Consider the following 82,642-nt stretch of genomic DNA (forward strand, 5'->3'; position numbering starts at 1 on the left):
TGGCGGGCGGGCGCGGATCGTGCGGATCAACGGGCTGGACACGCCCTGGGGTGCCGACGATGCCCGTGCCTTTGCCACCGGAGCCGATGCGGTGCTGATCCCCAAGGTGAACAGCCCCGCCGATCTGGACCAGGTCGCCGCGCTGGTGCCCGATGCGCCGTTGTGGGCAATGATGGAAACCGCGGCAGGCATGCTGAACGCGGCCGCCATCGCCGCCCATCCGCGGTTGGAAGGGATGGTCATGGGCACCAATGATCTGGCCAAGGAAATCAACGCCCGTTTCCGCGCCGACCGTCTGCCGATGCAGGCCGGTCTGGGCCTGTGTCTGCTGGCGGCCAAGGCCAATGGCAAGGTGATCGTGGACGGGGTGTTCAACGCCTTCAAGGACGATGACGGTTTGCGCGCGGAATGCGATCAGGGCCGCGACATGGGCTTTGACGGCAAGACCTTGATCCACCCCGCGCAACTGGCCATCGCCAACGCCGCCTTCGCCCCGACCGAGGCCGAGATCGACCTGGCCCGCCGCCAGATCGACGCCTTCGAGGCCGCCACCGCCGAGGGCAAGGGTGTGGCCGTGGTCGATGGCAAGATCGTCGAGAACCTGCACGTGGAAACCGCTCGCAAGATGCTGGATCAGGCGCGGGCGATTGCCGAACTGACCGGGGCGTGACAGGGTAGCGGCGATTCACGTCCAGCGAAGGAGTGCCAGATGCTGATCCTGATCCTTGGTGTCGCCCTGTGGTGGCTGCCCCATCTGTGGAAACGTGCCGCCCCCGATCATCGCGCGGGCTTTGGCGAAAAGGGCAAGGGCATTGTCACCGGCGTTCTGGTCCTGTCGATCATCCTGATGATCTGGGGTTATCGCACGGCTGACGGCCCGGTCTGGTGGGGGCCAACGGCTGCGCTGAAGGGGATCAACAACCTGCTGATGCTGTTGTCGATCTATCTGTTTGCGGCCTCGGGGATGAAGACCCGGATCACGCGCAGCATTCGCCATCCGCAGTTGCTGGGCTTTGCCATCTGGGCCTTTTCGCATCTTCTGGTGAATGGGGACCTGCCGTCCTTCGTGCTGTTTGGCGGTTTGCTGGCCTGGGCGCTGGCCACGATCATGCTGATCAACCGCGCTCAGCCCGCCTGGACCCCGCCCGCCGGGCCGTTCCCGCCGCGCAAGGAAATCATGGCCGCTGCCGGTGCGGTGATCGTGCTGCTGGTGCTGGGTGGCATCCATGCCCTGCTGGGCTATAACCCGTTCGGAGCCTGAGAATGACGACACTTTACCGCTGCATCACCGAGGATGACACCGCGCAGTTCTGCCACCGCGTCAGCGAGGCGCTGTCAAAGGGCTGGTCGCTGCATGGCAGCCCGACCATGGGCTTTGATCCGGTCAAGGGCGTCATGCGCCTTGGCCAGGCCGTGACCAAGGATGTCGATGTCGTCTATTCCCCTGATCTGAAACTGGGACAGCAATGAGCAAGACCAATCCGGGCCGTTTCTTCGAGGATTATCATATCGGGCAGGTGATCCGGCACGCCGTGCCGCGCACCGTGGCCGAGGGGGAAAGGGCGCTGTATCACGCGCTGTATCCCGCCCGGCATGCGCTGTATTCCAGCGATGAATTTGCCGCCGGCTGCGGGCTGGAAAGCAGCCCGATGGACGACCTGATCGCGTTTCATGTGGTCTTTGGCAAGACCGTGCCCGATGTCAGCCTGAACGCCATCGCCAATCTGGGTTATGCCGAGGGGCGCTGGCTGGCTCCGGTCTGGCCCGGCGACACGCTGCGTTCGGAATCCGAGGTGATCGGACTGAAGCAGAACAGCAATGGCAAGTCCGGTGTGGTCTACGTGCGCACGCGCGGTTTGAACCAGATGGACCAGCCGGTGCTGGAATATGTGCGTTGGGTCATGGTCCGCAAACGGGACGAGGCCGCCCCCGCGCCCGAAACCGTGGTGCCAGAACTGGCTAGTGCGGTGGATGCCGGCGATCTGGTGGTTCCAGAGGGCTTGAATTTTTCCGATTATGATTTTGAATTGGCAGGGGAAAAGCACCGTATTGGCGATTACGAGATTGGCGAGAAGATCGACCATGTCGATGGCGTCACCGTCGAAGAGGCCGAGCATATGCTGGCCACACGCCTGTGGCAGAACACCGCCAAGGTGCATTTCGACGCCACCAATCGCGAGGATGGCAAGCGGCTGATCTATGGCGGTCATGTCATCAGCATGGCCCGCGCGCTGTCGTTCAACGGGCTGGCCAATGCACAGATGATCGTTGCGTTGAATGCGGGCGCCCATGCCAATCCCTGCTTTGCCGGTGACACCATCCGGGCCTGGTCCGAAGTGCTGGACAAGGCCAAGACGGATGCGCCCGGCGTCGGTGCCATCCGGTTGCGGCTGGTTGCGACCAAGGGCGATAGCGGGGCGTTTCCGTTGAAGGGTGCGGATGGGAAATACCTGCCCGAGGTGTTGCTGGATCTGGACTATTGGGCGCTCATGCCCGTTTGAACCGAAGCGGCGGGGGCTTTCCGCCTCGTGTCGATCGGTCCTCGGATCAACGGCGGACCGACCGATACCCCGAAGGATATTTGGGCACGGATGATGGCGCGATGGGTTCTGTGATCACATGCGCGGCGGCTGTGATCACGATCTGCGAAAATCGAATAAATTCATCTGCGGGTGTGGCATAAGACCGTGACACTTGGCAGAAAGACCGACAGAAGCAAGGCAAATCGCCAGCCCGCGCGGCCAGCCTGCATTGTGCTGACCGCTCGCGGGCCTGCGTCAGACGCGAGACAGGAGGGCCGCACGCATGGCTGATGTGAACCGGGGCAATCGCCCGCTTTCCCCTCATTTGCAGGTCTACCGGCTGCCTGTCGCGGCCGTGACCTCTATCCTGTCACGCGCGACCAGCGTGGCCTTGGTGGCGGGGCTGTTGATGCTGGTCTGGTGGCTGGTTGCTGCTGTCAGCGGGCCGGGTGCCTTTGATCTGGCCGATGGCGTTCTGCGCAGCTGGTTCGGTTTTCTGGTGATGACCGGGGCCACCTGGGCGCTGATCTATCACGCTTTGGCCGGGATCCGGCATTTGTTCTATGACGCAGGCATCGGGATCGAGATCGAAGCCGCGCGCAAGTCAAGCTGGGTGATCATCGCGGCCTCGGTCGTGCTGACCCTGGTGGCGCTGATCCTGTTCTTTATCTGAAGGGGGCTGACGATGCGTTACATTTCTGCGCGCAAGCAAGCCGAGGGGCTGGGTGCCAGCCATACGGGCACCGTCGATCACTGGCGCATGACCATCAGCGCCGTCGCGCTGGCGGTGCTGACGCCGGCCTTCCTGATGGTGATCGGCGGCGCGATCGGCCTGCCGCGCGAGGGCGTTCTTGCCTATTTCGGGCGGCCCTATCCGGCTGTTGTCACCGCCCTGTTCATCGTGGTGGGCATGCTGCATTTCATCAAGGGAATGCAGATGATCATCGACGACTATCTGCAACATACCGAACGCAAGGTCGGTATCATCTTTGCCGTGATCTTCGGCTATGGCGTCATCGCCGCCACGGTCTTCGCACTGGCGAAAATGGCATTCACGAGCTGAGGACACCATGGCTGACTACAAGATCGAAACCCATGACTATGATGTGGTCGTCGTCGGTGCCGGTGGCGCGGGCCTGCGGGCAACGCTTGGCATGGCTGAACAGGGGCTGCGCACGGCCTGTGTGACCAAGGTGTTCCCGACCCGCAGCCATACCGTTGCGGCGCAAGGCGGCATTGCCGCCAGCCTTGGCAATATGGGGCCCGACAACTGGCAATGGCACATGTATGACACGGTGAAGGGCAGCGATTGGCTGGGCGACACCGATGCCATGGAATATCTGGCGCGCGAGGCCCCGAAGGCCGTTTACGAGCTGGAACATTACGGCGTGCCCTTCAGCCGCACCGAAGAGGGCAAGATCTATCAGCGCCCCTTTGGCGGCCACACGACCGAGTTTGGCGAAGGCCCCCCGGTTCAACGCACCTGCGCCGCCGCCGACCGCACCGGCCACGCCATCCTGCACACGCTTTATGGCCAGTCGCTGAAGGAAAACGCCGAATTCTTCATCGAATATTTCGCGCTGGACCTGATCATCACTGACGGCAAATGCACCGGCGTGGTGGCATGGAAGCTGGATGACGGCACCATGCATGTCTTCAACGCCAAGATGGTCGTGCTGGCCACGGGTGGCTACGGCCGCGCCTATTTCAGCGCCACCAGCGCCCATACCTGCACCGGCGATGGCGGTGGCATGGTTGCCCGCGCCGGCCTGCCCTTGCAGGATATGGAGTTCGTTCAGTTCCACCCGACCGGGATCTATGGTTCGGGCTGCCTGATCACCGAGGGCGCGCGTGGCGAGGGTGGCTATCTGACCAATAGCGAAGGCGAACGCTTCATGGAGCGTTATGCCCCGACCTATAAGGATCTGGCATCCCGCGACGTGGTCAGCCGCTGTATCACCATCGAGATCCGCGAAGGTCGCGGCGTGGGCGAGAAGAAGGACCATATGTTCCTGAACCTCATGCACCTGCCGCCGGAAAGCCTGCATGAGCGTCTGCCGGGGATCAGCGAAAGCGCCAAGATTTTCGCCGGCGTCGATGTCACGCGCGAGCCGATCCCGATCCTGCCGACCGTGCATTATAATATGGGCGGCATTCCCACGAATTACTGGGGCGAGGTGCTGAACCCGACCGAGGCCCATCCAGACCACGTTTTCCCCGGCCTGATGGCTGTGGGCGAGGCAGGTTGTGCATCGGTTCACGGGGCAAACCGCCTTGGCTCTAACAGTCTGATCGACCTGGTTGTCTTTGGCCGCGCCGCGGCGATCAAGGCGGGCGAGATCATCGACCGCGAGGCGCCGGTCCCGGCCACGAACCAGCCGGCGGTGGATGCGATCCTGGCGCGGTTCGATCGCTTGCGGAATGCCGATGGCAACACCCCGACCGCAGAACTGCGCGACGAGATGCAGCGCACGATGCAGGCCGATGCAGCGGTGTTCCGCACCGACAAGACCCTGGCCGAGGGCGCCGAGAAGATGGAAAAGATCGCCTCGAAGCTGAGCGATCTGAAGGTCACCGACCGCAGCCTGATCTGGAACAGCGACCTGATGGAAACGCTGGAGCTGGAAAACCTGATGGCCAATGCCATGGCCACCATCGTTGCCGCCGAGGCGCGCAAGGAAAGCCGCGGCGCCCATGCGCACGAGGATTGGCCTGAGCGGGATGACGCCAACTGGCGCAAGCATTCGCTTGCATGGGTTGACGGAAACAAGGTTAAACTCGCCTATCGTCCGGTTCATCTTGACCCCCTCACAAAGGCCGAGGATGGCGGGATCGAACTGAAAAAGATCGCGCCGAAGAAAAGGGTTTACTGATGCGTCAATTCCGTTTTCCGATCATTCTGACCGTCGCTGCGCTTGCGGTGACGGCCTGTGTGCCTATCACCCCGATGCCGGGCCAGGCGCCGACCGGGCCCGTCGCCACCACGCCGACCGCGCCGACGGTGCTGGATGCGGCCTCGCGCGCGGTGGCCCGCACCGCCATCAATGCCGAGATGGCCAAGCGCCTGCCCGGTGCCAATACCGCGCCTTACACCGATTGCGTGGTCAACAATGCCACCACGGCCGAGCTGATCGACATCGCCCAGATGACCAATGCCGGTGTCTCGGGTGCGGCGGACAGCGTGGCTGCGATCGTCTCGCGTCCGGGCACGACCCAGTGCATCGCCGGTGCCGCCGCCTCGGCGCGAAGCACCACCTGAGACGGGTGACTGCCATGACCCGCACCGGAACCCGCCTTGCCTTTGCCTCGTCGTTGCTGATGGCGGCGATGCTGGCGGCCTGCGGTCCGGTGCCGGTCGATCAGGCCGAGCGCAGCTGTCTGCGTGATGCGCAGATGGCCAGTGCGCCGCGCACCGAACTTGGCATCGGTGTCGCCTCGACCCGAGGCGGGGATGTGAGGCCCTATGGCAGCCTGTCTTTTGAGGTCAGCGGCGACTATCTGATGGGCCGTGATCCGGCGGATGTCTTTGCCAATTGCGTGATGCGCCGCTCGGGGCAGCCGCCCTCGGTTCCGCTGCACGACCAGCCGGCCTGGCGGGGCTGATCATGGCCGATGTCGCAGCAGCAGACAGCGCCGGCAGCCCGCGGCTGATCATCCATCTGGGTGTGCAAAAGACCGGCAGCACCTCGTTGCATCATTTCCTGACGCGCAATGCGGATCAGCTGGCGGATCGGCTGGTCATCCGCACCCCGCAGGCCGGAACGCCGATGCGTCCGCTTGGCCGTGCGGCGATCAATTTCAGCCTGGATCCCGACCGCGACAGCGAGGCGCGTCTGGACGAGGCCATCGCCACCATCCGCGAGGAATTGCCGCAGGATGGCCGGACGGTTCTGATCAGCCATGAAAACCTGGCCGGTGCGATGCCCGGCAATGGCGGCGAAACACGGCTGTTCCCGATGCTGCCCCGGATCATCGCGGCGCTGGACCGGGCCTTTGCGCCGGTTCCGCCGGTCTATGCGGTCTATACCCGGCCGATGCAGGCCTGGCGGGCCAGTGTCTGGGCGCAGGCGGTGCGCACCGATGGCTATGGCCGGACCTATGCCGAGTTTCTGGACGAGATGCGGGATCTGCCCGATTGGGACGATCTGGCCGCGCGGCTGCTGGCGGCGGCGCCGGGGCGGATGCATCTGTTCGACCTGACCGAGGAACGTGATTTCGCGCGACCCGGCACCCAGCTTTTGCGGCTGGCGGGGCTGGATGATGCCGCGATTTCCGGGCTGCGCCCCTTGGCCAGCCCCTCGATGCAGCGCCTGAATGCGGGCGCGACGGAATTCATGCGGCGCCTGAACAATCTGGCTCTGAACCCGCAGGCGCGCGCCAAGGTGGCCGATCTGGTCGCGCGCGCCCAACCTCTTTTCAACGCCGATCACGGGGCGGATCTTCGTCCCGGCCAACGGCCCGAAGGCACCCAGTAAGACGAGGCAACCCATGGTCCAGTTCACCCTTCCCAAGAACAGCAAGATCACGGTCGGCAAGACCTGGCCCGCACCGCAGGGCGCGACCCGCACCAAGGTGTTCAAGATCTATCGGTGGGATCCCGATACCGGCGAAAACCCGCGGCTGGACACCTATACGCTGGATCTGGACAAGACCGGGCCGATGGTTCTGGACGCGCTGATCAAGATCAAGAACGAGATCGACCCGACGCTGACCTTCCGCCGGTCCTGCCGCGAGGGGATCTGCGGATCCTGCGCGATGAATATCGGCGGCGGCAATCATCTGGCCTGCATCTATGGCATCGACGAGGTCGCGGGCGATGTCGCCATCTATCCGCTGCCGCATATGCCGGTGGTCAAGGATCTGGTGCCGGATCTGACGCATTTCTACGCCCAGCATGCCAGCATCAACCCCTATCTGATCACCAAGACCCCCGAACCGGGTGTCGAGTGGAAGCAATCCATCGAGGATCGCAAGAAGCTGGACGGGCTTTATGAATGCATCCTGTGTGCATCCTGCTCGACCTCTTGCCCCAGCTATTGGTGGAATGGCGACCGTTATCTGGGACCGGCCGCGTTGCTGGCGGCCTATCGCTGGATCATCGACAGCCGCGACGAGGCGACGGGCGAGCGGCTGGATGCACTGGAAGATCCGTTCAAGCTGTATCGCTGCCACACGATCATGAACTGCACCAATACCTGTCCCAAGGGGTTGAACCCCGCCAAGGCGATCGCCGAGATCAAGCATATGATGGTTGACCGCATCGTCTGATTTGCGTCCCGCGATGGCCGGGGGGCTTTGCGCCCCCCGGACCCCCCGCAGGATATTTCAGGACCAAAGCAGGCCCGGAATCGCGCAAGGCGGTTTCGGGCCTGTCTTATGACAAGGCCACCAGCTGCGTCATGGTGTTGAATTATGGTTGACGTGGCAGGGCGATCTGATGTGTGTTTCCGCTAACACATTTCGGTTTTCCACGTAAGGGAAGGGCCCGCGCCATGATCCCCGCAAGGTCCAGCTTTCCGCCCGGTTTTCTGTTCGGGGCGGCGACATCAGCCTATCAGATCGAGGGGGCAGGTTTCGGCGGGGCCGGGGTGTCGCATTGGGACAGTTTTGCGGCGACGCCGGGCAATACGGCGGGCGCCCAGGATGGATCGCGGGCCTGCGAGCACGTCCTGAGGTGGGAAGAGGATCTGGATCTGCTGGCGGGGGCCGGGCTGGATGCCTATCGGTTCTCGACATCATGGGCGCGGGTGATGCCGGATGGGGTGACGGTCAATCCCGAGGGGCTGGATTTCTATGACCGGCTGGTCGATGGAATGTTGAGCCGCGGGTTGAAGCCGTTTCTGACGTTTTATCACTGGGATATGCCGTCGGCGCTGGCGATGCGAGGTGGGTGGCAAAACCGCGAGATCGTCGATCATTTCGCGGGTTTCTGCCGGGTTGTTCATGGCCGGATCGGCGACCGGATCGAGGCAGCGGCGACGCTGAACGAACCATGGTGTATCTCCTGGCTGTCGCATTTTCTTGGCATCCATGCGCCGGGCCTTTGCGATATCCGGGCCACGGGCCATGCGATGCATCACGTGATGCTGGCGCATGGGACCGCTGTTGCCGCGTTGCGGGCGGATGGGATGCGCGACAATCTGGGGCTGGTCCTGAATTTCGAGACCGCCCATCCCGCCGATGACAGGCCCGAATCCGTGGCTGCCGCGGCACGGCAGGATGCGATCTATAACCGCTGGTTCGTTCAGGCGGCGATGGGCCAGGGCTATCCGGCCCTCGCGATGGAAGGGTTGGAGCCGCATCTGCCGCCGCGCTGGCAGGACGATCTGGCGATGATCGCGCAGCCGCTGGACTGGCTGGGGGTGAATTACTATACGCGCAAGCTTCATACCTTTGATCCCGGCCCCTGGCCGCAGACGGCCGAGGTGCCGGGACCGTTGCCCAAAACCCAGATCGGGTGGGAGATCCGGCCCGAAGGTCTGGCCGAGTTCCTGTTGCGTTTGAAGCGGGAACACACTGGTGATCTGCCGCTATATGTGACGGAAAACGGGTTGGCGCTGGCTGACGAGGCCGAGGATCAGGGCCGGATCGACTATCTTGCGGGGCATTTGCAGGCGGCGCGGCAGGCCATCGCCGAAGGGGTCGACCTGCGGGGTTTCTTCTATTGGTCGCTTCTGGACAATTACGAATGGTCCTTGGGCTATGGGCCGCGTTTCGGGCTGATCCATGTCGATTACCAGACCATGCGGCGGATGCCCAAGGCCAGCTGGCACGCCCTGCGCGCGGCACTGCGCGGCTAGGATGCGCAAGGCCCTATAGCGGCAGGATTGCCGGCCCGTATGGCGTGTCGATGCGATGGGCGGCGATGCCGAAGACCCGCGACAGGTTTTCGTCGGTCAGCACGGTCTCGGGCGGGCCGTCCGCCAGGATCTCGCCCTTGGCCAGCAGGATCAGGCGGGTGCAGAACCGGGCGGCCAGTCCAAGATCGTGCAACGAGGCGAGGATGCTGCTTCCCTCATCCGCCAGGGTGGCGAACAGGCGCAGGCAGGCAAGCTGCTGGGCGGGGTCGAGCCCGGCGATTGGTTCATCGGCCAGCAACAGCGGGGTGTTCTGCGCCAGGGCGCGGGCGATCAGCGCGCGGGCCTGTTCGCCGCCCGACAGTCGCGTCGCGGTGCGATGGCGGAAGGCGTCAAGCCCGATGCGGCTGATGGCGGCGTCGATTGCGGCGCGATCCTGCGCGCCCGATGCGCCGGGCCAGGGGATGCGGCCAAGCGCCACCAGGTTCTCGACGCTGACGGGCCAGGCGATTTCGCGCGATTGCGGCAGATAGGCGGCGTGCTGGGCGCGGGCATGGGCGGGCAGGGTGGCCAGATCGGACGCACCCTGAAAGGGGATCAGCCCAAGCGCGGCCTCTAGCAGCGTTGATTTGCCCGCGCCGTTCGGGCCCAGCAGGCCCACAAACTCGCCCGCCTCGACCCGCAGCGAGATGCCACGCAGAACCGGCCGGTTGCGGCGGGTGACGGTCAGGCCTTGCAGTGACATCAGGCTCATCCCAGCCCTCCGCGCGCGCGTGTTTTCCAGATCAGGTGCAGAAACAGCGGCGCCCCCACCAGTGCCGTCAGAACCCCCAGCTTCAGGTCGCGTTCCGGCATGATCAGTCGCACTGCGATATCGGCCGCCAGCACCATCGCCGCCCCGCCAAGCGCCGAGGCCGGCAACAGGCGCGAGGGCTGTGCCCCGACCAGCGGGCGCAGGATATGCGGGACCACCAATCCGACAAAGCCGATGGCCCCCGCCACGGCTGTGGCCGGCCCGATCAGCAATGCCACACCCGCGACCAACATCCAGCGCAGACGCCCCGGTGCCACGCCCATGGCGGCGGCGGCGCTTTCGCCAAGGGTCAGCGCGTCCAGCCCACGCGCGGTCCGCGCCAGCACCAGCGCGCCAACCACCATGGGCGGCACCGCCAGCCACAGATGCAACATCGAGCGATCCGCCAGCGACCCCATCAGCCAGAACACGATTTCGTTGGCCGCATAGGGATTGGGTGACAGGTTCAGCACCAGCTGCGTGCCAGCCCCGGCCAGCGCGGAAATGGCGATGCCCGCAAGGATCAGCGTCACCGACCCGCCGCGCGGGCCAGCCAGCAGCATCAGCGTGGCAACCCCAAGCGCGGCCCCGGTCAGGGCGGCCAGCGGCAGCCCAAGCGCCGCTGCCGCAGACAGCCCGGTCTGGATCGCGATGACGGCGCCAAGGGCGGCCATGCCGCTGACACCGATCAACCCCGGCTCGGCCAGGGGGTTGCGCAGATAGCCTTGCAGTGCAGCGCCCGACAGGCCAAGTGCCGCGCCGACCACAAGCCCCAGAACCGCGCGCGGCAGGCGGATTTCGCGCATCACTATGGGCAGCGGTCCCTCGTCCCCAACCAGCAATGCGCGCAACCCCTCGGTCACGCCGATGCCGGCCGGACCGGTCGTCAGCGAGATAAGGAACAACACCGCAACCAGCGCGGACAAGGCCAGCATCAGGCGGATCATTGCAGCGCCTCGATCGCGTTCAACACGAAGGGCGTGCCACAAACCCAATCGCGATCGGTCACCTGGGCCGTGCCGGGGGCGGTCCTGGCCAGCGCGGGATGATCCAGGATCGCCTCGGATCGGGATTGGCCGGGCCATTTGGCCCCGGTGATCAGGCGATCGGGCCCGGCCATGACCAGCAGTTCCATGGGCAGCGCCGTGGTATTGGCGATGCCGTAATCCTCGGCGATATTGTCATAGCCGGCGGCCTCGACGATGGCGCCGGCCAGTGTGTCGGGGCCAGAGGTGAAGCCATTGGCGTAATACAGCGCCGCCCGCCCGCGCGGGACTTCCGCCGCCAGTGCGGCCAGCCCCTGATCGAAGCGTGCGATCAGATCGGCGGCCTGTGGCGCGCGGCCCAACCAATCACCGACCCGCGTGATCTCGTCCCTGATCGCCTGAAAATCATCGGCGGGCGGCAGCACTTCGACCCGGATGCCCAGGCGTCGCAGCATGGCGACAGTGGGGCCGGATGTGAACTGGCCCGCGATCACCAGATCGGGGCGCATCAGATAGATTTCCTCGGCTCGGCCGTAATTCAATGCATAGTCCGCTGCCTGATCGGCCATGGGCGACATGCGCGGATCGGCGGCCAGATCGCTGACCGAGATCAGCTGCCCCGGCGCGGCCAGCAGCATTGCGATCTGGTCGGTGCACAGGTTCATCGACACGACCCGCCCCGGCGGTTCGGCAAAGGCGGGCAGGGTCGCGGCAACCGCCACGGCCAGCCCCCGTATCAGATCAGAAATCGGCACGGATGCCCACATAGATGGCGCGGTCCGATGTGCCATAGCCCCGGACCAGCTGATATTCGCGGTCCAGCAGGTTCTCGATCCGCAGATAGCCGGTCGTCTCGGCTGTCAGCGGGTGGCTGAGATCCAGATCGACGGTGGTAAAGCTGGGCAGGTCAAGGCGGCGGTCCGCCTCGTAATGCAGGCTGATGCCGGCTGTGGTGCCGGTCGCAAGGCGGGTTTCCGCGCCAAGTGACAGCACATGTTCGGATACGTCCGACCAGTCGGTTGAATCAATGTTGTCGGTATAGGTATAGGCGCCCGACAGCGTCAGACCGTTCGACAGGGCAAAGCGGCCATCCAGCTCGACCCCGCCGCGGCGCGACCGGCCTTCGACCTGATTATAGCAACCGAAGGGCTGACCGCAGGAGGTCGAGCTGGTGTCGAAACCGATCAGGTTCTCGGCGTCCAGCCAGAAGGCAGTGACGCGCAGATAGCTGTCCTCGCCCCATTGCTTTTCTATGCCCAGTTCGGCGGTCATGCTTTTCTCGCGCGTGATCGAGGCATCGCCATAGGGGCCGTAAAGTTCATACAGCGAGGGGGCGCGGAAACCGTTGCCGATGGCAGCGCGGATCAGCAGATCGGGCTGAACCCGCCAGACGGCCGAGACCCGGCCCGAGGTAAAACCTCCCGCGCGGGAATGGTCATCGCGGCGGATCGAGGCGCTGATGTCGACATCGGGTCCAAGCGGCGTTGTGATCTCGGCGAAGGCCCCGGACAGGCGGGCATCGCCCAGCCCCTGAGCCGTTTCCTTTTCGGTATCGGCGCCGAAGATCAGCCTTGAACCATTGCCGCCAAGATCGGTGGCGCCTTGCCAGGCCAGTTTCGTGCGGGTGCCAACAAAGGGATCATCGACCACGACATTGGGCAGATAGAGGGGGGCCGCGAAATCCTGACTGCTGAGCCGATCGGTGCGATAGCGGGTCAGCGCGATCCTGTGATCCACCGGTCCAGTGGTAAAGTCAGCAAAGGCCCGCAGGCCAAAGGCTTCGCGGCTGGTCTTGTCATTGCCCGGCGTGCCGGCGACATCACCGCTGAAATCGTCGAAATTGCTGGTGCTGTCTTCCCAGAACCCGTTCAGGCCGATGGTGGTCTGGGCATCCAGCCGGTGCGCGGCATAGAAGCTGAGGCGGGTCGCGTCATGGCCGTCGGCCTCGAAATTGCCGTCATTCTCGTCGCGGGCGGAAAAGCCGTCGGTTTTGATGCGGCTGGCGGAAAAGGCCAGATCGGTCGCATCGTCGCGATAGGTGACACCATAGCTGGCCGCCAGGGTGTCATAGCTGCCGGCCTCCAGCGCAAAGCTGTGATGCAGGCCGTCCCGCGTCGGGCGCAGGCTTTGAATGTCGATGACGCCGCCGATCGCGCGCGATCCGTACAGCGCCGATTGCGTGCCGCGCAGCACCTCGATCCGCCCGATGCCGCCGCCGGTCAAGCCGCCGAAGTCAAAGGCCGGCTGGCCCGCCGCCGGGTCACCGATGTCGATACCGTCGAAGATCACCGGCACATATTCCTCGGGCGTGCCCCTGACCGAGATCGCCGCCGTGGTGCCAAGCGGGCCGGACCGGCGCAGGCTGACGCCGGGCAGATCCTGCAAGGCGGCGGAAACCGGGCGCGCGGGCGCGGCCAGCGTCGCAGCTTCGATCACCGAGACCGAGCTGCCGCTGCGCGACAGTTCGGTTTCCTCGGCATTTGCGGTCAGCGTGATGGCCGGCAGGGCATAGGGCTGATCAGGGGTGGCGCTTTCCTGCGCCTGGATGGCGCCGGCCGCCAGGCAGGTGGCCAGAGCGGTGCCGGTAGCAAGACGATGCCGATGCTTCATTGGGTCGGTCCTTCCGGTTGCCCGGTTCGCGGGCTGGATCTGTCATGACCGGCAGGGTTGCCCGCCGGACGGTTCGAACCACCACGACGGAAGATCCGTTTCACGCACGCGCCCCGCATGCGGTCAGGGTGATGGCCAAGGCAGGTCTCCTGACTTCGCGGGTCGCTGCTTGGCCGGGCCTTCCCGTCCGCCGGGGCGGATAGTGGCGTGATCCGGCCTCGCTCGCCGCTTACAGTTGCGGGGGCAGTCGCGGGGTTGCACCGCGTTCCCTTTTCACCGGGCTGTGGCCCGGAACCGAGGCAGAGGCCCGGTTAGCCGATCACGGGCCGTGGCGCAAGAAATATCGCTGTGGACGCCCGATGGCTGCCGTGCAGTGGATATTTATGCACGGATGATGGGGCGAGTTCAGGTCGCGGTCAGGCTGGCGACCCATTGCGGCACGGTTTGGCTGGCGGGGCCGGTGATGCGGTGGGTGAAGTCGCGGGAATTGGCGCTGTCGGCAAGGTTCAGTTCCGGACAGTCGATACCACGGCGGGCGGCGTGCTGGGCAAAGCCGGCGGCCGGGTAGACATTGCCCGAAGTGCCGATGGCCGCGAACAGATCCGCATGGTCCAGCGCGTCCCAGATCCGGTCCATGTGATAGGGGATTTCGCCGAACCAGACGATATCGGGCCGGGTGGTCGGCTTGCCGCAGGCGGGGCAGGGATCGTCGGGCCGCATCACGGCGGGCGCGGGCCAGCGATGGTCACAGGCCGCGCACAGCGCGCGGGTCAGTTCACCATGCATGTGGATCACCTCGGCGCTGCCGCCGCGTTCATGCAGGTCATCGACATTCTGCGTCACCAGCGTCAGATCGTGCATCCTAGCAAGCCGCGCCAGCGCGTGATGGGCAGGGTTTGGTGCGACCTCGGCCAGCCTTGCGCGCCGCTGGTTGTAGAAGTGGTGGACCAGTTCGGGCGCGCGGGCAAAGCCTTCGGGCGTGGCCACGTCTTCGATCCGGTGATTTTCCCACAACCCGTCCGAGGCGCGAAATGTGGCAAGCCCGCTTTCGGCCGAGATACCGGCCCCCGTCAGAACGGTGATGCGCAAGGCGAAATCAGCGGCAATAGGCCTCGGCCGCGCCGGCAAATCGCTTGTAGCGCGCCCAGAAGGCGTTGTCGGCGTCACGCTTGGATGTCCGCGCCTCTTGCGCCTTGTGCGGGTCGCTGAAGAAATCGGCGGCACGGCGCTGGTCCGAACGCGACAGCGTCTGGTTGGCGACCTGCTGGATGCAGCCGCAAAGCGCACCGTTGCCGCGGGCGCGGTCTGATCGGACGCAGGCATTGTCGATGGGGCCGGCCAAAGCCAGCGGAGTGGTCAGCACAACGGCTGCCGCCGCGATGATGATGCGGTTGAGCATGGGACTGTCTCCTCGGTTCCTCGGGCTGGCCATGCGGGTTTCGTCACCCGTCTGTTCACGGCCTTATACCCCAAGGATATAGCAAAAGAGTTACCGCTGCTCAATAAACTCGGCGGGGCAGATACGCGCAAAGGTGGTGCTGCGGACGCAATATCTGGGGATCAGGCGGGTTCGGGTGAAAAACCCGCCTCGCGAATCGCGGCCTCGGCCCTGGCTGGGTCCAGCCCGTCGATGCTGACCCGGCGATTTTCCAGATCGACCTTTGCGGTGCCGCCGGCGGTCGAGATCGCTTCCTCGATGCTGGCCTTGCAATGGCCGCAGCTCATGTCGGGGACCTTGTATTCCATTTGCATTCCTTCGCTTGACCGCGCCGTCCCGTGCCGTCACACGGGGCGGCATGGAGTGGATCGGTTTCGATGCGGACGATACGCTGTGGGAAAACGAGACGTTTTTCCGCACGACCCAGGCTGGCTTTGCCGAATTGCTAGCCGGCCATGCCACGCCAGACCGGATCGCCGCACATCTGTTCGACACCGAACGGCGTAATCTTGACCGCTATGGCTATGGGATCAAGGGGTTCATGCTGTCCATGGTTCAGACAGCGCTGGAACTGACCGATCGCCGCCTGCCGGGCGAGGCGGTGGCCCGCATTCTAGAGATGGGGCAGGACATGCTGGCCCATCCTGTGCACCTGCTGGATGGCGCAGCCGGGGCGGTCGAGGCCCTGTCGGACCGGCGGCGCATCCTGATCACCAAGGGCGACGTGCTGGATCAGGAACGCAAGATCGCGCTGTCCGGGCTGGCCGAGCGATTCGACGCCATCGAGATCGTCCAGCACAAGACGCCGCAGGCCTATGGGGCGATCTTTGCCCGCCACGGCATCGACCCGGACGGGTTCGTGATGGCCGGAAACTCGATGAACTCCGATATTCTGCCGGTGCTGGCGGCTGGCGGCCATGCGGTGCTGATCGACCATCCGCTGACCTGGGCGCATGAACAGGCGCCCGATCCCGACCATCCGCGCTTTCACCGGCTGGACCGGATCGCCGATTTGCCGGCTCTGATCGAAAGGCTGTCCCGATGAACGCGAATATGCGGGCCGCGATGCTGATGGTGTTGGGCATGGCGCTGTTCGCGATCGAGGATCTGTTTCTCAAGCTGCTATCGGGGCATCTGCCCGTGCCGCAACTGCTGGCCATGTTCGGATTGCTGGGCTGGCTGTTGTTCAGCCTGCTGCTGCGACGGCGCGGGCGGCGGTTCTGGACCCGCGACCTGTTGCTGCTCCCCGTCATCTTGCGAACTTTGGGCGAGCTGATCGGCGGTTTCGGTTTTGTAGCGGCATTGGCGCTGACGGACCTGTCCTCGACCTCGGCGATTTTGCAGGCGCTGCCGCTGGCGCTGGTGCTGGGCGGCGCGCTGTTTCTGGGCGAGCAGGTGGGCTGGCGTCGCTGGCTGTCAGTGCTGCTGGGGTTTGCGGGGGTGCTGATGATCCTGCGGCCGGGAAGCGATGCGTTCCAGCCGGCCTCGCTGCTGGCGCTGATCGGTGTGGCGGGGCTGACATTGCGCGATCTGGTGACGCGGCTGGTGCCGGCACATGTGCCCTCGGATCAGCTGTCGGCGGCGGCCTATGCGATGTTCGTGCCCGGCGGTGTGGTGCTGACACTGATGGGCGGGCAGCCGGTTCTGATCCCCGAAGGCGGGCAATTGGCGCAACTGGTTTGCGCGGCGCTGATCGGCGGGGCCGGCTATGCGGCCATGGTGGCGGCGACGCGCGCGGGGCAGGCCTCGGTCATTGCGCCGTTTCGCTATGCGCGGCTGGTCTTTGCGCTGCTGATCGCGGCGGTGGTGCTGGGCGAGCGTCCCGATGGCTGGACGCTGGCCGGGGCAGGGTTGATCGCGGTGGCGGGCGCCTATGCCATGTGGCGCGAGGCGCGTCTGGGGCGCAGAAACGCCCGGACCTCGGGCATTGGGTTGCAGCGGGGACCCCAGCCCTAGGCTGGCCCTCAGGGTGGGGTCGGGTCCGTCGCGATGCACCGGCTCAGCACCACCTGCCTCGCGCCCTCGCGACGATAAAGTCCGGTCAGCACCACGCCATCACCGGGCTTTCGGTCGCCGATCGCTGTTGCGATGCAGGTGACTTGCACATCGCCCGGCTCGCACAGGACCAGTTGGGCCGGGGCGCTGCCGCTTTCGATCACGCTGATCCGGCCGCGTATGGTCAGGCTGACAGGCTCGCTGCCCTTGGGCGCGAAGGCGACCCAGTCGGGCAAGGTGGCACATGTTGCGGCCCGGCTGGCCTGCGCCACGCCCGGCCGAAACGGTGCCAGCGGCCCGAACGGATCCTGTGCTGCGGCCGGTGCCGCCGCGACAATGCCCACGCATAGCGCCGGCAGCATCATTCCCGATCCGATGACCCGATCCATCCCCTTATCCTGCGCCCAAGCGCGCGACCTGTCCAGCGCCGCCGATACCCCCTTCCGCAGCCCCCGCAGCCCGGATATATGCGGCCCCATGACCGATCTTGATCTCATCCGCAATTTCTCCATCGTGGCGCATATCGACCACGGCAAATCCACGCTGGCCGACCGGCTGATCCAGATGACGGGGACGGTCGCTGAACGCGACATGAAGGCCCAGCTTCTGGACAGCATGGATATCGAGCGGGAACGCGGCATCACCATCAAGGCCAACACCGTGCGGATCGAGTATCCCGCCAAGGATGGCCGCAAATATGTACTGAACCTGATCGACACGCCGGGCCATGTCGACTTCGCCTATGAGGTCAGCCGGTCCATGCGCGCCGTCGAAGGCAGCCTGCTGGTGGTGGATGCCAGCCAGGGGGTCGAGGCGCAGACATTGGCCAATGTCTATCAGGCCATTGACGCCAACCACGAGATCGTGCCGGTCCTGAACAAGATCGACCTGCCGGCCGCCGAGCCTGAGCGCGTCAAGGAAAACATTGAAGACGTGATCGGCATAGACGCCAGCGATGCGATCCCGATTTCGGCAAAGACAGGCCTTGGTATCCCCGACGTGCTGGAGGCCATTGTCACCCGTCTGCCCGCCCCCAAGGGCGACCGCGACGCGCCGTTAAAGGCGATGCTGGTCGACAGCTGGTATGACGCCTATCTGGGCGTTGTCGTGATGATCCGGGTGATGGACGGCGTCATCCGCAAGGGCGACCGCATCAAGATGATGCAGACCGGGGCGATCTATGGCATCGACAAGCTGGCCGTGCTGCGCCCGCAGATGCAGGACATCGCCGAGTTGGGGCCGGGCGAGATCGGCGTCTTGACCGCATCCATCAAGCAGGTCCGCGACACTCGCGTGGGCGATACCATCACCCATGAGAGAAAGGGCGCCGACAAACCGCTGCCCGGTTTCAAACCTGCGCAACCGGTCGTTTTCTGCGGCCTGTTCCCGGTCGACGCCAATGACTTCGAGGCCCTGCGCGACGCCATAGAGAAACTGGCCCTGAACGATGCCAGCTTTTCCTACGAGATGGAGACCTCGGCCGCGCTTGGCTTTGGTTTCCGCTGCGGTTTTCTGGGCCTGCTGCACCTTGAGGTCGTCCGCGACCGGCTGGAACGCGAATACGATCTGGACCTGATCACGACGGCGCCGTCTGTGGTTTTCAAGCTGCATATGCGCGATGGCGAGGTCCGCGACCTGCACAACCCCGCCGATATGCCCGACCTGACCCATGTGGACCATATCGAAGAGCCGCGCATCAAGGCCACGATCATGGTCCCCGACGAATATCTGGGCGACGTGCTGAAACTGTGCCAGGACCGCCGCGGCATCCAGCTGGACCTGACCTATGCCGGCTCGCGCGCCATGGTCGTCTATGACCTGCCGCTGGCCGAGGTGGTGTTCGATTTCTACGACCGGCTGAAATCGGTGACCAAGGGCTATGCGTCCTTCGACTATCAACTGTCGGAATATCGCGAGGATCATCTGGTCAAGATGTCGATCCTTGTGAATGACGAGCCGGTGGATGCGCTGTCGATCATGGTCCACCGCGACCGGGCTGAATCGCGCGGCCGGGTGATGGTGGAAAAGCTGAAGGAACTGATCCCCCGGCACATGTTCAAGATCCCGATCCAGGCGGCGATTGGGTCCCGTGTCATAGCGCGGGAAACGCTGTCGGCGATGCGCAAGGACGTGACGGCCAAGTGCTATGGCGGGGATGCGACGCGGAAGAAGAAGCTGTTGGAGAAACAGAAGGCCGGCAAGAAGAAGATGCGCCAGTTCGGGAAGGTGGAGATCCCGCAGACCGCGTTTATTCAGGCGTTGAAGATGGACAGTTGAGGCGGCGTTTTCGCCTGACGAATCCGGCCCCGGTCAGCCGTAGGGTGCGTGCTTGCACGCACCATTCAACAACGCCACCCGCCAAGCGGTGCGTGTAAACACGCACCCTACGCCACCCACCCGGCGGCCTTGTCGCGATGAAACGACGAATACGGCCAATCCTCGGGCCGTGTGACGAACCCGTGCTTCACCGGGTTCCACCAACAGTAGCGCAGGTGTGCCGCAAGATCCGCCTCGTCGCGGATGTGATGCTCCCAAAACCGCCGCTGCCAGATGCCGCGCTCTTGCCGCAAGACGTGGCTGTCGCGCAAACGCCCCACCGGCAAGCCTCTTGAAAAGCGGGATTTGATCAACCGCCACCGGACCGAATAATCCGTATCGCCCTCGGGCAGCCGCCAGATGCAATGCAGATGATCCGGCAGCACCACCCAGGCCTCTGTCGCAAAGGCCCTTTTGGCCCGCGTCACCTGCACCGCTTGGCGCAGCCGGTCGATCTCGTCAACCAGCAGCCTGTCACCCCGTCGTGCCGATGCGACGGTGAAGAAGATCGGGACGCCGGGTAGGCGCGGGCGAAAATAGCGCGACATGGGCCATTATCCCGCAAGGCGGTTAAGAAATCATTGGCACCGCCGGCTGGTAAATTCGCCACCTGTTTACCGCCCGTTAACCCGGCTGCGCTATCACCGGGTCATGCGATATCTGATTCCCCTTCTTCTGTTTCTGGCCGCCTGCGAATCCCCGCATTACTCGATGATGGGTGCCACCAAGGGCGAGGTGACGCTGGATGGCATCCGTTTCGTCGTGTTCCACAAGGATGACCAGGCAGAGGTCTTGCGCATGGGCTATCTGACGCGGGCGCAGCGCGGGCCTGTTCCGGCCTTGATGGAACGGGCTGCCGCGCAGGTGACGGGATGCCGGGTGATCCCCAATTCGATGCGCACCCGTATTCCCGGCGATACCGGCGAGGCCACATTTGATCTGGATTGTTAACGCGCCAGGAAGGCCGCAACGGCCTCGGCCGTGGCCTCTGGTTTGTCGGCATGCAGCCAGTGACCTGCGCCCTCGACCCGCTGAAGCTGTGCCTGCGGGAACAGGCGCCGGATTTCGGCCTCGCCCGCCGCATCGACATAATCCGAATCGGCACCTGCAAGGAACAGGGCCGGCCCGGCAAATGTGCCGGGGGTGGCCAGTTCTGCCGGCCAGCCGACCAGCCGATCCATCTGGTCGCGCAGCACGCGCAGGTTCAGGGTCCAGCGGGGAGGCTGCGATTTAAGATCCAGCGATTGCAGGAAAAATGCCCGCAGGCTGGGGGCGTGCAGGATCTCGGACAGGCGTTTGTCAGCCTCGGACCGGCGATCCAGCCCGTCCAGATCCAGCGCCTCCATCGTGTCGATATAGCCTGACTGGCTGTGGCTATAGGACACCGGGGCGATGTCCATGATCACCAACCGTTCGACCAGTTCGGGACGGGACAGCGCCAGCAGCATCGAGGCCTTGCCGCCCATCGAATGCCCGACCACGTCCATTCGGCCTCCATGGGCCATTATCACCTCGGCCAGATCGGTGACCAGCGCGGGATAGCTGTGATCGTCGTCGTGAAAGCTTTCGCCATGATTGCGCATGTCGACGCTGATGACGGCGCGGCCCTGGGCCAGCCTGCGGGCAATGCCACCCAGATTGCGACCTTGTCCGAAAAGGCCATGAACCAGCAGGACTGGCGTGCCCGGACCCTCGCCGGTGGTGATCGTGTTCAGCATCTGATGCCTTTCATCCGTTCATGTCGTCAACAGGAATGCCGCGATCGCGGCCAGGGTGCCGGCGGGATCGCTGCGATGGGGGAAATGACCCTCACCTGGCAAAAGCCGCAATGTCACGGGGCCATTGGCAAGGGCGACGATGCGTTCGGGATGCGCGGGGCTGCCATAGCCATCGGCATCGCCATGGATGACCAGAACCGGACAGCGCAGCCGCGTCAGCGTTTCATCCAGCGACCAGGTGGCGAATTCTGGCGCCAGCCAGGTTTCGGTCCATGCCGACAGCACCCAATCCGCCTTTACGCCGTGATAGCGCGCCAACCCGTCAAGCCCACCGGGCCGCATGAAATCGCGGCGTGCGTCGCGGATACCCGACAGCGTCAGCGGCTCGGCAAAGGTCTGCGCCGCGATCGTCACCAGCGCCCGGCAGCGATCGGGCAGTGCGGCGGCGATGCCAAGCCCCATCCCGCCACCGACACTGTGGCCCAGCACCGCGAAGTCGCCGATCCCCAGCCCGTCCAGCAGATGCATGAAATCGCCCCTGGCCTCGCTGGTGATAAAGCTTAATGGGTCCAGCCGCCCCGGATGGGGATCCGAGCGGCCAAAACCCAACCGGTCATAGGCGATGACCCGACGCCCTGTTGCCTTCGCCAGGGCCACGGGAAAATCGCGCCACAGATCGACCGACCCAAGCGAATCGTGCATCAGGATCAGCGGCATGTCAGGCATATCGGGATCACCGGCCCATTCGCGCAGGAACAGGTTGCCGCGCGGGGTCTTGATCCAGCCTTCTGTCATGGTCATCGGCACCTCATTGCCCTGGCCAGCGGATCATGTTTTTCATCGGGCTTCAAGCTGGCGCAGCGCCGTGGCAGCCTTTATGCTGGCGGCCATGACACAGGCACAGACACCCGATGACATTCGCGACATGGCCGACGAAGTGGCACGGCTGATGGCGGAACGCTTTGGCGGCGCGCGGCGGGGCGAATTTCCCAGCCTGACCGACATGATACGCCGCCGGGGCGGCGCCTTGCCGCGGCGGCTGCGGGGGCAGGCGCGGGTGCTGGCCGAGGCGGATCAGCGCCTGTCGCAGCCCCGCGTGGCGCGTCAGATGGACATGTCGGCGCCGTCCTATGCCCATCGCGCGCTGACAGCCCATCTGCGCCCGCTTGGCGGGGTCAGCCGCTGGCAGAACCGGGCGGTGAACTTTGCGGCCTCGGTTGCATTCGGGCTGCTGGTTCTGGCGGCTGTGGTGATCTGGGTGATGGTGCGCCGCGGTCATCTATGACGGCCCGCGCAGCCAGCGTCACCGTGACAAAGCTGACGTAAAGCAGCAGATACCACGAGCCCACCTTGGCAAAGCTGACCATCTGCAACTCGTGCTGGCCGGCATAAAGCCAGGTGCCGGTGCGGGTGCCGACATTCTCGGCGATCCACAGAAACAGGCTGGACAGAAAGGCAGCCAGGACCAGCGGCATCCGATACCAGCGGCTGATACGGAACCAGACCCAGGTGCGCCCATAGATCGCCAGCGTCCCGGCAAACAGCAGCCAGCGAATATCGGGCAGATAGTGATGCGCGAAAAAGTTGACATAGATCGCCACCGCCAGCAGCACCGTCATCCAGAATGGCGGATAGGGGGTGAAACGCATGTCGAAGATGCGGATCGCGCGGGCCATGAACGAGCCAACGCTGGCATACATGAAGCCCGAGAACAGAGGCACGCCCATCAGCCGGAACAGCGCCGGCTCGGGATAGGTCCAGCTGCCGGCATAGGTCTTGAACAGCTCCATCGCGGTGCCGGTCAGGTGAAACAGCAGGATCACCCGCGCTTCGGCCCAGCTTTCCAGCCGAAAGATCAGGAACAGTGCCTGAATGGTGACGGCCAGCAGAAACAGCGCGTCATAGCGTTGCAGCGCCCAATCCGGCTGCCAGATCGCCTTGGTTCCAAGAATCGCGATCAGCAACAGCCCGCCGAACAGCGCCGCCCAGCCCATCTTCAGCGTGAACATGGCCAGATCGACAAGGCCGGCCGGCAACCGGGCACGCGCCCAATCGCCAAGCCGTCGTTCAAGCCGGCGGGTTGCGCCCCCGCCGGGTTGCTGATCGGTCGGTGTCGTCACATGCCCTCATACAGAGGAAAGCGCGCACAAAGGGCCGCGACCTCGGCCTTTACCTTTTCCTCGACCTCGGCATTGCCGCCATCGCCATTGGCGGCCAGCCCGTCGACGACCTCGACGATCCAGCGGGCGATCTGGCGGAATTCTTCCTCGCGGAAGCCGCGGGTCGTGCCGGCGGGCGTGCCAAGGCGGATGCCCGAGGTGACGAAGGGTTTTTCGGGGTCAAAGGGCACGCCGTTCTTGTTGCAGGTGATATGCGCACGGCCCAGTGCGGCCTCGGTCGCCTTGCCGGTGACGCCTTTCGGGCGCAGGTCGGCCAGCATCAGGTGGTTGTCGGTGCCGCCCGAGACGATGTCGATGCCGCCCTTCATCAGCTCATCCGCCATGGCGCGGGCGTTCTTGACGACCTGCGCGGCGTAATCCTTGAAATCGGGGCGCAGCGCCTCGCCAAAGGCCACGGCCTTGGCGGCGATCACATGCATCAGCGGGCCGCCCTGAAGGCCGGGGAACACGGCGCTGTTGATCTTCTTGGCGATATCGGCATCGTTGGTCAGCACCATGCCGCCGCGCGGGCCGCGCAGCGATTTATGCGTGGTGGTGGTCACGACATGGGCGTGGGGCAGGGGCGAGGGGTGCTGGCCACCCGCGACCAGACCGGCGATATGGGCCATGTCGACCATCAGATAGGCGCCGACCTCGTCTGCGATGGCCCGGAAGGCTGCCCAGTCCCAGACCCGGCTGTACGCGGTGCCGCCGGCAACAATCAGCTTGGGCTTGTTGGCGCGCGCCGACTCCGCGATCGCCTCCATATCCAGCAGCTGGTCCTGCTGGCGCACGCCATAGCTGACGACGTTGAACCACTTGCCCGACATGTTGACCGGCGAGCCATGGGTCAGGTGACCGCCCGAGTTCAGGTCGAGCCCCATGAAGGTATCGCCCGGTTGCAGCAGCGCCAGGAACACCGCCTGGTTCATCTGGCTGCCGCTGTTTGGCTGGACGTTTGCAAATTCACAGCCGAACAACTGCTTGGCGCGGTCAATGGCCAGGTCCTCGACGATGTCAACGAACTGGCAGCCGCCGTAATAGCGCTTGCCGGGATAGCCTTCGGCATATTTGTTCGTCAGCACGCTGCCCTGCGCTTCCAGAACGGCGCGGCTGACGATGTTTTCAGAGGCGATCAGCTCGATCTCGTCGCGCTGGCGACCCAGCTCTTGTCCGATGGCCTTGGCGACGGCGGGATCGCTGTTGGCAAGGGCGGCGGTGAAGAAGTCATGGGTCGGGTTTGTCATGGGCTGTCTCCGCAAGGGGCTGGTGCAGTCGGCGTCTCTTTAACCGACGAGCGGGGCGGCATAAACAGCGAATCCGACATTCACGGGCGGCAAGCGGCGCGCAAGGCGGCGCGCAAAGGGTCGCCACGTCAATGAACACGCTCTGACGGCAGGGTCTGGGCTATCAGCCAGCCGGCCATGACCCCCACAAGGATGGGCATCAGCGCCGTCCCCGAGGCCATGAAGATCAGGACAAGCAGCACCACCGCAGGCCGGTTCATCCCGACGGTGCAGCAGGCGGCCATTCCGGCGGCGGCGGCCACGCCCACATCCACGCCCGGCACGACGGCTGCCAGCGCGATTCCCGCGGCCGAGCCCGCCAGCGCCAGCGGCATGATCGGCCCGCCCAGCCAATGCGCCGACAGGCACAGCGCCAGCGCCAGCGCCTTCAGCACCGCCAGCCCGGCCAGATAGGCAACCCCAAGCGTCACGCCGGCCTCGGCCAGATTCGCCATCTCGTGCTGACCGTTGAAGCGCAGATCAGGGAAAATCGCGGCCAGCAGGGCAAAGATCGCACTGCCCACCAGCACCTGCACCCGGACATCGCGCGACAAGGCGGCCATCAAGCGCGCAAATCCGGCCGCGCCCAACACAAAGACGGTCCCCGCCAGCGACCCCGCCAGCCCGGCCAGAATGGCGGGGATCATGTGCATCGCCTCGAACCGTGGTGCGGGCGGCAAGGCCACCCGCAGCCCCGGCCCCTCGGGCAGCACCAGCCCGGCCAGCATCATGCCCCCCAGACCCGCAAGCGCAGCCAGCACCAGCAGCGGCCAGGGCGCATCAGGTTTGTCATTGGCATAGCTGGCCCCGCCGGGCGGCGAGCCATACAGCCCCCCCAGGGCCCCGGCCGCGCCGATCTGCCCGATCAGCCGCGCCTCTTGGACATCGCGGGCAATCCGGGCCGAGATCAGCGCCGACAACTCGGCCACGACGGCCAGAATGCCGGCCTCGGGACCGATTGCGCCGCCGAATCCGACCGATACGATCCCAAGCGCGGCCAGCATGCCGGCCTTGGCCATTCCGGTCTTTCTGCCGTCACGGCTGTCATCCAGCTGCGATTCCAGCGTCTCATGCGGCAACCGGATGCGCATGGCGGCGATCAGCACGGCCCCTGCCATGATTGTGACAGCGACCCGCAGCGCCGATGCCTCGCCCTGCCACAACAGCTGTTCCAGCAGATGCATCAGCCACAGCGTGACGGCGGTAACCATACCGGCTGCCAGCCCGAACAGAAGTGAGGTCAGAATCGGTCTTGGCATCGGGACACTCGTTGCAATGGGTTATGCGGCAACTATGGCAAAGATCTCGGGCAGTTGACATCCCCGCAGGGGCATCAGGGCTTGCCTTCCGGTGCGGCAGGCGAAAAGCTGGCATCGTTCGGCAAGGGGCGTGAAACAATGCGCAAACTCAGGTTCGTGGCAAGCGATACGCCGGTCGCGCAGCAGGCGCAGGCGGGGCTGATCGCACGCTATGGCCAGTCGCCGGTGGCCGAGGCAGATGTGATCGTGGCGCTTGGCGGCGACGGCCTGATGCTGACGACGCTGCACCAGAATACCGGCCTGCCGGTCTATGGCATGAACCGGGGCACCATCGGCTTTCTGATGAATGACTATGCCGAAGATGACCTGCCCGACCGCATCGCCGAGGCCGAACTGACCGTAACCAACCCGCTGGCCATGGTTGCGGGCGCGGCCGATGGCCACGAACATCGCGCCCTTGCCATAAACGAGGTCAGTCTGCTGCGCGCCGGCCCCCAGGCCGCCAAGCTGCGCATCAGCGTGAATGGCCGCGTGCGGATGGAGGAACTGGTCTGCGATGGCGCGCTGCTGTGCACGCCCGCCGGATCCACCGCCTATAACTACTCGGCCCACGGCCCGATCCTGCCGATGGGCTCGGACGTGCTGGCGCTGACGGCGATCGCGGCCTTCCGACCGCGCCGCTGGCGGGGCGCCATCCTGCCGAAATCGGGCACTGTCCGGTTTGATGTGCTGGAACCAGACAAACGCCCGGTCATGGCCGATGCCGACAGCCGCGGCGTCGATTCCGTTCACTGGGTCGAGATCAGATCAGAACCCGCCATCGAACACCGCATCCTGTTCGACCCCGGACATGGGCTGGAAGAACGCCTGACACGCGAACAATTCGTCTGACCGCCGGCCCTCGCTTTGATCCAAATATCCTCAGGGGGTGCGGGGGGCGAAGCGCCCCCGCCGCAACGCTGCCTCATTGCAGAAAGCACGCGCGCAGGCTACATGGCGCGGCATGGAAAACCGCCCCGACCTCCCGCCCGAAATCGCCCGCCGCCGGACCTTTGCGATCATCGCGCATCCCGACGCCGGCAAGACGACGCTGACCGAAAAGTTCCTGCTGTTCGGCGGCGCGATCCAGATGGCCGGTCAGGTCCGCGCCAAGGGCGAGGCGCGGCGCACGCGTTCGGACTTCATGAAGATGGAACAGGACCGGGGCATTTCGGTTTCCGCCTCGGCCATGTCCTTCGAATATGACGGGCACCGATTCAACCTGGTCGACACGCCGGGCCACAGCGATTTTTCCGAAGATACCTATCGCACGCTGACGGCGGTGGACGCGGCGATCATGGTGATCGACGGGGCGAAGGGCGTCGAATCCCAGACCCGCAAGCTGTTCGAGGTCTGCCGGTTGCGCGACCTGCCGATCCTGACCTTCTGCAACAAGATGGACCGCGAAAGCCGCGACACGTTCGAGATCATCGACGAGATTCAGGAAAATCTGGCCATCGACGTGTCACCCGCCAGCTGGCCCATCGGCATGGGTCGCGACTTTATCGGCGCCTATGATCTGTTGAATGACCGGCTGGAGATCATGGACCGCGCCGACCGCAACAAGGTGGCGGAAACGGTCCAGATCACCGGGCTGGACGATCCCAAGCTGGCCGACCACATCCCGGCGGAACAATTGGCCAAGCTGCGCGAGGAAATCGAAATGGCGCGCGAATTGCTGCCCGCCTTTGATCGGCAGGCCTTTTTGGAAGGCCATCTGACGCCAATCTGGTTCGGCAGCGCCATCAACAGTTTCGGCGTCAGGGAATTGATGAACGGCATCCGCAATTACGGCCCGACCCCGCAGCCGCAAAAGGCCGCCGAGCGTCAGATCAGCGCCGATGAAACCCCTGTCACCGGCTTTGTCTTCAAGGTGCAGGCGAACATGGACCCCAAGCACCGCGACCGCGTGGCTTTCGTGCGGCTGGCCAGCGGCCATTTCGAACGCGGCATGAAGCTGACCCATGTGCGTTCGAAGAAACCGATGGCCGTGACCAACCCGGTCCTGTTCCTCGCCGCCGACCGCGAACTGGCGGATGAGGCCTGGGCCGGCGACATCATCGGCATCCCCAACCACGGCCAGCTGCGCATCGGCGACGCGCTGACCGAGGGCGAGGGGCTGCGCTTCACCGGCATTCCCAGCTTCGCGCCGGAACTGCTGCAAACGGTCCGCTCGGGCGATCCGATGAAGGCCAAGCATCTGGAAAAGGCGCTGATGCAATTCGCCGAGGAAGGCGCGGCCAAGGTGTTCAAGCCGATGATCGGCTCGGGCTTTATCGTCGGCGTCGTCGGCGCCCTGCAATTCGAGGTTCTGGCCAGCCGGATCGAGATCGAATACGGCATCCCGGTGCGGTTCGAATCCTCGCAATTCACCAGCGCCCGTTGGGTCAGCGGGCCGCAGGACAAGCTGGATGCCTTTGCCAATCTGAACAAGCAGCATATGGCGACCGATCATGACGGCGATCCGGTCTATCTGACGCGGCTGCAATGGGATATCGACCGGGTGATCCGAGACTATCCCGACCTGAAGCTGACGGCGACGAAGGAAATGATGGTGTGAGCAAGCCGCGCACGGCGTCGGTCCTGATGGTAAGTTTGGCCCCTTGCGCGGCCGGGGTATGCTGATGGGAAATCGCGGCATCCTGCATGACGAAACCGGTCAGTTGACCGGCCGGAAATGGGCGCATCACCATTGGGTCAGCTGCGCGCTCAGCTTTAACGGACGTTCGCGGTCGGGGGTCGCTGATCGCGCCGGGCTGCTATACCGAACTGTTCTTTTATGACGAGGCGGTCTCTTTCGCGGCAGGGCATCGTCCCTGCCACACCTGCCGGCTCGAAAGATACCGGCAGTTCATGGACCTGTATCACCATCTGCACGGCACGACGAACCCAGAGCAGGTTGATCGCCACCTGAACGGCGAACGCTGTCGCAGGGGCCGACAGCCTGCCTGACGGTTGCTTCATACAGCATGACGGCGCGGCGATGCTGATTCTTGGGGACAGGGTCCTGCCTTGCGGGCCCGATGGATATGGTCCGCAACAGCCGCGCCCGACAGGGCCGGTCACCGTGCCGACCCCGGCTGCGCTGGTCAGGATGTTCGCCAATGGGCTGACGCCGGTGATCCATCCTTCCGTCAGCGGCCAGGCCTGATCAGCTGTTCAGGCAAAAGCCATCCCGTCGATCTTGTTCCCGGCCTCGTCCACGGCGTCGCACCAGACCAGGAATTCTTGCAGCCGGTGCTGGCCAAAGCTGTTGATCAGCGGCACATCGGTTGCGTCAAGGCCACGCGCCACCACCACCCGGCCGATGCGGGGCGCATTGTTGCGGGGGTCGAACGTATACCATTTGCCGCCCAGAAACACCTCGATCCAGGCCGAGAAATCCATCGGATGACCCGGATCGGGCACGCCGATATCGCCCAGATAGCCATTGACGTAGCGGGCGGGGATGTTCAGCGCGCGCAGGAAGGCCAGCGCCAGATGGGCGAAATCGCGGCAGACGCCGACACGTTCGACATTGGCCTCGGTCGCGGTGCGGGTGGCGCAGGCCTGCTGATAATCAAAGGTCAGCCGGGCATGGGCATAGTCCACGATATGCTGCACCCGACCCCAGCCAGAGGGAACCGCGCCGAACAGATCCCAGGCCTCCTGGCTGATCAGGTCGGTCTCGACATAGCGCGAGCCGCGCAGAAATGTCAGCACATCATCGGGCAGGGCCTCGACCGGCCATTCCGCCGCATCCTCGGCAACCTCGTCCTTCTGTCCGCTGTCGCGCAGGATCACGTCGCCGCGCAGGGTAAAGCGACCTGCCGGCGCGATCAGCCGGCGGCAGATATTGCCGTAAAGGTCGAAATAGCTGTGGATGGGCACCTGCGGATCGGTCTCGACCAGTTCGGGCCCGGTGAAATCGCCCTGCCGCGACACATGGGGCGCGACAAGGCAGATCAGGGGCGTGTCCCGCGCGGCCTCGATGGTGATCTGATGGCCGACGCGGATCAGCATCACACCACCGTCGCGTCCAGCGTGATCTCGGCGTTCATCAGCTTGGAAATCGGGCAACCCTTTTCCGCCTCCGAGGCCAGCGCCAGCATCTGATCGCGATCGCCATCGCCTGAAATCTGCGTGGTCAGATGCGCCTTGCTGACCTTGAAGCCGTCGCCCTCGCGGTCCAGCGTGATTTCAGATGTGGTCTGCACCGATGTATTGGTGATGCCCGCCTTCTCAAGCATGGCTGACAGCGCCATCGAAAAACAGGCGGCGTGGGCCGCGCCGACCAGTTCCTCGGGATTGGTTCCGGCGCCACCCTCGAACCGGGTGTTGAAGCCATAGGGCTGATCCTTCAGCACGCCTGACTGCGTCGACACCAGGCCCTTGCCCTGTTTCAGATTGCCGTCCCATTTGGCCGAGCCGCTTTTGGTGATCATTGCTGTCCTCCTTCGGATGAGTTGTGCATGATCAACGCGGCGCAGCGCCTATGGTTTCAGCCCGCAGAGACAGCATTTTCAGGAAACTGCCCCGCCGGGCGGCAGGATTGGCCCGCCCTGCCTTAACCGGGGCAGACCGCGGATGCCGAGATCAGCCCGTTGCCGAAAACCGGGTCGCGGCCGGGTGCCCCCAGATCGCGTGCGTCTCGTGACAGAATCCGCAGTGCCCCTTCGGTGGTCAGATCGGGCTGCTGTCCCCGCAGCATGGCGATGGTGGCGGTCACGAAGGGCACCGCGAATGAGGTGCCGGTCTTGGGCCGGATGCCGCTGATCGAGGCGGCGGTCCAGACATTGACGCCGGGTGCTGCCAGATCGACATGCCGGCCGGTGACGGCGCGGCGATAGACGTTCAGATCACTGTCCACCGCCGTCACCGCGATGACCGAGCCATAGGCGGCCGGAAACATCGGCCGCGCCTTGGATCCGGCATTGCCGACAGCGGCGACGACAATGACGTTCTGCTGGGCCGTCAACTGGTCGATCACCTCTTTCAGCGCGCTGTTCTGTGGCCCGGCCAGGCTGAGATTGATGATGTCGGCCCCGCGTTCGCCCAGTTGCGTCAGTCCCTTGATCAGGGTGAACACATCCGCACGTTCGTCCGTGCCGGCGCGGTAAAAGGCATCGACGGCAATCACCCGTGCCCCTGGCACCAGTCCGGGCGAGCGGCTGGCCGGATCGCCGACCAGAAGCGCCGTGACCGCCGTGCCATGGATCGCCTTCGAGGGCGGCAGCGCCTCGGGGGCGAGGCGGATCACATCCAGCCGCGCGGCCTCAAAGGTTTCATGCGCTTCGTTCAGCCCGGTGTCGATCACCCCGATGGTGACATCGCCAAGGCAGGCCATCGCACGTTGCGGATCTTGGGGCCAGCCGATCAGTTGCTGCTGGGCGCAATGATCGCCCGTGCAGGCAGGGTGGATCGGGGCGGCGGCCTCGATGATGGTGCCGGCCTGTTCACTGCGGTAATAATGGTTGAAATCGGCCTGCTGCCCGGTGGACAGGGCGCGCACGGCCTCGCGCGCTGCCTGCAAGGTGGTGTCGCGCGGAATGCGCAGCCGACGCGCGGTGCTGTCATCGGGACGTTGGTATTCCTCGATCAGCGTATAGCCCTGCGATAGCAATGACTGGTAGTCGTCATCCTCCAGCCGCGGGGCAACGATCTCGTCAGGCGCGCGATTGGGGCGCGGGGTGCGGCGGACGCGGGGTGCCTGACGGACCGGCGCGCGACGAAGCACGGGGCGGTCATCGTCGTCATCATCATCGTCGTCGTCATCGTCGTCGTCATCATCGGCCAGCGCAGCGGTGATCAGCAATCCGTTGCCGCCATCGGTCAATGGCGTCAGCCCGCCGATCAGCAAGCCCAGAATCAACCATAACTTGCAAAGTCTTTTCAGCATCTTACTATACCCATCCGTCGCGCATCACCTGTGTGCGCCACCCAGTCAACGATGCGGCGCGAGTATTATTCCGCCATTTTACAGCATGATGCGGCCTGACACCAATGAGCGACACGTTCAGCGACGACCTGATCGACTTTCTGCCGAACCTCAAACGCTATGCGATGTCGCTGTGCCGCCGGCCCGATCTGGCCGATGATCTGGTGCAAACCACGGTCGAGCGCGCCTTTCGCAACCGCGACAGTTTCGATCCGGCGACCAAAATGCAGGCCTGGTTGCTGCGGATCCTGCGCAATGCCTGGATCGACATGACCCGGCGCGACAAGACGCGGGGCACGCAGCTGCCGATAGATGATGCCCCCGCCCTTGCCGGCGATGACGGGCCGCGCGTGGTCGAGGGGCGGTTGATGCTGGATCAGACGCGGCAGGCCATTGACCGGCTGAGCGGTGATCAGCGCGATGTGCTTATCCTGGTCTGCATGCAAGAGGTGACCTATCAGGAAGCCGCCGATATTCTTGAGATACCGATCGGCACCGTCATGAGTCGACTGGCACGCGCCAGAAAGGCGCTGGCGGCTGATCTGAATCTGGATGGCTGGGAATAAGGTGCCCCGTCATGCGTTGTCGCAGCGCCGGAACAAGGAACTGACTGCAAATGACCGACAGCCCGCCAAGCGACGAAATCCTGATGGCCTATGCCGATGGCATGCTTGACCCTGCCGAGGCCGCAAGGGTCGAGGCCGCGCTGGCCCGCGATCCCGATCTGCTGCGGCGGGTCGAGGCGTTTCGCGAAACCGGCCGCCGCCTGAAGGCGCTGGCGCAGGCTCAGGATGACAGCGTGCCCGATACATTGATCGCGCGGGTGCGCGAACTGGCGGCGCAGGCGGGCGATGCCGCGCCGGCCGAGGCCGCACCCATCATCGACCTTGCCGCGCACAGGCAGGCGCAGGATCGCTTGTCTCGGGATGACGCCGGGCCTGCGGCGGCGCGGCGGGTGCCGATCTGGCAATTGCCGCTGGCGGCCAGCATCTTTCTGGCGCTTGGTCTGTGGGCCGGGGTCAGCTTTGGCCCGCAACAGGCCGTCGAGGGACCGGGCGCGTCGCAACTGGCGGTTCTAGATAGTGCTGAATTGGATCAGGCGCTGCAAGACCTGCCATCGGGCGAGCGTCAGGCGATGGCAGGCGGAGGCGAGCTGGCGGCCATCGCCAGCTTTACCGATCAGGACGGGCGGCTGTGCCGTGAATTTGAACTGAATCACCCCGACCGGCAAACCATTGTTTCGGTCACCTGCTATCAGGCCGGGGGCGAAACCCCGGCATGGTCGACGCAACTGGCGATCCTTGCCGCACCCGGCAGCGATACCGGCTATGCCCCGGCCTCGTCACTGGACACGCTGGACGCCTATCTGAATGCGGTCGGCGCGGGCGCCCCGCTGTCGGACGAGGATGAGGCCGCCGCGCTTGCGGCGCTGCACTGATGCGCCCCTAGCAGCACAGCCTGCGCCATTCGGCAATGGCAAAGCGATCGGTCATGCCGGCGACATAGTCCAGCACCAGCCGCGCGCGCTCGGTTTCGTCGGTAACCGTGCGGGCAGCCTCGCCCCAGCTTTCCGGCATCTGGGCGGGGTCGTTCAGAAACAGCGGGAACAGGTCGTTCAGGATAGAGGTCACCTGCGCGCGTTCCTCGACCACGGCCGGCGCGCGATACATGCGGGTGAACAGAAACGACTTGATCGCCTTGATGTTCTGATAAAGCGGCTTGGAAAAGCGGATGATCGGCCCATCCATGTCGCGGATCTCCTGCGCTGAACGCGGCTGCAATCCCGTCAGCCGGTTCTGGGCGACGGCGATTACATCCTCGACCATGACGCCAAAGACCCGGCGCAGGGCCTCGTGCCGGCGGCGCATCGGGGGCAGGCCTGGATGCAGCTGGTCGACCTCGTCAAAGGCCGGGCCGATCACCGGCAATTCGCGCAGCTCATCCTCGGTGAACAGGTCGGCGCGCAGCCCGTCATGCAGATCGTGATGGTTATAGGCCACGTCATCGGCCACGGCGGCGACCTGCGCTTCGGCGCTGGCATTGGTGTGCAGTTCCAGATCCCACTGGGCGTTGACCTCGGCCAGGGCATAGGGCAGGGGCGCGGCCACCGGGCCGTTATGCTTGGCGATGCCTTCCAGCGTTTCCCAGGTCAGGTTCAGCCCGTCGAAATCGGCATAATGGCGTTCAAGGCGAGTGACGATCCGCAGGGCCTGGGCATTGTGATCGAACCCGCCATAGGGCGCCATCAGGGCGGCCAGCGCGTCTTCGCCGGTATGGCCGAAAGGCGGGTGGCCAAGATCATGGGCCAGGGCCACCGCCTCGGCCAGATCGGTGTTCAGATCCAGCGCGCCGGCGATGGTGCGGGCGACCTGGGCCACCTCGATGGTGTGGGTCAGGCGGGTGCGGAAGTAATCGCCGCGGTAATCGTCGCCGTCCTGCTCGACGAAAACCTGGGTCTTGTGTTTCAGCCGCCGGAAGGCGCTGGAATGGATGATGCGGTCTCGATCACGCTGCCAGGGGCTGCGAAAGGTCGACATGCGTTCGGTCCACAGGCGGCCGCGGCTGTCATCCGGCTGGCAGGCATAAGGGGCGGTCATCGTGCTTCCTTGCGGGGCGTTCGGCGGAACCCTATATTCGGTCGGTAAGGACGAAAACGGGAACAGCTCATGAACCTGCCTCCGAAAGTGACGGACCGCGCCTTTGCCCGGCTGGCCGAGATCAACGATGGTGCGGCGGCGCGGCCGCTGCGTGTCGCGGTGTCGGGTGGCGGCTGTTCGGGGTTCCAGTATGACATCCGGCTGGACGATGCCGAGGCGGATGACCTGGTGCTGGAAGGCGGGGGCCAGCAGGTCGTCGTCGATCCGGTCTCGTTGCCATTTCTGGCCGGCGCGGTGATCGACTTTGCCGACGAGTTGATCGGCGCGCGCTTTGTGATCGAGAACCCCAACGCGACCTCCAGCTGCGGCTGCGGAACGTCCTTCTCGGTCTGATCGGCCGGGTTCTCAGTCGCAGAATATGGATCGGGTTTTCAGGGTCCGGTGCAGATAGCGCCATGCGCGGCGCGGCACTTCGGGCGTCGCGGGCACGGCTGCAAGCGGGGGCGCCTGGATGTCGGCGGTGTCTCCGGCGGGCCGGTATTCACGGTTTTCGCCATTCCAGTCGGCAATCTGGCAGATGACCTGCGGGGCAAGGCCGGAAATGGCGGTCTTGCCGGCATCCTCGATCAGCGTGATCACATGGCCGTTGCGCCTGTTCCCGCCGGTGATCGAAAAGATCAGCGGCTGGCTTAGCCGATTGACGTTCGTGTCTGGGCCGAACAGGGCGCTTTCGTCCTGCCATGTTTCGCCGGTCGCCAGGTCGATCTGCCACTCGCCCGGAGGCACCAGCAACCGGAAGAAATCGCCCCCCCGGACAAAGCCCGCGACCAGCGGGTCCGCACTGCCCGGCCGGGTCAGGAAAACCACCAGATCGCGGCCGGGCGGGCTGCGGATCTGCAAGGGCAGGGTGGCGGGCAGGCCGCTGCGGTTCCACATCAGCCCGGCCGGCGGGCGGTCCTGTGCCCGAGCCGCAACCGGCACCAGCATCGTGGTCAGCAGCAGGACCAGGGCGAGGATCAGGCGCATCCGGTTTCGTTCCCTTTCCTGCCCAGTCTAGCCGCATTCGCGCAAAGCGTCAGCCGCTGTTGCCAATTGGCGCGACCTTGCTAAAACTGCGGGCATGAAAATCGCAAGCTTCAACATCAACGGGGTCAAGGCACGGATCGAGGCCCTGACCGCATGGCTGTCGGAATCGGATGCCGATCTGGTCGTGTTGCAGGAAATAAAATCCGTCGACGAAGGATTTCCGCGCAGCCATTTCGAGGATCTGGGATGGACCGTCGAAACCCATGGGCAAAAGGGCTTCAACGGCGTCGCGATCCTGTCGAAACTGCCGTTGGAGGATGTCACGCGCGGGCTGCCGGGCGACGACGGCGACGAACAGGCCCGCTATATCGAGGCGACGGTGATTGGCGCGCGCGCGGTGCGCATCGCGGGGCTTTATCTGCCCAATGGCAACCCTGCGCCGGGGCCGAAATACGATTACAAGCTGGCCTGGATGGCGCGGCTGCGAGCACGGGCAGCCGAATTGCTGGCGGCCGAGATCCCGGTGGTGATGCTGGGCGACTATAACGTCATCCCCGAGGCGCGCGATGCGGCGCGGCCCGAATTGTGGGTCGATGATGCACTGTTTCGGCCCGAAAGCCGGGCGGCGCTGCGCCGGATCGCGCATCAGGGTTGGTCCGATGCGCTGCGGCTGGCCGATCCCTTCGGCACGCGCGGGCCTTTCACCTTCTGGGACTATCAGGCCGGTGCCTGGCAGAAGGACAATGGCATTCGCATCGACCACCTTCTGCTAAGCCCAGAAGCCAGCGATCTGGTCGAGGAAACCGGCATCGACCGTCAGGCGCGGGCGGGCGACAAGCCAAGCGATCATGTGCCGGTCTGGGTGCGGCTGGCAGCCTGATTGGCCCCGCTGATCGGCCCCACTGATCGGAATGTGATTCGCGATGACCACCCTGGTGCTGGCATTTGCCGGATCGCTCGTCCAGAAGGGCAGAGTGAGAGATATTCGTCATATCATCCTGTCCTTGCTGCTGATTCTGGCCGTTCTGCCTTGGGGCGCTTATGCGCGGGCCAGCGGTATGGCGGCAGCTGTCGGCGCCTCGGTCGCGATGCGGGGTGCCGGGCAGGCCGTCACCTATGTCCAGCCCGCGCCGGCAAAGCCCAGGCCCGTATTTGTCGCGCCGCCTCGGCGTTGCCACGGACCGGCCATACCCGGCTTTATCTGCCTCGGCGACGGGCTTGTGCTGGGTGGGGCGGTGGTCACTGCGCGGCATGTCACGGCCGCGCCCTTTCGGCCGGGTGCGGATTGGCAAGGGCGAGAAGTATCCGTGTCAGCCATGCTGGATCCTCCGATACGGGGCTGATCATAGGAATGCCCGCCGCCGCGCCCTGACGAAAGCGGGTGCGGCGCGCAGCCCATCACCCCAGAGGATGACCCATGCTGACCCGACGCCTTTTCGTGGCCGCTGCACCGGCAGCCGCCCTTGCCGCCTGTTCGCGCCCCATGAGCCCTGACACCATGTCCACGCCCGCAGCGCCCGCCGATGCGATCACTGCGCCGGCGGTGCCGATCCCGCCGATGCCCGCCCGCTATGGCGCCATTTCAGGCGAGCCGCATCCCGTCCCTGCCGTGCCCGAGGGCGTGGTGCCCCCCGAGCTGTGGCGGCAAGAGATCGCCAATCCCTATCCCGACCGCAATCCGACCGACATCGTCGTTGATCCGGATGCGGCTTTTCTGTTCCTGATCCTGCCCGAGGGCCGGGCGCTGCGCTATGGCGTCAGCGTCGGGCGGGCGGGCTTTGCCTGGGCGGGCGAGTCGGTGGTGCAGTTCACCCGCAGCTGGCCGCGCTGGAAAGTGCCCGACACGATGATCGCCCGGCAGCCCGAGCTGGCGCCCTATTCGGTGAACAATGGCGGCATGGCCGGTGGGCCGGGCAACCCGCTTGGCGCGCGGGCGCTGTATCTGTTCCAGGACGGGGTGGATACGCTGTATCGCATTCATGGCGGCAGCGAGCCTGAATATCTGGGCAAGGCCGTGTCGTCAGGCTGTATCCGCATGCTGGATCAGGACGCCATCGACCTGGAACAGCGTGTGCGCCATCACGCGCGGGTCCTGGTGCTGCCATCCTTCGACAATGGCAATCGGACCTTCATCTACTAGCACCGGCTGAGCCAACAGGCCAAATCGAAACGGGCAGGCGCGATGTCGCACCTGCCCGTCCTGTCTGTCCTGCCCGGTCAAAAAGGGCCGGGCCTAGCCGTCATCCTCGTCGCCGTCATCGCCAAAGCGGGCGTCATCGTCATATTCATCCTCGCCATCGGACACGTATTTCGAACTGAGCGCGATCGAGTGATTGTCGTGGATCGGGTCCATGACCACGTCTGACGGGATTTCGCCGGTCAGCCAGTCCCGGATTTCTTCCAGCGCCTCGCGCGGGTCCTGCTCGGTGATTTGGGCGATATAGGTGATAAAGGCCCGCTGGTCGCCGTCGATCTCGTCAAGCTCGGCTTCATCGGCCTCGGGCCATTTGTCCTGGATCGCCTCGTAGAAGGCCGGCCAGTTATCAGCGACATGATGCCATTTCATCAGTAACCCCCAGACGTTCCCCCTTGGACCGAACGGGCGGCGCCGGTGATGTCCTCGCCCACGCCCGCGATCGTGTTGCAGCCTGCCAGCGCAAAGCCGGCCAGAACAGCGAATATAACCTGTCTCATCATTCCATCTCCTTCCACCAGACTTCAGGAAGGAAACCCGGCCAGTCGCCGTAAACCGGCGTGATTTCAGGATAATGCAGGCTGGCGTCATGCGCCAGCCGTGAAATCGGCGAATAGCTGACCGGGATGACATAGCGCCCGGCGGTCAGCACCCGGTCCAGCGCCTGAACGGCGGCGTTGAAATCCTCGGGGGTGGCCGCGTTCAGCATTTCGGCGATCATAGCTTCGGCCGCGGCGCTGTTCATGCCCATCAGGTTGCGGCTGCCAGGTTCCGTCACGCCGGCCGATCCCCAATACAGCATCAGTTCGTTGCCCGGCGACAGCGAAAGCGCGCGTTCATACCAGGTCATGTCGAAATCATAGCGGTTGGTCCGGTCGATATATTGCGCCGAATCCAGCAGCGTAACCTGTGGCATGATCCCCAGATTGCGCAGCGCCTCGATATAGATGTCGACCATCTGCTGCATCTCGGATGCCGGCCGCATGGCGCTGCCCGACTGGTTCAGCAGCACCTCGAACCGGAACGGCCGGCCTTGCGCATTCTTCAGCGCGCCGTCCTGCACTGTCCAGCCGGCCTCTTCCAGCAGCTTCAGCGCAACGCGCAGGCCGCGCCGGTCAAACGCCTTTTCGGACCCCTCTGGCAGCGTATAGCCCTCGATCGCGCCGGGTGGCAGATCGGCGGCGAAAGGGGTCAGCAATTCCTTGACCCGGCCTTCGGCGGGACCGGGCCGCATGGCCAGATCCGAGTTCGAGAAATACGAGGTGATGCGCGGCTCGGTCCCGCCGTTCAGGGTGTTGTTGATGAACTGAAAGTTGAACGCCTCGATCAGGGCCTGCCGCACACGCCAATCGGCGAAGATCGGGTTGCGGGTGTTCATCACCAACCCCATGATCCCCGAGGGGCGGCTGTTGCCGATCTCGGATTTCTTGATCTCACCCGACTGGACGCGGGGAAAATTGTATTCGGTCGCCCATTTCACCGGCGAGAGTTCGCGCCAGACATCGACCTCGCCGGCGCGGAAAGCCTCGAACATGGCATTGGCGTCGCCGAAATAGTCAAAGCGGATCGTGTCGAAATTGTTGCGCCCTGCATTCACCGGCAGGTCGTTGCCCCAGTAGTCGGGATTGCGGCGAAAGGTGATCTGGCGGCCGGCATCGACCTTGTCGACGACATAGGGGCCGGAACCGATGGGAACCTCCAGCCCGGATTCGGTGAAATCCTTGCCTTCCCATTGCGCCTTTTTCAGGATCGGGCGCATGCCCATCAGCAGCGGCAACTCGCGGTCCTGGGTGTTGAAACTGATCCGAACCGAGCGTTCGCCGGTCTGTTCGATGCCCTCGACCTTTCCCCAGGCCCCCAGATAACGCGGATGCCCCTGGGTGCCGAGCGTTTCATAGGACCAGATCACATCCTCGACGGTGACCGGGCTGCCATCGGAAAATTTGGCCTCGGGGCGCAGGGTGAATTCGATCCAGGCGCGGCTTTCATCGGTTTCGACGGATTCCGCCAGCAGGCCATAAAGGGTGAACGGCTCGTCTATACTGCGATACATCAGTGACTCGGTCACCAGGCCCATGGTGCCGTAAAAGACCGGATTACCCTTCATCACCCAGGGTTTCAGCGAATCGAATCCCCCCGGTTCGGCAAAGCGAATCGCACCGCCCTTGGGCGCGTCTGCCCTGGCATAAGGCAGTGATGTAAAGCCTTCGGAAAGCGCAGGTTTTCCATACATTGCAATGCCATGGCTGGGTTCGGCAAGGCTTGCCAGAGGCATTGCTGCAACAGTCCCGCCAAGGGCTAAACTCACGAAAAAAGCCGATTTGATCGCGGAATCGTTAGGGATTTTGAAGAATCGCATGGGTCGTCGCCTGCTCGTTTTTGCTTTGCCTTTGATTTCAATCGTCAGAGCGGGGCAGCGTCAACCAAGCTGGAAACTTCTACCTTGGACTCCGGCAGGCAATCGCGTATAAATGACTTACTGCTCGATAGGTTTCTTGCCTGTATGAAACCTGCCTCATGACTTGCGCCCGCCTTGTGCGGGCGCTTTTTTTGTTGAGCGTTTCCACATTGAAGCCGGGGATTGCGGATGCCGGGCCCGGGGGCGCGGGCATCCCAAGTTTCATGCTGCGCCGGCCGGCTGGCTTGACTATGCTGCACCCGCAAACGCGACGATCTGGAGAATCCCATGTTTGACACTTTCCTCAAGGGCAAGACGGCCGTTGTCACCGGCTCTAATTCCGGCATCGGGCTGGGGGTTGCCACCGAACTGGCGCGGGCTGGCTGCAATGTCGTGCTGAACAGCTTTACCGATCGGGACGAAGATCACGCGCTGGCCGCAGCATTGGGCAAGGAACATGGCGTGAGCGCACGCTATATCCGTGCCGACATGTCCAAGGGCGAGGACTGCCGGGCGCTGATCGAGCAGGCGGGTGCCTGCGACATTCTGGTGAACAACGCGGGCATCCAGCATGTCGCGCCGATCCCGGATTTCCCGGTCGATAAATGGGATGCGATCATCGCCATCAACCTGACATCGGCTTTCCACACCACCGCCGCTGCGCTGCCGGTGATGCGCAAGGCGGGCTGGGGGCGGGTGGTGAATATCGCCTCGGCCCATGGTCTGACGGCCAGCCCGTTCAAATCGGCCTATGTCGCGGCCAAGCATGGCGTGGTCGGGCTGACCAAGGTGACGGCGCTGGAAACCGCGGAAGAGCCGATCACCTGCAACGCCATCTGTCCGGGCTATGTGCTGACGCCGCTGGTCGAGGCGCAGATCCCCGACACGATGAAGGAATACAAGATGACCCGCGAAGAGGTGGTGCGCAACGTGCTGCTGACGCGCCAGCCGTCAAAGCAATTCGCCACGGTCGAGGAAATCGGCGGCACTACGGTGTTCCTGTGCAGCAATGCGGCCGCGCAGATCACCGGGACGACGATTTCCGTCGATGGCGGCTGGACAGCGCTGTAACGGCCAATGTTCCTGCTTGCCGGGGGCGAGGGTGCCTCCGGCGGGGATATTTGGGCACGGCTGATGGGGGCGTGGCGTATGGGCCGCGCCCTTTGCTGTTTCAGGATTTTTCGGCCTCGGCCAGGATGAACTGCCGGAAGGCGCGGATCGCCGGGCGGCTGCGGCGGGATTCGGGATAGGCCAGCCAATAGGCCAGGCCGTTGGTTGCCGTCAGCGGGAATGGCTGGACCAGGCTGCCCGTGGCCAGTTCATAGCGAAAGAAGCGCGGCGTCAGCATGGCGACGCCCTGGCCGGCAATGGCGGCGCGGGCCTCGTGGATCTGGGTGCCCAGATCGGGGGTGTGGCGTTCATGGCAGATGCAGCCAGCGACACCCGCCTGTTGCATCCACAGCGCCCAATTTGGATCCTGGGTGTCGATCCAGGGCAGGTCGTGCAGCTGTTCGGGGCGGGTCAATGGCCCGTCTGGCAGCAATGTGGGTGACAGCATCGGTGTCACCTCGTAATCGAACAGCCGATGCGTGGCCAGGCCTGGCCAGTTTCCGTCGCCATGGCGGATGGCGATGTCGAAATCCTCGCGGTTGAAGTCGATCAGCCGGTCGCTGGCATCCAGCCGCAGGGTCAGGTCCGGGTGTTCCATCTGAAACCGGCCCATCCGTTCCGCCAGCCAGTTCCCCGACAGCGTCACCGGCGTTGTGACCGACAGCGTGGTGGCGCGGCCAAGTGGGTCGGCATAGGCCGCGCGCAGCAGATCAAAGGCCTGGCTGGTTGGGCCGGCCAGCCTTGCGCCAAGCGCCGTCAGTTCCAGCGCGCGGGGTTTGCGCAGAAACAGCGCGGCGCCAAGGCGTTCTTCCAGCAACTTGATCTGATAGCTGACCCCGGCCTGGGTCATGCCCAATTCATCCGCCGCACGTGTGAAGGACAGGTGGCGGGCGGCGGATTCAAAGGCTCGGATGGCGGCGAGCGGGGGGATATTCATAAGTTTGGCTTATGGATGGGTGCGTGAGCTTTGTTGGTCATTAGCCGCGAAATATAGCACCACTGAAATACGGATCAACCACCTGTATCAGTCAGGCTTTTCGATGGAGGATATCATGTCAGCAATTGTTCGACCCGCCGCCAGCCTGTCGCGCCTGGCGTCGTTTTTGGCGCATTGGGCCACCCCGCGTCACCCGTGCAATCGTCTGATCGACCGTGATCTGGCCCGTGCCCTTGAGGACATGCCGGAATACCTGCGCTCCGATATCGGGCTGGATGGCGGCGCCCGGTTGAAACCCGAGCGCGACACCCAATGGCCGATGCGTATCTAGCGGCAGCCCTCGCAGAAGCGCTTGATGCGGGCGATGGCCTCGGTCAGTTCCGCATCGCTGGTGGCATAGGAGATGCGGAAATGTGGTGACAGGCCGAAGGCCGCGCCAAAGACCACCGCAACGCCGGTTTCCTCCAGCAGGGCATTGGCGAAGGCCTCGTCATTCGTGATCGCCGTGCCGCCAGCCGAGGTCTTGCCGATCAGCCCCTCGATCGAGGGATAGACGTAGAAGGCCCCCTGCGGCGTGGGGCAGGTGATGCCGGGGCAGGTGTTCAGCCCTGCCACCACCAGATCGCGACGGCGCTGGAACACGTCGCGGCTTTCCGCGATATAGTCCTGCGGCCCGGTCAGCGCCGCCAGCGCGGCATATTGGCTGATCGAGACCGGGTTCGAGGTCGATTGCGATTGCAGCTTGGCCATGGCCTTGATCAGCGGTTCAGGCCCGGCGCCATAGCCGATGCGCCAGCCGGTCATGGCATAGGCCTTGCTGACGCCGTTCATGGTCAGCGTGCGGTCGCGCAAGCGCGGCTCGACCTGTGCCGGGGTGACGAATTCGAACCCGTCAAAGACCAGATGTTCATAGATGTCATCTGCCAGCACCCAGACATGGGGATGCTTGACCAGCACGTCCGTCAGAGCCTGCATCGCGGCGCGGTCATAACATGCGCCCGAGGGGTTCGAGGGCGAGTTCAGGATCAGCCATTTCGTGCGCGGCGTGATCGCGGCCTCCAGCGCCTCGGGCGAGATGCGGAAACCCTGTTGGGCAGTGGCCGGCACGATCACCGGCTCGCCGCCGGCCAGCCGCACCATATCGGGATAGCTGACCCAATACGGGGCCGGAATGATCACCTCGTCCCCCGGATTCAGCGTGGCCATCAGCGCGTTATACAGAATCTGCTTGCCGCCAGTGCCGACGCTGATCTGCGCCGGCTTATAGTCCAGGCCGTTTTCCTGCGCGAACTTGGCGCAGATGGCCTTTTTCAGCTCGGGGATGCCGTCGACGGCCGTATAGCGGGTGTGGCCCGCGTCGATGGCCGCCTTGGCGGCTTCGCGGATATGTTGGGGCGTGTCGAAATCCGGCTCGCCGGCCGAGAGGCTGATGATGTCCTTGCCGACGGCGCGCAACTCGGCCGCGCGGCCGGTCATGGCGATGGTCGGTGAGGGTTGGACGCGTGCCAGCGTATCGGACAGAAAGGCCATCTTTGGCTCCGGGGTTTGAAAAAGCGGCGTGGTTGTCTTAGGCTTGGCGTTCAATCGACACAAGCGGCGTTATCCGGGAAGGGCAGGTTTTGGGCAAGGACTGGTACAGCGAGGACAAGGCGACCATGGGTGACCGGATTGCCGTCGCCCGAGAGGCAGCAGGGCTGGCGCCCGAGATATTGGCCCGCAAGCTGGGGGTGCGCACCACCACCCTTGCGGGGTGGGAGGATGACCAGCGCGAGCCTCGGGCCAATCATCTGCGGATGATTGCTGGGCTGTTGGGGGTGTCGCTGATCTGGCTGCTCAGCGGGCAGGGCGCGGGACCATCAGCCGATGATACGCCCGGTGATCGCGGCAAGGCGGATCGCGCCGCCGCGATGACCGAGTTGCGTGGGCTTCAGCAGTCGATGCGTGATGCGTCGCGCCGGCTGGCCCGGCTGGAACAGTTGCTGACGGAAGGCTAGCATGACGGATAACGATGACGGCCAGCGGCTGCGGCGCCTGCGGATGCGCAGCTGGCGGCGGGGGATGAAGGAAATGGACCTGATCCTTGGTCCTTTCGCGGATGGCCCCTTGTCGGGCCTGTCCGCTGCGATGCTGGACAGCTATGAGGCTTTGATGGCCGAGAACGATCAGGATCTGTATCGCTGGATCAGTGGCCGGCTGTCGGGGCGGGCCGACGGGCCGGCGGCGCTGGCGCCGTTACTGGATGTGATCGCCGAACATGCACAGGGGCGGCTGCGCGGCTAGGGCTGCGCGGCGTTGTTGCAGAACTCATCGACTTCCGGGATTCACAGCGTGAATCCGGTGGGTTAAGCGCCTGCCATGACGAAGCCCGAACCTGCCCGCTATCGTACGACGAACTGGAAATCCTGTAACGACGCGCTGAAGCGGCGCGGGTCGCTGCTCGTCTGGCTGGACCGGGACATGGCCTGGCTCGCTCCGAAATGCGGCAAGCCGGGGCGTCCGCCCGTGTTCTCCGACGCGGCCATCCAGTTTAGCCTGATGGTGAAGGTGCTCTTCGGCCTGCCGCTCCGGTAAACGACGGGCATGGTTGCCAGCATCCTCAAGATGGCAGGGCTGGATTGGACGGTACCCGACTTTTCCACGCGCAGCCGGCGCCAGAAGACGATCACCGTCCAGCTCTCGTTCCGCCGGACCCAGGGCCCCCTGAAGCTGTTGGTGGATAGCACCGGGATCACGTTTCTCGGCGACGGCGAGTGGCTGGCCAGGAAGCACGGCACCCANGTCCATTTGGCCATGGATGCCGCGACAGGCGACATCCGGGCGGTAGAGTTCACCTCCAGCCGAGAGGGCGACAGCCCTGTCCTGCCCGAACTCCTCGACCAGATACCGGATGGCGAGGAAATTGGCACCGTAACGGGCGATGGCGCCTTTGACACCCGGAGATGCCATTCGGCGATCCTGGCGCGCGACGGCGCGGGAGCCATTCCCATCCGCAAGAACGGCCGCCTCTGGAAGGAGGACTGCCCGGCTGCGCTCGCCAGGAACGACATCCTGCGGGCGACCCGGCGCCTCGGCCGGACGATCTGGAAGCGGTGGTCCGGCTCTCATGTCCGTAGCAAGATCGAAGCTCGGATGAGAAACCTGGGGTCCTTCGGCGAACGGATCGCGTCAAGGGATCCCGATCGCCAGACCGCCGAGATCCACATCCGAGTTGCCCTGATGAACCGCTTCAACGCCCTCGGCACCGCCGAGATCGAACGCGTGGCCTGATCTTGGTTGGGGAAAGGGGCATCACGTCTTGGCGCTGACTTCTGCAACAGCGCCGATATGCTTGCCTATACGAAACTGTGGGCGCGCTATCTGAACACCCATGTTCGCGGATTTCCAGGCGCAGAACAGATCGCCCAGGGCGATACGCTGGCCCGCGTCATGGCGATCTACATGTGGAACGGATCGGTCTCGCATGGCGGCGATCACTGGAGCTTCTCGAACCAGATCACGGCGGTCGAGAAATGCCTGCGGATCCGGCGCAAGCCGCCCGTCACCCGCGACGGCCGGCCGGTGGATAACGGGACGGACCCGATCTTCAGCCCCAATGACATGCAACGCGCGGCGCTGTGCCAATATATGTTCTTTCAGGCATGGGCGATCGAGCCGAACCTGGCAGATACGAAATATGCGCTGCCGATTCCGGGCCTGCTTCAGGCGGCGGCTGCGTTCAGCGACGCGCTGAAGAAGATCAATGACGAGTTGCTGAAATTCCTCCCATGCAGCGGCAGCCCGATTGATCCAACCGCGGTGACAGACTGCCAGCCGCTTGAGCCGGTCGGCATACCGGTCGGCAGTGCCATTCCCTATGTGCGGACCATCCCGCAAAGCATCCAGTACTAGATCGGCAAGGCGAGGGCAGGGTAATGGATATCCGATTGCCTGCCCGAGGGTGCGAGGATGACCTGGGCCGAGTGATCTGCCGCGATCAGCTGACCGCGTTGTGGCGCGGCCGGATGGCTGACGGCCGGGCTGCCTGGTTTCTGCAACTGGATCACCGGCCGCCCGGCGGTGAACACATCGCCTGCGCGAGGTTGCGCATGGCCAGCGATCTTTCCCGGCGGGCTGGCGAAGGGCTGTGCGCGCCTGTTCTGGCATAGCGGGTCGCCCTGACCGGCGGCACCCTGGTCATGGCCGATGACGGCCACGCGCCGCTGAGCGAGATGATCCCGCCGCAGGGCATGCGGCTGGTGGCCTTGATCGACACCATGCTGGCTCTGGCGCGCCTGACCTTGCGCCTGCATGCGGCGGGGATCCTGCACCGCGATCTTCGCCCTGACCGGCTGTTGGTCGGGGTGGGCGAACAGGGTGCGCAATGTCTTGGCCTGGAATGCGCCGCGACCCATCGGGGGCAATCCGGGCTTGCGGCCGGTGACATCGGCGCCTCGCCGCATCACGCCGCGCCCGAGCTGTCGGGCCGGCTGGATGTGCCCATCGACGACCCGGCCGATCTTTATGCCCTGGGCGTCACCTTTGCGCAGATGATCAGCGGCCATGTGCTGTTTGCCGACACGGATGACCATGATCTCAGCTATGCCCATGTTGCCCGCGAGATCCCGGATTTCTGCGGCGCGCGTGATGATCTGCCCGCCATGCTGACGCGGATAACGCGCCGAATGCTGAGCAAGGATCCCGATGACCGCTATGCCAGCGCCTTCGGACTGGTCCGGGATCTGGAAAGCTGCGCGGCCAGTTTCGACCGCGCACGTGTGATCCGCGACTTCGATCTGTCAACCAAGGGGGGGACGACCCGGTTCCGGCTAGGCGACAGGCTTTACGGTCGCGAGCCCGAGAAAGCGCGCTTGCTGGCTGCGGTTGACGGGGGGCTGTTGCAGGGCAAGCGAACCGTGGTCTCGGTGTCCGGTCCCAGTGGCATCGGCAAGACCGCCTTTGTCACCGACATCCGCTGGCAGCCGATCTGCGAGGGGATGCGGCTGCTGACCGGAAAGTTCGACCGTTTCAAGAAGGATCGGCCCTATCTGGCCTTCATGCAGGCGGCCCGCGAACTGCTGCGGCCGATCCTCAGCGCGGACGAGCCGGTTCTGGCCGCCTGGCGCGCCGATCTTCAGAACGGTCTGGGCCGGTTCGCCGGTCTGCTGACCGAACTGATCCCGGAACTGGCCATTCTGATCGGGCCGCAGCCCACGCCCGAGAAGATCCCCCCGGCCGAGGTCAATCGCCGTTTCATCGGTATGGTTGGCCGCTTTATCGGCCTTTTTTCCCGGCGGCAAACGCCGATGATCCTGTTTTTCTACGACGTGCAATGGGCCGATCATGCGTCGCTGCATCTGTTGCAGGCCATTTCGCAGATGCCGTAACTGGCCCATTTCATGCTGATACTGTGGTATCGCGCCGATGAGGTCGGCCCCGCGCATCCCGCCCGGCGCGTGATTGCAGAATGTCATGGCGCGACGGATCTGTCCGAAACCATCAGCCTTGGGCCTTTGGGCCGGGATCATGTCGAACAGCTGCTGGAAGCCAGCCTTGGACGTGACAGGGCCGGGCTGCGCCACCTGGCCCGGCATGTGCATGACGTGTCGCGGGGCAATGCCTTCTTCATGCGGGAATATCTGACATCGCTGACCGGGGATCGTGTGCTGGCCTATGACCCCCATGCGCTTGGCTGGCAGTTCGATCTGGCCGCCCTGGCGGGAACCGAGGTGCCCGGCTCGGTCGCCGGTCTGCTGACCGAGAGGTTGCGGGGATGGCCGCCCGGAACGCTGGATCTGCTGGAAAGCGCATCCTGCATTGGCAGCAGCTTCGATCTGCAAACGCTGGCCTGGGTCAGCAACCTGTCGCGGCCGATGGCAGCGGCCATGCTGTCGCCCGCCATCGACGCCACGGTGATCCGCGCGCTGACAAGGAGCATGCGGTCATTGCCGCCCTGCCGCAGGACGAGGATGACCAGACAGTTCGGGTGAATGCGCGCTACAGCTTTCGCCATGACCAGATCCGTCAGGCCGTTCGTGATCGGCTGACGGATGAAGAGCAGGCGTTGCGACATCTTCAGATCGCCCGGCTGATGCTTGATCGGGTCGGCGAAGAGGAACTGCCTGGCCGCGCGGTCGAGATCTTTGGCCATGTGGTCATCGCAGGCAGCGCACGCATCGCCCAGGCCGAGGTTGTCCGCCTTGCCCATCTGGGGCTTGTCGCGGCCGAACAGGCGCAGCTTGGCCTGGCCTTCGCCACGGCGCGGCAATATCTGGGCACGGTTCAGGACATGATGGGCGGCGGCTGGAACGACGCCATCCGACCATCTGCCTGCCGCTTTGCAAGGCCAAGGCAAGATGTGCCTTTGCCCTGAACGATCGCGACGAGATGCAGGCCAGTGCGCTGATGGTTCTGGCCCATGCCTCGGACCCTTATGACGTCGCGGATATACAGGGCATGCGCATCCGCAACCTGTCGAGCGGAAATCAGGGCCGGCAGGCCGCCGATCTTTGCATCGACGTGGCGGCTGAGCTGGGCGTGCGCCTGCCCCGCCATCCTGGCAAGATGCGCGTTCTGACCGAGGTAGCCCGCGCCGTGATGCCCCAGGCCCGGCTGGATCTTGGTCGCTATGCCGACCTGCCCGCAGCCATCGATCCCCGCATTCATGTCGCCGTGCAGCTGATGGCGCAATCTGCGCCTGCCGCCTATTTCGCCGAACCTAACCTGTTTCCGGTGCTGGCCGCCTCGGCCACGCGGCTTTCGTTGAAACACGGGCTGAATCCCTATCCGCCCTATTCCTTCGCCACGCTGGCGCTGGCCCTGTGCGGTGGTCTTCGGCTGATCGAACAGGGCTACAGATTTGGCGAACTGGCGATCACCACGGCCGAACGCTATGGCGGCACCCATCAATCCAAGGCCAAATTCGCCGTCGACACCTTTGTCCGGCACTGGAAAGAGCCGCTGGATCAGGTCATCGATCACCTGCTGGACAGCTGGCTGCGCAACCGCGAGGCCGGTGATCAAGAGGATGCGACCTATTGTGCCGGGGTGGTGCTTTATGCCGACTTTCTGTCGGGCCGGCATGTCGACACCACCGGGCGTCACCCGGAATTGATCGACTATCTGCGCCGCACGGAAATGCCGCATGTGAAGGATTGCTTTCTGGCCTGGGGCCAGATGCTGCACCTGATGGGAAAGCCCGAACTTCCGCCCGAGCTGAGCGGCGATGACTTCGACTATCCCTCGAAGATCGCCGCGTTCAGGCAGATCGAAAATTGCGTGCAGATCGCCATCAGCTCGATCGCGGCGGGGGTGCTGGACCATCTGGCTGGCCGCTATCAGCGCGCCGAGGATCGGTTCGCCCTGGCTGCCGAAAACGAGATCCACATCATCGCGCAGGTGCTGGTGCTGGTGCTGGTGCCGGGGCTGGCATTTTTTCAGGCGTTGAATGCCTATTGGCTGGCCGAACAGGACCCCGCCCAAGCGGCGCGGATGCGGCGGATCGCCCTGCGCCAGACCTTGCGGCTGAAATTCTGGAAACGCAGCGGGCCCGCCAATCTTGCCCACCGCCTTGCGCTGTTGAAGGGCGGACGCCTTGCCGCGAAGGGGCGACATGGCCGTGCGGTGATGGACTTGCATGAATGCTGCGCCCTGGCGGGACCACAGGCGCCGCTTTATGCCTAACTGGCGCATCGTCGCCGGTATCGGGTGCTGCGCGATGCCGGACATGCGACCGAGGCCCGCGACGCCGCACGTCAGGCCAGCAGGGTGGCGCGCGTCTGGGGGGCACCCTGCCTTGCCGACGCCATCAGCGCGGAAGCCGGGATTGCCGACGCGCCTCTGCGCAGTGCTGGCGACGCCACGCTGGCTGCGACCGATCTGCAAGCGTTCATCGACCTTGTCGGAACCCTTTCCGGCGACGACACCCCGCCCGAGCAGCGTTTCGCGCGGGTTGCCGCGCTTGCGATGCGGGTCGGCAATGCCGATTTCTCTGTGCTGGCGGTGACTGACGGGAAGGGTGACACCCGCATTTCCTGTCATCCGGGTGACGCGGGGTGCCCGTCACAGGACATCGGACCGCTGGCCTCGGCGCCACCTTTTCCCAGGGGCGTCATCGAGCTGTGTCTGCGGACGCGGTCGATGGTTCATTCCGACGATCCGGGCGCCGAGCCCTATGCGACAGGGCAGCGTCAGGACATGCCGCGCGCCTTGCTTTGCGTTCCACTGGTGCAGGGCGACAGGCTTCTGGGTGCGCTCTATCTGCACAGCCGGGTCAGCCGCCATGCCTTTGCGCCATCGCGACAGGGTCTGGTCCAGGCCCTGGCCAATCAGGCGGCGGTCGGGCTGCACAATGCCCGGCTTCTGGCGCATGTTCAGCATGCGCTGGAATCGCAGATGCGTCAGACCAGCGCCAACCGGCGGTTCGTGCCCGATCACCTGATGCAGGCACTGGGGCAGGGGGACATCACCGACGTAAAACTGAACCAACATGCCCAGACCGAGATGACGGCGGTTTTCGTTGACATTCGCGGCTCGACAGCCATAGCGCAGGATATCGGGCCGGGGCGCACGATCGAGATGATCAACCGCTATCTTGAACATGTGCAGCCTGCGATCGCGGCGCATGGCGGCTTTGTCGGCAACTACATGGGTGATGGCTTGCTGGCCCTGTTCCCCTACGGGCCGGATTTCGCGCTGTTCGGAATTGCGGCGATGGCGCGGGGGTTGTCAGGATATAACGCCAATCGCGGTGATCTGCCGCATCTGTCCTTTGGGGCCGGTCTGCATATCGGTCAGCTGACATTGGGGATGATCGGCGAACAGGACCATGTTCAGGTCGGCGTTCTGGGAACCCCGGTGAATGTGGCCGCCCGTCTGGACGACCTGAACAAGGAATTTGGCAGCCGGGTTCTGGTCTCGGATGCCTGCGTGGCGCGTCTGGACGATCCGCAGCGCCACGCATTGCGGTCGTTCGGTCGGATGCATCTGCGCGGGTTGCAGGCGCCGTTGGGTGTGTTCGAACTGCTGGACATCCACGAGGAACCGCAACGCCTGGCGCTGATCGCCGGGCGCGAGGTCGTTGAGCGCGCGGTTGTGGCGATGCAGGCCGGGCAGCAACGGCAGGCCGCGCAGCTGTTTGCCCGCACCGAGGCTGCCGCCGGTCACGACCCGGTGGCGGCGCGAATGGCACAGCGCTGTCTGGGCGCGGCGCGCGTTCGGTCTTGACGCCTGCTGCAAGCGGTCGTTCGGATCGCGGGTCGGCGTGACAGGTCCGGTCCCGATGCCGTCGCTGTGGCGGGGGCAAAGCGCCGCATTGACGCAAGCGGCGAAACCTTGTCAGCAGGGCATATGAAGGACAGCAACGCACAGGCGACGATCTATCTTGCCCAATTGGCCGGCGGTGAAACCCGTCGGTTGCGGTCGGCTTCGGTTCTGGCCACCCTGGCCGAGGCGCTGTGGCTGGTTCAGGCGGGGCTGATCGCGGCGGCGCTGTCCGCGCTTGCCGGCAAGGACATGGCCGGTGCGCGCGTGGCATTGCTGGTTGCGGCTGGCGGATTTCTGCTTGTGGGGCTGGTTCGCGCGGGGCTGAATGCCATGGCGGCGCGGTCTCTGGTGGCGGCGGGGGACCGGCTGACAGGGGATCAAAGGTCCGGGCTGCTGCGACAGGCCGACCGGCGCGGGCCGATGGGCGGCGTCGCGCCCTCTGCGGCAATTGCCGCGCTGGCGACGGACAAGCTGGCCTTGCTGCTGCCTTATCTGCGACGCTGGCCGGTGGCGCGGATGCGGGTGGCGGTGATCCCCTTGCTGATCGTTGTGGCTGTGCTTCCCTTGTCCTGGATGGGGGCGTTGATCCTGGCGCTGACCGGGCCGATGATCCCGGTCTTCATGATGCTGGTCGGCATGGCGGCGGGGCGGGCCAGCCAGGACCGGATGGATGAGATCGCGGATATGAACGCGCTGCTGGTCGAACGCTTGACCGCCTTGACCGATATCCGCCTGCTGGCCGCGCGTCGGGCGATGCTGGCCGGCTTTGCCGCCTCGGCCGAGCGTCTGCGCAGCCGCACCATGCGCGTGCTGGCCCTGGCCTTCCTGTCCAGCACCGTGCTGGAGTTGTTTTCGTCGATCGGCGTGGCGCTGATGGCGGTCTTTGTCGGCTTCTCGTTGCTTGGGGCGTTGCAATTCGGCAGCTGGGGCGGCGGGCTTGGCCTGGGCGAGGGGATCTTCATGCTGATGCTGGCGCCGGCCTTTTACCAGCCGATGCGTGACATGGCGGCCGCCTGGCATGACCGCGCCGATGCGTTGGCGCTGGCCCGCGATCTGCATGCCGAGATGACGCGCAATGCCCCGGCCATACTGGGCGAGGGCGCAGCCGCTGATGCGCCTGCCGGCTTTGGCGATCTGCGCGCCGAGGGGCTGCGGATCGGTGACCGCATCCTGCCGCCGCTGCACGTCCGGAGCGGCGAGGCCGTCGTGCTGACGGGCAAATCGGGCGTGGGCAAGACACGGCTGATCCTGATCCTGGCGGGGCTTGCCGATGCGGCGCCGGGGCGCGTTCTGATCGACGGACGGTTGCTGGATGACGGGACCGCCGATGCCTGGCGCGCATTGGTGGCGCTGGTGCCGCAGCGCGTGCATTTCACCGATGATACGCTGCTGGGAAATCTGTGCGGCACGGCCGTGCCGCCGGACAGTGACTTGCAGGCCGCGCTGGAACTGGCGCATGCCGTGGACATCGTTGCGCGCCTGCCTCAGGGCCTGCAAACCCGTTTGGGCGAGCAGGGCGCAGGGGTGTCTGGCGGCGAGGCGCGACGGCTGATGATCGCCCGCGCCGCGCTGCGACGACCTGCATTGTTGCTTGCGGACGAGCCGACGGCCGATCTGGACGAGGAAACCGCCGGGCAGGTGATAGACGGGTTGATGCGGTTGCATCACGCGGGGGCGACCCTGATCCTTGCCAGCCACGATCCGCGCCTGATCGCGGCCATGCCCCGCGAGATACGCCTGTGAGCCGGCTTGCCCCCTTTTTGCGGCTGATGTGGCGCGATCAGCGGGTGGCGCTGATGCGCGGCCTGCTGCTGTCACTGCTGGTGCTGCTGGCGGGGATCGGGTTGCTGGGCCTGTCGGGCTGGTTCATCACCGCTGCCGGCATTGCCGGACTGGCCGGGGCGGGCGTGGTCTTTGACACGTTTCGGCCCGGCGCGGGGGTGCGGTTTCTGGCCCTGGGCCGTACGGCTGCGCGCTATGGCGAGCGGCTGCTGACACATGATGCCACGCTGCGGGTCCTGGCGGGCTGGCGGGTGCGGTTGCTGGCGGCGCTGACATTGGCCAGCCATCCGGTGCAGGCACGGCTGCGAGGCGGGACCGCGCTGAACCGCCTTACGGCGGATGTCGATGCGCTGGACGGTCTGGCCATCCGTCTGGTCTTTCCGCTTCTGGCGGGGCTTGGCAGCCTGTTGATCGCGGCGGCGCTGCTGTGGTGGCTGGTGCTGCCCGCGGTTGCGCTGTGGCTGTCGGGCGTGATGCTGACCGGTGTGGCGCTGGCGGTTCTGGTGACCGCGCCCGCGACGGCCCGGCAGGCCGATCTGGCCGAGACGGCGCGCCAAAGCCTGCGTGCCGCCATGGTGGAACATTTGCGCGCCCGTTTGCTGCTGGCGGTCGAGGGGCGTCTGCCGCAGGCCCGCCAGACCGTTCTGGATCATGACCGCACCGCGCGCGCCGCCGCCCTGCGGCTGGCTGGAACGGAAATTGCGCTGGATGGGGCGATGCAGGCCCTGACCGCTGTGGCCTCGGCCGGCACCTTGCTGATCGCCGGTCAGGCGGTTCTGGACGGGCGGCTTGGCGCGGCACAGGCGGCATTGGGCTTTTTCGCCTCGCTGGCCCTGATCGAACTGGTGGTGCCGCTGTCACGGGCGATGGCCGAGTATGGCCGGATGCGCGGTGCTGCCGGCAGGCTGGACGCGCTGATGCAGCCGCAAACCGTGCCACCCATCCCCCCTGTGAAGGCCGCCCCCTTGGATGGGCTGGCTCTGACCGGGCTGGTGGTTGGTCGCGAGGGGCTGGCGATCCTGCCGGCACTGGATCTGCAAATCCCGCCGGGTCAGACCGTCGCGCTGGTCGGGCGCAGCGGGCGTGGCAAGACGACGCTTCTGGACACCATCGCCGCCCTGCAACCCCCGATTTCAGGCGAGATCGCCATGGCGGCCGGTGCTGCCGACGAGGACGCCTTGCGTCAGGTGCTTGGCTATCTTCAGCAGCGCACTGCCCTGCTGAGCGGCAGCATTGCAGCGCAGTTACAACTGGCCGCGCCAGATGCCACGCCGGACTTGATGGCGCAGATGTTGCAGGTTGTTCACCTGCCCGAGCCGCTGGATCGGCAATTGGGCGAGGCAGGGCAGGGCTTGTCGGGCGGTGAAACCCGGAGACTGGCCCTGGCGCGGGTGCTGATCCGGCGGCCGGCTGTGTTGCTGCTGGACGAGCCGACCGAAGGGCTGGATGCCGCGACCGCCCGCGCCGTGCTGCAAGGCATTCGCGCCTGGTTGCCCGATGCGGCCATCCTGATCGCCTCGCATCGGCAGGCCGAGCGCGAAGCCGCGGACCGCATCGTCACGCTGTAGGCGTGCTTGTCCGGGGTTCAGACGATCTGGGCAAAGCGCGGGGCAGGGCCACGATTGTCGAAGAACGGTACCGTATCGGGCGCAAGCAGCGGGCCATCACCGGATTCGGCCACCATCTCGGCCAGTTCCGCCAGCACCACCTCGGTGATGAAGGGCAGGTCCAGCGCGCGCGCCTCGGCCAGGGGAACCCAGTGCAGATGCGAAAGCTCGTCGCAGGCAGCGCTGAAATCGTCGGGATCGTTGCTGAGCAGATCTGCATCGACGATGAAGAACCGCGCGTCGAAACGCCGTGGCCGGCCCGGTGGCGTGATCGCGCGAAACGCATAGTGCAGCGCACTGGCGTCGGGGGACAGCCCGGCCTCGGCATAGCCGGTCAGCGTGCTGGGCGGGCCATCGCGCCGCCCGATCAGCAGGCCGGTTTCCTCGGCCAGTTCGCGCAATGCCGCCACGGCCAGCGCCGCCGCGTCGATCGGCACGCCGGCGCGTGGTTCCTGGGCGATGCGTGACAGGCTTGGCTCGGCCAGGCCCGCCGCCAATCCGACTGCGGCATCCTCGCGGTCAACCGCACCGCCGGGAAAGACATATTTCGAAGGCATGAACACCGCCGCCGCGCCGCGCATCCCCATCAGCACCGTGGGGCCGTCGGCGCCCCGGCGCAGAAGAATGACGGTGGCGGCGTCACGAATGGGGGGATCTGCCTGGTTCATGCCGCGTCAGGTTCCGTATCGTGGCCAAAGCCATGCATCCGCCGCGCCCATTGCAGCCCGATCATCGCGCCCTTGATCCGTGGCAGCAGCAGCAACGAGGCCAGCACCGTGCCGGTGCCAAAGCCCAGCAACATGCTGAATGTCGAGGGACGATAGGCGACAAAGATCCACAACAGCAGCGGCGCGGCCAGGTGCGACACGATCAGAATGGTCAGATAGGCCGGCCCATCATCGGCACGCTGATGGTGCAGCGCCTCGCCGCAATTCGGGCAGTGGTCATTCACCGACAGATAGCCCGAAAATATGCGGCCCTTGCCGCAGGCCGGACAATGACCGGCCGCGCCGCGCAGCATGGATTGGCCCGTCAACCGGTCGCTGGTTTCCGTCGCAGGCTGCTTGGGCATGGGGTGCTGATCCAGTGTCATCCTGATCCGTCCGATGATCGTCTCTTAGTGCTATCTAGTCAGTTTGCCGCGGCAAAACCACAGCGATTTCGAAGGTCGCGGTCCTGCCCTCAGAGTTTCTTGGTTTAGGAAGTCTCAACCAGGTAGAGAACATTTTAGGAAAACGATGCAGGAAATCGGGTCGGGTTAACCGAAGATTCGGCATTCTGGGGCAATGTGGTTGTCAGACAGTCAGATCAGGACGGACCATGACGATGCTTGCACCTGCGCGACGCGAATTTCCCCAGTCGTCGCTTCCCCTTGTCGGAGGCGAAGTCACGCCGGCGACCGCCTATCTCGAATCGCTGCAACTGCTGGAGCGGCTGCACCGCCTGATGCATGATCTGGTCAAGGACGAGTTCGAGCGGCTTGGACGAAACGACCTGAACCCGGTGCAGGCGCTGATCCTGTACAATCTGGGTGAGGCCGAGGTTTCGGCGGGCGAGCTGCGGTCGCGCGGCATGTATCAGGGAAGCAATGTCAGCTATAATCTGAAAAAGCTGGTGACGATGGGCTATGTCCATCACGAACGCTGCGAACTTGATCGCCGCTCGGTCCGGGTCAGGCTGACCGATACCGGGCTTGAGGTGCGGCAACTTGTTCTGCGCCTGTTCCAGCGTCATGCAGAACAACTGGGAATGTCCGGCGTTCTGGACGATCCGCCCCTTGGCCAGGTCAATCTGCAGGCCCGCAGGATCGAGCGTTACTGGACTGAACAGATCCGCTATATCTATTGATTGTTTAACGATTTTGCGGAGAGGTCCGCGCCACGGCGCGGGCCTTGCCATTGTAAAAGCCGCGATAAGATGGGGCGCTGCCCCGGTCGCCTTGCGGCGCCCTCCCCGGGATATTTTGATCAAAGCGAGGCGGCGGGATCAGGCCTGTGCCGGGCTGCGATCCGATCCCGTTTCTGGAATGTATCGGCCTTGGGGCGGGCCTGTCACCAGTGGCCGGTGTTTTCCATGCTGGCCCAGGGTTCTTGTGCGGGCAGATGCTCGCCCTCTTGCAGAATCTCGATCGAGACATTGTCGGGGCTGCGGACGAAAGCCATATGGCCGTCGCGCGGCGGGCGATTGATGGTCACGCCAGCATCCATCAGCCGCTGGCACAAGTCGTAGATGTTGTCCACCCGATAGGCGAGATGGCCGAAATGGCGGCTGTCCGAGGGCAGGCCATCATCGCCGTCCCAGTTATAGGTCAATTCGACCGGGCATTCGGGCTGGCCAGGTGGCGCCATGAAAACCAGGGTGAACCGGCCTTTCTCGCTGTCCATGCGGCGTGTTTCCTCCAGCCCCAGCAGGCGGAAGAAGTCCATGGATTTTTCCAGGTCCCTGACACGGACCATTGTGTGCAGATAGCGGATTTTCATTGGACCTCCGGTCAGTTGGGTCGCTGGCACAGTGGCATGTCGCGCGACCTGGCGCAAACGGCTTAATGATGGTGCAATTTGGTTGAACGAAACGAACCGGGATGGCACAAGATGATGTGGATCGAGAGGACAAGAACACTATGAATACGCCGGTGACCGCCGAACAGCAGGCCGAGATCGACGCGCTGCGCGCAACCACCCAACCCACGTTGCGCGCCGTCGCGCCGGGGATGGAGGCGCATCTCTATACCGCCCATCCGGTGCTGGACCACGGTTTCGTGCGGGTCGTCGACTATATGGGCGATGATGCGGCGATCTGTCAGGCGGCGCGGGTCAGCTATGGCCGGGGCACCAAGTCGGTCAGCACGGATGAGGGGCTGATCCGCTATCTGATGCGGCACTGGCACTCGACCCCGTTCGAGATGTGCGAGGCCAAGTTCCACGTCAAGCTGCCGGTTTTCGTGGCACGGCAATGGATTCGCCACCGCACCGCCAATGTGAACGAATATTCGGCGCGCTATTCGATCCTCGACCGCGAATTCTATATCCCCGCGCCCGAGCAACTGGCCGCGCAATCCTCCGACAACCGCCAGGGCCGCGATCAGGTGTTGCAGGGGGAGGAAGCGCAGCGCGTGCTGAGCCTGCTTCGCGAGGACGCGATGCGCAGCTATGACCATTACGAGGCGATGCTGTCGCAGGCCCAACCTGATGGAACGCCCCAGCAGGGTCTGGCGCGCGAACTGGCGCGGATGAACCTGCCAGCGAATATCTATACGCAATGGTATTGGAAGGTCGACCTGCACAACCTGCTGCATTTCCTGCGCCTGCGCGCCGACGCCCATGCCCAATACGAGATCCGCGCCTATGCCGACGCGATGTGCCAGATTGTCGCCGATTGGGTGCCGGCGGCGTTCGGAGCGTTCCGCGATTACCGGATGGAGGCGGTCAGCCTGTCGGCCCAGGCAGCAGCGGTGCTGCGGCGTCGGCTGAAGGGCGAGGTGGTGACGCAGGAAGACAGCGGGATGAGCGCGCGGGAATGGCGGGAGTTTGAGGAGATTTGGGGGTGAGTACGAATGCGGATGATTTCGATGAAGGTATAGAGAAAGTTAGCCGCGTAACTGGCGCCATCGGCCAGATGATACAAATTGCGGGCGACAATCCGGATACCAGGAAAGCGGGTCAGAGCCTGGCGCGGTCGGCAGCTACTGTTGCGCAGTTGGTAGAAAATACGCTCTTACCAATAGCTGCTGTAAATTTTGGATTTAAGAAAGCAAAAGAGTATTTTGAATCGAGATTTTCTGAAGATATGTCTCAGAAGATTTCCAATATTCCGCCAGACAAAATAGTCGAACCGCCAGCGTCCGTAGTAGCGCCAGCGCTACAAGGCCTCGGGTTCTCTAACGAAGAACCGAGTCTAAAAGAGATGTACCTCAACTTGCTCGCGTCGGCCATGGATGGTCGAACCCCGGATAAAGCTCATCCTGCGTTTTCCGAAATCATCCGTCAACTGAATGCAACCGAAGCTGGTTTTCTCAAGCTCTACTTGCCGTATGGGATGAGCCCGATCGCGAAATTGAGTAGGAAGATCGACAATAACGGCGCCAAACTTCGATATGTTCATTGTATTATGGTATATGATAAACATTCGGGAAGTGCAGTTCTAATACCTCAGTTCCCACAGTATATCGATAATTGGATAAGGCTTGGTTTGATCGACGTTGACTATGGAACCTGGTTAACTGCTGATCACGCGTATGATTGGGTGAAATCGCGTCCAGAGTACATTTCATTATTGAATGAGGTGGGTGATGAAAACATGATCCAGATTACAAAGGGTCTTTTGCGTACTACCGACTTCGGTAAAGCCTTTGTCAGCGCCGTATTCTAGCCAGCTTAGGGTGCGTGCTCGCACGCACCGTTCCGGCATGGCGAACGAATGATCCGGTGCGTGCAAGCACACACCCTAACCCCGCACCCTCTCAACCCACGCCCTGACCACCCCCAAACTCTCAGCCTCATCCAACCAAGGCACATGCGCCCGCCCCGGCACCTCGGCATAGACCCCATCCGGTCGCCGCAGCCGCATTTCCTCGAACACCTCCCGCGACAGCAGATCCGAGTTTGCCCCCCGGATCAGCGCGACCGGAAAGCCTGCCGTCGCCTCCCACAACGGCCACAGATCGGGAGCCTCGCCCTCGAATGCCGCCAGAAACGCCTCGCGCAGCGCCGGGTCATAGCGGATGGTCAAGCCCCGCTCGCCTTCGACATAGAACTTTTGCGCGTCCGACAGCCAGCGCCCCTCGGGCACGTCTGAAAAACCCGGACTCAGCGCGGCCATGCGATCGGCCACGGCCTCATAGGTCTTTGCCGCTGGATTGCGGCCGACATAGTCCTTGATACGATCCAGCCCGGCATGTTCAATCACCGGGCCGACGTCGTTCAGGCACAGACCCAGCAAGCGATCATGCGCCACCGCCGCCAGCAGCATCCCGATCAGCCCGCCGCGAGAGGTGCCCAGCACCGCCGCCTTCTCGATCCCCAGATGATCCAGCAGGGCCAGCGCATCGGCGCCTTCTTGCGGCACGGTATAGGTCGCGGCGCCGGTGAAATCCGATTGCCCGCGCCCGCGATAATCCATGCGGATCAGCCGCAAATCGGGCAGATGCGGGGCGAGATAGTCGAAATCGGCCATATTGCGCGTCAGCCCGGCCAGACACAGGACCGGCAGGCCGCGCCCCTCATCCGAATAGGCCAGACGAGCGCCGTCTGCGGTGGAAAAATGCGGCATGTTCATTCACCCGGTCCAAATATCCCGCGGGGGTTCGGGGGCGCGAAGCCCCCGTCCGACATCACAAATTCTCGCTCTGCGGCATGCCCAGCACGTGATAGCCGCCATCGACCAGCACGATTTCGCCGGTGGTGCAGGCGCCCCAATCGCTGGTCAACCAGACGGCGGTGCCGCCGATCGCCTCCAGCGTGGCATTGGCGCGCAGGGGGGCGTTGGCCTCGGTATGGCGATAGGTCTTGCGCGCCCCGCCGATGGCTGCGCCGGCCAGCGTCTTCATCGGGCCGGGCGAGATGGCGTTCACGCGGATGCCGTCGGGACCAAGGTCATTGGCCAGATAGCGCACGGTTGATTCCAGCGCCGCCTTGGCCACGCCCATGACGTTATAGAACGGCGTCACCCGGTTCGAGCCGCCATAGGTCAGGGTTATGATCGACGAGCCCGCCGACATCAGCGGATGGGCGCGGCGGGCGACCTCGATCAGGGAATAGCAGGAAATCTCAAGCGAATGCTTGAAGTTCTCGCGGCTGGTATTCACGAACCGGCCGGTCAGCTCGTCCTTGTTGCTGAATGCGATGGCATGGACCAGAAAATCCAGCCGACCCCACCGTTCCGCGATCTGGCCAAAGGCCGCATCCAGAGAGGCATCGTCGGTCACGTCCACATCGACCAGCAGGTCCGCGCCGACACTGGCGGCCAGAGGTTCAACGCGCCGACCGAAGGCTTCCCCCTGATAGGAAAAGGCCAGTTCCGCGCCCTGATCCGCCAGTGCCTTTGCAATACCCCAGGCGATGGAACGGTCATTCGCGACCCCCATCACAAGGCCGCGTTTTCCGTTCAGCAAATCGCCCATTCACTCAATCCCGGTATTTCGACATCACAAGGGTGGCATTGGTGCCACCGAAACCAAAGCTGTTCGACAAGACCGTGTCCAGCCCCGCGTTATCCACCCGCACCGTGGCGATTTCATTGGCGTTGATCGCGGGGTCCAGCGTGGTGATATTCGCCGATGCGGTGATGAAATCATCCTGCAACATCAGCAGCGAATAGATCGCCTCATGCACGCCGGTCGCGCCAAGCGAATGCCCGGTCAGTGACTTGGTCGAGCTGACGGGCGGCGTCGTGCCTTCGCCCCAGATGCGGCGGATCGCCTTGATCTCGCCCAGATCGCCCACGGGCGTCGAGGTGCCATGCGCGTTGATGTAGCTGACCTTGCGGCCCTCGGGCAGGGTCGACAGCGCCACGCGCATCGCGCGTTCGCCACCTTCGCCGGACGGCGCCACCATGTCATAGCCATCCGAGGTCGCGCCATAGCCCGTCACTTCGGCATAGATCTTGGCGCCGCGCGCCAGCGCGTGGCTCAGTTCCTCCAGGACCACGACCCCGCCGCCGCCGGCGATGACGAAACCGTCCCGCGTGGCGTCATAGGCGCGCGATGCCGTGGCCGGCGTGTCGTTATATTTCGACGACATCGCACCCATGGCGTCGAACAGGCAGGACAGGGTCCAATCCAGTTCTTCGCCGCCACCGGCAAAGACGATATCCTGCTTGCCCATCTGGATCTGCTCGACGCCATTGCCGATGCAATGCGCGCTGGTGGCGCAGGCCGAGGTGATCGAATAGTTCACGCCCTTGATCTTGAAGGGCGTCGCCAGGCAGGCAGAGTTCGTGGAGGACATGCAGCGCGTCACCATGAACGGCCCCATGCGTTTCGGCGCGCCCTTTTCGATGACGATCTGATGCGCTTCGAAGAAGTTGCTGGTCGACGGCCCGCCCGAACCCATGATCAGCCCGGTGCGCTCGTTCGAGACGTCGCTTTCTTCCAGGCCGCTATCGGCGATGGCCTGTTCCATGGCGAGGAAGTTATAGGCCGCGCCCGGACCCATGAAGCGCATGTTGCGCTTGTCTATGTGATCTTCCAGCACGATCTGCGGCATGCCGTGGACCTGGCTGCGGAAACCATGTTCGGCATAGTCCGGCGCGAAAACGATGCCGGACCGGCCGGCCTTCAGGCTGTCCGTAACTTCTGCGGCATTATTGCCGATGGGCGAGACGATCCCCAGCCCGGTGATGACGACGCGGCGCATATGCACCCCTTTCATTCGTTCCAAGATCAGCTTTCGGAAAGCGCGACCTTCATGTCCTTGACCTGATAGATGACCTCGCCGTCAGCCTCGACCCGGCCATCGGCGACACCCATCGTCAGGCGGCGAGTCTGCACCGCCTTGGTGAAATCCACATGATAACGCAGCAGCTTGCGATCGGGTCGGACCATGCCGGTCAGCTTGACCTCGCCAACACCCAGGGCATAGCCGCGCCCCTGCCAGCCACGCCAGCCCAGGTTGAACCCGGTCAGCTGCCACAACCCGTCAAGGCCAAGGCAGCCGGGCATGATCGGATTGCCGGGAAAATGGCACTCGAAAAACCAAAGCTCGGGCTTGATGTCGAATTCGGCCACGACATGACCCTTGCCATGGGCGCCACCATCTTCGGAAATATCCGTGATGCGATCCATCATCAGCATCGGCGGTTCCGGCAGCTGGGCATTGCCCGGCCCGAACAACTCGCCCCGCGCGCAGGCCAGCAGGTCATCATAGTCAAAGCTGGTCCGGTTCATTGCCATCAGGTCGCTCTTTCCTCTGATATCGCCATATATGTCATGTTGACGTTCCGTCTAGCATCCGCGGTCAAGCCCGTGCAAGTGCGGTGCGGTGACCCGGCCTAGAACCATTGCCCCGGTTCCATCAGGCCCAGATCCATCAATTGCTGCCCGCGCCATTCGAATGCGGCCGAATTGCGCCAGATGAAACCGCCGATCCGGTCACGCGAATCCGGGTTGCGGGCCAGCGCCTTGGCCACCCGGAACGAGCCTATCGCGCAGGTCAGGCTGTGATGCCAGGGACAGGCATAGGTGTTGTATTCGGGCTGGTTGAACCTGTGTTCGGGCGTGACGCGCAGCCCCGGCTCGGCCCGAAACAGCGCGATGCGGTCGATATTGCGGCGGTTTGCCGGGATATGTTCCTCGAACCGCCAGCGCAGCCCGCCGTGAAAATCCAGCTGTCGGTCCTCGTATTGCTCGGTCTCGGCCCCAGGGTGTTTCCGGCCAAGCGCGTAATAGCCGGTGCGGTCGAACATGGCATGTTCAAGACTGACCGCATCGGGGTTGGTTTGCAGATCCGGCGCATAAAGGTCGATGACATAGGCCAGCATCGCGTCGCGGCGCTCTTCGGTGTGAAAGGCCAGCAATTCACCGATGCTGCGGGTTTCGCAAAACGGGTAGAACAGAAATTCGGCATTATAGCCGTAATACAGCCAGGTTCCTGCGGGAACGGCGTCGATCAGGGCATTGACGGCGGCCACATGGGCGTCGGGACGCCGGGTGTCATGGATCAGGTTGGTCACCCGGCCATCGGCGATCAGCGCCGCAGGCAGCACCAGCGGCTCGGGCGACAGCGCCAGGATATGACGAAAGCCGCGAAGCAGGTGAAACCGCAAGCTCGCCTCGATCTCGGTCGTATCCTCGCACAGGATCATCGCGATCGGCCCGCGGGAAATGGTCCTTGGACGCGATGCCAGAAAATCGCCCAACGCGAACGCAGGGGTCGCGGCCTGGGTCATTGCATCACCGCCTTGACCTGTTCCAGCGCCGAGCGCAGCAGGTCCGGGTTCGATTCCGTGCTTTCGACCAGCCGTTTCAACGTGGCCTTTTGCACATCGCTCAGTGCCGATTGGTCGATCAGCGCATCGACCTGCGCCTTGTCAAAGCCCTCGGGTGTCAGCAGCGCCTCGATCCGGCCTGCGGTCGCGGCCGCATCGGCGGCGTCCTGGGTTGCCGAGGCGGCCTCGCGCGCGGCATCGGCGGCCTGTTCGGTCGCGGCGGCTTCGGTGCCCGGCGAGGTTGAGGATTCGGCCTGGGCTGCGGCGTTGGCGGCGCGATCTGCCGCCTCGATGGCGGTTTCGGCGGCGGTTTCGGCCTCGGTCGCGGCTTCGGTGGCCGCGCCGATCTGGGCATCGCTGGCGGCCCGATCCGCTTCGGCGGCGGCATCGGTGGCGGTGGCTGCGGCATCGGCGGCCGCATCTGCGGCGGCCTCGGCGGCGGCGGCGCTGTCGGTCGCCGTGGACTCGGCCTCGGTCTGGGCCTGATCTGCGGTGGCTTCGGCCTGCTGGGCGGCCTGCTGGGCGATGTCGGCCGCAGCTTGCGGCGCTGGTTCGGCGGGCTCGGTGGGGGAAGGCGCGGGTTCCTGTTCGGCAAGGGGTGCGGTGGCGCGGCCCTGCCACCACAGGAAGCCGGCAAGGGCCACTGCCAGAATCACGATCAGGGGTAGAAGGCGACGCATCGGCAAAGCTCCGTTCCGGGGGTGGGTTCGGTTAACCTATTGCACATGGCAGGCCGGTCGAAAAGTCGCCGCCGGGTCACAAAATGCCCGCTTTTGCCGTTGCTTGGCCCTTGTTTCCGGTTGAATCGTCGCTGCGACACGCTTATTTTCGGTTAACTCGACAACCACAATCCAAGGATTCTCGCCATAGCCCGCAGACCGCATAATGCGCCGCCCCAACGTGACACCGGACCCCGCGTCAATGAACGCATCCGCGTATCGGAAATTCGCCTGATCGGCCCCGACGGAGAGAATGTCGGCGTCGTGCCGCCCTCGGTCGGGTTGCAGATGGCGGAAGAGGCCGGTCTTGACCTGGTCGAAATCTCGCCCAATGCCACGCCGCCGGTGTGCAAGGTCATGGACCTGGGCAAGTTCAAGTATGAACAGCAGAAACGCGAGGCCGAGGCCCGCAAGAAGCAGAAGATCATCGAGATCAAGGAAGTGAAATTCCGTCCCGGCACGGATACGCACGACTATGATGTCAAGATGCGCAGCGTCATGAAGTTCCTCGAAGGCGGTGACAAGGTAAAGATCACCCTGCGCTTTCGTGGCCGCGAAATGGCCCACCAGGATCTGGGGCTGGACCTGCTGACCCGTGTTCGCGACGATGTCGGCGAGGCCGGCAAGATCGAGTCCATGCCCAAGCTGGAAGGCCGGCAGATGGTGATGATGATCGCCCCGCGCTGATCCATCGCCCGCATTGATCATCAGGCCGCGCCGGTTATTGCCGCGCGGCCTTTTTCATGGGATCACCGACCCATGCGGAACACAGATGCCCAAGGCCCCGTCATTGCCATTTCCCGGATCGAGACTGCCGATCCGTCGCTGCCCTTGCCCAGCTATGCAAGCGCCGGGGCGGCGGGTGCCGATCTTCGCGCCGATCTGGGCGGGGCGACGGTCACCCTGGGACCGGGGCAGCGAGCGCTGATCCCGACGGGTTTGCGGCTGGCCATCCCGCCGGGATGGGAGGTGCAGGTTCGCCCCCGCTCGGGGCTGGCGCTGAAGCAGGGAATTACCCTGCTGAACACGCCGGGCACGATTGACAGTGATTATCGCGGGCCACTGGGTGTCATCCTGATCAATCTGGGTGATGCGCCGGTGGTTATCGCCCATGGCGAGCGGATCGCGCAGATGGTGGTGGCCCCGGCGCCTCGGGCGCGGTTCGAACTGGTCGAGGTTCTGGACGATACGGCGCGGGGGGCGGGCGGATTCGGCTCGACCGGGCGCGGCTGATGGTTGTTTTCTGGCTGCTGATCGGCTTTGCCTTCGCGGCTTTCGTCGTTCGGGTGCCGGCGCGTTGGCTGGGGATCGCGGCGCTGGCCATCTGGCTGGCGGTGTTGGGGGTGCATCTTTCGATGCCTGGCGGCGCCGTGGCGCGGGCGATCGGGGGCAGCTTTGCCGGCTGGCTGGTTGGCGGCGCGGTTCTTGGCTTGGTGCTGGGGTATCGGCTGTTGCTGCGCGGGCTGTCGCGTCGGGCGGGCGGTGGGCAGGCGTCGGATCCGGTGGCCGTGCCGGAGGCGGTGCCGGTGGTGGGCGGCGACCGGTCTGCGACGATGTCGGATGACGAGCTTGACCGTTACGCCCGCCATATCGTGCTGCGCGAGATCGGCGGGCCGGGGCAGATGCGGTTGCGCGGGGCGAATGTGCTGCTGGTGGGGGCCGGTGGGCTTGGCGCGCCGCTGGCGCTGTATCTGGCGGCGGCGGGTGTCGGGCGGATCACGCTGGCCGATGATGACAGCATCAGCCTGTCGAACCTGCAACGTCAGGTGCTGTTTCGCAGCGACCAGACCGGGCAGCCCAAGGCGCAGGCCGGGGCCGCCGCCATGGGGGCCTTGAACCCCCATGTCACCGTGACGCCGCTGATGCGGCGCGTCGCCGCCAGCGATGCCGCGCTGGTGGCGGGGCACGATCTGGTGCTGGACGGCACCGACAGTTTCGCCGCCCGCGCCGCTGTGAACGCAGCCTGCGTCGAGGCCGGCGTTCCGCTGCTGGCTGGCGCGATCGCGCAGTGGGAGGGGCAGGCCACGCTGTATGACCCCGCGCGCGGCGGTCCCTGCATGGCCTGCATCTTTCCCGTGGCACCGGCGGCGGGGCTTGCGCCCTCTTGCGCCGAGGCCGGTGTCGTCGGCGCCTTGCCCGGCGTGATCGGCAGTGTCATGGCGCTGGAGGCGATCAAGCATCTGACCGGCGCGGGGCAGGGGCTGCGCGGGCGGATGTTGATCTTTGACGGCCTTTATGGCGAGACCCGCACCATCGGGTTGACGGCGCGCGCCGATTGCCCGGTTTGTGGCGGCCGGGGGGCCTGAGGCCGCAGGCTTGATCCGCGTGCAAGCTTCGGCCATCATTTTAGTATGAAGGACGGACCCGACATTGCCCGCATCGCCGCGCTGATCGGCGAGCCTGCCCGCGCCAATATGCTGACGGCGTTGATGACAGGCAAGGCCCTGACCGCCACCGAACTGGCGGCCGAGGCCGGTGTCACGCTGCCAACCGCCAGCGCGCATCTGGCCAAGCTGGATGCGGGCGGTTTGCTGACCATCCGCAAGCAGGGGCGGCATCGCTATGCCGCGCTGGCCGGCCCCGAGGTGGCCAGCGTGCTGGAGGCGCTGATGGGGCTTGCCGCCGGCGCCGGGCATTTGCGCAGCCGCACCGGCCCGCGCGATGCGGCGCTGCGCAAGGCGCGGGTCTGTTACAACCACCTTGCCGGCGATCTGGGGACGCAGCTGTTCGATGCGCTGATCGCGGGCGATCTGATCCGGCCGGGGGATCCGCCGCGAATGACGGCCGCAGGCGAAGGCAAGGTCCGCGATTTCGGCATCGACCTTGACGCCCTGTCGCGGGAGCGCGCGGCCCTGTGCCGCGAATGCCTGGATTGGAGCGAGCGGCGATCTCATCTGGCCGGCAGCCTGGGCCGGGCGCTGCTGGCCCGGATCGAGGCGCTTGGCTGGGCGAAACGCCAGCCCGGCAGCCGCGTCATCCTGTTCTCGCGGCAGGGCGAGGCGGCGTTTCGCGCCAGTTTCAATCTGCCCGAGGGTTAAGGCGCCGCCTCTGGCATCCGGCGCCGTGCTGGCATAGCCTGACAGCTGCCAAGCAGAAGGGCCCCCGCGATGAATCCCGAACTGACCCATTGGACCGGCCCGCACGGCCTGCCGCGTTTCGACCTGATCCGCGACGAGGATTTTGGCCCCGTCATTCAGGCCGAACTGGCCCGCGCCGAGGCTGCGGTCGAGGCCATCGCGGCCAATCCCGCCACGCCTGATTTCGCCAATACCGTTGCCGCGCTGGAAACCGTGGAAGAGCCGTTGGAACGGGCGCTGTCGATTTTCTACACGCTGGCCTCGGTCGATTCGAACCCCGCGCGGGAAGCCTTGCAGCGCGATCTGGCACCACGACTGGCGGCTTACGGCAACAAGGTGATGATGGATCCGCGCCTCTTCGACCGGGTGCAGGCGGTGGCGGAACAAGCGGCACAGCTGCCACCCCAGGATGCCCGGATCACCGAATTGCAGTTGCGGGCCCGGCGCCGCGCGGGTGCGGGGCTGTCGCCCGAAGATCGCGCCCGGCTGGCCGCGATCAATGAACGGCTGGCGACGCTGACGACGCAGTTTTCGCAGAACCTGCTGGCGGATGAACGCGATTATGTGCTGCCGGTGGCCGATGACCGGCTGGCCGGGCTGCCGGACTGGCTGCTGGGCGCGATGCGGGCTGCGGCGCGCGAACGGGGGCTGCCGGGGCAGGTGGTAACGCTTAGCCGCTCGCTGATCATGCCGTTTCTGGAACTGGCCGATGATCGGGCCCTGCGCGAGACGGCGCTGGCGGCCTGGGCCGCGCGCGGTTCGGGGCAGGGGGCGGGTGGCGGTGCCACTGACAATCGCGGTGTCGTCACCGAAATTCTGGCCCTGCGTCACGAAATGGCGCGGCTGTTGGGCTATGCTGATTTCGCCAGCTTCCGGCTGGAACCGGAAATGGCGCGCGATGCGGCGCGGGTCGAGGATCTGCTGATGCAGGTCTGGCGTCCGGCCATCGCCCGCGCCCGCGAGGATCAGGCCGCGATGACCCCGATGCTGCGCGAGGACGGCGGCAACGGCCCGTTCGAGGCCTGGGACTGGCGCTATTACGCGGCTCGCCGCAAACGTGCGACCTTTGATTTCGACCCAGATGCGTTGAAGCCCTATCTGACGCTGGATGCGATGATCAACGCCGTCTTTGATACCGCGTATCGGCTGTTCGGGCTGGAATTTGCCCCCTTCGAGGCGCCGCTGTGGAATCCCCATGTCCGGGCCTGGCAGATCACGCGGTCGGGCCGGCCCATGGCGGTATTTCTGGGCGATTATTTTGCCCGCCCCGGCAAGCGTTCGGGCGCCTGGTGTTCCAGCCTGCAACCCCAGCACGGGATTGGCGCGGGTCAACGCGCCATTGTGACCAATATCTGCAACTTCACCCCGCCCGACGAACCGGGTGCCCCGGCTTTCCTGTCATGGGATGACGCGCGCACGCTGTTTCACGAATTTGGCCATGCGCTGCACCACATCCTTTCGGATGTCGACTGGCCCAGCATCTCGGGCACCTCGGTGGCGTTGGATTTCGTCGAATTGCCCAGCCAGCTTTACGAGCATTGGCTGGAACAGCCGCAGGTGCTGGCCCAGCATGCCCGCCACCACGCCACGAACGAGCCCCTGCCACAGGCACTGCTGGATCGGCTGCTGGCGGCGGACAAGGCCGATGCCGGGTTCTCGACCGTCGAATATCTGGAATCGGCGCTGGTCGATCTGGCCTTTCACCGCGGCGATGCGCCCGCCGATCCCGCCGCGCGTCAGGCCGATCTGCTGGCCGCGCTGGATGCGCCTTCCGCCATTCCGCTGCGCCATGACACGCCGCAATTCGGGCATGTCTTTTCGGGCGGTCATTATGCCAGCGGCTATTACAGCTATCTGTGGTCCGAGGTGATGGATGCCGATGCCTTCGAGGCCTTCCGCGAGGCCGGCGACATCTTCGATGCAGGCACTGCGCAACGGCTGGAACAGACCATCCTGTCGCGCGGTGGGGCCGAGCAGGCGGATGCGTTGTGGCTGGCCTTCAGGGAACGAATGCCCGGTGTCGAGCCTTTATTGAAGGGGCGCGGACTGATCTAGGCCCCGAGAAAAGGGAGAACCACCATGAAAACCGTCAGTCTTCTGGTTATCGCCACCACTGCCGTTCTGGGCCTGGCCGCCTGCGAGGGACAGCGGGTTGCCCCGCCCGAGCCGGAACCCGCATCGGGCCCGATCGACGCGGCCGATTCGCTGAACGGGACCTATAACCTGCGTGCTTCGGACTGCACCCGTCAGGACGAGCCGGAAACGCGCCTCGTCATTGATGGCAACAAGTTCAATTTCTACGAATCGGCCTGCGTCGTGGCCAATTCGGTCAGCAGCACCTCGTATACCCGCGTGACGCTGTCCTGCACGGGCGAGGGGCAAGAGTTCAACCGCGTGGTCGATCTGCAAAACCGCCCCGGAGAGTTGCGCCTGACACAAGACCGCAGCACGCTTACCTATTTCAAATGCGAGGGCTAGGCTGCCGCTTGCCGGCCTGCGGGGCTTGAGCGCCCCTTGCCGCTGCTGCAATCTGCATGGGTGTTTATGCAAGTGGCAGGTTTGTGGCGATGACCCATCTTCGGTCGACTGATCGCGTTCATCCGCGGGCGGATACCAGCAATATGGACGGGCGGATCACATGGATGCCGGTCAAGACCTTCTGGCTGCTGGGGCATGGTCTGGCCGGGTTGGCGGGGGTGGTGCTGTTTCCCTCGGTCGGTGCGGCGGCGGTGTTCGTGGTGCTGACCGGGGTGACGATCTGCGCGGGGCATTCCGTGGGGATGCACCGGCTGTTGATCCATCGCAGCTTTTCCACATTTCGCCCCGTCGAATATCTGCTGGTCTGGCTGGGCGTTCTGGTCGGCATGGCCGGCCCGTTCGGCATGATCCGCGCCCATGACATGCGCGACTGGCACCAGCGGCAGGAAAACTGCCCGCCCCATCCCTCGCATGGGGCCGGGTTCTGGCGCGACGCCTGGTGGCAGCTGTGCTGCGAGTTTCGCCTGAATCGCCCGCCGCAGCTGGTGATCGAACCCAGCGTCGCCGACAGCCGCTTTTGCCGCGCGGTCGAGCGCAGCTGGATGGCGCAGCAACTGGTGCTTGCGGTGCCGCTTTATCTGCTGGGCGGTTGGGCCTGGGTATTGTGGGGATGCAGCCTGCGGGTTTTCGTGTCGCTGGTGGGGCATTGGGCCGTGGGGCATTACGCCCACAGGCGGGGCTACCAAAGTTGGCTTGCGCCCGACATGTCGGTGCAGGGCTATAACCTGCCGGGCCTGGGTTTGCTGACGTTTGGCGAAAACTGGCATGGCAACCACCATGCCTTTCCCTATTCCGCCCGCTTGGGGGTCAGCCAGGGGCAAAGCGATCCCGGCTATCTGCTGATCCGGGTGCTGCGCGGGCTGGGGCTGGCCTGGGATGTCAAGCTGCCCGGCGCGCATCCCGATCGCGATGCGCGCTTGCAGGTCGTGGATTAGATCGCGCGGTTATTCGCGGGTTTCGTCGGGATCCACACCCCAGATCGAGGGCTTCATCACCCAGCCACGCTCGCCCCCACCGGAAATACGGCACCAGTCGATCGTGCATTCGCCAAGCCGCACGATCGCGCCGGTTTCGGCGCGGGCCACGACATCTGATTTCAGATCCGGCTTTGCGTGCAGCTCGACCATGTCCTCCTGCACGATGGCGGTGCGCACGCCCGACAGCAGGGCGTAATGCACCCAGCCCCCGGCGCCGTCCCGGTCCTCGACCCGGCGCCAATGGCCGAATTCGGCCACCACGCGCAGCGGCATGCCGGCATGGCGGAACACCCAGTCAATGCGGTGCGACAGGCTGGGGCCGCGCCGGGCATTGCCCTCGTTGCCCTTCAGGCTGACATAACGGGGCAGGGGCAGGTTGGTGACCGGTCCCTTGCCCGGATCGCGCCCGTCGGGATTGCGGCTGATCGCGGCATCGGCCGTCGGCGCCTGGCTTAGAACAATGACGCCGCCGCCGGCCGGCACCGGGGTGCCATCGGTGCGGTTGTCAGGCCCGCCGGTCGAGACGATGGAAATGCCGTGCGGAATAACCGCGGCGGGCGCTTCGCCATCTGCCGGCGCCTGTTCCTGTTCCTGCGCGGCCCCGGACCCGCTGGCCACCAGCCAGCCCGTCATCGCGGCCGCCGCGACCAGGGCCGTCAGCCGTCCTCTTCTGTCTGCCATCGCGCCGAAGCCCGCCCTCGCCGTCATATCCTGCCCATTCCTGCCTGTGCCGACAGTGGCCGCGACCGTTCAGGCGCGCGGCATGTCCTCTGCCTTGCCTCATTCCCGGATCGCGCGGCGCATTCGCCGTTGCAACCCACCTACAGGGGTCTTGTGCCGGCCCCTTAACGGGGGCAGTTTGCCAAAAGCGGCCGCGCAAGAAAAGTGCGCAGCATCACGCCGTCGATAAAGTGAGGTCAACATGTCACCATCTTCGCGCCAGCGTCTTCGGGTCACCGTGACGCGGCACTTGCCCGAAGCGGTCGAAACGCGGATGAAAGAGCTGTTCGATGTCTCGTTGAACGAAGCCGATCGCAAGTTCAGCAGGGATGAATTGGTGGCCGCGATGCGTGACAGCGACGTTCTGGTGCCGACGGTGACCGACCATATCGACGCGAATATGCTGGCTCAGGCCGGCGAGAGGTTGAAACTGATCGCGAATTATGGCGCAGGCGTCGACCATATCGACGTGCATTCCGCCCGCCAGCGGGGGGTTCTGGTCAGCAACACGCCCGGCGTCGTGACCGAGGATACCGCCGACATGACCATGGCGCTGATCCTGGCCGTCACCCGCCGCATTCCCGAGGGGCTGGCCGAGATGCAGGCCGGGCGCTGGCACGGCTGGTCGCCCACGGCGCATCTGGGCGGCCGGGTCGGCGGGCGTCGCCTGGGGATCCTGGGCATGGGGCGTATCGGTCAGGCCGTGGCGCGGCGTGCCAATGTCTTTGGCATGCAGGTCCACTACCACAACCGCAGGCGTCTGCGCCCCGAGACCGAGGACGAGTTGCAGGCGACCTGGTGGGAAAGTCTGGATCAGATGCTGGCGCGGATGGACATCATCAGCATCAATGCCCCGCATACGCCGGCGACCTTTCACCTGCTGAACGCCCGCCGACTGAAGCTGTTGAAACCAACGGCAGTCGTGATCAACACCTCGCGCGGCGAGGTGATCGACGAGAATGCGCTGACCCGGATGCTGCGCGCGGGCGAGATCGCCGGCGCGGGTCTGGACGTGTTCGAACACGGGCACGAGATCAACCCTCGCCTGCGCGAACTGAGCAATGTGGTGCTGTTGCCGCATATGGGCTCGGCCACGGTCGAGGGCCGCAACGAGATGGGCGAGAAGGTCATCATCAACATCAAGACCTATGCCGACGGTCACCGGCCGCCGGATCTGGTCGTGCCGAACATGCTGTAGGGGCAGAACATGACGATGCAGAACAGCCAGCCGATCTGGGACAAGGTCGATGCCCATCGCGACGATCTGACGGGGCTTGCCGACCGGGTCTGGGCCACACCGGAACTGCTTTACGGCGAATACGAATCCTGCGACGCGCATACCGAAATGCTGCGTGCCAAGGGCTTTGCGGTGACCGAAAACGTCGCCGGCATCCCCACAGCCGTCATGGGCGAGGCAGGCGAGGGCGGCCCGATCATCGCGATTCTGGGCGAATATGACGCGCTGCCAGGCCTGTCACAGGTTGCGGGCATCGCCGAGCCGCGCGAGGTGGTGCCGGGTGGCAACGGGCATGGCTGCGGCCATAACCTGCTGGGTTCCGCCGCGCTGCTGGCGGCCTGCGCGTTGAAGGACTGGCTGGCCGAGACGGGAACGCCGGGCCGGGTGCGTTACTATGGTTGCCCGGCGGAAGAGGGCGGGGCGGCCAAGACCTTCATGGTGCGCGAAGGGGCTTTCGCCGGCGTCGATGCGGCCGTGACCTGGCATCCCGACAGCATGACGCGGGTGGATGATCCCCTTAGCCTTGCCAATACGCGGATCGACTTTGCCTTCAAGGGCCGGGCCGCCCATGCCGCCGCCAGCCCGCATCTGGGCCGCTCGGCGCTGGATGCGGTCGAGTTGATGTCGGTCGGCGTCAACTATCTGCGCGAGCATATGGTTCAGGATGCGCGGATCCACTATGCCTATCTGGATGCCGGCGGCACGGCGCCCAATGTGGTGCAGGCACGGGCGCGGGTCCGCTATTCCATCCGGGCGCTGCAACTGGCCGAGATGCTGTCACTGGTCGAGCGGGTCAAGGATATCGCCCGTGGCGCGGCGCTGATGACGGGAACCGAGGTCGAGTTCAAGGTCTTCTCGGCCGTGTCGAATACGCTGGAAAACCGGGTGATGGACGGCGCGATGCAGCGCGCGCTGGACGAGATGGGCGGCGTGCCCTTTGACGAGACCGACCGCGACTATGCCCGCGCCATTCAGGCCACGCTGTCGCAGGCCGATCTGGCCGCGCCATATGACGGCGTGGCGATGGACCCGCGCGGGGACGAGCCGCTTTGCGACTATGTGGTGCCGCTGCGTCCGGGGGGGCAGGTGCTGATCGGCTCGACCGATGTGGCCGATGTCAGCTGGGCGGTGCCGCTGTCCGAGGTGCTGGTGGCGACCCATGCCATCGGCACACCGGCTCATAGCTGGCAGATCACGGCGCAGGGCAAATCGCCTGCGGCCCATAAGGGCATGACCTATGCCGCCAAGGCGATGGCGCGCTGTGCGCAGATGATACTGACCGATCCCGCAATGCTGGCCGAGGCAAAGGCCGAACACGCAACGCGCCTGCGCAAGACTCCCTATCAGAATCCGCTGCCGCTGGATGTGTCGCCGCCGCTGGTGCCGCGCCCTGCCATGGCTGGCTGACCCGGCCGGGACGATCACGGCCGGTTATAACGCCGGCCGTGTCAGCATCAGCCAGATGATGCCCAGCATCGCCGTAAAGGCGGGCACGCCAAAGGCGAACCACAGCCGGAACAGCCGGTGATAGGCCGGCGGCAGCGGTGCGTTCTGTCGCGACGCCCGAAGGGCCAGGTCGCGCATCCGCATCTGCATCCAGACCACCGGCAACCAGAATGCGCCGACCAGCAGATATAGCAGCAGCGACAGACCCAGCCAGCCCTCGGTCAGGGGCCAGCCGCTGTGCCGCGCCAGCAGATAGCCGGTGATTGGCTGGGCCACGGCCGCCGTCGCGGTGAACAGCATATCCGCCAGAACGACGATGCCCGCGACATGTGCGATCTGCCCGGCATCGCCGCGGCGATGCGAGATCAGCATGAAGAAGGCGATGCCCATGCCCGTGCCCATCAGGACCATCGCCCCGAGGATATGCAGGAATCTGAGGATCTCGTAGCTCATCGGTCCTCCATCAACAGCCAGACCGTCATCGCCAGCATGACACCCGGAAAGACCTTCAGCATTGGCCCCAGGGGATCGCCCCACAGCGCCGGCGCCAGCAGTGCCCCGCCCAGCAGATAGCTGCCTGACAGTGCCATCATCGCCAGTGCGGCAGCCTTGGTCCAACGCCGCCACAGGATTGCCAAGCCGACCCCGATATCCGCAATCGCGCCCCCGACAACCAGCAACCATGCCAGCCAGCCGGGCAGCCTGCCGGCCAGGACAGCCATCGCGCGCGGCACATCCCATAATGCAATCAGCCCGGAAAACAGCCAGAATATCGACAATGTCGCGATTGCAAGCGGCAGCAGCAGATAGGCCCGCGCAAACAGCCGATCCTGCCGGACAGCCGGCATCCGCGCCAGCGTCTGCGTCAAGGACCCGCATTCTCGCCCCGTGATCCGGCGCCAGGCCGAGGAATCGCCGGTGATTCCATCACGTAAACCGCGCAGTGCCGTGCTGCGCAGGGGCGAGCGCCAGCCCAGATGACCAAGCCCATCGGCCAGCCACGACGCCGCGCGCAACAGCAGGTCCGGCAGGGCAGGGCGCAGCACCGGCCTGCCAAAACCCATCCAGCGCCGGATCGACAGCGTCAGGTCATCGAAAGCATGTGACTGTGATTCTGTCAGATCGGCAACGCTGCCCGAGGGAATTTCACCCCTTGCCGCCATGACAACCGCACCCGTCACATCCCGAATATCGACCGTCCGGACCTGCGCGCCCGGCAGAACGCGCGGCAGGACAGCCGGCATCGCCGCCGCCGCGCGCAGCAGGGCCGTGCCGCCATAGGCATCGGGCGCAAGCACCAGCACCGGCCGCAGGATGACCCAATCCCTTGCCCCGGCCTGAATGATCGCATCGCCACGCCCCTTGCTGCGGAAAAACGCCGTGCCGGCCCGTTCATTTGCCCCGGCGGCCGAGATCTGGACGATCCGCAAGGGCAGGGTGGCGCTTGCCTCGACCAGCCGTTCGATGGCGGTGACATGGATCGCCTCCAGACGATCACGCCCGCCATCCTGCAAGGCGCCAGAGGCATTCACCACCACATCCACCCCGTCCAACAGGCCAGGCCATTCTGCGGTGGTGATCATGGAGATGTCGCGGATCAGCCAGGTCGCACCAGGATCCGACGCCATGGCCGAGGCCATCGACCGACCGATTCCGATCACCTGAAACCCCGCCTCTCGAAGCCCCCGCATCAGGGCTGACCCGATCAGCCCATATCCACCAAGCACGATTGCGGTGCGCATCGCATACCTTGTTCTGCCATGTTGCCGGGCCAGCCATAGCAGTCGAACGCCCCCTTTGCGAGATGGCCCGCAGGTCAATCCGACGCTGTGTCGTGAAGCCTGTCCCTTGTATTTCCTTTTGCTTTTTTTCTGCGCTGCGCTCATCATGCTGCAAATGCAACAAACCGGGGCGCAAACATGGCCGCAACCGACACGCCGCTGCTGATCAAGCGCTATGCCAGCCGGCGGCTGTATAACACCGAGACCAGCGACTATGTCACGCTGGAGGATATTGCCGCATTCATTCGCGAGGGGCGCGAGGTCAAGATCGTCGATCTGAAATCGGGCGATGATCTGACGCGCCAATATCTGCTGCAAATCGTGGCCGATCACGAAAGCCGGGGCGAAAACGTTCTGCCCATCGACGTGCTGACGGATCTGGTGCGCAGCTATACGACCCAGGCGCAATCGGTGGTGCCGCAGTTCCTGGCCGCCAGTTTCGAGATGCTGCGCGAGGGGCAGTCGAAGATGATGGAGAACATGTCAACCATGCGAAATCCGATGGCGTCGATGCCGGGTTTCGAGGCGTTGCAACGTCAGCAGCAGATGTTCCTTAAGGCGATGATGGGCGGCTGGCGGGGCGGTGCGTCCGACGGTGGTTCGGACGAAGCCGGGGATCGCGAGACAGCGCCGAATACCCAGGCTGCGCCTGCCGCGCGCAAGGGCAAGGCGGCTGCGGCTGCCAAGGTGGCACCTGCCGGCGATGGCGATGACATGACCGAGATCCGCAAGCAACTGGAGGAGTTGCAGAAACGCATTTCCAAGCTGTGATCCTGCCTTGCGCCGCCTCTCGCCCCGCGCTACACCCGCCGGCGGAGAGGTGGCCGAGTGGTCGAAGGCGCACGCCTGGAAAGTGTGTAGGCGGGGAACCGTCTCGAGGGTTCGAATCCCTTCCTCTCCGCCACTTGCCCCTGCGAAAGCGTTCTCCCGATCCGGCTGCGGCCGGATTTTTCCGTTGTTTTCGAAGGTTATGCGGGAGGGGCTGAGCACCGGCCCCGCCGCCATGTGGCCCGAAAACGGTCTCTCGGGGCCAGAATTCTCCAGAGCTGTTGACTGCGCTCATTAGGTACAGTTCTACAAAGTTTTGAAAATGCTACTCTTTTTAGGTCGCTAGAACTGTACCTTTGCGGCGGACGATCGGCATGCGGGCGCGACGCGGATCGAAAACCATAGCTGTTATGCAGTGGTTCGCGACCATCATCATGATCACGCCTAAATTCTTCCGCCAACGCCCTTGAACTTTTCAACGAACGCAGAGATGCGTTGGAAGACATCTCTTTTTTTGGTCAGATATTGTGGATTGAGCGGGCTCATTTTTGGAAGGATTGAGTTCAACTCCGTGCCGTTTTCGCTCGCATACTCGCGCTTGATCGACGTCGCGATGTATCGCTTGGCGGCATCCGCGTTCAATTTTTCATCGGTTATCAGTTCTTCCGCTTCCCGGCGTTGTTCGGCTTGTGCGAAGGCAAAAAATGCCTCAATCACCCCGGCCTTGTCCCCCAGTTCGTCAAGGTTTGTCTGATTGATGAAATCGACGATGAGGCTTTCTTTCGCGCGGTTGCCAATACTGGCGCGGATGACACGGCGAACTTCGTCAACGAGCTCTGACTTGTTCTTCGTTTTTTTGTTGTGCTCGAAGATTAGCTCAAGGATGTAATCCAGATTGATTTCCTGGGACTTCAAGAGGTCGACCTCAAAGACAACATCATCCCAGTCGATCGTTGACTCAGCCTGCTCGGCGCTCGCCTTTTCACGGCGAAGCCAATCCCGGATGTCATTGTAGGTCGAACGGTAGTCCTGGACCTTTCGGTCGGCAGGCATCTCGATGCTCTTGAGCTCGTCAAGTTCATCATCACTCAAATGATGCTGCTCCTTGAACGCTCTCACCGCTTCGGCGTCACTCTCGTCAATCTCCTGAAGCTCTCTTAGGCTGGAGAACTCATCATAATTCTGAAGGATATTCTCAATACGGAGATACTCGCCGAACAGCTTCGCAAAAGCCTTTTTGTCCGCTTCCTTTTCGATAGCGGCGGGGTTCGGGAAACGCTCTTCCAGCTCACGGACGACATCGACAAAGCCTCGCCGCGCCTCGCCTGTCGTCTGGTCCGTGAAACCTTCCATGTATTCTGAGTAGCTCTTCTCCAGAACGACGTTCTTGGTATTGGCGTTGCCAAAGAGTGTGATCGCCTTGACGGTCGCCTCTTCCAGGTCGCGGAAGGTAACGATGTTGCCGAAAGACTTGGTCGCATCATAAATGCGGTTGGTGCGGGAGTAGGCTTGTATAAGGCCGTGAAAACGCAGGTTCTTGTCCACGAACAGCGTGTTCAGGGTTGGCGCGTCAAAGCCGGTCAGGAACATGCCAACCACAATGAGCAGGTCGACTTCCTTGGACTTCACCCGTTTCGCCAGATCACGGTAATAATTCTGGAAGCCTTTGCTATCGACGCTGAAATTCGTTCGGAAACAGGCGTTGTAGTCCGCGATGGCGGCGTTCAGGAATTCCTTGGCGCTGCTGTTCAGCGCCGAAATCTCAAAACTCTCGTCAGGTATGTCGCCAATCGCATCCTGTTCTTCGTTGGCCGCGAATGAAAAGATGGTCGCGATCTTCAACGGCTTGTCGCTACCGTTCTGCAGCGTATTCAGTTTTTCATAATAGAGCTTGGCTGCATCAACGCTGCTCACCGCGAACATGGCGTTGAAGCCCTTATTGTCTCCATAGAGACGATGCGTCTTGCGGCGGAAGTTATCGAGAATGTACTGGGAAATCTCGGCGATTCGTTCGGGGTGCTGAAGAGCTTGCCGGTTTTCGGCGGCGGTCAGCTTCTTTTCGTCCTGTTCGGTTTCGATCGCTTTGAATTTCGGGCGCACATCGTTGTAATCGACCTTGAACTTCAGCACCTTCTCGTCGCGGATCGCGTCGGTGATCACGTAAGAATGGAGTTCGCTCCCGAATACGCTGGCCGTCGTCTCCGCGCCCGAAGCATTTTCCGGAAAGATCGGCGTGCCGGTGAAGCCGAACTGGCAGAACTGCTTGAACTTCCGATTGAGGTTCTTCTGTGCCTCACCAAACTGGCTGCGATGGCACTCGTCGAAAATGAAGACAACGCGCTGGGCGTAGACCGGCAGGTCGCCTTCGCTCTTCATCAAATTGTTGAGCTTCTGGATGGTCGTGACGATGATCTTGTTGTCGTCCTTGGAGAGGTTCCGCTTCAACCCGGCTGTACTGTCCGATCCATTGACGCTGTCTGGCGAGAAGCGCTGATACTCCTTCATCGTTTGGAAATCGAGGTCCTTGCGGTCGACCACGAAAAAGACCTTGTCGATGAAATCGAGTTCAGTGGCGAGGCGGGCCGCCTTGAAGCTGGTCAACGTCTTGCCCGAGCCCGTAGTGTGCCAGACATATCCGCCGCTTTCCGGCTTTCTAAGCGTCTTGCCTTCGAACGAGCTTCTGATCTTTCGTAAGATTCGTTCCGTCGCCGCGATCTGATAGGGGCGCATCACCAGCAGCGTGTCGCTGACATCAAAGATGGAATAATCGAGCAACACCTTCAACAGTGTGCGCTTCTCGAAGAAGGTCGCCGTAAAATCCTTCAGGTCCCGGATCAGGCTGTTATCCGCCTGCGCCCAGTTCATCGTGAAGTCGAAACTGTTCTTGTCGCGCTTGGTCGTGTTGGCGAAGTAGCGCGTATCCGTGCCGTTCGAGATCACGAAGATCTGGAGGTACTTGAAGAGCGAACTGTCCGAGTTGAAGCTCTCCTTGCTGTAACGGTGGATCTGGTTGAACGCTTCCCGAATGGCGACGCCGCGCTTTTTCAGCTCGACCTGCACCAGCGGCAGCCCGTTCACAAGAATGGTCACATCGTAGCGGTTCGCGTGGGTTCCGGCCTGCTCGAACTGCTTGATGACCTGTATCTTGTTGCGGCAGACGTGACGCTTATCGACGAGATAGATGTTCTGAATCCTGCCGTCATCGAAGACGAAATCGAAGATGTAGTCGTCATGGAGCTTGCGGGCTTTGTCCGTCACGCTGTCGCTGGGCTTGTCCAAATAGGTTTCGATGAAGCGCGCCCACTCCTTATCGGTAAACTGAACATCATTGAGCGCCTGCAGCTGCACGCGCACATTGGCCAGCATGGCGTCGGTTGATTTCAGGTCAGGCAGATGCTCATAGCCCTGATTGCGCAGGTCCTGAACAAACTCGCGCTCCAGGTCGCCCTCAGACTGATAGCTGTCAGCCGCCTCCCAGGCGCGCACGTACTTGTCCAGAACGATAAAGCGATTGGTCTCGGCGATCGGGGTCGTCTGCTCAGGCATTCGGGGCCTCCTCCTGCCAATAGCTGTAATTGTTGCGCAAATGCTCCAGCAGGAGCTTCACCGTCTGCTTTTCCTGCGGCGACGGCTCAGCAATGGCCTCGCTAGAGAGCGTGCTATGGCTCGTAAACTGAATGATGCGGTTCAGGTAAAGTTGCTGGTCGCCAGGCAACAACTCTGACCATCGCGGATAGCCCAGAAAGCTCGATGTCTTTTCATAGAGATTGCGCAGCAGTGTGAAATGATAGCGCTCGATCTTGTCCGCCGCGATTGCCTCCTCCAGCGTCCGCTTGAGGTAGAGGTGATAAGAAAAGCTCTGGTTGGAATCGCCATTCTTCGCGTCTAGCTCAAAGGTTCCATCCTCCAGCCTTTTCAGCATGTAGCAGGTTTTTTTCCCCAACTCATTGAACAGCACGTTAAAGAACAGCGGGCTGTGGGTCGTGATGATGAACTTCAGGCCGTTCACGCTTTCACTTCTCTTGATGAGGTCGGCGACATCGACGGCAAGCTGAATGAGATGGTTCTCGTCGAGCGAGCTAACCGGGTCATCGATGAATATGTATTCGAGATCGTTGAACTGATCCGTCTCGCGCTCATCGACTTCGGCGACATTGCGGGTGCTGATGACCTGATCCAGCAGGCAATAAAAAACGCTCCAGATGAAGTTGCTTTCTTCACCCTTCGATATTTTGAGACGTTCTGGGTTGGTCGCCGGATCTTGCCCCAGTGTGAAGATCACTTCGGAAAATGCCGGGACGGTAATCTCTTTGTTGTCCTTGTCCCTGGTTTTGTATTCCTCATTGAAGCGGGGCGTAAGGTTCGGCTGGGTGTAACGCTGAAACACGGTGATCACATTGAGGTCGAGCCCAAGATCTTCGAAGGCGGACCTGGTGAACGCATTCGGCTGAATGCAGAGCTTCCGCTCGGTATCTCCGGTCAGATCATTGTCCCAGTAAAAGAGGTCTTCGGTGAAGGCGTTATAGTAGAGCACCTTAGGGCGATAATCGTCGTCCCGCTCTTCGGTCTTCGGGTCGATTAGCTCTCTGAATGCGCGGGACAGTCGCGTCTTGCCGGAGGCGTTGAACGCATAGATCAGCTGGACCTTCTTGTCGGCGTCCCTCAGCGTCCCGGCGATCTCGGTCAGCGTATGTCCCATTTACGCCACCACTGAATCAGGTTTGGGAAAGCTCAGCAGCTGATCGCGGTAATAGGCATATTGTTTTTCACGCAGCTCGATCTCGCGGGGTAGGCCTTCGCTGATCGAAGTCGTCAGCGTGTCGAACTTGTCGAGGATTGCGACAATGCGCGTCTGTTCCTCGAGAGACTTGGCAGGGTCGTCTGGGTAAGGAACCGGCAGCCGCACGTTCTTGACCCCATCAATCAGGAGCCTTTTGATCTTACCGCTCGAAACGTACTTCGCTTTCTGATCATGAAAAGCATCTGTTTGCATCGCATATGCGATGAACTTCGGGTTCATGTTGTGGCGGAAAGCATAGCTATCATCGTGGATCGCGACTTTTTCTTCTCCGAGCCAGGCAACCGCTTTGCCGACGTCTTCGATTGTTTCGCTGACGCCCGCGATGACAACATCATTTGGTTCAGCATACCGCAAAGACGTAGCCATATCGCTTCTGACCTTTGAAAGCGTTTTGTGCGCGAAGACACCATAGTGCGTGTAGATTTCGCCATAGTGGATCGCGCCGATGCCTTCATCGACATAATCGGCTTTCGTAAAGCGCTTCCCACGGATGAACTCACCAATCTCGTCCAAGGGTTTCCATTCGACATCCCCACCTTCAAAGCTGAGAAGCCGGTCGCGGTAGTGGTTGTACTGTTTTTTGCGGGCGGCAAGCTCGGCGGTAAGCTCGGCGGTAAGCTCGGCGGTAAGCTCGGTGAAGCTGTCGAGTATCCGGACAATCTCCCCCTGTATCGCCAACGACTTCTCCGGATCACACGGGCACGGGATGGGGACAAGATACTGTAGAATGTGCGGTTTGCTTCCACGAGGCATCTTTGCGCCCTTGGAGTGCTGAATATTGTACTCGAAGAAATTTTCGTCGTAAGCGGTCGCAGAACAGCACGGTCAGCTTAGCTTGACGGCTTGAAGTTCCACGGCAGCAGGTCGTCGAGGCGGCTTTGAGGGTGGCCGTTGGCAATCGCGGTCAAGGTGGCCCTTAGATATTCGAAG

General features: G+C 64.0%; 91 protein-coding genes, 1 tRNA gene, 1 pseudogene and 1 riboswitch (1 of these 94 cut by a window edge). Of the genes and pseudogenes, 52 read left to right on the forward strand and 41 right to left on the reverse strand.

Annotation, left to right across the window (positions count from 1 at the left end):
* The 12 genes from FNJ84_RS06200 to FNJ84_RS06255 all read left to right on the forward strand — a co-directional run.
* Positions 1 to 670 carry the 3' portion of a CoA ester lyase gene (locus FNJ84_RS06200; protein WP_143792139.1) on the forward strand. 173 nt of this gene lie to the left of the window's left edge, so only the last 670 of its 843 coding nucleotides appear in the window; its start codon lies off the left edge, out of view; its stop codon occupies positions 668 to 670.
* Between the two features lie 39 nt (positions 671 to 709).
* Positions 710 to 1,261: an NnrU family protein gene (locus FNJ84_RS06205; RefSeq protein ID WP_143792140.1), complete on the forward strand. Its 552-nt coding sequence runs from the start codon at positions 710 to 712 to the stop codon at positions 1,259 to 1,261.
* A gap of 2 nt (positions 1,262 to 1,263) precedes the next feature.
* The gene (locus FNJ84_RS06210; RefSeq protein WP_143792141.1) at positions 1,264 to 1,470 is read left to right on the forward strand and encodes a DUF1737 domain-containing protein; all 207 of its coding nucleotides are present in this window, start codon (positions 1,264 to 1,266) and stop codon (positions 1,468 to 1,470) included.
* Positions 1,467 to 2,501, forward strand: a complete 1,035-nt coding sequence (locus tag FNJ84_RS06215) for a MaoC family dehydratase (protein ID WP_143792142.1) — start codon at positions 1,467 to 1,469, stop codon at positions 2,499 to 2,501. The genes FNJ84_RS06210 and FNJ84_RS06215 overlap by 4 nt, the downstream gene beginning before the upstream one ends.
* A gap of 304 nt (positions 2,502 to 2,805) precedes the next feature.
* Positions 2,806 to 3,195, forward strand: coding sequence for a succinate dehydrogenase, cytochrome b556 subunit (sdhC, locus tag FNJ84_RS06220; protein WP_143792143.1), 390 nt, complete (start codon positions 2,806 to 2,808; stop codon positions 3,193 to 3,195).
* A 12-nt stretch (positions 3,196 to 3,207) separates the two neighbouring features.
* Positions 3,208 to 3,585 carry a succinate dehydrogenase, hydrophobic membrane anchor protein gene (sdhD, locus tag FNJ84_RS06225; protein ID WP_143792144.1) on the forward strand — a complete coding sequence of 126 codons (378 nt, stop codon included), beginning with the start codon at positions 3,208 to 3,210 and terminating at the stop codon, positions 3,583 to 3,585.
* Between the two features lie 7 nt (positions 3,586 to 3,592).
* Entirely contained in the window at positions 3,593 to 5,395 is a 1,803-nt protein-coding gene (sdhA, locus tag FNJ84_RS06230) for a succinate dehydrogenase flavoprotein subunit (RefSeq protein ID WP_143792145.1), read from the forward strand.
* Positions 5,395 to 5,781 (forward strand): hypothetical protein, encoded by a 387-nt coding sequence (locus tag FNJ84_RS06235; protein ID WP_143792146.1) that lies wholly within the window; start codon positions 5,395 to 5,397, stop codon positions 5,779 to 5,781. The genes sdhA and FNJ84_RS06235 overlap by 1 nt, the downstream gene beginning before the upstream one ends.
* Before the next feature lie 14 nt (positions 5,782 to 5,795).
* Positions 5,796 to 6,125: a hypothetical protein gene (locus FNJ84_RS06240; RefSeq protein ID WP_143792147.1), complete on the forward strand. Its 330-nt coding sequence runs from the start codon at positions 5,796 to 5,798 to the stop codon at positions 6,123 to 6,125.
* Positions 6,126 to 6,127: 2 nt separating this feature from the next.
* On the forward strand, positions 6,128 to 6,997 hold the full coding sequence (locus FNJ84_RS06245; RefSeq protein WP_143792148.1) for a hypothetical protein: 870 nt from the start codon (positions 6,128 to 6,130) through the stop codon (positions 6,995 to 6,997).
* A gap of 13 nt (positions 6,998 to 7,010) precedes the next feature.
* Positions 7,011 to 7,790 carry a succinate dehydrogenase iron-sulfur subunit gene (locus FNJ84_RS06250; RefSeq protein WP_143792149.1) on the forward strand — a complete coding sequence of 260 codons (780 nt, stop codon included), beginning with the start codon at positions 7,011 to 7,013 and terminating at the stop codon, positions 7,788 to 7,790.
* Positions 7,791 to 8,014: 224 nt separating this feature from the next.
* Entirely contained in the window at positions 8,015 to 9,322 is a 1,308-nt protein-coding gene (locus FNJ84_RS06255; RefSeq protein ID WP_143792150.1) for a GH1 family beta-glucosidase, read from the forward strand.
* A 13-nt stretch (positions 9,323 to 9,335) separates the two neighbouring features.
* On the opposite strand, the gene FNJ84_RS06260 is transcribed toward FNJ84_RS06255, so the two are convergent.
* The 7 genes from FNJ84_RS06260 to FNJ84_RS06290 all read right to left on the reverse strand — a co-directional run bounded on the left by FNJ84_RS06260 (position 9,336) and on the right by FNJ84_RS06290 (position 15,454).
* The gene (locus FNJ84_RS06260) at positions 9,336 to 10,073 is read right to left on the reverse strand and encodes an ABC transporter ATP-binding protein (RefSeq protein WP_143792151.1); all 738 of its coding nucleotides are present in this window, start codon (positions 10,071 to 10,073) and stop codon (positions 9,336 to 9,338) included.
* Positions 10,070 to 11,059: an iron ABC transporter permease gene (locus FNJ84_RS06265; RefSeq protein WP_143792152.1), complete on the reverse strand. Its 990-nt coding sequence runs from the start codon at positions 11,057 to 11,059 to the stop codon at positions 10,070 to 10,072. Before FNJ84_RS06265 ends, FNJ84_RS06260 begins: the two co-directional genes overlap by 4 nt.
* On the reverse strand, positions 11,056 to 11,853 hold the full coding sequence (locus FNJ84_RS06270; protein WP_363323841.1) for an ABC transporter substrate-binding protein: 798 nt from the start codon (positions 11,851 to 11,853) through the stop codon (positions 11,056 to 11,058). Before FNJ84_RS06270 ends, FNJ84_RS06265 begins: the two co-directional genes overlap by 4 nt.
* Positions 11,840 to 13,708 carry a TonB-dependent siderophore receptor gene (locus tag FNJ84_RS06275; RefSeq protein ID WP_143792154.1) on the reverse strand — a complete coding sequence of 623 codons (1,869 nt, stop codon included), beginning with the start codon at positions 13,706 to 13,708 and terminating at the stop codon, positions 11,840 to 11,842. The genes FNJ84_RS06270 and FNJ84_RS06275 overlap by 14 nt, the downstream gene beginning before the upstream one ends.
* Before the next feature lie 121 nt (positions 13,709 to 13,829).
* A riboswitch (cobalamin riboswitch) is annotated at positions 13,830 to 14,022 on the reverse strand.
* Positions 14,023 to 14,113: 91 nt separating this feature from the next.
* The gene (locus tag FNJ84_RS06280) at positions 14,114 to 14,797 is read right to left on the reverse strand and encodes an NAD-dependent deacylase (protein ID WP_143792155.1); all 684 of its coding nucleotides are present in this window, start codon (positions 14,795 to 14,797) and stop codon (positions 14,114 to 14,116) included.
* 7 nt (positions 14,798 to 14,804) lie between these two features.
* On the reverse strand, positions 14,805 to 15,107 hold the full coding sequence (locus FNJ84_RS06285; RefSeq protein WP_143792156.1) for a hypothetical protein: 303 nt from the start codon (positions 15,105 to 15,107) through the stop codon (positions 14,805 to 14,807).
* Between the two features lie 161 nt (positions 15,108 to 15,268).
* Complete coding sequence (locus FNJ84_RS06290; protein ID WP_143792157.1) at positions 15,269 to 15,454, reverse strand: heavy-metal-associated domain-containing protein; 186 nt, start codon at positions 15,452 to 15,454, stop codon at positions 15,269 to 15,271.
* 50 nt (positions 15,455 to 15,504) lie between these two features.
* Here FNJ84_RS06290 and FNJ84_RS06295 point away from each other — a divergent pair, with 50 nt between their 5' ends.
* Together FNJ84_RS06295 and FNJ84_RS06300 are read left to right on the forward strand one after the other, a co-directional pair.
* Positions 15,505 to 16,191, forward strand: coding sequence for an HAD family hydrolase (locus tag FNJ84_RS06295; RefSeq protein WP_143792239.1), 687 nt, complete (start codon positions 15,505 to 15,507; stop codon positions 16,189 to 16,191).
* On the forward strand, positions 16,188 to 17,102 hold the full coding sequence (locus tag FNJ84_RS06300; RefSeq protein ID WP_143792158.1) for a DMT family transporter: 915 nt from the start codon (positions 16,188 to 16,190) through the stop codon (positions 17,100 to 17,102). The genes FNJ84_RS06295 and FNJ84_RS06300 overlap by 4 nt, the downstream gene beginning before the upstream one ends.
* An 8-nt stretch (positions 17,103 to 17,110) precedes the next feature.
* Here the strand turns inward: FNJ84_RS06300 and FNJ84_RS06305 are convergent, their stop codons facing one another.
* The gene (locus FNJ84_RS06305; RefSeq protein ID WP_143792159.1) at positions 17,111 to 17,530 is read right to left on the reverse strand and encodes a hypothetical protein; all 420 of its coding nucleotides are present in this window, start codon (positions 17,528 to 17,530) and stop codon (positions 17,111 to 17,113) included.
* An 88-nt stretch (positions 17,531 to 17,618) separates the two neighbouring features.
* On the opposite strand from FNJ84_RS06305, the gene lepA reads away from it, so the two are divergent.
* Positions 17,619 to 19,418, forward strand: coding sequence for a translation elongation factor 4 (gene lepA / locus FNJ84_RS06310; RefSeq protein ID WP_143792160.1), 1,800 nt, complete (start codon positions 17,619 to 17,621; stop codon positions 19,416 to 19,418).
* Positions 19,419 to 19,525: 107 nt separating this feature from the next.
* Here lepA and FNJ84_RS06315 read toward each other — a convergent pair whose 3' ends face one another.
* Complete coding sequence (locus FNJ84_RS06315) at positions 19,526 to 20,005, reverse strand: transposase (protein ID WP_143792161.1); 480 nt, start codon at positions 20,003 to 20,005, stop codon at positions 19,526 to 19,528.
* Between the two features lie 103 nt (positions 20,006 to 20,108).
* Here FNJ84_RS06315 and FNJ84_RS06320 point away from each other — a divergent pair, with 103 nt between their 5' ends.
* The gene (locus FNJ84_RS06320; RefSeq protein WP_143792162.1) at positions 20,109 to 20,408 is read left to right on the forward strand and encodes a hypothetical protein; all 300 of its coding nucleotides are present in this window, start codon (positions 20,109 to 20,111) and stop codon (positions 20,406 to 20,408) included.
* On the opposite strand, the gene FNJ84_RS06325 is transcribed toward FNJ84_RS06320, so the two are convergent.
* Positions 20,405 to 21,175, reverse strand: a complete 771-nt coding sequence (locus FNJ84_RS06325) for an alpha/beta fold hydrolase (RefSeq protein WP_143792163.1) — start codon at positions 21,173 to 21,175, stop codon at positions 20,405 to 20,407. The two genes, FNJ84_RS06320 and FNJ84_RS06325, sit on opposite strands and share 4 nt — an antisense overlap.
* Positions 21,176 to 21,193: 18 nt before the next feature.
* Positions 21,194 to 21,976, reverse strand: a complete 783-nt coding sequence (locus FNJ84_RS06330) for an alpha/beta fold hydrolase (protein WP_143792164.1) — start codon at positions 21,974 to 21,976, stop codon at positions 21,194 to 21,196.
* A gap of 88 nt (positions 21,977 to 22,064) precedes the next feature.
* Here FNJ84_RS06330 and FNJ84_RS06335 point away from each other — a divergent pair, with 88 nt between their 5' ends.
* Entirely contained in the window at positions 22,065 to 22,460 is a 396-nt protein-coding gene (locus FNJ84_RS06335; RefSeq protein ID WP_143792165.1) for a hypothetical protein, read from the forward strand.
* Here the strand turns inward: FNJ84_RS06335 and FNJ84_RS06340 are convergent.
* The 3 genes from FNJ84_RS06340 to FNJ84_RS06350 form a co-directional block, all read right to left on the reverse strand.
* A complete protein-coding gene (locus tag FNJ84_RS06340) occupies positions 22,351 to 23,295 on the reverse strand; it encodes a DUF817 domain-containing protein (RefSeq protein WP_363323843.1) in 945 nt (314 codons plus the stop codon). The genes FNJ84_RS06335 and FNJ84_RS06340 overlap by 110 nt on opposite strands.
* Positions 23,292 to 24,581 (reverse strand): serine hydroxymethyltransferase, encoded by a 1,290-nt coding sequence (gene glyA, locus FNJ84_RS06345; protein WP_143792166.1) that lies wholly within the window; start codon positions 24,579 to 24,581, stop codon positions 23,292 to 23,294. The genes FNJ84_RS06340 and glyA overlap by 4 nt, the downstream gene beginning before the upstream one ends.
* A gap of 128 nt (positions 24,582 to 24,709) precedes the next feature.
* A complete protein-coding gene (locus FNJ84_RS06350) occupies positions 24,710 to 25,879 on the reverse strand; it encodes a chloride channel protein (RefSeq protein ID WP_143792167.1) in 1,170 nt (389 codons plus the stop codon).
* Between the two features lie 138 nt (positions 25,880 to 26,017).
* Here FNJ84_RS06350 and FNJ84_RS06355 point away from each other — a divergent pair, with 138 nt between their 5' ends.
* Entirely contained in the window at positions 26,018 to 26,770 is a 753-nt protein-coding gene (locus FNJ84_RS06355) for an NAD kinase (RefSeq protein WP_143792168.1), read from the forward strand.
* Between the two features lie 112 nt (positions 26,771 to 26,882).
* Positions 26,883 to 28,478 carry a peptide chain release factor 3 gene (locus FNJ84_RS06360; RefSeq protein WP_143792169.1) on the forward strand — a complete coding sequence of 532 codons (1,596 nt, stop codon included), beginning with the start codon at positions 26,883 to 26,885 and terminating at the stop codon, positions 28,476 to 28,478.
* A gap of 599 nt (positions 28,479 to 29,077) precedes the next feature.
* Here the strand turns inward: FNJ84_RS06360 and FNJ84_RS06370 are convergent.
* From FNJ84_RS06370 to FNJ84_RS06380, 3 genes are all read right to left on the reverse strand, one after another.
* Positions 29,078 to 29,920 carry a transglutaminase family protein gene (locus tag FNJ84_RS06370; RefSeq protein ID WP_143792170.1) on the reverse strand — a complete coding sequence of 281 codons (843 nt, stop codon included), beginning with the start codon at positions 29,918 to 29,920 and terminating at the stop codon, positions 29,078 to 29,080.
* Positions 29,920 to 30,342 carry an OsmC family protein gene (locus tag FNJ84_RS06375; protein ID WP_185968443.1) on the reverse strand — a complete coding sequence of 141 codons (423 nt, stop codon included), beginning with the start codon at positions 30,340 to 30,342 and terminating at the stop codon, positions 29,920 to 29,922. The genes FNJ84_RS06370 and FNJ84_RS06375 overlap by 1 nt, the downstream gene beginning before the upstream one ends.
* A 122-nt stretch (positions 30,343 to 30,464) precedes the next feature.
* Entirely contained in the window at positions 30,465 to 31,796 is a 1,332-nt protein-coding gene (locus tag FNJ84_RS06380) for a S8 family serine peptidase (protein WP_143792171.1), read from the reverse strand.
* A 104-nt stretch (positions 31,797 to 31,900) separates the two neighbouring features.
* Here FNJ84_RS06380 and FNJ84_RS06385 point away from each other — a divergent pair, with 104 nt between their 5' ends.
* A complete protein-coding gene (locus FNJ84_RS06385; protein WP_143792172.1) occupies positions 31,901 to 32,401 on the forward strand; it encodes an RNA polymerase sigma factor in 501 nt (166 codons plus the stop codon).
* Positions 32,402 to 32,451: 50 nt separating this feature from the next.
* Positions 32,452 to 33,273 carry a zf-HC2 domain-containing protein gene (locus FNJ84_RS06390; protein ID WP_143792173.1) on the forward strand — a complete coding sequence of 274 codons (822 nt, stop codon included), beginning with the start codon at positions 32,452 to 32,454 and terminating at the stop codon, positions 33,271 to 33,273.
* A 7-nt stretch (positions 33,274 to 33,280) separates the two neighbouring features.
* Here the strand turns inward: FNJ84_RS06390 and FNJ84_RS06395 are convergent, their stop codons facing one another.
* The gene (locus FNJ84_RS06395; protein WP_143792174.1) at positions 33,281 to 34,432 is read right to left on the reverse strand and encodes a deoxyguanosinetriphosphate triphosphohydrolase; all 1,152 of its coding nucleotides are present in this window, start codon (positions 34,430 to 34,432) and stop codon (positions 33,281 to 33,283) included.
* Positions 34,433 to 34,501: 69 nt separating this feature from the next.
* Here FNJ84_RS06395 and FNJ84_RS06400 point away from each other — a divergent pair, with 69 nt between their 5' ends.
* Complete coding sequence (locus FNJ84_RS06400; RefSeq protein WP_143792175.1) at positions 34,502 to 34,825, forward strand: iron-sulfur cluster assembly accessory protein; 324 nt, start codon at positions 34,502 to 34,504, stop codon at positions 34,823 to 34,825.
* 12 nt (positions 34,826 to 34,837) lie between these two features.
* Here FNJ84_RS06400 and FNJ84_RS06405 read toward each other — a convergent pair whose 3' ends face one another.
* Positions 34,838 to 35,458: a hypothetical protein gene (locus FNJ84_RS06405; protein WP_143792176.1), complete on the reverse strand. Its 621-nt coding sequence runs from the start codon at positions 35,456 to 35,458 to the stop codon at positions 34,838 to 34,840.
* 94 nt (positions 35,459 to 35,552) lie between these two features.
* Between FNJ84_RS06405 and xth the strand changes: the two genes are divergently transcribed.
* The 3 genes from xth (at position 35,553) to FNJ84_RS06420 (ending at position 37,598) form a co-directional block, all read left to right on the forward strand.
* Complete coding sequence (xth, locus tag FNJ84_RS06410) at positions 35,553 to 36,338, forward strand: exodeoxyribonuclease III (protein ID WP_143792177.1); 786 nt, start codon at positions 35,553 to 35,555, stop codon at positions 36,336 to 36,338.
* Between the two features lie 94 nt (positions 36,339 to 36,432).
* Entirely contained in the window at positions 36,433 to 36,801 is a 369-nt protein-coding gene (locus tag FNJ84_RS06415) for a hypothetical protein (RefSeq protein ID WP_143792178.1), read from the forward strand.
* A 74-nt stretch (positions 36,802 to 36,875) separates the two neighbouring features.
* Entirely contained in the window at positions 36,876 to 37,598 is a 723-nt protein-coding gene (locus tag FNJ84_RS06420) for a L,D-transpeptidase (RefSeq protein WP_143792179.1), read from the forward strand.
* 93 nt (positions 37,599 to 37,691) lie between these two features.
* Here the strand turns inward: FNJ84_RS06420 and FNJ84_RS06425 are convergent, their stop codons facing one another.
* Genes FNJ84_RS06425 through FNJ84_RS06430 form a run of 3 tightly spaced genes read right to left on the reverse strand, consistent with a single transcriptional unit; the run spans position 37,692 to position 40,011 of the window.
* Positions 37,692 to 38,024, reverse strand: a complete 333-nt coding sequence (locus tag FNJ84_RS06425) for a hypothetical protein (protein ID WP_143792180.1) — start codon at positions 38,022 to 38,024, stop codon at positions 37,692 to 37,694.
* A complete protein-coding gene (locus FNJ84_RS22335; RefSeq protein ID WP_363323845.1) occupies positions 38,024 to 38,152 on the reverse strand; it encodes a hypothetical protein in 129 nt (42 codons plus the stop codon). Before FNJ84_RS22335 ends, FNJ84_RS06425 begins: the two co-directional genes overlap by 1 nt.
* Positions 38,152 to 40,011: an extracellular solute-binding protein gene (locus FNJ84_RS06430; RefSeq protein ID WP_143792181.1), complete on the reverse strand. Its 1,860-nt coding sequence runs from the start codon at positions 40,009 to 40,011 to the stop codon at positions 38,152 to 38,154. The genes FNJ84_RS22335 and FNJ84_RS06430 overlap by 1 nt, the downstream gene beginning before the upstream one ends.
* Before the next feature lie 327 nt (positions 40,012 to 40,338).
* Between FNJ84_RS06430 and FNJ84_RS06435 the strand changes: the two genes are divergently transcribed.
* Entirely contained in the window at positions 40,339 to 41,121 is a 783-nt protein-coding gene (locus FNJ84_RS06435; protein ID WP_143792182.1) for a 3-hydroxybutyrate dehydrogenase, read from the forward strand.
* Positions 41,122 to 41,221: 100 nt separating this feature from the next.
* On the opposite strand, the gene FNJ84_RS06440 is transcribed toward FNJ84_RS06435, so the two are convergent.
* Positions 41,222 to 42,097 (reverse strand): LysR substrate-binding domain-containing protein, encoded by an 876-nt coding sequence (locus FNJ84_RS06440; protein ID WP_143792183.1) that lies wholly within the window; start codon positions 42,095 to 42,097, stop codon positions 41,222 to 41,224.
* 115 nt (positions 42,098 to 42,212) lie between these two features.
* Here FNJ84_RS06440 and FNJ84_RS06445 point away from each other — a divergent pair, with 115 nt between their 5' ends.
* A complete protein-coding gene (locus FNJ84_RS06445; protein WP_143792184.1) occupies positions 42,213 to 42,428 on the forward strand; it encodes a hypothetical protein in 216 nt (71 codons plus the stop codon).
* On the opposite strand, the gene FNJ84_RS06450 is transcribed toward FNJ84_RS06445, so the two are convergent.
* Positions 42,425 to 43,627, reverse strand: coding sequence for a pyridoxal phosphate-dependent aminotransferase (locus FNJ84_RS06450; RefSeq protein WP_143792185.1), 1,203 nt, complete (start codon positions 43,625 to 43,627; stop codon positions 42,425 to 42,427). The genes FNJ84_RS06445 and FNJ84_RS06450 overlap by 4 nt on opposite strands.
* A gap of 89 nt (positions 43,628 to 43,716) precedes the next feature.
* On the opposite strand from FNJ84_RS06450, the gene FNJ84_RS06455 reads away from it, so the two are divergent.
* From FNJ84_RS06455 to FNJ84_RS06470, 4 genes and pseudogenes are all read left to right on the forward strand, one after another.
* Positions 43,717 to 44,091 (forward strand): helix-turn-helix transcriptional regulator, encoded by a 375-nt coding sequence (locus FNJ84_RS06455; RefSeq protein WP_255471070.1) that lies wholly within the window; start codon positions 43,717 to 43,719, stop codon positions 44,089 to 44,091.
* 1 nt (position 44,092) lies between these two features.
* A complete protein-coding gene (locus FNJ84_RS06460; RefSeq protein WP_143792186.1) occupies positions 44,093 to 44,377 on the forward strand; it encodes a succinate dehydrogenase assembly factor 2 in 285 nt (94 codons plus the stop codon).
* 75 nt (positions 44,378 to 44,452) lie between these two features.
* Positions 44,453 to 45,364: pseudogene (locus FNJ84_RS06465) on the forward strand (IS5 family transposase).
* A gap of 57 nt (positions 45,365 to 45,421) precedes the next feature.
* The gene (locus FNJ84_RS06470) at positions 45,422 to 45,985 is read left to right on the forward strand and encodes a hypothetical protein (protein ID WP_143792187.1); all 564 of its coding nucleotides are present in this window, start codon (positions 45,422 to 45,424) and stop codon (positions 45,983 to 45,985) included.
* Here the strand turns inward: FNJ84_RS06470 and FNJ84_RS06475 are convergent.
* On the reverse strand, positions 45,982 to 46,290 hold the full coding sequence (locus FNJ84_RS06475) for a hypothetical protein (RefSeq protein ID WP_143792188.1): 309 nt from the start codon (positions 46,288 to 46,290) through the stop codon (positions 45,982 to 45,984). The genes FNJ84_RS06470 and FNJ84_RS06475 overlap by 4 nt on opposite strands.
* On the opposite strand from FNJ84_RS06475, the gene FNJ84_RS06480 reads away from it, so the two are divergent.
* From FNJ84_RS06480 to FNJ84_RS06510, 7 genes are all read left to right on the forward strand, one after another.
* Positions 46,273 to 47,460 (forward strand): AAA family ATPase, encoded by a 1,188-nt coding sequence (locus FNJ84_RS06480; protein ID WP_143792189.1) that lies wholly within the window; start codon positions 46,273 to 46,275, stop codon positions 47,458 to 47,460. The genes FNJ84_RS06475 and FNJ84_RS06480 overlap by 18 nt on opposite strands.
* A 12-nt stretch (positions 47,461 to 47,472) precedes the next feature.
* A complete protein-coding gene (locus FNJ84_RS06485; protein WP_143792190.1) occupies positions 47,473 to 48,063 on the forward strand; it encodes a hypothetical protein in 591 nt (196 codons plus the stop codon).
* Positions 48,060 to 48,446 (forward strand): hypothetical protein, encoded by a 387-nt coding sequence (locus tag FNJ84_RS06490; protein WP_143792191.1) that lies wholly within the window; start codon positions 48,060 to 48,062, stop codon positions 48,444 to 48,446. Before FNJ84_RS06485 ends, FNJ84_RS06490 begins: the two co-directional genes overlap by 4 nt.
* A gap of 14 nt (positions 48,447 to 48,460) precedes the next feature.
* The gene (locus tag FNJ84_RS06495; protein WP_143792192.1) at positions 48,461 to 49,756 is read left to right on the forward strand and encodes a hypothetical protein; all 1,296 of its coding nucleotides are present in this window, start codon (positions 48,461 to 48,463) and stop codon (positions 49,754 to 49,756) included.
* A 24-nt stretch (positions 49,757 to 49,780) separates the two neighbouring features.
* On the forward strand, positions 49,781 to 51,298 hold the full coding sequence (locus FNJ84_RS06500) for an adenylate/guanylate cyclase domain-containing protein (protein WP_143792193.1): 1,518 nt from the start codon (positions 49,781 to 49,783) through the stop codon (positions 51,296 to 51,298).
* A gap of 123 nt (positions 51,299 to 51,421) precedes the next feature.
* Positions 51,422 to 53,080: an ABC transporter ATP-binding protein/permease gene (locus FNJ84_RS06505; RefSeq protein WP_143792194.1), complete on the forward strand. Its 1,659-nt coding sequence runs from the start codon at positions 51,422 to 51,424 to the stop codon at positions 53,078 to 53,080.
* Entirely contained in the window at positions 53,077 to 54,687 is a 1,611-nt protein-coding gene (locus FNJ84_RS06510) for an amino acid ABC transporter ATP-binding/permease protein (protein ID WP_255471071.1), read from the forward strand. The genes FNJ84_RS06505 and FNJ84_RS06510 overlap by 4 nt, the downstream gene beginning before the upstream one ends.
* A 17-nt stretch (positions 54,688 to 54,704) precedes the next feature.
* Here FNJ84_RS06510 and FNJ84_RS06515 read toward each other — a convergent pair whose 3' ends face one another.
* Entirely contained in the window at positions 54,705 to 55,394 is a 690-nt protein-coding gene (locus tag FNJ84_RS06515; protein WP_143792195.1) for an NUDIX domain-containing protein, read from the reverse strand.
* Positions 55,391 to 55,819, reverse strand: a complete 429-nt coding sequence (locus FNJ84_RS06520; RefSeq protein WP_255471072.1) for a DUF983 domain-containing protein — start codon at positions 55,817 to 55,819, stop codon at positions 55,391 to 55,393. The genes FNJ84_RS06515 and FNJ84_RS06520 overlap by 4 nt, the downstream gene beginning before the upstream one ends.
* Before the next feature lie 227 nt (positions 55,820 to 56,046).
* On the opposite strand from FNJ84_RS06520, the gene FNJ84_RS06525 reads away from it, so the two are divergent.
* Positions 56,047 to 56,574 (forward strand): MarR family winged helix-turn-helix transcriptional regulator, encoded by a 528-nt coding sequence (locus tag FNJ84_RS06525; RefSeq protein ID WP_370454582.1) that lies wholly within the window; start codon positions 56,047 to 56,049, stop codon positions 56,572 to 56,574.
* Positions 56,575 to 56,777: 203 nt separating this feature from the next.
* On the opposite strand, the gene FNJ84_RS06530 is transcribed toward FNJ84_RS06525, so the two are convergent.
* Complete coding sequence (locus FNJ84_RS06530; protein ID WP_143792196.1) at positions 56,778 to 57,206, reverse strand: VOC family protein; 429 nt, start codon at positions 57,204 to 57,206, stop codon at positions 56,778 to 56,780.
* Between the two features lie 140 nt (positions 57,207 to 57,346).
* Between FNJ84_RS06530 and thyX the strand changes: the two genes are divergently transcribed.
* Positions 57,347 to 58,273, forward strand: coding sequence for an FAD-dependent thymidylate synthase (gene thyX, locus FNJ84_RS06535; protein ID WP_143792197.1), 927 nt, complete (start codon positions 57,347 to 57,349; stop codon positions 58,271 to 58,273).
* Positions 58,270 to 59,094: a DUF4393 domain-containing protein gene (locus tag FNJ84_RS06540; RefSeq protein ID WP_143792198.1), complete on the forward strand. Its 825-nt coding sequence runs from the start codon at positions 58,270 to 58,272 to the stop codon at positions 59,092 to 59,094. The genes thyX and FNJ84_RS06540 overlap by 4 nt, the downstream gene beginning before the upstream one ends.
* A 75-nt stretch (positions 59,095 to 59,169) precedes the next feature.
* Here FNJ84_RS06540 and FNJ84_RS06545 read toward each other — a convergent pair whose 3' ends face one another.
* The 6 genes from FNJ84_RS06545 to FNJ84_RS06570 form a co-directional block, all read right to left on the reverse strand.
* Positions 59,170 to 60,000, reverse strand: a complete 831-nt coding sequence (locus tag FNJ84_RS06545) for an alpha/beta fold hydrolase (RefSeq protein WP_370454583.1) — start codon at positions 59,998 to 60,000, stop codon at positions 59,170 to 59,172.
* A gap of 55 nt (positions 60,001 to 60,055) precedes the next feature.
* Positions 60,056 to 60,844 (reverse strand): enoyl-ACP reductase, encoded by a 789-nt coding sequence (locus FNJ84_RS06550; RefSeq protein ID WP_143792199.1) that lies wholly within the window; start codon positions 60,842 to 60,844, stop codon positions 60,056 to 60,058.
* Between the two features lie 4 nt (positions 60,845 to 60,848).
* Positions 60,849 to 62,078 carry a beta-ketoacyl-ACP synthase I gene (gene fabB / locus FNJ84_RS06555; RefSeq protein WP_143792200.1) on the reverse strand — a complete coding sequence of 410 codons (1,230 nt, stop codon included), beginning with the start codon at positions 62,076 to 62,078 and terminating at the stop codon, positions 60,849 to 60,851.
* Positions 62,079 to 62,104: 26 nt separating this feature from the next.
* Positions 62,105 to 62,614 carry a bifunctional 3-hydroxydecanoyl-ACP dehydratase/trans-2-decenoyl-ACP isomerase gene (gene fabA, locus FNJ84_RS06560; protein ID WP_143792201.1) on the reverse strand — a complete coding sequence of 170 codons (510 nt, stop codon included), beginning with the start codon at positions 62,612 to 62,614 and terminating at the stop codon, positions 62,105 to 62,107.
* A 98-nt stretch (positions 62,615 to 62,712) separates the two neighbouring features.
* Positions 62,713 to 63,609 carry a glycosyltransferase family 2 protein gene (locus FNJ84_RS06565; protein WP_143792202.1) on the reverse strand — a complete coding sequence of 299 codons (897 nt, stop codon included), beginning with the start codon at positions 63,607 to 63,609 and terminating at the stop codon, positions 62,713 to 62,715.
* The gene (locus tag FNJ84_RS06570) at positions 63,606 to 64,328 is read right to left on the reverse strand and encodes a hypothetical protein (RefSeq protein WP_143792203.1); all 723 of its coding nucleotides are present in this window, start codon (positions 64,326 to 64,328) and stop codon (positions 63,606 to 63,608) included. The genes FNJ84_RS06565 and FNJ84_RS06570 overlap by 4 nt, the downstream gene beginning before the upstream one ends.
* A 186-nt stretch (positions 64,329 to 64,514) precedes the next feature.
* On the opposite strand from FNJ84_RS06570, the gene infC reads away from it, so the two are divergent.
* The 7 genes from infC (at position 64,515) to FNJ84_RS06605 (ending at position 70,917) form a co-directional block, all read left to right on the forward strand.
* A complete protein-coding gene (infC, locus tag FNJ84_RS06575; protein WP_143792204.1) occupies positions 64,515 to 65,054 on the forward strand; it encodes a translation initiation factor IF-3 in 540 nt (179 codons plus the stop codon).
* Positions 65,055 to 65,126: 72 nt separating this feature from the next.
* A complete protein-coding gene (gene dut / locus FNJ84_RS06580; RefSeq protein ID WP_143792205.1) occupies positions 65,127 to 65,600 on the forward strand; it encodes a dUTP diphosphatase in 474 nt (157 codons plus the stop codon).
* Positions 65,600 to 66,673 (forward strand): molybdopterin-synthase adenylyltransferase MoeB, encoded by a 1,074-nt coding sequence (locus tag FNJ84_RS06585; protein ID WP_143792206.1) that lies wholly within the window; start codon positions 65,600 to 65,602, stop codon positions 66,671 to 66,673. Before dut ends, FNJ84_RS06585 begins: the two co-directional genes overlap by 1 nt.
* Positions 66,674 to 66,718: 45 nt before the next feature.
* Complete coding sequence (locus FNJ84_RS06590) at positions 66,719 to 67,405, forward strand: helix-turn-helix transcriptional regulator (RefSeq protein WP_143792207.1); 687 nt, start codon at positions 66,719 to 66,721, stop codon at positions 67,403 to 67,405.
* A 69-nt stretch (positions 67,406 to 67,474) separates the two neighbouring features.
* Positions 67,475 to 69,499 carry a M3 family metallopeptidase gene (locus tag FNJ84_RS06595; RefSeq protein WP_143792208.1) on the forward strand — a complete coding sequence of 675 codons (2,025 nt, stop codon included), beginning with the start codon at positions 67,475 to 67,477 and terminating at the stop codon, positions 69,497 to 69,499.
* A gap of 24 nt (positions 69,500 to 69,523) precedes the next feature.
* The gene (locus FNJ84_RS06600) at positions 69,524 to 69,922 is read left to right on the forward strand and encodes a hypothetical protein (RefSeq protein WP_143792209.1); all 399 of its coding nucleotides are present in this window, start codon (positions 69,524 to 69,526) and stop codon (positions 69,920 to 69,922) included.
* A gap of 89 nt (positions 69,923 to 70,011) precedes the next feature.
* Positions 70,012 to 70,917 carry an acyl-CoA desaturase gene (locus tag FNJ84_RS06605; protein ID WP_143792210.1) on the forward strand — a complete coding sequence of 302 codons (906 nt, stop codon included), beginning with the start codon at positions 70,012 to 70,014 and terminating at the stop codon, positions 70,915 to 70,917.
* Between the two features lie 9 nt (positions 70,918 to 70,926).
* Here FNJ84_RS06605 and FNJ84_RS22590 read toward each other — a convergent pair whose 3' ends face one another.
* Positions 70,927 to 71,640, reverse strand: coding sequence for an SH3 domain-containing protein (locus FNJ84_RS22590; protein ID WP_363323844.1), 714 nt, complete (start codon positions 71,638 to 71,640; stop codon positions 70,927 to 70,929).
* A gap of 241 nt (positions 71,641 to 71,881) precedes the next feature.
* Here FNJ84_RS22590 and FNJ84_RS06615 point away from each other — a divergent pair, with 241 nt between their 5' ends.
* Positions 71,882 to 72,877, forward strand: a complete 996-nt coding sequence (locus FNJ84_RS06615; RefSeq protein WP_143792211.1) for a D-glycerate dehydrogenase — start codon at positions 71,882 to 71,884, stop codon at positions 72,875 to 72,877.
* Between the two features lie 9 nt (positions 72,878 to 72,886).
* The gene (locus tag FNJ84_RS06620; RefSeq protein WP_255471073.1) at positions 72,887 to 74,323 is read left to right on the forward strand and encodes an amidohydrolase; all 1,437 of its coding nucleotides are present in this window, start codon (positions 72,887 to 72,889) and stop codon (positions 74,321 to 74,323) included.
* A 24-nt stretch (positions 74,324 to 74,347) separates the two neighbouring features.
* On the opposite strand, the gene FNJ84_RS06625 is transcribed toward FNJ84_RS06620, so the two are convergent.
* Both FNJ84_RS06625 and FNJ84_RS06630 read right to left on the reverse strand, forming a co-directional pair.
* A complete protein-coding gene (locus FNJ84_RS06625) occupies positions 74,348 to 74,815 on the reverse strand; it encodes a DUF2269 domain-containing protein (protein ID WP_143792212.1) in 468 nt (155 codons plus the stop codon).
* The gene (locus tag FNJ84_RS06630; protein WP_143792213.1) at positions 74,812 to 76,104 is read right to left on the reverse strand and encodes an SDR family oxidoreductase; all 1,293 of its coding nucleotides are present in this window, start codon (positions 76,102 to 76,104) and stop codon (positions 74,812 to 74,814) included. The genes FNJ84_RS06625 and FNJ84_RS06630 overlap by 4 nt, the downstream gene beginning before the upstream one ends.
* Before the next feature lie 177 nt (positions 76,105 to 76,281).
* Between FNJ84_RS06630 and phaR the strand changes: the two genes are divergently transcribed.
* Both phaR and FNJ84_RS06640 read left to right on the forward strand, forming a co-directional pair.
* Entirely contained in the window at positions 76,282 to 76,914 is a 633-nt protein-coding gene (gene phaR / locus FNJ84_RS06635) for a polyhydroxyalkanoate synthesis repressor PhaR (protein WP_143792214.1), read from the forward strand.
* Positions 76,915 to 76,957: 43 nt separating this feature from the next.
* Positions 76,958 to 77,047 (forward strand) — tRNA-Ser (locus FNJ84_RS06640).
* Between the two features lie 308 nt (positions 77,048 to 77,355).
* On the opposite strand, the gene FNJ84_RS06645 is transcribed toward FNJ84_RS06640, so the two are convergent.
* The 4 genes from FNJ84_RS06645 to FNJ84_RS06660 form a co-directional block, all read right to left on the reverse strand.
* Positions 77,356 to 80,457 (reverse strand): type I restriction endonuclease subunit R, encoded by a 3,102-nt coding sequence (locus tag FNJ84_RS06645; protein ID WP_143792215.1) that lies wholly within the window; start codon positions 80,455 to 80,457, stop codon positions 77,356 to 77,358.
* The gene (locus tag FNJ84_RS06650) at positions 80,450 to 81,610 is read right to left on the reverse strand and encodes an anticodon nuclease (protein WP_143792216.1); all 1,161 of its coding nucleotides are present in this window, start codon (positions 81,608 to 81,610) and stop codon (positions 80,450 to 80,452) included. Before FNJ84_RS06650 ends, FNJ84_RS06645 begins: the two co-directional genes overlap by 8 nt.
* On the reverse strand, positions 81,611 to 82,465 hold the full coding sequence (locus FNJ84_RS06655) for a restriction endonuclease subunit S (RefSeq protein WP_143792217.1): 855 nt from the start codon (positions 82,463 to 82,465) through the stop codon (positions 81,611 to 81,613). It lies immediately after the preceding gene.
* Between the two features lie 77 nt (positions 82,466 to 82,542).
* Positions 82,543 to 82,642 (reverse strand): transposase domain-containing protein (locus FNJ84_RS06660; RefSeq protein ID WP_143792218.1); only part of this gene is annotated, 100 nt, incomplete at its 5' end.

Source organism: Paracoccus sp. M683, from assembly GCF_007096355.1.
Classification (GTDB): Bacteria; Pseudomonadota; Alphaproteobacteria; order Rhodobacterales; family Rhodobacteraceae; genus Paracoccus.

Excerpts from the sequence above, each read along its gene's own strand:
- FNJ84_RS06205 (WP_143792140.1), top strand. The coding sequence starts at position 710 with ATGCTGATCCTGATCCTTGGTGTCGCCCTGTGGTGGCTGCCCCATCTG.
- FNJ84_RS06210 (WP_143792141.1), top strand. The coding sequence starts at position 1,264 with ATGACGACACTTTACCGCTGCATCACCGAGGATGACACCGCGCAGTTC.
- FNJ84_RS06215 (WP_143792142.1), top strand. The coding sequence starts at position 1,467 with ATGAGCAAGACCAATCCGGGCCGTTTCTTCGAGGATTATCATATCGGG.
- sdhC (WP_143792143.1), top strand. The coding sequence starts at position 2,806 with ATGGCTGATGTGAACCGGGGCAATCGCCCGCTTTCCCCTCATTTGCAG.
- sdhD (WP_143792144.1), top strand. The coding sequence starts at position 3,208 with ATGCGTTACATTTCTGCGCGCAAGCAAGCCGAGGGGCTGGGTGCCAGC.
- sdhA (WP_143792145.1), top strand. The coding sequence starts at position 3,593 with ATGGCTGACTACAAGATCGAAACCCATGACTATGATGTGGTCGTCGTC.
- FNJ84_RS06235 (WP_143792146.1), top strand. The coding sequence starts at position 5,395 with ATGCGTCAATTCCGTTTTCCGATCATTCTGACCGTCGCTGCGCTTGCG.
- FNJ84_RS06240 (WP_143792147.1), top strand. The coding sequence starts at position 5,796 with ATGACCCGCACCGGAACCCGCCTTGCCTTTGCCTCGTCGTTGCTGATG.
- FNJ84_RS06245 (WP_143792148.1), top strand. The coding sequence starts at position 6,128 with ATGGCCGATGTCGCAGCAGCAGACAGCGCCGGCAGCCCGCGGCTGATC.
- FNJ84_RS06250 (WP_143792149.1), top strand. The coding sequence starts at position 7,011 with ATGGTCCAGTTCACCCTTCCCAAGAACAGCAAGATCACGGTCGGCAAG.
- FNJ84_RS06255 (WP_143792150.1), top strand. The coding sequence starts at position 8,015 with ATGATCCCCGCAAGGTCCAGCTTTCCGCCCGGTTTTCTGTTCGGGGCG.
- FNJ84_RS06260 (WP_143792151.1), bottom strand. The coding sequence starts at position 10,073 with ATGAGCCTGATGTCACTGCAAGGCCTGACCGTCACCCGCCGCAACCGG.
- FNJ84_RS06265 (WP_143792152.1), bottom strand. The coding sequence starts at position 11,059 with ATGATCCGCCTGATGCTGGCCTTGTCCGCGCTGGTTGCGGTGTTGTTC.
- FNJ84_RS06275 (WP_143792154.1), bottom strand. The coding sequence starts at position 13,708 with ATGAAGCATCGGCATCGTCTTGCTACCGGCACCGCTCTGGCCACCTGC.
- FNJ84_RS06285 (WP_143792156.1), bottom strand. The coding sequence starts at position 15,107 with ATGCTCAACCGCATCATCATCGCGGCGGCAGCCGTTGTGCTGACCACT.
- FNJ84_RS06290 (WP_143792157.1), bottom strand. The coding sequence starts at position 15,454 with ATGGAATACAAGGTCCCCGACATGAGCTGCGGCCATTGCAAGGCCAGC.
- FNJ84_RS06295 (WP_143792239.1), top strand. The coding sequence starts at position 15,505 with ATGGAGTGGATCGGTTTCGATGCGGACGATACGCTGTGGGAAAACGAG.
- FNJ84_RS06300 (WP_143792158.1), top strand. The coding sequence starts at position 16,188 with ATGAACGCGAATATGCGGGCCGCGATGCTGATGGTGTTGGGCATGGCG.
- FNJ84_RS06305 (WP_143792159.1), bottom strand. The coding sequence starts at position 17,530 with ATGGATCGGGTCATCGGATCGGGAATGATGCTGCCGGCGCTATGCGTG.
- lepA (WP_143792160.1), top strand. The coding sequence starts at position 17,619 with ATGACCGATCTTGATCTCATCCGCAATTTCTCCATCGTGGCGCATATC.
- FNJ84_RS06315 (WP_143792161.1), bottom strand. The coding sequence starts at position 20,005 with ATGTCGCGCTATTTTCGCCCGCGCCTACCCGGCGTCCCGATCTTCTTC.
- FNJ84_RS06320 (WP_143792162.1), top strand. The coding sequence starts at position 20,109 with ATGCGATATCTGATTCCCCTTCTTCTGTTTCTGGCCGCCTGCGAATCC.
- FNJ84_RS06325 (WP_143792163.1), bottom strand. The coding sequence starts at position 21,175 with ATGCTGAACACGATCACCACCGGCGAGGGTCCGGGCACGCCAGTCCTG.
- FNJ84_RS06330 (WP_143792164.1), bottom strand. The coding sequence starts at position 21,976 with ATGACCATGACAGAAGGCTGGATCAAGACCCCGCGCGGCAACCTGTTC.
- FNJ84_RS06335 (WP_143792165.1), top strand. The coding sequence starts at position 22,065 with ATGACACAGGCACAGACACCCGATGACATTCGCGACATGGCCGACGAA.
- glyA (WP_143792166.1), bottom strand. The coding sequence starts at position 24,581 with ATGACAAACCCGACCCATGACTTCTTCACCGCCGCCCTTGCCAACAGC.
- FNJ84_RS06350 (WP_143792167.1), bottom strand. The coding sequence starts at position 25,879 with ATGCCAAGACCGATTCTGACCTCACTTCTGTTCGGGCTGGCAGCCGGT.
- FNJ84_RS06355 (WP_143792168.1), top strand. The coding sequence starts at position 26,018 with ATGCGCAAACTCAGGTTCGTGGCAAGCGATACGCCGGTCGCGCAGCAG.
- FNJ84_RS06360 (WP_143792169.1), top strand. The coding sequence starts at position 26,883 with ATGGAAAACCGCCCCGACCTCCCGCCCGAAATCGCCCGCCGCCGGACC.
- FNJ84_RS06370 (WP_143792170.1), bottom strand. The coding sequence starts at position 29,920 with ATGCTGATCCGCGTCGGCCATCAGATCACCATCGAGGCCGCGCGGGAC.
- FNJ84_RS06375 (WP_185968443.1), bottom strand. The coding sequence starts at position 30,342 with ATGATCACCAAAAGCGGCTCGGCCAAATGGGACGGCAATCTGAAACAG.
- FNJ84_RS06380 (WP_143792171.1), bottom strand. The coding sequence starts at position 31,796 with ATGCTGAAAAGACTTTGCAAGTTATGGTTGATTCTGGGCTTGCTGATC.
- FNJ84_RS06385 (WP_143792172.1), top strand. The coding sequence starts at position 31,901 with ATGAGCGACACGTTCAGCGACGACCTGATCGACTTTCTGCCGAACCTC.
- FNJ84_RS06390 (WP_143792173.1), top strand. The coding sequence starts at position 32,452 with ATGACCGACAGCCCGCCAAGCGACGAAATCCTGATGGCCTATGCCGAT.
- FNJ84_RS06395 (WP_143792174.1), bottom strand. The coding sequence starts at position 34,432 with ATGACCGCCCCTTATGCCTGCCAGCCGGATGACAGCCGCGGCCGCCTG.
- FNJ84_RS06400 (WP_143792175.1), top strand. The coding sequence starts at position 34,502 with ATGAACCTGCCTCCGAAAGTGACGGACCGCGCCTTTGCCCGGCTGGCC.
- FNJ84_RS06405 (WP_143792176.1), bottom strand. The coding sequence starts at position 35,458 with ATGCGCCTGATCCTCGCCCTGGTCCTGCTGCTGACCACGATGCTGGTG.
- xth (WP_143792177.1), top strand. The coding sequence starts at position 35,553 with ATGAAAATCGCAAGCTTCAACATCAACGGGGTCAAGGCACGGATCGAG.
- FNJ84_RS06420 (WP_143792179.1), top strand. The coding sequence starts at position 36,876 with ATGCTGACCCGACGCCTTTTCGTGGCCGCTGCACCGGCAGCCGCCCTT.
- FNJ84_RS06425 (WP_143792180.1), bottom strand. The coding sequence starts at position 38,024 with ATGAAATGGCATCATGTCGCTGATAACTGGCCGGCCTTCTACGAGGCG.
- FNJ84_RS22335 (WP_363323845.1), bottom strand. The coding sequence starts at position 38,152 with ATGAGACAGGTTATATTCGCTGTTCTGGCCGGCTTTGCGCTGGCAGGC.
- FNJ84_RS06430 (WP_143792181.1), bottom strand. The coding sequence starts at position 40,011 with ATGCGATTCTTCAAAATCCCTAACGATTCCGCGATCAAATCGGCTTTT.
- FNJ84_RS06435 (WP_143792182.1), top strand. The coding sequence starts at position 40,339 with ATGTTTGACACTTTCCTCAAGGGCAAGACGGCCGTTGTCACCGGCTCT.
- FNJ84_RS06440 (WP_143792183.1), bottom strand. The coding sequence starts at position 42,097 with ATGAATATCCCCCCGCTCGCCGCCATCCGAGCCTTTGAATCCGCCGCC.
- FNJ84_RS06445 (WP_143792184.1), top strand. The coding sequence starts at position 42,213 with ATGTCAGCAATTGTTCGACCCGCCGCCAGCCTGTCGCGCCTGGCGTCG.
- FNJ84_RS06450 (WP_143792185.1), bottom strand. The coding sequence starts at position 43,627 with ATGGCCTTTCTGTCCGATACGCTGGCACGCGTCCAACCCTCACCGACC.
- FNJ84_RS06460 (WP_143792186.1), top strand. The coding sequence starts at position 44,093 with ATGACGGATAACGATGACGGCCAGCGGCTGCGGCGCCTGCGGATGCGC.
- FNJ84_RS06470 (WP_143792187.1), top strand. The coding sequence starts at position 45,422 with ATGCTTGCCTATACGAAACTGTGGGCGCGCTATCTGAACACCCATGTT.
- FNJ84_RS06480 (WP_143792189.1), top strand. The coding sequence starts at position 46,273 with ATGGCCGATGACGGCCACGCGCCGCTGAGCGAGATGATCCCGCCGCAG.
- FNJ84_RS06485 (WP_143792190.1), top strand. The coding sequence starts at position 47,473 with ATGCTGATACTGTGGTATCGCGCCGATGAGGTCGGCCCCGCGCATCCC.
- FNJ84_RS06495 (WP_143792192.1), top strand. The coding sequence starts at position 48,461 with ATGCAGGCCAGTGCGCTGATGGTTCTGGCCCATGCCTCGGACCCTTAT.
- FNJ84_RS06505 (WP_143792194.1), top strand. The coding sequence starts at position 51,422 with ATGAAGGACAGCAACGCACAGGCGACGATCTATCTTGCCCAATTGGCC.
- FNJ84_RS06515 (WP_143792195.1), bottom strand. The coding sequence starts at position 55,394 with ATGAACCAGGCAGATCCCCCCATTCGTGACGCCGCCACCGTCATTCTT.
- FNJ84_RS06520 (WP_255471072.1), bottom strand. The coding sequence starts at position 55,819 with ATGACACTGGATCAGCACCCCATGCCCAAGCAGCCTGCGACGGAAACC.
- FNJ84_RS06525 (WP_370454582.1), top strand. The coding sequence starts at position 56,047 with ATGACGATGCTTGCACCTGCGCGACGCGAATTTCCCCAGTCGTCGCTT.
- FNJ84_RS06530 (WP_143792196.1), bottom strand. The coding sequence starts at position 57,206 with ATGAAAATCCGCTATCTGCACACAATGGTCCGTGTCAGGGACCTGGAA.
- thyX (WP_143792197.1), top strand. The coding sequence starts at position 57,347 with ATGAATACGCCGGTGACCGCCGAACAGCAGGCCGAGATCGACGCGCTG.
- FNJ84_RS06545 (WP_370454583.1), bottom strand. The coding sequence starts at position 60,000 with ATGAACATGCCGCATTTTTCCACCGCAGACGGCGCTCGTCTGGCCTAT.
- FNJ84_RS06550 (WP_143792199.1), bottom strand. The coding sequence starts at position 60,844 with ATGGGCGATTTGCTGAACGGAAAACGCGGCCTTGTGATGGGGGTCGCG.
- fabB (WP_143792200.1), bottom strand. The coding sequence starts at position 62,078 with ATGCGCCGCGTCGTCATCACCGGGCTGGGGATCGTCTCGCCCATCGGC.
- fabA (WP_143792201.1), bottom strand. The coding sequence starts at position 62,614 with ATGGCAATGAACCGGACCAGCTTTGACTATGATGACCTGCTGGCCTGC.
- FNJ84_RS06565 (WP_143792202.1), bottom strand. The coding sequence starts at position 63,609 with ATGACCCAGGCCGCGACCCCTGCGTTCGCGTTGGGCGATTTTCTGGCA.
- FNJ84_RS06570 (WP_143792203.1), bottom strand. The coding sequence starts at position 64,328 with ATGCGTCGCCTTCTACCCCTGATCGTGATTCTGGCAGTGGCCCTTGCC.
- dut (WP_143792205.1), top strand. The coding sequence starts at position 65,127 with ATGCGGAACACAGATGCCCAAGGCCCCGTCATTGCCATTTCCCGGATC.
- FNJ84_RS06585 (WP_143792206.1), top strand. The coding sequence starts at position 65,600 with ATGGTTGTTTTCTGGCTGCTGATCGGCTTTGCCTTCGCGGCTTTCGTC.
- FNJ84_RS06590 (WP_143792207.1), top strand. The coding sequence starts at position 66,719 with ATGAAGGACGGACCCGACATTGCCCGCATCGCCGCGCTGATCGGCGAG.
- FNJ84_RS06595 (WP_143792208.1), top strand. The coding sequence starts at position 67,475 with ATGAATCCCGAACTGACCCATTGGACCGGCCCGCACGGCCTGCCGCGT.
- FNJ84_RS06600 (WP_143792209.1), top strand. The coding sequence starts at position 69,524 with ATGAAAACCGTCAGTCTTCTGGTTATCGCCACCACTGCCGTTCTGGGC.
- FNJ84_RS06605 (WP_143792210.1), top strand. The coding sequence starts at position 70,012 with ATGACCCATCTTCGGTCGACTGATCGCGTTCATCCGCGGGCGGATACC.
- FNJ84_RS22590 (WP_363323844.1), bottom strand. The coding sequence starts at position 71,640 with ATGGCAGACAGAAGAGGACGGCTGACGGCCCTGGTCGCGGCGGCCGCG.
- FNJ84_RS06615 (WP_143792211.1), top strand. The coding sequence starts at position 71,882 with ATGTCACCATCTTCGCGCCAGCGTCTTCGGGTCACCGTGACGCGGCAC.
- FNJ84_RS06620 (WP_255471073.1), top strand. The coding sequence starts at position 72,887 with ATGACGATGCAGAACAGCCAGCCGATCTGGGACAAGGTCGATGCCCAT.
- FNJ84_RS06625 (WP_143792212.1), bottom strand. The coding sequence starts at position 74,815 with ATGAGCTACGAGATCCTCAGATTCCTGCATATCCTCGGGGCGATGGTC.
- FNJ84_RS06630 (WP_143792213.1), bottom strand. The coding sequence starts at position 76,104 with ATGCGCACCGCAATCGTGCTTGGTGGATATGGGCTGATCGGGTCAGCC.
- phaR (WP_143792214.1), top strand. The coding sequence starts at position 76,282 with ATGGCCGCAACCGACACGCCGCTGCTGATCAAGCGCTATGCCAGCCGG.
- FNJ84_RS06645 (WP_143792215.1), bottom strand. The coding sequence starts at position 80,457 with ATGCCTGAGCAGACGACCCCGATCGCCGAGACCAATCGCTTTATCGTT.
- FNJ84_RS06650 (WP_143792216.1), bottom strand. The coding sequence starts at position 81,610 with ATGGGACATACGCTGACCGAGATCGCCGGGACGCTGAGGGACGCCGAC.
- FNJ84_RS06655 (WP_143792217.1), bottom strand. The coding sequence starts at position 82,465 with ATGCCTCGTGGAAGCAAACCGCACATTCTACAGTATCTTGTCCCCATC.